The sequence below is a fragment of the Streptomyces sp. NPDC104202 genome (genome assembly GCF_055584185.1).
Genome location: NZ_JBVJMN010000009.1, coordinates 57672 through 166908, shown reverse-complemented (window position 1 = coordinate 166908; position 109237 = coordinate 57672). Strand labels below are relative to the sequence as shown.

127 protein-coding genes and 4 tRNA genes (2 of these 131 only partly in view) are annotated in these 109237 nt (G+C 70.9%); 89 read left to right on the top strand and 42 right to left on the bottom strand.

What is annotated here, in order from left to right:
• The 7 genes from ACZ60W_RS09360 to ACZ60W_RS09330 all read left to right on the top strand — a co-directional run.
• Positions 1-274, top strand: partial view of an NADH-quinone oxidoreductase subunit 5 family protein gene (locus ACZ60W_RS09360; protein WP_469754734.1) — the 3' end only. Its footprint begins 1703 nt before the window's first position; 274 of the gene's 1977 nt are visible here — the last part of the coding sequence; its start codon lies off the left edge, out of view; it ends in the stop codon at positions 272-274.
• 27 nt (positions 275-301) lie between these two features.
• Entirely contained in the window at positions 302-1855 is a 1554-nt protein-coding gene (locus ACZ60W_RS09355; RefSeq protein ID WP_469754747.1) for a complex I subunit 4 family protein, read from the top strand.
• Entirely contained in the window at positions 1852-3345 is a 1494-nt protein-coding gene (locus ACZ60W_RS09350) for an NADH-quinone oxidoreductase subunit N (RefSeq protein WP_469754733.1), read from the top strand. The genes ACZ60W_RS09355 and ACZ60W_RS09350 overlap by 4 nt, the downstream gene beginning before the upstream one ends.
• Before the next feature lie 37 nt (positions 3346-3382).
• Positions 3383-3838 carry a large conductance mechanosensitive channel protein MscL gene (gene mscL, locus ACZ60W_RS09345; protein WP_469754732.1) on the top strand — a complete coding sequence of 152 codons (456 nt, stop codon included), beginning with the start codon at positions 3383-3385 and terminating at the stop codon, positions 3836-3838.
• A gap of 173 nt (positions 3839-4011) precedes the next feature.
• On the top strand, positions 4012-4875 hold the full coding sequence (gene htpX, locus ACZ60W_RS09340; protein WP_469754731.1) for a zinc metalloprotease HtpX: 864 nt from the start codon (positions 4012-4014) through the stop codon (positions 4873-4875).
• Positions 4872-5270, top strand: coding sequence for a YccF domain-containing protein (locus ACZ60W_RS09335; protein WP_469754730.1), 399 nt, complete (start codon positions 4872-4874; stop codon positions 5268-5270). Before htpX ends, ACZ60W_RS09335 begins: the two co-directional genes overlap by 4 nt.
• Before the next feature lie 7 nt (positions 5271-5277).
• Entirely contained in the window at positions 5278-6297 is a 1020-nt protein-coding gene (locus tag ACZ60W_RS09330) for a barstar family protein (protein ID WP_469754729.1), read from the top strand.
• Here ACZ60W_RS09330 and ACZ60W_RS09325 read toward each other — a convergent pair.
• The 4 genes from ACZ60W_RS09325 to ACZ60W_RS09310 form a co-directional block, all read right to left on the bottom strand.
• Positions 6263-7501 carry an APC family permease gene (locus tag ACZ60W_RS09325; RefSeq protein ID WP_469754728.1) on the bottom strand — a complete coding sequence of 413 codons (1239 nt, stop codon included), beginning with the start codon at positions 7499-7501 and terminating at the stop codon, positions 6263-6265. The genes ACZ60W_RS09330 and ACZ60W_RS09325 overlap by 35 nt on opposite strands.
• A gap of 10 nt (positions 7502-7511) precedes the next feature.
• Positions 7512-8141, bottom strand: a complete 630-nt coding sequence (locus ACZ60W_RS09320) for an alpha-ketoglutarate-dependent dioxygenase AlkB family protein (RefSeq protein WP_469754727.1) — start codon at positions 8139-8141, stop codon at positions 7512-7514.
• Positions 8138-8635 carry a methylated-DNA--[protein]-cysteine S-methyltransferase gene (locus tag ACZ60W_RS09315; RefSeq protein ID WP_469754726.1) on the bottom strand — a complete coding sequence of 166 codons (498 nt, stop codon included), beginning with the start codon at positions 8633-8635 and terminating at the stop codon, positions 8138-8140. The genes ACZ60W_RS09320 and ACZ60W_RS09315 overlap by 4 nt, the downstream gene beginning before the upstream one ends.
• 106 nt (positions 8636-8741) lie before the next feature.
• Positions 8742-9233 carry a YajQ family cyclic di-GMP-binding protein gene (locus ACZ60W_RS09310; protein WP_365222321.1) on the bottom strand — a complete coding sequence of 164 codons (492 nt, stop codon included), beginning with the start codon at positions 9231-9233 and terminating at the stop codon, positions 8742-8744.
• 170 nt (positions 9234-9403) lie between these two features.
• Here ACZ60W_RS09310 and ACZ60W_RS09305 point away from each other — a divergent pair.
• Positions 9404-9485: transfer RNA gene (locus tag ACZ60W_RS09305), tRNA-Tyr, on the top strand.
• A 56-nt stretch (positions 9486-9541) separates the two neighbouring features.
• Here ACZ60W_RS09305 and ACZ60W_RS09300 read toward each other — a convergent pair.
• Both ACZ60W_RS09300 and ACZ60W_RS09295 read right to left on the bottom strand, forming a co-directional pair.
• Positions 9542-10198, bottom strand: a complete 657-nt coding sequence (locus tag ACZ60W_RS09300; protein WP_469754725.1) for an SDR family oxidoreductase — start codon at positions 10196-10198, stop codon at positions 9542-9544.
• Between the two features lie 2 nt (positions 10199-10200).
• Positions 10201-11481 carry an amidohydrolase family protein gene (locus tag ACZ60W_RS09295; RefSeq protein WP_469754724.1) on the bottom strand — a complete coding sequence of 427 codons (1281 nt, stop codon included), beginning with the start codon at positions 11479-11481 and terminating at the stop codon, positions 10201-10203.
• Positions 11482-11687: 206 nt separating this feature from the next.
• Here ACZ60W_RS09295 and ACZ60W_RS09290 point away from each other — a divergent pair.
• The 6 genes from ACZ60W_RS09290 to ACZ60W_RS09265 all read left to right on the top strand — a co-directional run bounded on the left by ACZ60W_RS09290 (position 11688) and on the right by ACZ60W_RS09265 (position 14280).
• Positions 11688-11760, top strand: a tRNA-Thr gene (locus ACZ60W_RS09290).
• A gap of 44 nt (positions 11761-11804) precedes the next feature.
• Positions 11805-11877, top strand: a tRNA-Met gene (locus tag ACZ60W_RS09285).
• 88 nt (positions 11878-11965) lie between these two features.
• A complete protein-coding gene (gene rpmG / locus ACZ60W_RS09280; protein ID WP_003956487.1) occupies positions 11966-12130 on the top strand; it encodes a 50S ribosomal protein L33 in 165 nt (54 codons plus the stop codon).
• Positions 12131-12281: 151 nt separating this feature from the next.
• Positions 12282-12734 (top strand): FAS1-like dehydratase domain-containing protein, encoded by a 453-nt coding sequence (locus ACZ60W_RS09275; RefSeq protein WP_469754723.1) that lies wholly within the window; start codon positions 12282-12284, stop codon positions 12732-12734.
• Positions 12735-12736: 2 nt separating this feature from the next.
• Positions 12737-13165 (top strand): MaoC family dehydratase, encoded by a 429-nt coding sequence (locus ACZ60W_RS09270; protein ID WP_469754722.1) that lies wholly within the window; start codon positions 12737-12739, stop codon positions 13163-13165.
• Positions 13162-14280, top strand: coding sequence for a UDP-N-acetylmuramate dehydrogenase (locus tag ACZ60W_RS09265; RefSeq protein WP_469754746.1), 1119 nt, complete (start codon positions 13162-13164; stop codon positions 14278-14280). The genes ACZ60W_RS09270 and ACZ60W_RS09265 overlap by 4 nt, the downstream gene beginning before the upstream one ends.
• A 32-nt stretch (positions 14281-14312) precedes the next feature.
• On the opposite strand, the gene ACZ60W_RS09260 is transcribed toward ACZ60W_RS09265, so the two are convergent.
• From ACZ60W_RS09260 to ACZ60W_RS09250, 3 genes are all read right to left on the bottom strand, one after another.
• Positions 14313-14945, bottom strand: coding sequence for an NAD(P)-dependent oxidoreductase (locus tag ACZ60W_RS09260; protein WP_469754721.1), 633 nt, complete (start codon positions 14943-14945; stop codon positions 14313-14315).
• 97 nt (positions 14946-15042) lie between these two features.
• Positions 15043-16065, bottom strand: a complete 1023-nt coding sequence (locus ACZ60W_RS09255) for an adenosine deaminase (protein ID WP_469754720.1) — start codon at positions 16063-16065, stop codon at positions 15043-15045.
• A 138-nt stretch (positions 16066-16203) separates the two neighbouring features.
• On the bottom strand, positions 16204-17430 hold the full coding sequence (locus ACZ60W_RS09250; protein ID WP_469754719.1) for a pyridoxal phosphate-dependent aminotransferase: 1227 nt from the start codon (positions 17428-17430) through the stop codon (positions 16204-16206).
• A gap of 205 nt (positions 17431-17635) precedes the next feature.
• Between ACZ60W_RS09250 and ACZ60W_RS09245 the strand changes: the two genes are divergently transcribed.
• From ACZ60W_RS09245 to ACZ60W_RS09200, 10 genes are all read left to right on the top strand, one after another.
• Positions 17636-17708, top strand: a tRNA-Trp gene (locus ACZ60W_RS09245).
• Positions 17709-17811: 103 nt separating this feature from the next.
• Positions 17812-18099 carry a preprotein translocase subunit SecE gene (gene secE, locus ACZ60W_RS09240; RefSeq protein WP_384895634.1) on the top strand — a complete coding sequence of 96 codons (288 nt, stop codon included), beginning with the start codon at positions 17812-17814 and terminating at the stop codon, positions 18097-18099.
• Positions 18100-18143: 44 nt separating this feature from the next.
• On the top strand, positions 18144-19049 hold the full coding sequence (gene nusG / locus ACZ60W_RS09235; RefSeq protein WP_469754718.1) for a transcription termination/antitermination protein NusG: 906 nt from the start codon (positions 18144-18146) through the stop codon (positions 19047-19049).
• Positions 19050-19207: 158 nt separating this feature from the next.
• On the top strand, positions 19208-19642 hold the full coding sequence (gene rplK / locus ACZ60W_RS09230; protein WP_015035536.1) for a 50S ribosomal protein L11: 435 nt from the start codon (positions 19208-19210) through the stop codon (positions 19640-19642).
• A gap of 78 nt (positions 19643-19720) precedes the next feature.
• Positions 19721-20449: a 50S ribosomal protein L1 gene (gene rplA, locus ACZ60W_RS09225; RefSeq protein ID WP_469754717.1), complete on the top strand. Its 729-nt coding sequence runs from the start codon at positions 19721-19723 to the stop codon at positions 20447-20449.
• Between the two features lie 119 nt (positions 20450-20568).
• Positions 20569-21504 carry an SCO4651 family lipoprotein gene (locus ACZ60W_RS09220; protein WP_469754716.1) on the top strand — a complete coding sequence of 312 codons (936 nt, stop codon included), beginning with the start codon at positions 20569-20571 and terminating at the stop codon, positions 21502-21504.
• A 248-nt stretch (positions 21505-21752) separates the two neighbouring features.
• Complete coding sequence (gene rplJ, locus ACZ60W_RS09215) at positions 21753-22283, top strand: 50S ribosomal protein L10 (RefSeq protein WP_030687887.1); 531 nt, start codon at positions 21753-21755, stop codon at positions 22281-22283.
• A 111-nt stretch (positions 22284-22394) separates the two neighbouring features.
• The gene (rplL, locus tag ACZ60W_RS09210) at positions 22395-22778 is read left to right on the top strand and encodes a 50S ribosomal protein L7/L12 (protein WP_073910766.1); all 384 of its coding nucleotides are present in this window, start codon (positions 22395-22397) and stop codon (positions 22776-22778) included.
• Positions 22779-23325: 547 nt separating this feature from the next.
• On the top strand, positions 23326-26808 hold the full coding sequence (rpoB, locus tag ACZ60W_RS09205) for a DNA-directed RNA polymerase subunit beta (RefSeq protein WP_469754715.1): 3483 nt from the start codon (positions 23326-23328) through the stop codon (positions 26806-26808).
• Between the two features lie 100 nt (positions 26809-26908).
• The gene (locus ACZ60W_RS09200; protein ID WP_469754714.1) at positions 26909-30823 is read left to right on the top strand and encodes a DNA-directed RNA polymerase subunit beta'; all 3915 of its coding nucleotides are present in this window, start codon (positions 26909-26911) and stop codon (positions 30821-30823) included.
• Between the two features lie 64 nt (positions 30824-30887).
• On the opposite strand, the gene ACZ60W_RS09195 is transcribed toward ACZ60W_RS09200, so the two are convergent.
• The 14 genes from ACZ60W_RS09195 to ACZ60W_RS09130 all read right to left on the bottom strand — a co-directional run bounded on the left by ACZ60W_RS09195 (position 30888) and on the right by ACZ60W_RS09130 (position 42962).
• Positions 30888-31151 (bottom strand): hypothetical protein, encoded by a 264-nt coding sequence (locus ACZ60W_RS09195; RefSeq protein WP_469754713.1) that lies wholly within the window; start codon positions 31149-31151, stop codon positions 30888-30890.
• Positions 31138-31374: a hypothetical protein gene (locus ACZ60W_RS09190; protein ID WP_469754712.1), complete on the bottom strand. Its 237-nt coding sequence runs from the start codon at positions 31372-31374 to the stop codon at positions 31138-31140. Before ACZ60W_RS09190 ends, ACZ60W_RS09195 begins: the two co-directional genes overlap by 14 nt.
• A 33-nt stretch (positions 31375-31407) precedes the next feature.
• Positions 31408-32319: a peptidoglycan-binding protein gene (locus tag ACZ60W_RS09185; protein WP_469754711.1), complete on the bottom strand. Its 912-nt coding sequence runs from the start codon at positions 32317-32319 to the stop codon at positions 31408-31410.
• 107 nt (positions 32320-32426) lie between these two features.
• Positions 32427-32804: an ATP-binding protein gene (locus ACZ60W_RS09180; RefSeq protein ID WP_469754710.1), complete on the bottom strand. Its 378-nt coding sequence runs from the start codon at positions 32802-32804 to the stop codon at positions 32427-32429.
• A 34-nt stretch (positions 32805-32838) separates the two neighbouring features.
• Positions 32839-33408, bottom strand: coding sequence for a hypothetical protein (locus tag ACZ60W_RS09175; RefSeq protein WP_469754709.1), 570 nt, complete (start codon positions 33406-33408; stop codon positions 32839-32841).
• Positions 33408-34547, bottom strand: coding sequence for a hypothetical protein (locus ACZ60W_RS09170; protein ID WP_469754708.1), 1140 nt, complete (start codon positions 34545-34547; stop codon positions 33408-33410). The genes ACZ60W_RS09175 and ACZ60W_RS09170 overlap by 1 nt, the downstream gene beginning before the upstream one ends.
• Positions 34548-34557: 10 nt before the next feature.
• Positions 34558-35697 carry a hypothetical protein gene (locus ACZ60W_RS09165; RefSeq protein WP_469754707.1) on the bottom strand — a complete coding sequence of 380 codons (1140 nt, stop codon included), beginning with the start codon at positions 35695-35697 and terminating at the stop codon, positions 34558-34560.
• A gap of 48 nt (positions 35698-35745) precedes the next feature.
• Positions 35746-36954, bottom strand: coding sequence for a hypothetical protein (locus tag ACZ60W_RS09160; RefSeq protein WP_469754706.1), 1209 nt, complete (start codon positions 36952-36954; stop codon positions 35746-35748).
• Between the two features lie 36 nt (positions 36955-36990).
• Positions 36991-38184 carry a hypothetical protein gene (locus tag ACZ60W_RS09155; RefSeq protein WP_469754705.1) on the bottom strand — a complete coding sequence of 398 codons (1194 nt, stop codon included), beginning with the start codon at positions 38182-38184 and terminating at the stop codon, positions 36991-36993.
• A gap of 54 nt (positions 38185-38238) precedes the next feature.
• Positions 38239-39171, bottom strand: a complete 933-nt coding sequence (locus tag ACZ60W_RS09150) for a phage distal tail protein (RefSeq protein WP_469754704.1) — start codon at positions 39169-39171, stop codon at positions 38239-38241.
• Between the two features lie 40 nt (positions 39172-39211).
• Positions 39212-40456, bottom strand: coding sequence for a tape-measure protein (locus ACZ60W_RS09145; protein ID WP_469754703.1), 1245 nt, complete (start codon positions 40454-40456; stop codon positions 39212-39214).
• The gene (locus ACZ60W_RS09140; protein ID WP_469754702.1) at positions 40453-41652 is read right to left on the bottom strand and encodes a phage tail protein; all 1200 of its coding nucleotides are present in this window, start codon (positions 41650-41652) and stop codon (positions 40453-40455) included. The genes ACZ60W_RS09145 and ACZ60W_RS09140 overlap by 4 nt, the downstream gene beginning before the upstream one ends.
• A gap of 27 nt (positions 41653-41679) precedes the next feature.
• Positions 41680-42657, bottom strand: coding sequence for a hypothetical protein (locus ACZ60W_RS09135; protein ID WP_469754701.1), 978 nt, complete (start codon positions 42655-42657; stop codon positions 41680-41682).
• 92 nt (positions 42658-42749) lie between these two features.
• Positions 42750-42962 carry a hypothetical protein gene (locus tag ACZ60W_RS09130; RefSeq protein ID WP_469754700.1) on the bottom strand — a complete coding sequence of 71 codons (213 nt, stop codon included), beginning with the start codon at positions 42960-42962 and terminating at the stop codon, positions 42750-42752.
• Positions 42963-43265: 303 nt separating this feature from the next.
• Here ACZ60W_RS09130 and ACZ60W_RS09125 point away from each other — a divergent pair, with 303 nt between their 5' ends.
• Positions 43266-44177, top strand: a complete 912-nt coding sequence (locus tag ACZ60W_RS09125; protein WP_469754699.1) for a hypothetical protein — start codon at positions 43266-43268, stop codon at positions 44175-44177.
• 27 nt (positions 44178-44204) lie between these two features.
• Here the strand turns inward: ACZ60W_RS09125 and ACZ60W_RS09120 are convergent, their stop codons facing one another.
• The 4 genes from ACZ60W_RS09120 to ACZ60W_RS09105 form a co-directional block, all read right to left on the bottom strand.
• Positions 44205-44531: a hypothetical protein gene (locus ACZ60W_RS09120; RefSeq protein ID WP_469754698.1), complete on the bottom strand. Its 327-nt coding sequence runs from the start codon at positions 44529-44531 to the stop codon at positions 44205-44207.
• A 110-nt stretch (positions 44532-44641) separates the two neighbouring features.
• Positions 44642-44932, bottom strand: coding sequence for a hypothetical protein (locus ACZ60W_RS09115; protein WP_469754697.1), 291 nt, complete (start codon positions 44930-44932; stop codon positions 44642-44644).
• Positions 44933-45018: 86 nt separating this feature from the next.
• Complete coding sequence (locus ACZ60W_RS09110) at positions 45019-45630, bottom strand: phage tail tube protein (RefSeq protein ID WP_231072459.1); 612 nt, start codon at positions 45628-45630, stop codon at positions 45019-45021.
• Between the two features lie 174 nt (positions 45631-45804).
• Entirely contained in the window at positions 45805-46215 is a 411-nt protein-coding gene (locus tag ACZ60W_RS09105) for a hypothetical protein (RefSeq protein ID WP_469754696.1), read from the bottom strand.
• 260 nt (positions 46216-46475) lie between these two features.
• Between ACZ60W_RS09105 and ACZ60W_RS09100 the strand changes: the two genes are divergently transcribed.
• A complete protein-coding gene (locus ACZ60W_RS09100) occupies positions 46476-47303 on the top strand; it encodes an ATP-grasp domain-containing protein (protein ID WP_469754695.1) in 828 nt (275 codons plus the stop codon).
• Between the two features lie 91 nt (positions 47304-47394).
• Here the strand turns inward: ACZ60W_RS09100 and ACZ60W_RS09095 are convergent, their stop codons facing one another.
• The 3 genes from ACZ60W_RS09095 to ACZ60W_RS09085 are packed head-to-tail and all read right to left on the bottom strand — an operon-like array spanning position 47395 to position 48678.
• On the bottom strand, positions 47395-47598 hold the full coding sequence (locus ACZ60W_RS09095; RefSeq protein WP_469754694.1) for a MerR family transcriptional regulator: 204 nt from the start codon (positions 47596-47598) through the stop codon (positions 47395-47397).
• Positions 47592-48410 carry a hypothetical protein gene (locus ACZ60W_RS09090; RefSeq protein WP_469754693.1) on the bottom strand — a complete coding sequence of 273 codons (819 nt, stop codon included), beginning with the start codon at positions 48408-48410 and terminating at the stop codon, positions 47592-47594. Before ACZ60W_RS09090 ends, ACZ60W_RS09095 begins: the two co-directional genes overlap by 7 nt.
• On the bottom strand, positions 48403-48678 hold the full coding sequence (locus ACZ60W_RS09085; RefSeq protein ID WP_469754692.1) for a WhiB family transcriptional regulator: 276 nt from the start codon (positions 48676-48678) through the stop codon (positions 48403-48405). Before ACZ60W_RS09085 ends, ACZ60W_RS09090 begins: the two co-directional genes overlap by 8 nt.
• Before the next feature lie 252 nt (positions 48679-48930).
• Between ACZ60W_RS09085 and ACZ60W_RS09080 the strand changes: the two genes are divergently transcribed.
• From ACZ60W_RS09080 to tuf, 5 genes are all read left to right on the top strand, one after another.
• A complete protein-coding gene (locus ACZ60W_RS09080; RefSeq protein ID WP_469754691.1) occupies positions 48931-49380 on the top strand; it encodes a helix-turn-helix domain-containing protein in 450 nt (149 codons plus the stop codon).
• 300 nt (positions 49381-49680) lie between these two features.
• Positions 49681-50052 carry a 30S ribosomal protein S12 gene (gene rpsL / locus ACZ60W_RS09075; protein WP_003948652.1) on the top strand — a complete coding sequence of 124 codons (372 nt, stop codon included), beginning with the start codon at positions 49681-49683 and terminating at the stop codon, positions 50050-50052.
• 2 nt (positions 50053-50054) lie between these two features.
• Positions 50055-50525, top strand: coding sequence for a 30S ribosomal protein S7 (gene rpsG / locus ACZ60W_RS09070; protein ID WP_015035567.1), 471 nt, complete (start codon positions 50055-50057; stop codon positions 50523-50525).
• Between the two features lie 39 nt (positions 50526-50564).
• Positions 50565-52694: an elongation factor G gene (fusA, locus tag ACZ60W_RS09065; RefSeq protein ID WP_366304581.1), complete on the top strand. Its 2130-nt coding sequence runs from the start codon at positions 50565-50567 to the stop codon at positions 52692-52694.
• Positions 52695-52846: 152 nt separating this feature from the next.
• Entirely contained in the window at positions 52847-54040 is a 1194-nt protein-coding gene (tuf, locus tag ACZ60W_RS09060; protein ID WP_033201985.1) for an elongation factor Tu, read from the top strand.
• A gap of 112 nt (positions 54041-54152) precedes the next feature.
• Here tuf and ACZ60W_RS09055 read toward each other — a convergent pair whose 3' ends face one another.
• Positions 54153-56177, bottom strand: a complete 2025-nt coding sequence (locus ACZ60W_RS09055) for a PIG-L family deacetylase (protein WP_469754690.1) — start codon at positions 56175-56177, stop codon at positions 54153-54155.
• A 215-nt stretch (positions 56178-56392) separates the two neighbouring features.
• Here ACZ60W_RS09055 and ACZ60W_RS09050 point away from each other — a divergent pair, with 215 nt between their 5' ends.
• From ACZ60W_RS09050 to truA, 33 genes are all read left to right on the top strand, one after another.
• Positions 56393-56755: a YciI family protein gene (locus tag ACZ60W_RS09050; RefSeq protein WP_469754689.1), complete on the top strand. Its 363-nt coding sequence runs from the start codon at positions 56393-56395 to the stop codon at positions 56753-56755.
• Positions 56752-57993, top strand: coding sequence for an RNA polymerase sigma factor (locus ACZ60W_RS09045; protein ID WP_469754688.1), 1242 nt, complete (start codon positions 56752-56754; stop codon positions 57991-57993). Before ACZ60W_RS09050 ends, ACZ60W_RS09045 begins: the two co-directional genes overlap by 4 nt.
• 425 nt (positions 57994-58418) lie before the next feature.
• Entirely contained in the window at positions 58419-58727 is a 309-nt protein-coding gene (gene rpsJ / locus ACZ60W_RS09040) for a 30S ribosomal protein S10 (RefSeq protein WP_003948644.1), read from the top strand.
• Positions 58728-58737: 10 nt separating this feature from the next.
• Positions 58738-59382, top strand: a complete 645-nt coding sequence (rplC, locus tag ACZ60W_RS09035) for a 50S ribosomal protein L3 (protein WP_017239574.1) — start codon at positions 58738-58740, stop codon at positions 59380-59382.
• 7 nt (positions 59383-59389) lie between these two features.
• Positions 59390-60040 (top strand): 50S ribosomal protein L4, encoded by a 651-nt coding sequence (rplD, locus tag ACZ60W_RS09030; protein ID WP_366304588.1) that lies wholly within the window; start codon positions 59390-59392, stop codon positions 60038-60040.
• Positions 60040-60363, top strand: a complete 324-nt coding sequence (gene rplW / locus ACZ60W_RS09025) for a 50S ribosomal protein L23 (RefSeq protein WP_024755407.1) — start codon at positions 60040-60042, stop codon at positions 60361-60363. Before rplD ends, rplW begins: the two co-directional genes overlap by 1 nt.
• Positions 60364-60403: 40 nt before the next feature.
• Positions 60404-61240, top strand: coding sequence for a 50S ribosomal protein L2 (gene rplB / locus ACZ60W_RS09020; protein WP_017239576.1), 837 nt, complete (start codon positions 60404-60406; stop codon positions 61238-61240).
• A gap of 12 nt (positions 61241-61252) precedes the next feature.
• Positions 61253-61534 carry a 30S ribosomal protein S19 gene (rpsS, locus tag ACZ60W_RS09015; protein ID WP_015035577.1) on the top strand — a complete coding sequence of 94 codons (282 nt, stop codon included), beginning with the start codon at positions 61253-61255 and terminating at the stop codon, positions 61532-61534.
• Between the two features lie 42 nt (positions 61535-61576).
• Positions 61577-61924, top strand: a complete 348-nt coding sequence (gene rplV, locus ACZ60W_RS09010) for a 50S ribosomal protein L22 (RefSeq protein ID WP_004571827.1) — start codon at positions 61577-61579, stop codon at positions 61922-61924.
• Complete coding sequence (gene rpsC / locus ACZ60W_RS09005; RefSeq protein WP_033201982.1) at positions 61924-62772, top strand: 30S ribosomal protein S3; 849 nt, start codon at positions 61924-61926, stop codon at positions 62770-62772. Before rplV ends, rpsC begins: the two co-directional genes overlap by 1 nt.
• Positions 62773-62777: 5 nt before the next feature.
• Positions 62778-63197 (top strand): 50S ribosomal protein L16, encoded by a 420-nt coding sequence (gene rplP, locus ACZ60W_RS09000; protein WP_017239579.1) that lies wholly within the window; start codon positions 62778-62780, stop codon positions 63195-63197.
• A complete protein-coding gene (rpmC, locus tag ACZ60W_RS08995; protein ID WP_017239580.1) occupies positions 63197-63421 on the top strand; it encodes a 50S ribosomal protein L29 in 225 nt (74 codons plus the stop codon). Before rplP ends, rpmC begins: the two co-directional genes overlap by 1 nt.
• Positions 63421-63702: a 30S ribosomal protein S17 gene (gene rpsQ, locus ACZ60W_RS08990; RefSeq protein WP_015035582.1), complete on the top strand. Its 282-nt coding sequence runs from the start codon at positions 63421-63423 to the stop codon at positions 63700-63702. Before rpmC ends, rpsQ begins: the two co-directional genes overlap by 1 nt.
• Positions 63703-63802: 100 nt before the next feature.
• On the top strand, positions 63803-64171 hold the full coding sequence (gene rplN / locus ACZ60W_RS08985; protein WP_003956455.1) for a 50S ribosomal protein L14: 369 nt from the start codon (positions 63803-63805) through the stop codon (positions 64169-64171).
• Positions 64172-64173: 2 nt separating this feature from the next.
• Positions 64174-64485: a 50S ribosomal protein L24 gene (rplX, locus tag ACZ60W_RS08980; protein ID WP_015035583.1), complete on the top strand. Its 312-nt coding sequence runs from the start codon at positions 64174-64176 to the stop codon at positions 64483-64485.
• Positions 64482-65039, top strand: coding sequence for a 50S ribosomal protein L5 (gene rplE, locus ACZ60W_RS08975; protein ID WP_026058276.1), 558 nt, complete (start codon positions 64482-64484; stop codon positions 65037-65039). The genes rplX and rplE overlap by 4 nt, the downstream gene beginning before the upstream one ends.
• 5 nt (positions 65040-65044) lie before the next feature.
• Positions 65045-65230, top strand: coding sequence for a type Z 30S ribosomal protein S14 (locus ACZ60W_RS08970; RefSeq protein WP_003948630.1), 186 nt, complete (start codon positions 65045-65047; stop codon positions 65228-65230).
• A 222-nt stretch (positions 65231-65452) separates the two neighbouring features.
• Positions 65453-65851 (top strand): 30S ribosomal protein S8, encoded by a 399-nt coding sequence (gene rpsH / locus ACZ60W_RS08965; RefSeq protein ID WP_015035585.1) that lies wholly within the window; start codon positions 65453-65455, stop codon positions 65849-65851.
• A 21-nt stretch (positions 65852-65872) separates the two neighbouring features.
• Complete coding sequence (rplF, locus tag ACZ60W_RS08960) at positions 65873-66412, top strand: 50S ribosomal protein L6 (RefSeq protein ID WP_121830637.1); 540 nt, start codon at positions 65873-65875, stop codon at positions 66410-66412.
• 3 nt (positions 66413-66415) lie between these two features.
• Positions 66416-66799: a 50S ribosomal protein L18 gene (gene rplR / locus ACZ60W_RS08955; RefSeq protein WP_017239584.1), complete on the top strand. Its 384-nt coding sequence runs from the start codon at positions 66416-66418 to the stop codon at positions 66797-66799.
• A gap of 45 nt (positions 66800-66844) precedes the next feature.
• On the top strand, positions 66845-67447 hold the full coding sequence (rpsE, locus tag ACZ60W_RS08950; protein WP_015035588.1) for a 30S ribosomal protein S5: 603 nt from the start codon (positions 66845-66847) through the stop codon (positions 67445-67447).
• Positions 67447-67629, top strand: coding sequence for a 50S ribosomal protein L30 (gene rpmD, locus ACZ60W_RS08945; protein WP_015035589.1), 183 nt, complete (start codon positions 67447-67449; stop codon positions 67627-67629). Before rpsE ends, rpmD begins: the two co-directional genes overlap by 1 nt.
• Position 67630: 1 nt before the next feature.
• Positions 67631-68086: a 50S ribosomal protein L15 gene (gene rplO / locus ACZ60W_RS08940; RefSeq protein WP_189800377.1), complete on the top strand. Its 456-nt coding sequence runs from the start codon at positions 67631-67633 to the stop codon at positions 68084-68086.
• A gap of 213 nt (positions 68087-68299) precedes the next feature.
• Positions 68300-69619 (top strand): preprotein translocase subunit SecY, encoded by a 1320-nt coding sequence (secY, locus tag ACZ60W_RS08935; protein ID WP_367827707.1) that lies wholly within the window; start codon positions 68300-68302, stop codon positions 69617-69619.
• Entirely contained in the window at positions 69619-70266 is a 648-nt protein-coding gene (locus ACZ60W_RS08930; protein ID WP_469754687.1) for an adenylate kinase, read from the top strand. Before secY ends, ACZ60W_RS08930 begins: the two co-directional genes overlap by 1 nt.
• 96 nt (positions 70267-70362) lie before the next feature.
• Entirely contained in the window at positions 70363-71214 is an 852-nt protein-coding gene (gene map / locus ACZ60W_RS08925) for a type I methionyl aminopeptidase (RefSeq protein WP_469754686.1), read from the top strand.
• A 184-nt stretch (positions 71215-71398) separates the two neighbouring features.
• Positions 71399-71620: a translation initiation factor IF-1 gene (gene infA, locus ACZ60W_RS08920; protein WP_003956442.1), complete on the top strand. Its 222-nt coding sequence runs from the start codon at positions 71399-71401 to the stop codon at positions 71618-71620.
• A gap of 63 nt (positions 71621-71683) precedes the next feature.
• Positions 71684-71797, top strand: coding sequence for a 50S ribosomal protein L36 (gene rpmJ, locus ACZ60W_RS08915; protein ID WP_003956441.1), 114 nt, complete (start codon positions 71684-71686; stop codon positions 71795-71797).
• A 203-nt stretch (positions 71798-72000) separates the two neighbouring features.
• Positions 72001-72381 (top strand): 30S ribosomal protein S13, encoded by a 381-nt coding sequence (gene rpsM, locus ACZ60W_RS08910; protein ID WP_017239590.1) that lies wholly within the window; start codon positions 72001-72003, stop codon positions 72379-72381.
• Between the two features lie 66 nt (positions 72382-72447).
• Positions 72448-72852, top strand: a complete 405-nt coding sequence (rpsK, locus tag ACZ60W_RS08905; RefSeq protein ID WP_003956432.1) for a 30S ribosomal protein S11 — start codon at positions 72448-72450, stop codon at positions 72850-72852.
• A gap of 158 nt (positions 72853-73010) precedes the next feature.
• Entirely contained in the window at positions 73011-74033 is a 1023-nt protein-coding gene (locus ACZ60W_RS08900; protein WP_024755423.1) for a DNA-directed RNA polymerase subunit alpha, read from the top strand.
• Positions 74034-74175: 142 nt separating this feature from the next.
• A complete protein-coding gene (gene rplQ / locus ACZ60W_RS08895; RefSeq protein ID WP_017239591.1) occupies positions 74176-74640 on the top strand; it encodes a 50S ribosomal protein L17 in 465 nt (154 codons plus the stop codon).
• A gap of 80 nt (positions 74641-74720) precedes the next feature.
• On the top strand, positions 74721-75578 hold the full coding sequence (gene truA / locus ACZ60W_RS08890) for a tRNA pseudouridine(38-40) synthase TruA (RefSeq protein WP_469754685.1): 858 nt from the start codon (positions 74721-74723) through the stop codon (positions 75576-75578).
• On the opposite strand, the gene ACZ60W_RS08885 is transcribed toward truA, so the two are convergent.
• Positions 75549-76553, bottom strand: a complete 1005-nt coding sequence (locus ACZ60W_RS08885; RefSeq protein WP_469754684.1) for a hypothetical protein — start codon at positions 76551-76553, stop codon at positions 75549-75551. The two genes, truA and ACZ60W_RS08885, sit on opposite strands and share 30 nt — an antisense overlap.
• Before the next feature lie 56 nt (positions 76554-76609).
• Here ACZ60W_RS08885 and ACZ60W_RS08880 point away from each other — a divergent pair, with 56 nt between their 5' ends.
• The 4 genes from ACZ60W_RS08880 to glmM all read left to right on the top strand — a co-directional run bounded on the left by ACZ60W_RS08880 (position 76610) and on the right by glmM (position 80970).
• Positions 76610-78232 carry an ABC-F family ATP-binding cassette domain-containing protein gene (locus ACZ60W_RS08880; protein WP_469754683.1) on the top strand — a complete coding sequence of 541 codons (1623 nt, stop codon included), beginning with the start codon at positions 76610-76612 and terminating at the stop codon, positions 78230-78232.
• Between the two features lie 261 nt (positions 78233-78493).
• Positions 78494-78937: a 50S ribosomal protein L13 gene (rplM, locus tag ACZ60W_RS08875; protein WP_033201974.1), complete on the top strand. Its 444-nt coding sequence runs from the start codon at positions 78494-78496 to the stop codon at positions 78935-78937.
• Positions 78938-78981: 44 nt separating this feature from the next.
• Positions 78982-79494 carry a 30S ribosomal protein S9 gene (gene rpsI, locus ACZ60W_RS08870; RefSeq protein ID WP_015035601.1) on the top strand — a complete coding sequence of 171 codons (513 nt, stop codon included), beginning with the start codon at positions 78982-78984 and terminating at the stop codon, positions 79492-79494.
• Between the two features lie 117 nt (positions 79495-79611).
• Positions 79612-80970, top strand: coding sequence for a phosphoglucosamine mutase (glmM, locus tag ACZ60W_RS08865; RefSeq protein WP_469754682.1), 1359 nt, complete (start codon positions 79612-79614; stop codon positions 80968-80970).
• Positions 80971-81065: 95 nt separating this feature from the next.
• On the opposite strand, the gene ACZ60W_RS08860 is transcribed toward glmM, so the two are convergent.
• Complete coding sequence (locus ACZ60W_RS08860) at positions 81066-82016, bottom strand: DUF389 domain-containing protein (protein ID WP_469754681.1); 951 nt, start codon at positions 82014-82016, stop codon at positions 81066-81068.
• An 18-nt stretch (positions 82017-82034) separates the two neighbouring features.
• Entirely contained in the window at positions 82035-83057 is a 1023-nt protein-coding gene (gene coaA / locus ACZ60W_RS08855) for a type I pantothenate kinase (RefSeq protein WP_469754680.1), read from the bottom strand.
• A 183-nt stretch (positions 83058-83240) separates the two neighbouring features.
• On the opposite strand from coaA, the gene ACZ60W_RS08850 reads away from it, so the two are divergent.
• The 9 genes from ACZ60W_RS08850 (at position 83241) to ACZ60W_RS08810 (ending at position 92066) form a co-directional block, all read left to right on the top strand.
• On the top strand, positions 83241-84026 hold the full coding sequence (locus ACZ60W_RS08850) for a hypothetical protein (protein ID WP_469754679.1): 786 nt from the start codon (positions 83241-83243) through the stop codon (positions 84024-84026).
• Positions 84027-84135: 109 nt separating this feature from the next.
• Entirely contained in the window at positions 84136-85983 is a 1848-nt protein-coding gene (gene glmS, locus ACZ60W_RS08845) for a glutamine--fructose-6-phosphate transaminase (isomerizing) (RefSeq protein ID WP_469754678.1), read from the top strand.
• Positions 85984-85991: 8 nt separating this feature from the next.
• Complete coding sequence (locus ACZ60W_RS08840; RefSeq protein ID WP_469754677.1) at positions 85992-86360, top strand: holo-ACP synthase; 369 nt, start codon at positions 85992-85994, stop codon at positions 86358-86360.
• Positions 86361-86459: 99 nt separating this feature from the next.
• The gene (locus ACZ60W_RS08835) at positions 86460-87908 is read left to right on the top strand and encodes an NAD(P)H-hydrate dehydratase (RefSeq protein WP_469754676.1); all 1449 of its coding nucleotides are present in this window, start codon (positions 86460-86462) and stop codon (positions 87906-87908) included.
• A 127-nt stretch (positions 87909-88035) separates the two neighbouring features.
• Entirely contained in the window at positions 88036-88887 is an 852-nt protein-coding gene (locus ACZ60W_RS08830) for a L,D-transpeptidase (RefSeq protein ID WP_469754675.1), read from the top strand.
• Between the two features lie 20 nt (positions 88888-88907).
• On the top strand, positions 88908-90056 hold the full coding sequence (alr, locus tag ACZ60W_RS08825; RefSeq protein WP_469754674.1) for an alanine racemase: 1149 nt from the start codon (positions 88908-88910) through the stop codon (positions 90054-90056).
• A gap of 20 nt (positions 90057-90076) precedes the next feature.
• Entirely contained in the window at positions 90077-91228 is a 1152-nt protein-coding gene (locus tag ACZ60W_RS08820) for an alpha/beta fold hydrolase (RefSeq protein WP_469754673.1), read from the top strand.
• A 33-nt stretch (positions 91229-91261) separates the two neighbouring features.
• Positions 91262-91762 (top strand): tRNA (adenosine(37)-N6)-threonylcarbamoyltransferase complex ATPase subunit type 1 TsaE, encoded by a 501-nt coding sequence (tsaE, locus tag ACZ60W_RS08815; RefSeq protein ID WP_469754672.1) that lies wholly within the window; start codon positions 91262-91264, stop codon positions 91760-91762.
• A 136-nt stretch (positions 91763-91898) separates the two neighbouring features.
• A complete protein-coding gene (locus ACZ60W_RS08810; protein ID WP_469754671.1) occupies positions 91899-92066 on the top strand; it encodes a hypothetical protein in 168 nt (55 codons plus the stop codon).
• A 69-nt stretch (positions 92067-92135) separates the two neighbouring features.
• On the opposite strand, the gene ACZ60W_RS08805 is transcribed toward ACZ60W_RS08810, so the two are convergent.
• The gene (locus ACZ60W_RS08805; protein WP_469754670.1) at positions 92136-92702 is read right to left on the bottom strand and encodes a hypothetical protein; all 567 of its coding nucleotides are present in this window, start codon (positions 92700-92702) and stop codon (positions 92136-92138) included.
• 96 nt (positions 92703-92798) lie between these two features.
• On the opposite strand from ACZ60W_RS08805, the gene tsaB reads away from it, so the two are divergent.
• The 8 genes from tsaB (at position 92799) to ACZ60W_RS08765 (ending at position 98757) form a co-directional block, all read left to right on the top strand.
• Positions 92799-93455, top strand: a complete 657-nt coding sequence (gene tsaB, locus ACZ60W_RS08800; RefSeq protein ID WP_469754669.1) for a tRNA (adenosine(37)-N6)-threonylcarbamoyltransferase complex dimerization subunit type 1 TsaB — start codon at positions 92799-92801, stop codon at positions 93453-93455.
• A gap of 17 nt (positions 93456-93472) precedes the next feature.
• Positions 93473-93946, top strand: a complete 474-nt coding sequence (gene rimI / locus ACZ60W_RS08795) for a ribosomal protein S18-alanine N-acetyltransferase (RefSeq protein ID WP_469754745.1) — start codon at positions 93473-93475, stop codon at positions 93944-93946.
• Positions 93947-93977: 31 nt separating this feature from the next.
• On the top strand, positions 93978-95096 hold the full coding sequence (tsaD, locus tag ACZ60W_RS08790; RefSeq protein ID WP_469754668.1) for a tRNA (adenosine(37)-N6)-threonylcarbamoyltransferase complex transferase subunit TsaD: 1119 nt from the start codon (positions 93978-93980) through the stop codon (positions 95094-95096).
• Positions 95093-95347 carry a hypothetical protein gene (locus ACZ60W_RS08785; protein WP_469754667.1) on the top strand — a complete coding sequence of 85 codons (255 nt, stop codon included), beginning with the start codon at positions 95093-95095 and terminating at the stop codon, positions 95345-95347. Before tsaD ends, ACZ60W_RS08785 begins: the two co-directional genes overlap by 4 nt.
• Before the next feature lie 46 nt (positions 95348-95393).
• Positions 95394-96275 (top strand): polysaccharide deacetylase family protein, encoded by an 882-nt coding sequence (locus ACZ60W_RS08780; RefSeq protein WP_469754666.1) that lies wholly within the window; start codon positions 95394-95396, stop codon positions 96273-96275.
• 98 nt (positions 96276-96373) lie between these two features.
• Entirely contained in the window at positions 96374-96739 is a 366-nt protein-coding gene (locus ACZ60W_RS08775; RefSeq protein WP_469754665.1) for a YciI family protein, read from the top strand.
• Positions 96740-96800: 61 nt separating this feature from the next.
• Complete coding sequence (locus tag ACZ60W_RS08770) at positions 96801-98078, top strand: RNA polymerase sigma factor (protein ID WP_469754744.1); 1278 nt, start codon at positions 96801-96803, stop codon at positions 98076-98078.
• A 10-nt stretch (positions 98079-98088) separates the two neighbouring features.
• Complete coding sequence (locus ACZ60W_RS08765) at positions 98089-98757, top strand: hypothetical protein (protein WP_469754664.1); 669 nt, start codon at positions 98089-98091, stop codon at positions 98755-98757.
• Here the strand turns inward: ACZ60W_RS08765 and ACZ60W_RS08760 are convergent.
• A complete protein-coding gene (locus ACZ60W_RS08760; protein ID WP_469754663.1) occupies positions 98696-99886 on the bottom strand; it encodes a THUMP-like domain-containing protein in 1191 nt (396 codons plus the stop codon). The two genes, ACZ60W_RS08765 and ACZ60W_RS08760, sit on opposite strands and share 62 nt — an antisense overlap.
• 130 nt (positions 99887-100016) lie before the next feature.
• Between ACZ60W_RS08760 and ACZ60W_RS08755 the strand changes: the two genes are divergently transcribed.
• The 4 genes from ACZ60W_RS08755 (at position 100017) to groL (ending at position 103468) form a co-directional block, all read left to right on the top strand.
• Positions 100017-100934: a polysaccharide deacetylase family protein gene (locus ACZ60W_RS08755; protein ID WP_469754662.1), complete on the top strand. Its 918-nt coding sequence runs from the start codon at positions 100017-100019 to the stop codon at positions 100932-100934.
• The gene (locus ACZ60W_RS08750) at positions 100931-101275 is read left to right on the top strand and encodes a hypothetical protein (RefSeq protein WP_469754661.1); all 345 of its coding nucleotides are present in this window, start codon (positions 100931-100933) and stop codon (positions 101273-101275) included. Before ACZ60W_RS08755 ends, ACZ60W_RS08750 begins: the two co-directional genes overlap by 4 nt.
• A 146-nt stretch (positions 101276-101421) precedes the next feature.
• Positions 101422-101730, top strand: a complete 309-nt coding sequence (groES, locus tag ACZ60W_RS08745; RefSeq protein WP_017239619.1) for a co-chaperone GroES — start codon at positions 101422-101424, stop codon at positions 101728-101730.
• Positions 101731-101839: 109 nt separating this feature from the next.
• Entirely contained in the window at positions 101840-103468 is a 1629-nt protein-coding gene (groL, locus tag ACZ60W_RS08740) for a chaperonin GroEL (RefSeq protein WP_469754660.1), read from the top strand.
• An 85-nt stretch (positions 103469-103553) separates the two neighbouring features.
• On the opposite strand, the gene ACZ60W_RS08735 is transcribed toward groL, so the two are convergent.
• From ACZ60W_RS08735 to ACZ60W_RS08710, 6 genes are all read right to left on the bottom strand, one after another.
• A complete protein-coding gene (locus tag ACZ60W_RS08735) occupies positions 103554-104252 on the bottom strand; it encodes an ester cyclase (protein WP_469754659.1) in 699 nt (232 codons plus the stop codon).
• Between the two features lie 95 nt (positions 104253-104347).
• Positions 104348-105370: a hydroxyacid dehydrogenase gene (locus ACZ60W_RS08730; RefSeq protein WP_469754658.1), complete on the bottom strand. Its 1023-nt coding sequence runs from the start codon at positions 105368-105370 to the stop codon at positions 104348-104350.
• A 17-nt stretch (positions 105371-105387) separates the two neighbouring features.
• Positions 105388-106239 carry a carbohydrate ABC transporter permease gene (locus ACZ60W_RS08725; protein WP_469754657.1) on the bottom strand — a complete coding sequence of 284 codons (852 nt, stop codon included), beginning with the start codon at positions 106237-106239 and terminating at the stop codon, positions 105388-105390.
• Positions 106236-107144 carry a carbohydrate ABC transporter permease gene (locus ACZ60W_RS08720; protein WP_469754656.1) on the bottom strand — a complete coding sequence of 303 codons (909 nt, stop codon included), beginning with the start codon at positions 107142-107144 and terminating at the stop codon, positions 106236-106238. The genes ACZ60W_RS08725 and ACZ60W_RS08720 overlap by 4 nt, the downstream gene beginning before the upstream one ends.
• Positions 107145-107148: 4 nt before the next feature.
• The gene (locus ACZ60W_RS08715) at positions 107149-108465 is read right to left on the bottom strand and encodes an ABC transporter substrate-binding protein (protein WP_469754655.1); all 1317 of its coding nucleotides are present in this window, start codon (positions 108463-108465) and stop codon (positions 107149-107151) included.
• A 167-nt stretch (positions 108466-108632) separates the two neighbouring features.
• A protein-coding gene (locus tag ACZ60W_RS08710; RefSeq protein ID WP_469754654.1) for a LacI family DNA-binding transcriptional regulator crosses the window boundary here: on the bottom strand, positions 108633-109237 show its 3' portion. Its footprint extends 481 nt past the window's final position; 605 of the gene's 1086 nt are visible here — the last part of the coding sequence; the start codon falls outside the window, past its right edge — the gene reads right to left on this strand; the stop codon is at positions 108633-108635.

The window sequence follows — 109237 nt, the reverse complement described above, 5'->3', positions numbered from 1 at the left end:
GCACGGCCCGGCCGCCGACGGCTTCCACCTGGACGCCGTCTACCGGGCCGCTTTCGTCCGCCCCGTCCTCGCCGCCGCCTCCCTGGTCCGCTTCCTGGACCGCGAGGTCGTCGACACCTACGTCCGCGCCGCGGGCACCTCCGCCAACGGGCTCGGCCGGCTCGTCCGCCGCGCCCAGACCGGCAACGTCCAGACCTATCTGAGCGCCCTGCTCGCCGGCTCCGTCGTCCTGGCGATCGCCGCCGTCGCCCTCGCCAACGCCGCCGGAGCGTGAGCCGTGATCGATATCAGCGCATCCGTGATGCAGTTCCTCCTCGTGGCGGTCGTCGCCGGCCCGCTGCTCGGCGCGGCCGCCGCCCTCCTCCCGGCCCCGCCGGGGCTGAAGGGGACGTCGCCCGACCAGGCCGTGCTCCGCCACGGCGTCACCGTCACCGGCGTGGTCCTGCTGGCCGCCCTCGTCCTCGCGCTCGGCTTCGACCACGACGACCCGTCGCGGATGCAGGCCACGACCGACGTCCCGTGGATCCGCGCGCTCGACGTGCGCCTCCACCTGGGGGTCGACGGCATCTCCCTCCCGCTCCTCGTGCTGACCGCGCTGCTGACCTTCCTCTGCGCGCTCTACAGCTACTTCAAGATGCCGGCGGGCCCGTCCGCCAAGGGCTTCGTCGCGCTCCTGCTCGTCCTGGAGTCCGGCACCCTCGCCACCTTCGCCGTCCTCGACCTCGTCCTGTTCTTCCTGGCCTTCGAGACGGTCCTCGTCCCGATGTACTTCCTCATCGCCCGCTGGGGCGGCAGGGGCCGGGGGGCCGCCGCCTGGAAGTTCATCCTCTACACGCTGCTCGGCTCCGTCGTGATGCTGCTCGGCCTGCTCCTGATCGGGGTGAAGGCCGGCACCTTCGACATGGTGGCGCTCGCCGCCGACAACGGCCGCGGCCTGACCACGTCCGTCCAGATCATCGCCGTCCTCGCGATCGGCGTCGGGCTCGCGGTGAAGACCCCGATGTGGCCGCTGCACAGCTGGCTCCCGGACGCCCACACCGCCGCCCCCACCGTCGGCTCGGTGCTCCTCGCCGGCGTGCTGCTGAAGATGGGCACGTACGGCTTCGTCCGGATCGTGCTGCCGATCGCCCCCGACGGCATGCGGACCTTCGCGCCCGCCCTCGCCGCCTTCGCCGTCGCCGGCATCATCTACGGATCGCTCGCCTGCCTCGCCCTCGTCCGCCCCGGCGGCAAGGGCGACCTCAAGCGCCTGATCGCGTACTCCTCCGTCGGCCACATGGGCTTCGTGCTCCTCGGCATCGCCACCATGACCCCCACCGGCGTCAACGGCGCGCTCTTCGCGAACATCGCCCACGGCCTCGTCACCGGCCTGCTGTTCTTCCTGGTCGGCGCGGTGAAGGACCGGTACGGCACGGCCGACCTCGACACCCTCGCCGGGGCCACCGGCGCCGCGCTCTACGGCCGCGCCCCGCGCCTCGGCGCGCTCCTCGCCTTCGCCGCCGTCGCCTCCCTCGGCCTGCCCGGCCTGGCCGGCTTCTGGGGCGAGATGCTCGCCCTGTTCGGCGCCTTCGAACCCGCCGAGGGCCTCAGCCGCCCGGCCTTCCTCACCTTCATGGCGATCGGCGCGTTCGGCACCCTGCTCACCGCCGCCTACCTCCTCCTCGTCGTGCGCCGCGTCTGCATGGGCGGCCCGCGGCCCGCCGGGGAGACGGCGATCGCCGACGTCCAGGGGTACGAGTTCGCCGCCTGGACCCCGCTCGTCGCCCTCACCGTCCTCGCCGGACTCTGGCCCGCCGTCCTCCTCGGCCTCACCGACCCGGCCGTCCAGCAGCTCCTCGCCGGAGGCACCCAGTGACGTCGTCGCTCGTCCAGTCCGTCGACTGGCTCACGATCGCGCCCCCGACCCTCACCGCCGCGGTCGCGCTCGCCGTCCTCGTCGCCGACCTCTTCGTCCCCCCGGAGCGCAAGCAGCTCCTCGGCTGGACCGCGGTCGGCGGCCTCACCGCCGCCCTCGCGCTCCTCGTCCCCCTGCGGGCCGGGGACCGCGAGACGTTCTGCCTGACCGCCGACACCCGCGTCACGGCGTGCAGCTACACCGCCGACGAGTTCACCCTCGTCATCCAGCTGCTCGTCCTCGGCGGCGCGCTCCTGACGGCCCTGCTGTCGCTCGCCGACACCCGCGAGGAGCTCCCGGCCGGCGAGTACTGGTTCCTGCTGCTCTCCTCGGCCGCCGGCGCCGCCCTGCTGCCCGCCTCCCGGGACCTGGCGACCCTGGTCGTCGCCCTGGAGGTGGCCTCGCTGCCCGCGTTCGCCCTCGTCGGCCTGCGGCGCGGCGACCGGATGTCCGGCGAGGCCGCGCTGAAGTTCTTCCTCTCCTCCGTCACGGCGACCGCCGTGACCCTGCTCGGCGCGAGCTTCGTGTACGCGACGACCGGCACCCTCCACCTCACCGAGATCGCGCGGCGCCTCGACGACGTCCCCGGCCAGTTCCAGACGCTCGCCGAGGCCGGCGTCGCCCTCACCCTGGTCGGCTTCGCCTTCAAGACGGCGGCCGTCCCCTTCCACTTCTGGGTGCCGGACACCTACGTCGGCGCCCCGCTGCCCGTCGCCGCCTACCTCTCCGTGGTCGGCAAGGCCGTCGGCTTCACCGGGCTCATCCTGGTGACGGTCGTCGCCTTCCCCTCGTACGCCGACGTGTGGGGCCCGGCGCTGGCCGTCCTCGCCGCGCTCACCATGACCGCCGGCAACGTCGCCGCCCTCCGCCAGGTCACCACGCGCGCGCGGAGCGCGGTCCGGCTGCTCGCCTGGTCGTCCGTCGCCCAGGCCGGCTACCTCCTGGTGCCGATCGCCGCCGCCGCGTACTCCGGCGACGACCAGGTCGGCGCCACCGTCGCGTACGCCCTGATGTACGCCGTCGTGAACCTCGGCGCCTTCGCCGTCGTCACGCTCGTCGCCCGCACCCACCCCGGCAACCGGCTCGCGGACCACCGCGGCCTGTACGCCGCGAGCCCCGCGGCCGCCCTCGCGCTGGCCTTCTTCCTCCTGAACCTGGCCGGACTGCCCCCGGGTATCATCGGCCTCTTCGCCAAGGTGACCGTCTTCTCGGCGGCCGTCGACGCGGGCCTGGGCTGGCTCGCCGTGATCATGGGCGTCAACGTCGTGATCGGGCTGTACTACTACCTGCGCTGGACGGCCCTGCTCTTCCGCACCCCGGAGGGCGCCCCCGTCCGCCACCGGGCCCCGGCGCCGGTCACCCTGGCGATCGCGCTGACCGCCGCCGCCGGAGTCGTGCTGTCGGGCTACCCGCAGTTCGCCCTCCGCTTCGCCGCGACGGCCCTGTTCTGACCTCCCCCCACAGAGAGACACCGAGGAGCATCACCCCGTGCTGAACGGATTCAAGGACTTCATCCTCCGCGGGAACGTCATATCGCTGGCCATCGGTCTGGCCGTCGGATCGGCGTTCACGGCCGTCGTCACCGGCTTCAGCAAGGCGTTCATCACCCCGCTCATCGGCCTCGCCACCGGCTCCGTCGGCGACTTCAGCGAGGCCAGCTTCTCGGTCCAGGGCACCGTCTTCCCGTACGGCCTGGCCATCGCCGCCATCATCGCCTTCGTCATCACGGCCGCCGTCCTGTACTTCCTGATCGTCCTCCCCATGACCAAGATCCAGGACAGGTTCGCCAAGGCCGAGGCCGCCGACCCCAAGGCCGAGAAGCGCGACTGCCCCCGCTGCTTCACCGAGATCCCCGCCATCGCCACCCGCTGCGGCCACTGCACCAGCGAGGTCGAGCCCACCGCCACCACCCTGGAGAAGCTGGGCGTCCCCGCCGCCCGCTGATCACCCGAACGGCCCACGGCCCTCCCGGTGCGGCTGGGGGAACCAGCGCCTCCCGCCTGGCGTTGACCTGTACGGGAGGGTCCACTGGACGTGAGGGTCCCTCCTGACGCAGTCCGGGGGAGGACCGCCACGCAGCGAAGGGTTCCCCTGCCGCACCACCAGGAGGGCGTACCGTGCACCGCCGGCACAACGGGCTGAGGACCGCCGTACTCCTCGGAGGGCTCTCCGCCCTCATCATCGTCATCGGCAGCTTCTTCGGCCGTACGGGCCTGATCGTCGCGCTCGTCGTGGCGCTCGGCACCAACGCGTACGCGTACTGGAACAGCGACAAGCTGGCCCTGCGGGCCATGCGCGCCCGCCCGGTCAGCGAGTTCGAGGCCCCCGCCCTCTACCGGATGGTGCGCGAGCTCTCGACCCAGGCCCGGCAGCCCATGCCCCGGCTCTACATCTCGCCGACACAGGCGCCCAACGCCTTCGCCACCGGCCGCAACCCGCGCAACGCCGCCGTCTGCTGCACCGAGGGCATCCTCGCGATCCTCGACGAACGCGAGCTGCGGGGCGTCATCGGCCACGAGCTCAGCCACGTCTACAACCGGGACATCCTCATCTCCTCGGTCGCCGGAGCACTCGCCTCCGTGATCATGTTCCTGGTCAACTTCGCCTGGCTGATCCCGGTCGGCCGCTCCAGCGACGACGACGGCCCGGGCATCCTCGGCTACCTCCTGGTCCTCATCCTCGGCCCGATCGCCGCCTCGGTCATCCAGCTCGCCATCTCCCGCTCCCGGGAGTACGAGGCCGACGCCTCGGGCGCCCAGCTCACCGGCGACCCGCTCGCCCTCGCCAGCGCCCTGCGCAAGCTCGACGCCGGCACCAAGCAGCTCCCGCTGCCCCCCGAGCCGCGCATCGAGACCGCGAGCCACATGATGATCGCGAACCCCTTCCGGCCCGGAAAGGGCATGTCCAAGATGTTCTCCACCCATCCGCCGATGGCCGAACGCATCGCCCGGCTCGAACAGATGGCAGGTCGACGACCGTGAAGACGATCCTCAACGTCATATGGCTGATCCTGTGCGGCTTCTGGATGTTCCTCGGCTACATGCTCGCGGGAGTCCTCCTCTGCATCACGATCATCGGCATCCCCTTCGGGCTCGCCGCCTTCCGCATCGGGGTCTACGCCCTCTGGCCGTTCGGACACACGGTCGTCGACCGCCCCGACGCCGGAGCGCCCTCCTGCGTCGGCAACGTCCTGTGGCTGATCCTCGCGGGCTGGTGGCTCGCCCTCGGCCACATCACCACCGGCATCGCCCTGTGCATCACGATCATCGGCATCCCGCTGGGCATCGCCAACTTCAAGCTGATCCCGGTCTCCCTGCTGCCGCTCGGCAAGGAGATCGTCCCCTCGGACCAGGCCTTCGGCTACCAGGGCCGCTGAGGCCCCGGTGCGGACACCGAAGTACGCCCTCGTCTCCGGCCTGCACGCCGTCGCCCTCTGCAAGGACGTCGACGGCCTCTACGGCGAGCCCGTGCCGCCCCCGCGCCCCGTCCACGAGCTGCGCGGCTGCGAGCCGCGCGGCGAACTGGCCCGGGCCGTCACCCAGGCCGTCGTGGAGGGCACGGCGCCGCTCGGCACGCTCCACGTCGAGACCCCCGACGGCCTCGCGTGGGCCTTCACCGGCGTCCGGGTCCTCGGCGCCCGCGGCGACGTCGTCACCGTCGAGTCGGACGAGGGGCCCCGCAGGTCGTACACCGGTGCCCCGGCCGTGCCCTGCGGCAACCTCGTCCGCGTCTCCCCGCCGGAACCGGAGGAGCGGACCCACACCGACGTCACCTTCGTCGGCTGCTCGCCCCGCGGCGGGCTGCGGGACGCCCTCGCCGCCGGAGCGGCCGGATTCGACGCCGTCCGCTACCAGGTCCTGGACGCGCTCGGCGGCGTGCACCACGAGGCCGCGGCCGGCCGCATCACCCGCTGGGGCGCCTCGGTCCGCGCCCACGACCTCGTCGACCTCACCGTCTCCTTCCCCCGGGCCGGCCTGGTGCCCCGCCAGTTCCGCGAGGTCTGGGAACTGTGGCGGGGCGAGCGCCCCGCCGCACCCGGCACCTGGCGCCGGTTCGCCGGCGCGGCGCGCGGCGCGTGGCTCGCCGAGGCCGCCCGCAGGACCGCGGGCGCCCCCGGCATCACCTCCGGCACCACCTACCACCTCGACGGCGCCGACACGGTCGACGAGGACTCCCTCCTCTGCGCCCTCGGGGAGGCCGTGCTCGGCCCCGGCCGCGCCCTCGGCGTCGGAGCGCCCCACGCCGTCGGAGAGCTCCTCGCGGGCACCACGCTCGTCTGGCACCGCGCCGACGTCGCCCGCCTCTGCCTCGGCGTCCTGCCCTACGCCGACGACCGCCCGGCCACCTTCCGGGAGTTCGTCGACGGCCTCACGGCCGCGGGGGTACGGATCGTCCTCGACTGACCGCCCACGCCACCACGCCCGCCGCGACCACCCCCGAACCGGCGAGGACCGACCCCACGGGCAGCGCGAACGCCAGCGCCCCGCACCCGGCGAGCCCGAGCGCGGCGAGCGGCCTGTTCCGGCCGCCCAGCGTCCACGCGGAGGCGTTGGCGATGCCGTAGTAGACGAGCACCCCGAACGACGAGAAGCCGATCGCGCCCCGCACGTCCGCCGTCGCCGCCACCACGGCCACCACCGCGCCCACCGCCACCCCCGCCCGGTGCGGCACGTGGAAGCGCGGGTGCACGGCGGTCAGCGCGGCCGGCAGATGGCCGTCCCTGGCCATCGCCAGGGCCGTCCGGGACACCCCGAGGAGCAGCGAGAGCAGCGAGCCGAGCGCCGCGGCCACCGCGCCCGCCGTGACGGCCGGCACCAGCCACCCGGCGCCCGCCGCCCGCGCCGCGTCGGCCGGCGGCACGGGGGAGTGGGCGAGGGCCACCGGACCGAGGACGGCGAGCACGCTCACCGCGACCAGCCCGTAGACGGCGAGCGCGATCCCGAGCGCGACCGGCACCGCCCGGGGGATCGTGCGGGCCGGATCGCGGACCTCCTCGCCGAGCGTCGCGATCCGCGCGTACCCCGCGAACGCGAAGAAGAGCAAACCGGCGGCCTGGAGCACCCCGCCCGCCGTGAGCTCTCCGCCGAGCCGCGCGGGCGCCGCCCCGCCGGCCCCGAGGCAGACCGTGACGACGGCGGCCAGCACCGCCAGGACCACGGCCACGACGGCCCGGGTGAACAGGGCCGACTTCCGCACCCCGCCGTAGTCCAGGGCGGTCGTGGCCACCACGGCGGCGACCGCGACCGCCGGGGCCTGCGCCGGCCACAGGTACGCCCCGACGGTCAGCGCCATCGCCGCGCACGAGGCCGTCTTGCCGGCCACGAACGCCCAGCCGGCCAGATACCCCCAGAAGGAACCGAGACGTTCGCGACCGTACACATAGGTGCCGCCGGAGGCCGGATGGCGGGCGGCCAGCCGGGCCGACGCCATGGCGTTGGCGTACGCCACGACCGCGGCCACCCCCAGCCCCCACAGCACTCCGGCACCTGATCCGGCCGCCTCGGCCGCCGGCCCGAGCGCGACGAAGATCCCCGCTCCGACCATCGCGCCGAGCCCGATCACGACCGCGTCGAAGACGCCGAGCGACCGGCGCAGTTCCTCTGTCATGGACCGCACACTAAGGGGTGAGCCCGGTCTCCCTCAGGGTGATGTTCAGGCGTCCCACCAGGCCCAGCGCCGGCTCCGCCGTCCCCGGTCGCACGACGGGCACACCGTGGTGCGCCCACCGTGAAACGCCGCCGAAGACGAAGAGGTCGCCGGACGACAACTCCACGTCCCGGTAGGGCCGTCCGCGGTTCTCCTCGTTCCCGAACCGGAAGACGCAGCGGTCCCCGAGGCTCAGCGACACCACCGGCGCACCCGAACGCTCCTCCCGGTCCTGGTGCATGCCCATCCGCGCCCCCGGCGCGTAGAAGTTCACCAGCGCGGTGTCCGGCGCGAAACCACCGTGGTCGCCGTACGCCTCGACCAGCGCCTCCCGGCCCAACGCGGCCAGCCAGCCCGGCAGTTCCGGCCCCGCCGTGTCGAGATAGCGGTACGGCACCCACTGCCGGCCCAGGCACAGCGACCGCACCGACATGACGCCCCCGCCCGGCAGCACCGTCCGCCGGTACGCCCCCGGCCCCCGCCCCCACTCCCGGCAGGCGTCCACCAGCTCCCGCTGGCGCGCGAAGGGGAGCCACCCCGGCACGTGCACCGCGCCGGGCGCCACCTCGGCCCGCTCCCGGGGGAAGAGGCCCTCGGTCACCCGCCGGCCCCTTCGAGGCCGAGCAGCCGTTCCTTGCGGTCCAGCCCCGCCGCGTATCCGCGCAGGCTCCCGTCGGCCCCGATCACCCGGTGACAGGGCCGCACGACGAGCAGCGGGTTCCGCCCGATCGCGGTGCCCACGGCCCGCACCCCCGCCCCCGGCGAACCGACCCGGCGGGCGATCTCCCCGTACGACACCGTCGTCCCGTACGGGATCTCCTCCAGGGCCCGCCACACCCGCCGCTGGAACTCCGTCCCGGCGTCGCCGGCGAGCGGCAGGTCGAACCGGTCCCGCCGGCCCGCGAAGTACTCGCCCAGCTGCGCGGCGGCCTCCTCGAACGCCTCCGGCGCGTGCGCCCAGCCGTCCTCGACCTCGACGGCGCCCTTCTGCCCCGGCAGGGACAGCGAGCGCAGCACGGCACGGCCCCCTTCGGCGAGCCGCCCGACCAGCAGCATCTCGCCCAGGGGGCCGTCGACGTACGCGTACACGGTCATGACTGGTTCCTCTCCCCGGCACGGGTCTTCCTCAGACCAGTGTGCGGGGACCGCCGAACCTGCGGCTGGCGGTATTCGGACACGACCCTCACGCCCCGCTACGAGGTCAGCGGTAGTTCACGAACTGGATCGCGAAGTCGAAGTCCTTGCCCTTGAGCAGCGCCTGCACGGCCTGCAGGTCGTCCCGGCTCTTCGAGCTCACCCGCAGCTCGTCGCCCTGCACCTGCGCCTTGACGCCCTTCGGGCCCTCGTCCCGGATGGCCTTCGCGACCTTCTTGGCGTTCTCCTGGGAGATGCCCTCCTGCACCGACGCGAAGAGCTTGTACTCCTTGCCGGACAGCTGCGGCTCGCCCTCGACCTCCAGCGACTTCAGCGAGATGCCCCGCTTGATCAGCTTGGACTGAAAGATGTCGAGGATCGCCTTCACCCGCTCCTCGCCGCTCGCCTGCATCAGGATCTTCTCGCCCGACCACGCGATCGAGGCGTTCGTTCCCTTGAAGTCGTAGCGCTGCGAGATCTCCTTCACGGCCTGGTTGAGGGCGTTGTCGACCTCCTGCCGCTCGACCTTGGACACGATGTCGAAACTGGAGTCGGCCATGACTCGTGGCTCCTTCTTCGGATGCTGTGGGGTACAGCCCAAAGCCTAGGGGGTTCGCCACGGCCCCACCGCTGATCAACCCGGTGGCGGACCACCCCCCGGCATCAGGTATTGTTTACGTCGTTGCCAGGGAACACCGCCTCACAGCGGCTCCACGGCAGCGATCTCATGGCGATGTGCCCGAGTGGCCAATGGGAGCGGACTGTAAATCCGTCGGCTTAGCCTACCCAGGTTCGAATCCTGGCGTCGCCACGCGAAGAAGGTCCCCGGTGTTCTCACCGGGGACCTTCGCTCGTTTTCCGGGGTGGTCAGTTTCCGGCGACGTCCTTGACGGCGACGGAGAGGGGCGTGGAGCCCGAGACGAGTTCGAGGGTGAGGCCGGCGGTGCCGGGGGTGTCGAGCAGCTCGGCGAGGGTGGCGGCGACGTCGTCGCGGGGGACCGGGCCGCGGCCGGTGCGGGCCTCCAGGCGGACCAGGCCGGTGCCGGCGTCGTCGGTGAGGGCGCCGGGGCGCAGGATCGTCCAGTCCAGGGTGGTGCGGGCGCGGATGGCGTCGTCGGCGGCGCCCTTGGCGCGGAGATAGGCGTCGAAGACCTCGTCGCCCTGGTGGGTGGCGTCGGCGCCCATCGAGGAGACGACGAGGTACCGGCGTACGCCCGCGCGTTCGGCCGCCTCGGCGAAGAGCACGGCCGCTCCGCGGTCCACCGTGTCCTTGCGGGCGGCGTCGCTCCCGGGGCCCGCTCCGGCGGCGAAGACGGCCGCGTCGGCGCCCTGGAGGACGGCGGCGACCATCTCGACCGACGCCGACTCCAGGTCCAGCACGACGGGTTCGGCGCCCGCCTCCCGCAGGTCAGCCCCCTGCTCGGGTCTGCGGATGATCCCCGCGACCTCGTGTCCGCCCGCCGCGAGCAGCCTCTCCAGGCGCAGGGCGATCTGACCGTGTCCTCCAGCGATGACGATGCGCATACTCACGACCGTACGACGGGACCGGCCGGAGGGCTTCCCGGCTCGGGCGGCCGCTCCGGCCGCGCCTGGCGCGGCAGGTCGAGCGCCGCCGCCGAATCGCAGTACTCCCGCACCGCGCTCGTCCGCGCCACGACTCGCCCCCGGTGGACGACGATCCGGCTGTAGGCGAGGGAGAGCACGCCCGACAGGCGCTCCCCGCGCACCGCGAGCAGCTCCGCGGGGAAACCGGCCTCCACGCGGACCTCCGGCAGCCCCATGACCGTCCTGGCCTCGGCGCTCACCGCCGCGTACGCCTCCTGCGGCGGCAGCCCGCCGAGCGAGGCGAGGAGGTAGGCGGCCTCCAGCGGGTCCCCGCGGCCCACCGGGTTGGCCACGTCCCGCAGCGCCCCGCCGCCCGCCGCGACCCGCACCCCGGCCGCCCGGAGGAGCCGGACCGGCGCGGCGCCCCGCGTCTCCGTCCCGCCGCAGCCGCCCTGCGGCAGGCAGACCACCGTCGCGCCGGCGGCGGCCAGCCCGTCGGCCGCCCGCCGCGCCGCGTCGGCGGGGAGCCGGCCGAGGCCCGCGCAGGGCCCGAGCGTCACGCCGGGCCGCAGCCCGCCGGCCATCGCCGCGAGCCGTGCGAGCCGGGCCGGGTCGTCGGCGTCGGTGTGCAGGTCGACCGGGACGCCGTGCTCGGCGGCGATCTCCAGGACCGCCTCGACGTATCCGGCCGGGTCGGGGTCGAGGTCGGGGCAGCCTCCGACCACGCCGGCGCCCATCTTCACCGCGTCCCGCAGCATGGCGAGGCCGTCCGCGCCCGCGACCCCGGTGAGCAGCCGGGGGACGGCGACGGCCGTGAGGTCGGCGAGGCCGCGCAGCGAGCGCCGGGCCTGGAGCACGGCCTCCAGGGGGCCGAGCCCCTGGACGTCGCCGATCCGCACGTGCGCGCGGAGCGCGGTCGCGCCGTGCCCGAGCTGCAGCAGGGCGGCCTCGGTGGCCCGGCGCTGGACGTCGTCCGGCGCGTAGGAGACGGGGCCGGGGGTGTCCGCCGAGAGGGCGGTGTCGGCGTGGGCGTGGGGTTCGGCGGCCGCGGGCAGCAGCAGGTAGCCGGTGAGGTCGACCCGCGCGCCGACGGCGGCCAGGCTGCCGGCGGTGCCGACGGCCTCGATGCGGCCGCCGGAGAGGCGGACGTCCACGGTCCGCCCGTCGGTGAGCCGGGCGTGGGAGAGCAGGAGCGAGGTCGAGTCGGCGGTGGTGGCGGCCCCGTCCTCGGGCGGCTGGGGCTGCTTGCTGTCGGCTGACATCGGGCTCCTCAAGGCTCCTCAAGATCAAGATCACGCAGCGTGGAGCCGAGCCTAGGGGCGGCTCGACCCGCCTTCGAGGAGGTGCGCATAAGTCGTACCGACGAGTCCACGAGTGGCCTACGGGACGCCTGGTGGGAGCCCTCGCGGGGGTGCGGGGAAACGGATTTGGGTGATGGGCCGGAGACCGTGTAATGTCTTCCTCGCTCGCCCCAATAGCTCAGTCGGTAGAGCGTCTCCATGGTAAGGAGAAGGTCTACGGTTCGATTCCGTATTGGGGCTCTGGTGAGAAGGATCCCGTCTTCGGACGGGTTCCGGATCATCAAAGCGGTGTAGCTCAGTCGGTAGAGCAAGCGGCTCATAATCGCTGTGTCACCGGTTCAAGTCCGGTCACCGCTACAGACAGTAGCCGATTGTGGGGTCGGTCCTTCGATCGGCTACTCTTCTATGCGTTCATCCGTCCATCCGTCCGTCAAGGAGCACTCACGTGGCTGCCACCGACGTCCGCCCGAAGATCACGCTGGCCTGCGTGGAGTGCAAGGAGCGGAACTACATCACCAAGAAGAACCGGCGTAACAACCCGGACCGTCTTGAGATGAAGAAGCACTGCCCTCGCTGCAACTCGCACACCGCGCACCGCGAGACGCGTTAATCAGGCTCGTACACGAGGCCGTCCCCACTAGGGGGCGGCCTCGTGTCGTTTGTCGGCGGGTTCGGCGGAAAGCCGATGCGCCGGCACCGGCCCGAACGCGTCATCGGCACCATCGGCAACATCGGCAACAAATCCAGGAGGTATCGAGGCCATGGCGCTCGACCAGTCCTTCGTGGGCCGGACCTATCCGCCCACCGCGCCCTATGAGGTCGGCCGCGAGAAGATCCGCGAGTTCGCCGAGGCGATCGGCGACGCGAATGCGGCGTACACCGACCAGGAGGCGGCCAAGGAACTCGGTCACCCCGACGTGATCGCCCCGCCGACCTTCGTGTTCGCCATCACGTTCAAGGCGGCCGGCGCGGTCATCGAGGACCCGCAGCTCGGTCTCGACTACAGCCGCGTCGTCCACGGCGACCAGAAGTTCGCCTACACCCGGCCCGTGCGCGCCGGAGACCGGCTCTCGGTCACCTCCACCATCGAGGCGATCAAGTCCCTCGCCGGCAACGACATCCTGGACATCCGCGGGGAGGTCCACGACGCCTCCGGCGAGCACGTCGTGACCGCCTGGACCAAGCTCGTCTCCCGCGCACCCGAGGGGGCCTGACCATGACCGCGAAGATCGCCTACGACGAGGTCGAGGTCGGCACCGAGCTGCCCGCGCAGACCTTCCCCGTGACCCGCGCCACGCTGGTCCGGTACGCCGGCGCCTCCGGGGACTTCAACCCCATCCACTGGAACGAGAAGTTCGCGGTCGAGGTCGGCCTCCCCGACGTCATCGCCCACGGCATGTTCACCATGGCCGAGGCGATCCGCGTCGTCACCGACTGGGCCGGCGACCCCGCCGCCGTCGTCGAGTACGGCGTCCGCTTCACCAAGCCGGTCGTCGTCCCCAACGACGACGAGGGCGCCCTCGTCGAGGTCGCCGCCAAGGTCGCCGCCAAGCTGGACGACGGGAAGGTGCGGGTCGACATCACCGCGACGAGCGCCGGACAGAAGGTCCTCGGGATGTCCCGGGCCGTGGTCCGCCTCGCCTGACCGCACCCGGTGTCACGGGCCCGTCGCGCACGCGGCGGGCCCGTACCCTTGAGCCCGTGCAGCCACTCCACGACGCCCCCCTCGCGCCCCTGACCACCTTCCGGCTCGGCGGCCCCGCCACCCGGCTCGTCACCGCCACCACCGACGACGAGGTCGTCGCGGCGGTCCGCGAGGCCGACGCCGCGGGCACCCCGCTGCTGATCATCGGCGGCGGGTCCAACCTGGTCATCGGGGACAAGGGCTTCGACGGCACGGCGCTGCGGATCGCCACCACCGGCTTCGCCCTCGACGGCACCTGCCTGGAGCTCGCCGCCGGCGAGGTCTGGACGGACGCCGTGGCGCGGACCGTGGAGGCCGGGCTCGCCGGCGTCGAGTGCCTGGCCGGCATCCCCGGCTCGGCCGGCGCCACCCCGATCCAGAACGTCGGCGCCTACGGCCAGGACGTCTCCGCCACCGTGACCGAGGTCGTCGCCTACGACCGGCGCGCCGACGAGACCGTCACCCTCACCAACGCCGAGTGCGCCTTCTCCTACCGGCACAGCCTCTTCAAGGAGCACCCCGAGCGGTACGTGGTGCTGCGCGTCCGCTTCCGCCTGGAGGACGCCGGGGGGCTGTCGGCGCCGGTCAGGTACGCCGAGACCGCCCGCGCCCTCGGCGTGGAGGCCGGCGACCGGGTGCCGCTCGCGGCGGCCCGCGAGACCGTCCTGAGGCTCCGCGCCGGCAAGGGCATGGTCCTGGACCCGGAGGACCACGACACCTGGTCCGCGGGCTCCTTCTTCACCAACCCGATCCTCACCGCGGGGGAGTACGACGCCTTCCTCGCGCGCGTGGCCGACCGCCTCGGCCCGGACGTCGCCCCGCCGGCCTTCCCCGCCGGCGAGGACGGCCGGGTCAAGACCTCCGCCGCCTGGCTGATCGACCGGGCCGGCTTCACCAAGGGGTACGGCTCCGGGCCCGCGCGGATCTCCACCAAGCACACCCTCGCCCTCACCAACCGCGGCGAGGCGACCACCGAGGACCTGCTAGCCCTCGCCCGCGAGGTCGTCGCCGGGGTCCACGACGCCTTCGGCGTCACCCTCGTCAACGAGCCGGTGACCGTGGGCGTCGCCCTCTAGGGGAGCCACCCTCCGGGGACACCCGCAGGGCCCTAGTACGCCACGCCGACGCCCTCCCGCACCGTCGCCGGGTCGTCGACCATCGCCAGCATGGCGTGGGCCACGTCCGCGCGGGCGAGGGAACGGCCTCGGGTCGGGGTGCCGCCGACGACCCGGCGGTACGCGCCGGTGCCCCGCCCGTTCGTCAGCCGGGGCGGGCGGACCGAGGTCCAGTCGGCGGAACTGGCGGCGAGGTGGGACTCCATGACCCGCAGATCGGCGTAGACGTCCTTCAGGACCGCGTTGATCACCGCGAGAACGGCCCGGTCCACGAGGGCCTGCCCGTCCGGGACCGGGCCGAGCGGGGCCGCGCTGACCACCAGCAGCCGCCGGACGCCCGCCCCCTCCATCGCCGTGAGCACCGAGCGGGTCAGCCGGGAGGCGACGCCCGCGTCCGCCCTGCTGCGGGCCCCCAGGCCCGAGAGGACCGCGTCGCGGCCGGCGACGGCCTCACGGAGCGCGTCGGGGTCCGTCAGGTCGGTGCGCCGGACCACGAGCCGCTCGCCGGTCACCGCCAGCCGGGCCGGGTCGCGCACGACGGCCGTCACCTCGTGGCCCGCGGCCAGCGCCTGGCGGACGATCTCCCGGCCCGTGCCGCCGGTCGCGCCGAAGACGGTCAGCTTCATCCGTGTCCCCCAGGTGGTCGCGTGCCCTTCGACGGGCCCGCCGCCCATCTTCGCGCCGCGCGCCCCGCGGGACTCGGGGCTTCCTCGAATCCGGGACTCAGCCGCCGATCCACTGGTCGATGCCCGCCAGCAGCTTCTCCCGGACGTCCGCCGGGGCCGCCGAGCCCCGCACCGACTGCCGGGCCAGCTCCGCGAGCTCCGCGTCCGTGAACCCGTGGTGCCGACGGGCGATCTCGTACTGCGCGGCCAGCCGCGAGCCGAAGAGCAGCGGGTCGTCCGCGCCCAGCGCCATCGGCACCCCCGCCTCGAAGAGCGTCCGCAGCGGCACGTCCTCGTGCTTCTCGTACACCCCGAGGGCGACGTTCGACGCCGGGCAGACCTCGCAGGTCACCCCGCGCTCGGCGAGCTTCCGCAGCAGCCGCGGGTCCTCCGCCGACCGCACCCCGTGGCCGACCCGGGCCGCCCGCAGGTCGTCCAGGCAGTCCCGCACGGACGCCGGGCCCGTCAGCTCGCCGCCGTGCGGCGCCGCGAGGAGGCCGCCCTCCCGGGCGATCGCGAACGCGCGGTCGAAGTCCCGCGCCATGCCCCGCCGTTCGTCGTTCGACAGGCCGAAGCCCACGACGCCCCGGTCGGCGAACCGGACCGCGAGCCGGGCGAGCGTCCGCGCCTCCAGGGGGTGCTTCATCCGGTTCGCCGCGACCAGCACCCGCATCCCCAGCCCGGTCTCCCGGGAGGCCGCGTCGACCGCGTCCAGGATGATCTCCAGGGCGGGGATGAGCCCGCCGAGGTGCGGGGCGTACGAGGTCGGGTCGACCTGGATCTCCAGCCACCCGGAGCCGTCCCGCACGTCCTCCTGTGCCGCCTCCCGGACCAGCCGCTGGATGTCCTCCGGCGCGCGCAGGCAGGAGCGGGCGATGTCGTACAGGCGCTGGAAGCGGAACCAGCCGCGCTCGTCGGTGGCCCGCAGTTTCGGGGGCGTACCGCTGCTCAGCGCCTCGGGGAGGTGCACGCCGTACTTGTCGGCCAGCTCGATCAGGGTGGTGGGCCGCATCGAACCGGTGAAGTGCAGGTGCAGATGGGCCTTGGGCAGGGTGCTGAGGTCGCGGTAAACGTGCTCCATCGGCTGATCCTGCCCCACCCGAATGGACGACGACAGCCCGTTTCCCCGATCGGGACCTTGCTAGAACGCACAAACGGGCCCCCGGTTCCGGAGAACACGGGGGCCCGGCCGGTCCCCGGAGACGGGGACCGGGGAAGGTCAGTCGGTGGCCTCGGCCAGCAGCTTCTGGATCCGGGACACGCCCTCGACGAGGTCCTCGTCGCCCAGCGCGTACGACAGGCGCAGGTAGCCCGGGGTGCCGAAGGCCTCGCCCGGGACGACCGCGACCTCGGCCTCGTCCAGGATCAGGGCGGCCAGCTCGACCGAGCTCTGCGGGCGCTTGCCGCGGATCTCCTTGCCGAGCAGCCCCTTCACCGACGGGTAGGCGTAGAACGCGCCCTCCGGCGTCGGGCAGTACACGCCCTCGATCTCGTTCAGCATCCGCACGATCGTCTGGCGGCGGCGGTCGAACGCGGTCCGCATCTCCGCGACGGCGTCCAGGTTGCCCGAGACGGCGGCGAGAGCGGCGACCTGCGCCACGTTGCTCACGTTGGACGTGGCGTGCGACTGGAGGTTCGTCGCGGCCTTCACGACGTCCTTCGGGCCCACGATCCACCCGACGCGCCAGCCCGTCATCGCGTACGTCTTCGCCACGCCGTTGACCACGATGCACTTGTCGCGCAGCTCGGGGACGATCGCCGGCAGCGAGGTGAACGTCGCGTCGCCGTAGACGAGGTGCTCGTAGATCTCGTCCGTCAGGACCCACAGGCCGTGCTCGACGGCCCAGCGGCCGATCGCCTCGGCGTCGGCCTCGCTGTACACCGCGCCGGTCGGGTTGGACGGCGAGACGAAGAGGACGACCTTGGTGCGCTCCGTGCGGGCGGCCTCCAGCTGCTCCACCGAGACCCGGTAGCCGGTGGTCTCGTCGGCCACGACCTCCACCGGGACGCCGCCCGCGAGGCGGATCGACTCGGGGTACGTGGTCCAGTACGGCGCCGGGACGATGACCTCGTCACCCGGGTCGAGGATCGCGGCGAACGCCTCGTAGATGGCCTGCTTGCCGCCGTTGGTCACCAGGACCTGCGACGGGTCGACCTCGTAGCCGGAGTCGCGCAGCGTCTTCGCGGCGATCGCGGCCTTCAGCTCGGGCAGACCGCCGGCCGGCGTGTACCGGTGGTACTTCGGGTTCCTGCAGGCCTCGACGGCCGCCTCGACGATGTAGTCCGGAGTGGGGAAGTCGGGCTCGCCCGCGCCGAACCCGATCACCGGGCGCCCGGCGGCCTTGAGGGCCTTGGCCTTGGCGTCGACGGCGAGGGTGGCGGACTCGGAGATCGCACCGATCCGGGCGGAGACCCGACGCTCGGTGGGAGGGGTAGCAGCGCTCATACGGCCCATGGTCCCAGACCGCGTCAGGGCCCGGCACACAGGTTTCAAGGACCGGACAGGACCGGTCATTACCGGTCGTACGCGCTTCCGGCGGCAGGTCGGGCCGGTTTCTGTTCGACGCGGGGCCCCCTGACCACGTATGCTCACTGCTCGTTGGCCCGCACCGACCACATCTCACGATGCGGTAGGTTGGGGACACCGACAAAGGGTCGTAGCTCAATTGGTAGAGCACCGGTCTCCAAAACCGGCGGTTGGGGGTTCAAGTCCCTCCGGCCCTGCTACACACACCGCCAGGTGTTGTGCGCATGTACGTACTTCATTGCACCGCCGTGCGGCTCCACCCGGGCGCGGCACGGCCGACCCGGAATCAGGTGAGAGATCGTGACGGACGCCGTAGGCTCCATCGACATGCCTGATGCCGACGACGAGGCCGCAGAGTCGAAGAAGAAGTCCCGCAAGGGCGGCAAGCGCGGCAAGAAGGGCCCTCTGGGCCGTCTCGCGCTCTTCTACCGCCAGATCATCGCGGAGCTCCGCAAGGTCGTCTGGCCCACGCGCAGCCAGCTGACGACGTACACCACCGTGGTGATTGTCTTCGTCGTCATCATGATCGGCCTCGTCACCGTGATTGACTATGGCTTCCAGGAAGCAGTCAAGTACGTCTTCGGCTGACTTTTTGTTCCACCCCATCTGTATCGCAGGAAGAAGCAGCCACCGTGTCTGACGCGAACCTGAACGACGCCTTCGAGTCCGAGTCCGTCGAGGACGAGCTGGACATCGTGGAGGCCGCCGACGAGGACCAGGCAGACGCTGCTGACGACGCTGCCGCCGAGGCCGCCGAGGAGTTCGCCCTCGAGACCGAGGACGCGGGCGAGGACGAGGCGGAGTCCGACGAGGACGCCGAGACCGTCGACGCCGACGACGAGGACGACACCGTCGAGGCCGAGGCCGAGGCCGATGACGCCGAGGAAGAGACCGAGGAGGAGGCCGAGCCGGCCGCCCCGGTCGACCCGGTCGCCGCGCTCCGCGAGGAGCTGCGCACCCTCCCCGGCGAGTGGTACGTGATCCACACCTACGCGGGCTACGAGAAGCGCGTGAAGGCCAACCTCGAGCAGCGTGCCGTCTCGCTCAACGTCGAGGACTTCATCTACCAGGCCGAGGTCCCCGAGGAAGAGATCGTCCAGATCAAGGGCGGCGAGCGCAAGAACGTCAAGCAGAACAAGCTCCCCGGCTACGTCCTCGTCCGCATGGACCTGACGAACGAGTCCTGGGGCGTCGTCCGCAACACCCCCGGCGTCACCGGCTTCGTGGGCAACGCCTACGACCCGTACCCGCTGACCCTGGACGAGATCGTCAAGATGCTCGCCCCGGAGGCCGAGGAGAAGGCCGCCCGCGAGGCCGCCGAGGCCGAGGGCAAGCCGGCTCCGGCCCGCAAGCTGGAGGTCCAGGTCCTGGACTTCGAGGTCGGCGACTCGGTGACGGTCACGGACGGTCCCTTCGCGACCCTCCAGGCCACGATCAACGAGATCAACCCGGACTCGAAGAAGGTCAAGGGTCTCGTCGAGATCTTCGGCCGCGAGACCCCGGTCGAGCTCAGCTTCGACCAGATCCAGAAGAACTGATCTCACAGGTTTCCGACCAGGTCAGAGTGGCTCTCACAGCCGCTCTGACCTGCTCGGTTTTTAGCCGCGCTTCTATACCCGTTATCGTGGTGCGGTATGCCTCCATCCGGATGACCGGATGGCGGGCTGAACACTCTCACTAGGACCCGGAGAGAGCAATGCCTCCCAAGAAGAAGAAGGTCACGGGGCTTATCAAGCTCCAGATCAACGCCGGTGCGGCCAACCCGGCCCCGCCGGTCGGCCCCGCGCTGGGTCAGCACGGCGTCAACATCATGGAGTTCTGCAAGGCCTACAACGCCGCGACCGAGTCGCAGCGTGGCATGGTCGTGCCGGTGGAGATCACGGTCTACGAGGACCGCACCTTCACCTTCATCACCAAGACTCCGCCGGCCGCCAAGCTGATCCTCAAGGCCGCGGGTGTGGACAAGGGATCCGGCGAGCCGCACAAGACCAAGGTCGCCAAGCTCACGGCCGCCCAGGTCCGCGAGATCGCCACGGTCAAGCTCCCCGACCTGAACGCCAACGACCTGGACGCCGCGTCCAAGATCATCGCTGGCACCGCCCGCTCCATGGGCATCACGGTCGAGGGCTGATCACCCCCCTCGTGACCTCAGTGGTAGGGCCGGCGCGGCCCGCACCACGACTCCATACCTGAACCAACAGGAGAAGAAGTGAAGCGCAGCAAGGCTCTCCGCGGCGCGGACGCCAAGGTCGACCGCGAGCGGAACTACGCTCCCCTCGAGGCCGTCCGTCTCGCCAAGGACACCGCCACCACGAAGTTCGACGGCACCGTCGAGGTCGCCTTCCGCCTGGGTGTCGACCCGCGCAAGGCCGACCAGATGGTCCGTGGCACCGTGAACCTTCCGCACGGCACCGGCAAGACCGCCCGGGTCCTGGTCTTCGCGACCGGTGACCGTGCCGAGGCCGCGATCGCCGCGGGCGCCGACATCGTCGGCTCCGACGAGCTCATCGACGAGATCTCCAAGGGCAACCGCCTGAACGAGTTCGACGCCGTGGTGGCCACCCCGGACCTCATGGGCAAGGTCGGCCGCCTCGGCCGCGTCCTCGGCCCGCGTGGTCTCATGCCGAACCCCAAGGTCGGCACCGTCACCCCCGATGTCGCCAAGGCTGTCAACGACATCAAGGGCGGCAAGATCGAGTTCCGAGTGGACAAGCACTCGAACCTCCACTTCATCATCGGCAAGGTCTCCTTCGACGAGACCAAGCTGGTGGAGAACTACGCCGCCGCGCTGGAGGAGATCCTCCGTCTGAAGCCGTCGGCCGCCAAGGGTCGCTACATCAAGAAGGCGACCATCACCACGACGATGGGCCCCGGCATCCCGCTGGACTCCAACCGCACCCGCAACCTCCTCGTCGAGGAGGACCCGGCCGCGGTCTGAACCGAACAGGTTCGCTGAGTGGTCAGCCGGCCCCCGCCTCTCTCCGGAGAGGCGGGGGCCGGCTCTTTGTTACGGTTCAAGAAACCGTAAAGACGTGGATCAAGGGGTGGGGAACACTCATGAACAAGTCCGCATGGAAGCGCGCGGGCGTCGCCCTGACGGCCCTGGCCGTCGTGACGGGTGTCGCGGGCTGTCAGGACGGCGACGCGAAGGCCGGAGGGGCGAAGGCGGGCGGCACCACGGCGCCGGCGGCCGAGCGGCAGACGCAGAGCCTGACGGACGCCACGAAGGTCATCCAGGCCGCGTACCGGAAGACCTCGGCCGCCAAGGCCGCCAAGGTCAAGATGACGATGAGCATGAAGGGCGTCGGCGCGGAGTCCGGCACCGTCGAGATGTCCGGCGTCCAGGGCTGGGCCCCGGCGTCGATGGACATCACGATGAAGGGCTCCCTGCTCTCCGCGGGCAGCCCGGGCGCCCCGGAGCAGATGCGCATGATCATGCTCGACCAGGTCATGTACGTCGACATGGGCGCCGAGCAGGCCGCCGACATGGACGGCAAGCGCTGGATGAAGCTGGACATGAAGGCCGCCGCCGACGCGTCCGGCGACGCGGCGCTGCAGAAGCAGATGACCGGCGGCCTGGACAACATGAACCAGGACCCGGCCCAGCAGCTGGCCCTGCTCCTCGACTCGCCGAACCTGAAGCACCTCGGCGCCGAGAAGGTCAACGGCCTGGAGACCCAGCACTACAAGGGCACCCTCACCTTCGAGCAGATGCTCAAGGCGAACGAGTCCTCGAAGCTCCTGTCCAAGGAGGAGCACGACCAGCTCGTCGCGAACATGAAGAAGGCGGGCCTCAAGGGCTACGACACCGAGCTCTGGGTCACCGAGGACGGCTACCCGGCGCGCATGGACGTCGGCATGACCATGGCCCAGGGCACGATGACCATGCGGGCCGACTACAGCGACTACGGCACCGCGATCGCCGTCCAGGAGCCGCCGGCCAAGGACACCGTCGACCTCTTCGAGATGCTGAAGGGCCTCGGCAAGGGCTGATTTGCCCCCGGCCGCCCCGGTCACGTACTCTTCCACAGAAGCCAAAGACCGCTGGTCGTTGCTGTGCCCCTACCGGGTGCGGTGGCCGAAGGATCCGCTGACAACGGACGACCCGCGCAGGTGACTGTGGAGAGTTCCCGGACTTCGGTCCGGTCGAGCTGAGCCCCGTGCGCCTGCGCCCGGGGCGTTTTGTTTTGTTCAGCCACCTTCTGAGCGGTCCTCATCACCCGGAAGGAGGCCGAAGCACTATGCCGACGCCCAACAAGGCTGCATCGGTGGCCGAGCTCAAGGACGCGTTCCAGAGCTCCAACGCCGCCGTGCTGACCGAGTACCGGGGTCTCACCGTGGCGCAGCTCAAGACGCTGCGTCGTTCGCTCGGTGAGAACGCCCAGTACGCCGTGGTGAAGAACACGCTGACCAAGATTGCGGCCAACGAGGCCGGGATCACCGCACTGGACGAGCACTTCGCTGGTCCGACCGCGGTCGCCTTCGTCACCGGTGACCCGGTGGAGTCGGCGAAGGCCCTGCGTGACTTCGCCAAGGAGAACCCGAACCTCATCATCAAGGCCGGTGTCCTTGACGGTAAGGCTCTCTCCGCCGACGACATCAAGAAGCTTGCGGACCTCGAGTCCCGCGAGGTTCTGCTCAGCAAGCTGGCCGGCGCGTTCAAGGGCAAGCAGTCCCAGGCTGCCTCGCTCTTCCAGGCGCTGCCGTCGAAGTTCGTCCGCACCGCGGAAGCGCTTCGCGTCAAGCTCGCCGAGCAGGGCGGTGCCGAGTAATTCGGCTCGCGCATTGATCCGCGCCGCCTAGTGCACGGGTCGTAGCGGGCCGTTACGCCCGCCTCTATAGACACATCGGCACCTGCCGAATTAGTGGAAGGATCGCCCATCATGGCGAAGCTCTCTCAGGACGACCTCCTCGCCCAGTTCGAGGAGATGACCCTCATCGAGCTCTCCGAGTTCGTGAAGGCCTTCGAGGAGAAGTTCGACGTCACCGCCGCCGCGGCCGTCGCCGTTGCCGGCCCGGGTGCCCCGGTCGCCGGTGCCGAGGCCGTCGAGGAGCAGGACGAGTTCGACGTCATCCTCGAGGGTGCCGGCGACAAGAAGATCCAGGTCATCAAGGTCGTGCGCGAGCTCACCTCCCTGGGCCTCAAGGAGGCCAAGGACCTCGTCGACGGCACCCCGAAGCCGGTCCTCGAGAAGGTCGCGAAGGAGGCCGCCGAGAAGGCTGCCGAGTCCCTCAAGGCCGCCGGCGCCTCCGTCACGGTCAAGTAAGGCCGTTTCGGCTCGCTGAGCTGACTCCTGCCCCCGTGTAACGCGGAGGCACCGACAGGCGATCACCCAACTGGGTGGTCGCCTTTCGGCGTTCCCGGAACGGGCGTGGCGGGCGGCCGGAGGGCCTCCGGAAGCGGAGTATGGTGATCTTCGCCGTGCGCCCCGCACACCGGGGGGCCTTGACGAACCGCACGCAGCGCGCAATTCTCAGGACGCGTCGTCACAACGATCCGTTTCCGAGGCATGGATCGACGACTGAACGGGCAGTATCGAGGTGCGCCGCCCGGCGCGAGGTACCGCGGAGTTGAGAGCAACGAGGGTCGCGAATTATTCGCCCTGGACATCAGTGAGCCAAGTGGCTACACTGACCCTTTGCGCTGCCTGTTAGCTGCCCCCTGCCCGTCACCAGGGGCATACCTTCGCATCCGCTACTCGGACCGACCCCGTCTGACCTGGCTTTTTGGCCATATCAGGAAAAGTCTGCCGTGAAGCGATGCAGGGGACCGGTACGCGCGTAGTGAGTCCGAGCCCTCGGAAGGACCCCCTCTTGGCCGCCTCGCGCAACGCCTCGACCAATACGAACAACGGCGCAAGCACCGCCCCGCTGCGCATCTCCTTTGCAAAGATCAAGGAGCCCCTCGAGGTTCCGAACCTCCTCGCGCTGCAGACCGAGAGCTTTGACTGGCTGCTCGGCAACGCCGCCTGGAAGGCTCGCGTCGAGGCTGCCCTTGAGTCGGGACAGGACGTCCCCACGAAGTCCGGTCTGGAGGAGATCTTCGAGGAGATCTCCCCGATCGAGGACTTCTCCGGGTCGATGTCGCTGACCTTCCGCGACCACCGCTTCGAGCCGCCGAAGAACTCGATCGACGAGTGCAAGGACCGTGACTTCACGTACGGCGCCCCGCTCTTCGTCACCGCCGAGTTCACGAACAACGAGACCGGCGAGATCAAGTCCCAGACGGTCTTCATGGGCGACTTCCCGCTCATGACCAACAAGGGCACCTTCGTCATCAACGGCACCGAGCGTGTCGTCGTGTCGCAGCTCGTCCGCTCCCCGGGCGTCTACTTCGACTCCTCGATCGACAAGACGTCCGACAAGGACATCTTCTCCGCCAAGATCATCCCGTCCCGGGGTGCCTGGCTGGAGATGGAGATCGACAAGCGCGACCTCGTCGGTGTCCGCATCGACCGCAAGCGCAAGCAGTCCGTCACCGTGCTGCTGAAGGCCCTCGGCTGGACCACCGAGCAGATCCTGCAGGAGTTCGGCGAGTACGAGTCCATGCGCGCCACCCTGGAGAAGGACCACACCCAGGGCCAGGACGACGCGCTGCTCGACATCTACCGCAAGCTGCGTCCGGGCGAGCCGCCGACCCGTGAGGCCGCTCAGACGCTGCTCGAGAACCTCTACTTCAACCCGAAGCGCTACGACCTCGCGAAGGTCGGCCGCTACAAGGTGAACAAGAAGCTCGGCGCCGACGAGCCGCTGAACGCCGGCGTGCTCACCACCGACGACGTCATCGCCACGATCAAGTACCTGGTCAAGCTCCACGCGGGCGAGACCGAGACGATCGGCGAGAACGGCAACGAGATCGTCGTCGAGACCGACGACATCGACCACTTCGGCAACCGTCGTCTGCGCAACGTCGGCGAGCTCATCCAGAACCAGGTCCGCACGGGTCTGGCTCGCATGGAGCGCGTCGTCCGCGAGCGCATGACCACGCAGGACGTCGAGGCGATCACCCCGCAGACCCTGATCAACATCCGCCCGGTCGTGGCGTCGATCAAGGAGTTCTTCGGAACGTCGCAGCTCTCGCAGTTCATGGACCAGAACAACCCGCTGTCGGGTCTGACGCACAAGCGTCGTCTCTCGGCGCTGGGTCCCGGTGGTCTGTCCCGTGAGCGGGCCGGCTTCGAGGTCCGTGACGTGCACCCGTCCCACTACGGACGCATGTGCCCGATCGAGACCCCCGAAGGCCCGAACATCGGTCTGATCGGTTCGCTCGCCTCGTACGGCCGCGTCAACGCGTTCGGCTTCATCGAGACGCCGTACCGCAAGGTCGTCGACGGCCAGGTCACCGACGAGGTCGACTACGTCACCGCCGACGAGGAGGACCGCTTCGTCATCGCGCAGGCCAACGCCGCGCTCAACGACGAGATGCAGTTCACCGAGCCGCGCGTCCTGGTCCGCAAGCGTGGCGGCGAGGTCGACTACGTCGAGCCGTCGGACGTGGACTACATGGACGTCTCGCCGCGCCAGATGGTGTCGGTCGCGACCGCCATGATCCCGTTCCTCGAGCACGACGACGCCAACCGTGCCCTCATGGGCGCGAACATGATGCGTCAGGCCGTCCCGCTGATTAAGTCGGAGGCCCCGCTCGTCGGCACCGGCATGGAGTACCGCTGCGCCACCGACGCCGGCGACGTGCTCAAGGCCGAGAAGGACGGTGTCGTCCAGGAGCTGTCGGCCGACTACATCACGGTCGCCAACGACGACGGCACGTACATCACGTACCGCCTGCACAAGTTCTCCCGCTCCAACCAGGGCACCTCTGTGAACCAGAAGGTCGTCGTGGACGAGGGCGACCGCGTCATCGAGGGTCAGGTCCTCGCCGACGGTCCCGCCACCGAAGACGGCGAGATGGCGCTCGGCAAGAACCTCCTCGTGGCGTTCATGCCGTGGGAGGGCCACAACTACGAGGACGCGATCATCCTGTCGCAGCGCCTCGTGCAGGACGACGTCCTCTCCTCGATCCACATCGAGGAGCACGAGGTCGACGCCCGTGACACCAAGCTCGGCCCGGAGGAGATCACCCGGGACATCCCGAACGTCTCCGAGGAGGTCCTCGCCGACCTCGACGAGCGCGGCATCATCCGCATCGGTGCCGAGGTCGTCGCCGGCGACATCCTGGTCGGCAAGGTCACGCCCAAGGGCGAGACCGAGCTCACCCCGGAGGAGCGCCTGCTCCGCGCGATCTTCGGTGAGAAGGCGCGCGAGGTCCGCGACACCTCGCTGAAGGTGCCCCACGGCGAGATCGGCAAGATCATCGGCGTGCGCGTCTTCGACCGCGAGGAGGGCGACGAGCTTCCCCCGGGCGTGAACCAGCTGGTCCGCGTCTACGTCGCCCAGAAGCGCAAGATCACCGACGGTGACAAGCTCGCCGGCCGTCACGGCAACAAGGGCGTCATCTCCAAGATCCTGCCGATCGAGGACATGCCGTTCCTGGAGGACGGCACCCCGGTCGACATCATCCTCAACCCGCTGGGTGTCCCGTCCCGAATGAACCCGGGACAGGTCCTGGAGATCCACCTCGGCTGGCTCGCCAGCCGCGGCTGGGACGTCTCCGGTCTCGCGGACGAGTGGGCGCAGCGCCTCCAGGCGATCGGCGCCGACCAGGTCGCCCCCGGCACCAACGTCGCCACCCCGGTCTTCGACGGTGCGCGTGAGGACGAGCTCGCGGGTCTGCTCCAGCACACCATCCCGAACCGCGACGGCGAGCGCATGGTGCTCCCGACCGGCAAGGCGAGGCTGTTCGACGGCCGCTCCGGCGAGCCGTTCCCGGACCCGATCTCCGTCGGGTACATGTACATCCTCAAGCTCCACCACCTGGTCGACGACAAGCTGCACGCCCGGTCGACCGGCCCGTACTCGATGATCACCCAGCAGCCGCTGGGTGGTAAGGCCCAGTTCGGTGGCCAGCGCTTCGGTGAGATGGAGGTGTGGGCGCTGGAGGCGTACGGCGCCGCGTACGCCCTCCAGGAGCTGCTGACGATCAAGTCCGACGACGTGACCGGCCGTGTGAAGGTCTACGAGGCCATCGTCAAGGGCGAGAACATCCCTGAGCCCGGCATCCCCGAGTCCTTCAAGGTGCTCATCAAGGAGATGCAGTCCCTGTGCCTCAACGTGGAGGTGCTGTCCTCGGACGGCATGTCCATCGAGATGCGCGACACCGACGAGGACGTCTTCCGCGCAGCGGAGGAGCTCGGCATCGACCTGTCCCGGCGCGAGCCGAGCAGCGTCGAAGAGGTCTGACGGGAGTTCCGGCAGGGGGACCAGTGACGGTCCCCCCGCCGGCCCCAGGACCCCCGTTCCAGACCCCAAGACTTACAACCCTGAGAGGGATTGACGCATAGTGCTCGACGTCAACTTCTTCGACGAGCTCCGGATCGGTCTGGCTACCGCTGACGACATCCGTCAGTGGAGCCACGGCGAGGTCAAGAAGCCGGAGACCATCAACTACCGCACGCTCAAGCCCGAGAAGGACGGACTCTTCTGCGAGAAGATCTTCGGTCCGACCCGGGACTGGGAGTGCTACTGCGGCAAGTACAAGCGCGTCCGCTTCAAGGGCATCATCTGTGAGCGGTGTGGCGTCGAGGTCACCCGCGCGAAGGTGCGCCGTGAGCGGATGGGCCACATCGAGCTCGCCGCCCCCGTCACCCACATCTGGTACTTCAAGGGCGTCCCGTCGCGCCTGGGCTACCTGCTGGACCTCGCCCCGAAGGACCTGGAGAAGGTCATCTACTTCGCGGCGTACATGATCACGTACGTCGACGACGAGCGTCGCACGCGTGACCTGCCCTCGCTGGAGGCGCACGTCTCCGTCGAGCGCCAGCAGATCGAGAACCGTCGCGACTCCGACCTGGAGGCCCGCGCCAAGAAGCTCGAGAACGACCTCGGCGAGCTCGAGGCCGAGGGCGCCAAGGCCGACGTGCGCCGCAAGGTGCGCGAGGGTGCCGAGCGTGAGATGAAGCAGCTGCGCGACCGCGCGCAGCGCGAGATCGACCGTCTGGACGAGGTCTGGTCCCGCTTCAAGAACCTCAAGGTCCAGGACCTGGAGGGCGACGAGCTCCTCTACCGCGAGCTGCGTGACCGCTTCGGCACGTACTTCGACGGCTCGATGGGTGCCGCGGCGCTGCAGAAGCGCCTGGAGTCCTTCGACCTGGAGGAGGAGGCCGAGCGCCTCCGCGAGATCATCCGTACCGGCAAGGGCCAGAAGAAGACCCGCGCGCTCAAGCGCCTCAAGGTCGTCTCCGCGTTCCTGCAGACCGCGAACAGCCCCAAGGGCATGGTTCTCGACTGCGTCCCGGTCATCCCGCCGGACCTGCGTCCGATGGTGCAGCTGGACGGTGGCCGCTTCGCGACCTCCGACCTGAACGACCTGTACCGCCGCGTGATCAACCGCAACAACCGTCTGAAGCGTCTGCTCGACCTCGGTGCCCCCGAGATCATCGTGAACAACGAGAAGCGGATGCTCCAGGAGGCGGTCGACGCCCTCTTCGACAACGGCCGTCGCGGTCGCCCGGTCACGGGCCCCGGCAACCGTCCGCTGAAGTCCCTCAGCGACATGCTGAAGGGCAAGCAGGGTCGTTTCCGTCAGAACCTGCTCGGCAAGCGTGTGGACTACTCCGCGCGTTCCGTCATCGTCGTCGGTCCGCAGCTGAAGCTGCACCAGTGCGGTCTGCCGAAGGCCATGGCGCTGGAGCTCTTCAAGCCGTTCGTGATGAAGCGCCTGGTCGACCTGAACCACGCGCAGAACATCAAGAGCGCCAAGCGGATGGTCGAGCGCGGCCGCACGGTCGTGTACGACGTCCTCGAAGAGGTCATCGCCGAGCACCCGGTCCTGCTGAACCGTGCGCCCACGCTGCACCGCCTCGGCATCCAGGCCTTCGAGCCGCAGCTCGTCGAGGGCAAGGCCATCCAGATCCACCCGCTCGTCTGCACCGCGTTCAACGCGGACTTCGACGGTGACCAGATGGCCGTCCACCTGCCGCTCTCCGCGGAGGCGCAGGCCGAGGCCCGCATCCTGATGCTGTCCTCGAACAACATCCTGAAGCCGGCCGACGGCCGTCCGGTCACGATGCCGACCCAGGACATGGTCCTCGGTCTGTTCTTCCTGACCACCGACGGTGAGCTCCGTGACACCAAGGGCGAGGGCCGCGCGTTCGGCTCCACGGCCGAGGCGATCATGGCGTTCGACGCCGGCGAGCTCGCGCTCCAGTCGGAGATCGAGATCCGCTTCCCCGTCGGCACCGTCGCTCCCCGTGGCTGGGTCCCCCCGGTCGCCGAGGAGGGGGACGACCACGTCGGAGCAGGCGAGTGGCAGCAGGGTGACTCGTTCCGTCTGCGGACGACCCTGGGCCGTGCGCTCTTCAACGAGCTGCTGCCCGAGGACTACCCGTTCGTCGACTACTCCGTCGGCAAGAAGCAGCTCTCCGAGATCGTCAACGACCTCGCCGAGCGCTACCCCAAGGTCATCGTGGCGGCGACGCTCGACAACCTGAAGGCGGCCGGCTTCTACTGGGCGACCCGTTCCGGCGTCACCGTGGCCATCTCCGACGTCGTCGTTCCCGAGGCGAAGAAGGAGATCGTCAAGGGTTACGAGGCGCAGGACGAGAAGGTCCAGAAGCAGTACGAGCGCGGTCTCATCACCAAGGAAGAGCGCACGCAGGAGCTCATCGCGATCTGGACCAAGGCGACCAACGAGGTCGCCGAGGCGATGAACGCGAACTTCCCGCGGACGAACCCCATCTTCATGATGGTCGACTCGGGTGCCCGAGGAAACATGATGCAGATGCGTCAGATCGCGGGTATGCGTGGTCTGGTGTCCAACGCCAAGAACGAGACGATCCCGCGTCCCATCAAGGCGTCGTTCCGCGAGGGCCTCACCGTCCTCGAGTACTTCATCTCCACGCACGGTGCCCGTAAGGGTCTCGCCGACACCGCCCTGCGTACCGCCGACTCGGGTTACCTGACCCGTCGTCTGGTGGACGTCTCGCAGGACGTCATCATCCGCGAGGAGGACTGCGGCACCGAGCGCGGTCTGAAGCTGCGGATCGCGGCGAAGGACGAGACCGGTGTCCTGCGCAAGACGGACGACGTCGAGACCTCCGTGTACGCGCGGATGCTCGCCGAGGACGTCGTCGTCGACGGCAAGGTCATCGCGCCGGCCAACGTCGACCTGGGTGACGTGCTCATCGACGCCCTGGTCAACGCGGGCGTCGAGGAGGTCAAGACCCGTTCGGTCCTGACCTGTGAGTCCGCGGTCGGCACCTGTGCCTTCTGCTACGGCCGTTCGCTCGCCACCGGCAAGCTGGTCGACATCGGTGAGGCGGTCGGCATCATCGCCGCCCAGTCCATCGGTGAGCCCGGTACCCAGCTGACGATGCGTACCTTCCACACCGGTGGTGTGGCCGGTGACGACATCACGCAGGGTCTGCCGCGTGTCGTCGAGCTCTTCGAGGCGCGTCAGCCCAAGGGTGTCGCCCCGATCTCCGAGGCGGCCGGTCGCGTCCGCATCGAGGAGACCGAGAAGACCAAGAAGATCGTCGTCACCCCGGACGACGGCACCGACGAGACGGCGTTCCCGATCTCGAAGCGTGCCCGTCTGCTCGTGGGCGAGGGCGACCACGTCGAGGTGGGCCAGAAGCTCACCGTGGGTGCCACCAACCCGCACGACGTGCTCCGGATCCTCGGTCAGCGCGCCGTCCAGGTCCACCTGGTCGGCGAAGTCCAGAAGGTCTACAACTCGCAGGGCGTGTCGATCCACGACAAGCACATCGAGATCATCATCCGGCAGATGCTCCGCCGCGTGACGATCATCGAGTCCGGCGACGCGGAGCTCCTGCCGGGCGAGCTGGTCGAGCGGTCGAAGTTCGAGACCGAGAACCGTCGTGTGGTCACCGAGGGCGGTCACCCCGCCTCCGGCCGTCCGCAGCTGATGGGTATCACCAAGGCCTCGCTCGCCACCGAGTCGTGGCTGTCGGCGGCGTCCTTCCAGGAGACGACCCGAGTCCTGACGGATGCGGCGATCAACGCCAAGTCCGACAGCCTCATCGGCCTCAAGGAGAACGTCATCATCGGTAAGCTCATCCCGGCCGGTACGGGTCTGTCCCGCTACCGCAACATCCGGGTCGAGCCGACCGAGGAGGCCAAGGCCGCGATGTACTCGGCCGTCGGCTACGACGACATCGACTACTCGCCGTTCGGCTCCGGCTCCGGCCAGGCCGTTCCGCTGGAGGACTACGACTACGGTCCGTACAACCAGTAAGCGGTCGTGCGAAGGGCGGTCACCCCGGACGGGGTGGCCGCCCTTCGGCGTGTCCGGGTCCCGGTCAGCGCCCGGCCAGCTCCCAGACCGCGACGAGGACGCCGGCGCTCGCGGTGAGCGCGGCGATGCTGGTCAGCGGCCAGCGGGAGCGTTCCAGCTCGTCGAGACGGGCCTCGTGGTCGGCGAGCTGCCGGTCGGTCTGGTCGCTGCGCTGGACGAGCAGCGCGAGCGAGCCGTCGACGCGGGCGAAGCCGGCCTCCAGGGTGCCGCGCAGCCGTTCCAGCTCGACGGCGACGGCGACCGGGTCGTTCGGTTCAGGCTCGGTCATCGGCACCGCCCGGGGCGGTGCTGCGCAGCCAGGACGGCAGCAGGTTCTGCACCGGTTCGAGGGCCATCACACGGGCCAGCCCGCCGGCGACGGCCAGCGCCCCGGCGACCCAGGGGAGGGTCGCGGGGACGCCGGAGGCGTCGACGATCGCGGGGAGCACGACGGCGATGCCGACGGCGGACTGGAGGACGGTGCGGGCCGTGCGCTTGGCGGCATCGGACATCGGGGTCTCCTTGCTGTGGGGGGTCAGGGGCGTCTAGGCCGAGTACGGGACCTTCAGGGCGTTCCACGAGGCGGCGCCGGGGACGCCGTCGGCGTCCGCGCCGCGGAAGCCGAGCTTGTGCTGCCACTTCGCGTAGCTCAGCCGGTCCGCCTCGCCCCAGCGGGGACTCGGTCCGACGGTGTAGGCGGAGCAGCCCTCGGCGACGAGGCGGCGGCCCATGGCCGTGATGACCGGGGAGCTCGTCTCCCTGCGGAAGAACGAGGCGCCCGGGAACGGCTGGAGGCGGGGCGTGGCCGGCTTGCCCGGGGCGGGGACGTTCTTCGCGGGCGCCTTGTTCAGCCGGGCCCGGACCCGGTCGCGCAGGGCCGGCATGCCGAAGCCGCGGGGGTCGTTCTTCCAGTCGGACCACTCCAGGTGGCCGATGACGGAGCGGGCGCCCCAGCCGTGGGCCCGGCACAGGGCGGCCGACACCCGTTCGATGGCGTCGAGCTGGGCGGCCGGCCAGGGGTCGGTGCCGTTGCCGAGGTTGACGCACTCGAAGCCGTAGAAGCGGGAGTTGCCGTCGACGGCGCCGGGGCTGCCCTGGTGGACGCGGGGGGCCGGCGGCCGGTCCCCGTACGTCTCGCCCATCACGGCCTTGAGGACCGACGGGTCGCCCCCGCCGGCGTGGTTGGCGCGTCCGTTGGCGACGAGGTGGACGCTGCCGTCCTTGGCGATGACACCGTGGCAGAGCGGCCCCGGAAGGCCCTCGTACCCGTCGAAGCAGAGCTCGACGGAGGAGGCGGTGCCGCTGGAGACGGTGTGGTGGATCATCACGCCGGTGACCGGGCCCCAGGCGCCGACGTGGTTGCGGCTGTGGGTGCGCCAGCCGGGGTGTTCGACGACGGTGACGCCTTCGGCGCGGAGCGCGGCGACGAGCCGTTCCGCGGTGAGGGGAGTGGCCATCTGGTGTCCTCCGGACAGGTGTGCGGACATGAAAAAGGCCCGCACCGGGGAGCCGGTCGGGCGGGTGTACGGGGTGGGGCGCGGGGCGGCCCGGTCGGCCGGAGGGCCTACGGGGCGGGCGGGGCCGGCGGGGCCCAGGTCGCGCAGAGCGCGGCGCAGGCGGCCCGGTGGGCCTCGAAGTCGGCGAGCGCGGCCGTGACCGCGCGCTGCACGGCCGTCTGGTCGGGGACGGTCGGGACGCCGTCCCGGGCCTCCACGACGACCAGGCCGGAACCGCGCAGGGTCGCGTCGCCGGTGCCCTTCTCGGTGAGCTCGGCGGTGACGTACACCGAGGGGTACTGCCCGGTGACCGGGTCGCGCTGCAGGGTGTAGCCCATGGTGGTGTCGTACACGCGCACGGTCAGGGCGTGGCCGTCCTCGGTGACGACGGCGCGGCCCGCGTAGTCGATGGTCACGCCCCAGGGCTGGGTGGGGTCGATGTTCATGGGTGCTCCTCGTGGTCGCTCTGCGGCGGGTGGGTCAGGTCTGGGCGCCGTGGATGAGGACGGGCTGGGCGTAGACCGTGCCGGCGGTGGCCAGTGCCTGGATCTCGATGTACATCGTCTGGCCGAAGCGGGTCTTCATGTCGCCGGGCAGCAGGCCGAGGTGGTCGTAGACGGTGCCGGCGGTGACCACGGGGCCGAAGGGGACGCTGTCGACGAGGACCCGGATCTGGCCGGCGCCGCCGGTCGACGCCGCCGTGTTGACGGCGAGCCGCATCTTCGGCTGCCAGATGGGGTTGGAGCAGCGGGCGATGGTGGTGAAGGAGCCGGCGGTGGTGGACGGCCACTTGCTCGTGTCGCTGGGCAGCGGCGGGGTGAGCGGCAGCCAGGGCCGGGCGAGACCGCCGGTCATGATGTCGTCGGCGAAGATCTCGTGGTTGTAGCCGTCGAAGATCCGGAACAGCGGCCGGGTGATGGTGACGCTGCCGGTCTGCGGGGGGCGGAACTCGTTGACGGCGGGGCGGGTGTTGACGGCGGTGGACAGGTCCTTGAGCCGGCGTTCCATCTGGTTGAGCCGGTCGATGATGTCCTCGGGCAGCTGGGGCATCAGGACTCCTCGAGGTAGAGCTCGGCGGTGTCGGAGCGGCCGCGTTCCGGCGGGGTGACCTTGACGCCGATGATGCGGTACCGGGCGTCGAGGCCCTGGGAGAACCACTCGTCGTGGATGCGGATGCGGGCCATGCGGCCGATGAGGGCGGGCGGCACGATCCCGCCGAGGTGGATGGTGATCGCGGGGATCACCACGGCGCCCATGACCTGCTGCAGCTCGGCGGCGGCCAGGGCCTCCAGGGCGATCTCGTCCGTGACCTCGTTGTGGTCGGAGGACAGGTCGATCAGGGGCCAGCCGTCGGCGAGCAGCTCGCCGCGGTACTGCTCCTTGCCGTACAGGGGCCGGGACTCCTGGGCGGCGTTGCCGTTCGCGGAGGCGCCGCGGGCGACGGCGGTGGTGGCGCCGCGCGTCGCGTCGTACGGGAAGGAGTACGACAGGATGACGCCCGGGCGGTCGAAGAGCAGGTCGGTGGAGCCGTTGACGATCTTCGGCTCGCCGAGCCGGAGCTGGCGGATGCGCTGTCCGGAGACGGGATCGCGGTAGACCAGGATCTGGTGCTCGAAGCCGTCCTGCATCTCGGCGATCTGGTTGAGCGCGTCCAGGTAGACGGTCTCGTCGCCCTTGCGCCACGAGACGGTGCGCTTCACCTCGGGCTTGCGCGGCACCTCGTCGCCGAAGGTGATCCCGAGGCGCTTGGGGTTCTCCGCGTCCGGGTCGCCGGGGTAGGTCTGGACGTCGAGCTCCGCCCACAGCCTGCGCGCGATCGTCAGCTGCTGGGTCGGGGTGTCGTACGTGATGTCGGTGCGGATGCGCCGGCGGCCCGCGTACGAGTCGAAGGTGGCGGCCTGGATGCCGAGGGTCAGCACCCCGCGGCCGCTGGACTGCAGGGTGGTGGTCCAGACGATGCCGCCCCACCACAGGTCGCCGCCGCGCTCCAGGTAGACCGCGGTGCGGCCCTCCCGGACCTTCTTGACCCGCTCGGCGATGGCCTCGTCCGGGATGGGGATGGTGCCGGAGAGCGAGCCGGCCTTGCCGATGTAGTCGTCGAAGGAGACGTCCCGCAGGGGGAGGATGTCGAGCGTCTGGTCGGTGAGCAGGTCGCAGAAGATCGCCCGGTAGGGCGTGTCGATCGTCATCGAGGTCCCCTCACAGGACGTAGGTGGCGGTGATGCGGATGTTCCGGCCGGCGGTCATGACGCCGTTCGCGGACCAGGTGCGCACGTGGACGTTGCCGTCGGTCGAGAAGGTGAAGGCCCCCTGGCCGTAGAAGTCGGTGCCGGACGCCTCGTACGCGAACGAGGGGCGCCAGCCGGCCGGCAGGGTGCAGACCAGCTCGTCGGGGCTGAGGTTGCCGGCGGAGGTGGCGGTGAGGTCCCCGCCGCTGCGGACCACCGTCACGGAGACGGTGGCCACGCCGCGGGTCCGGCGGCCCGCGAACCCGACCAGGGTCCAGCCGGCGGCCGGGGTCGCCCCCGTGCCGCTCGTCTCCACCTCGACGGGCGGCTGGTAGGCGGTCCAGGCGTTGTTGTTCCAGCGCTGGAGCTGGCCGCCGGAGTCGCGGTACTGGCCGGGGTAGCTGCCCGTGGTGAGGGTGCCGCTCGGCGCGATGCCGCCGATCTCCTTGGGGTAGGCGACCCAGGCCGTGCCGTCCCAGCGCTGGAGGAAGTGGGCGTTGTCGTTGTCCTGGTACTGGCCGGGGTAGGAGCCGGGGACGCCGGCGTTGTTGTAGACCGGCAGGATGCCGCCCGCCGAGACCAGCGTGGTGCGCAGGTCGGTGGAGGCGCCGCCGGCCCAGTCGATGCCGCCGTTGCCCGCCGAGGCCCCCGCCTTGACCTTCACGCTGAACAGGACCAGCGAGCGGGCCGGGGCGGCGGGGGCCACCGGGGCGGCCTTCGCCTCGCCCTTGACGATCTCCAGGACGGCCTCGTACCGGCCCTGGGTGTCGGCGTCGTGGTCGTACACGCGGAGCACGACCAGGTCGATCCGCGGGTTGAGCGGGTCCCCGTCGGCGAAGGTGACGGCCATGTCCTGGTCGAGGGTGACGGGGTAGGCGCCGTCGGCGTTGCTGCCCTGGACGACCGCCCGGCCGTGGTAGACGGTGGCCGTCATCGGGCCGGTGGAGGCCATCCACAGGCCGCCGACCCGGAACTTGCCGTCGTAGGTGCCCGGCAGGATGCCGGAGCGCGAGGCCAGCGGGTTCGCGGGGGTGGTGGCGCCGATCTGGGTGAGGCGGGTGTTCTGTCGGGTCTGGCCGGTGGGCGTCAGCCAGCCGGATCGTACGGGCATGCGGTTCTCCTGTCGGGCGGGACGAGGGCGGGGCGGCGGCCGTGCGGCTCAGTACTGCGGGGTGACCTGCATGAAGCTGTTGTCGAACCACGCCCGGATGTTGGTGTGCGTCGTGCGGTAGAAGGCGGTGAGCGTGTACGAGGCGCCCGGCGTGAGGCCGGCCAGGCGCTGCACCGTCGAGGCGGAGACGCCGTCCGCCGGGGCCGACGAGCGGCCGCCCTTCACCGCCAGCTCGTCGTCCAGGTCACGGACGACCGTGGTGCCCTGGGTGATCCTCAGGCACATCCAGGCGCCCGCTGCGGCGTTGGTGCCGGACTCCAGGATGGTCTCCACCCGCGAGCCGAAGGTGATCAGCACGCTCTTGGACGGCGGGGCCGTGAAGGTCAGCGTGAACGGGTTCGTGGACCGGTCGAGCAGGGTGTTCACGTACGTCGTCGACAGGGTGTAGCCCGCGTCCTGCTGGTCGGCGAAGTACGGCCCCGGGAACGCCGGCGCCCACGCCGTGCCGTTCCAGCGCTGGAGCACCCCGGTGGTGTCCCGGTACTGGCCGGTGTAGCTGCCCTGGGTGGTGGAGGCGGACGCCGGGATGATGCCGCCGACGGCCTCCGGGTAGGACACCCACTTGCCGCCGTCCCAGCGCTGGAACTGGCTGTTCGGGGTGTCCTGGTACTGGCCCGGGTACGCGCCCGGCTGGACCGTCCCCTCGACCGGCAGGATGCCGCCCGCGGAGACGACGGTGGAGCGCAGGTCCTTCAGGGCCGAGGCCCACGGGATGCCGCCGTTGCCCGCGCTCGCGCCGATCGGCACCCGCACCTCGTACAGCGGGAGGCTGCGCGGCGGCACCTGCTGCGCCTTCGGGTTGGCCTCGGGGACGCCCTGGATGACCTCGACGACGGCCTCGTTGCGGGTGCCCTCGTACAGCTTGTCGTAGATCCGCAGGACGACGAGGTCGACCCGGTCGAACTGCGCGTTGCCGGGGGCGAAGGTGACGACCTCGGAGGTCGGCAGCGTCACCGGGTAGGCGCCCTGGGAGATGTCGCCCTGGATGACCGCCCGGCCCTCGGAGACGACCGCGGACATGGCCGCCGAGTTCGTCATCCAGAAGCCGGACAGCCGGTACTTGCCGTCGTACGAGCCCGGCAGGATGCCGGACCGCACCTGGACGGGGTTGAGCGCGTTGGTGGCGCCCATCTGCGTGAGGCGGGTGTCCTCACGGGTCTGGCCGGTCTCGAGGACCCAGCTGCTGCGCAGGTTCATGGCGGTGCTCCAATCGGGGTTACGGGAAGGGCGGGGTCAGGACCGGATCCACTGGGCGGAGAGGTTGCAGTAGTAGCCGGAGCCGCCGAGGGTGCGGACCGCCGCCGTGTGGTTGTGGTAGCCGGCGAGCTGCAGGACGTTCCCGGCGGTGAGCTTGACCAGGCCCTGGCCGCCGACGGTGACCGCGCCGGTCGCCGCCGGGGCGAGCCAGGTCATCCGGGGGACGCCGACCCCGCCGACGGTGACGCGGGCGCCGCGCACCCCGGCCGTGGAGTCGCCGTTCCAGGCGACGTGCCCGGACACCCGCCACCAGCCGGTGCGCGGCACGACGAAGCTGTCGGTGCCGTTCCAGCCGGTGAAGTCGTCGATGTCGACGCCCTGCAGGGTGATCGGCGTCCACGTGCCGGTCGGCACGCTCTGCATCGCGGTCTGGGAGGCGCTGAAGAGGATCGTCGCCTTGCCCTCGGCGTACTGCCAGGCCGAGCCGTCCCAGCGCTGCAGGATCCCGGCGTTGTCGCGGTACTGCCCCGCGTATCCGCCGTTGGTCATGGTGCCGTGCGGGGCGATGCCGCCGATGTGCTTCGGGTACGAGATCCAGGTCGTGCCGTCCCAGCGCTGGAGCAGGCCCGCGACGTCCCGGTACTGGCCGGCGTAGGCGCCCTTGAAGCCGCTGGTCGGCATGATCCCGCCGAGCGCCGTCATCGGGTAGTGCTGGGTGACGACGACGCCCGGGGTGTTCCACTGGACGCCGCCGGTGCCGGCCGAGGTGCCGGCCGGCACCGAGACCGTGTAGAGCGGGAAGGCGCTGCCGGGGCCCGAGTTGGGGGCGACCGGGAGCGCGGCGGGCGTGCCCTTGACGAGCCGGATCACCGCCGCGGTGGAGCCGCTCCTGTCGTAGGCGTCGTCGAGGACGGCGAGTTCGATCAGGTCGATCCGGCCGTTCTGCGGATCGCCGTCGGCGAGGGTGAGCGTCTCGGGGGCGGTCACCGCGATCATGTACGCGCCCTGGGCGGTGTCGCCGCCCTGGACGACGGCCCGGCCGGTGCCGATCGAGCACTGCATCGGTCCCGCGCCGGTCAGCAGCAGGCCGCCCGGCACGATGCCGGGGCGCGAGCGCAGCGGAGTCTCCGCCGCGCTCTGTCCGTTCGGGGTGAGGAGCGCCGACAGGGCGATCCGGGTGTCTTCCCGGGTCTGCCCCGTGGGCTGGAGCCAGGCGGCCCGTACGGTCATGGGTTCACCTCTTTCGTGAGGAACGGGGGGAGGCGGGCGAGGAACGGGGTCCGGTCACCACTCGGCGCTGCGCCAGCGGACCGTCATCACGGCCTCCGGCGTCGCCTCGTCGGGCCGGAACGCCAGTTCCGTGCGGCCCGGTTCGAGCACGAACAGCTCCTCCGGGCTGGAGTCCGCCATGGCGGTGTGCCGGCGGGACGCGGTGCCGTTGAGCATCACCGTGCCGTTGGCGGTGTCGACGACGAGTTCGTCGCCGGCGGCGAGGTCGATGGCGTACCGCAGCCGGCGCCTGCTGATCCGCTCGGTGACGGTCGGCATGGAGCACGGGCCGCGGAAGGCGATCAGGGGATGGGCGGCGGCGGAGCCGGTGTTCTCGACGACTGCGTCGCCGGTCGAGGTCGCCTGGCCCCAGGACAGCGGCCACTGCAGGCCCTCCGGCGGCCAGGTCAGACCGGTCTCGGGCTGCGGGGCCGTGGTGCTCGCGGTCTGCTCGTTGACGGCGTAGCGCCGCGGGTCGGCGGCCAGCCACTGGATCGACATCCTCGAACTGCCCTGGGTGGCGAAGCCCTGGTCCGCGGGGACCACGCGCTGGGCGATCCGGGCGCGCACGGCGAGCATCTCCCCGTGCAGCCGGACGGTGAGCCAGCGCTCCTCGTCGAGCAGGGCGAGGGACTGCCGCAGGGCGCGGATGGCCTCCGCCGCGCCGTTGTACTCCGGCATGAGCACGATCGTGCCGGCGATCTTGCGGGGCTTGGCGTACCGGGAACCGGGCCAGGCGCCGTGCGAGGTCGGCCGGTCGGCGTCGGAGGAGTCGTACTCGGGCAGGTCCTCCCAACCCTGGAGGCCGGACCTGTCGACGTTGAACGGGGTGCCGGGGCCGATGAGGAGCCCGGCCCACTGGATCTGCCCGTCCTGGGTGATCAGCGAGCCGGGCGCGAGGTCGGCGGTGAGGTCGCTTCCGGCGTAGGTGGTGGTGGTCTCGGCCATGAGGGCCGTCACCTCACTTCTGGTGGGAGGTCGGCGGGGGTCACGCGTGGGCGGCCGCGAGGAAGAGCAGGTCCTCGGCGGTCGACCGGGGGCCGGCGCCCGGGGCCTCGTGGAAGTCCCGTACGCGGTACGGCCTGCGGGGCGGTTCGGTCAGCGCGGGGACGCGCCGGTGCTCCAGGTCGGAGAGCGGGTCGATGCGCGGCGCGTCGGGCGCGCCGGGGAAGACGACACCGCCCTCGGCGAGCATCGGGATCTTGTCGAGATCGACGCCGAACTTCTTGCCGAGGAGGTTGAAGCTGAGCTTGTCGAGTCCGTCGATGATCCAGTTGGCGAAGGCGATCAGCCCGTTGATCGGACCCTTGACGACGCCGAGGACCGCGCTGAGGGCGCCCTTGACCAGATCGCCCATGCCGCGCAGCGCCCTGGCGACGGCGTCCTTCGCGTGCCGGAAGAAGCCCGGGATCTTGTCGGTGATGAAGGACAGCACCGGCTTGACGGCGCTCTTGATCCCGCCGATCGTGCGCGAGGCGATGCCGCGCAGGGCCTGGGACGCGGAGGCGACCGTGGTGCGGACCCGGGAGATTCCCCCGATCCCGCTGCCGATGATCTTCAGCGCGCCCGTGAACAGCGCCAGGTACGCCTTGGCGTACGTCCCGACGGCCTGCCCGATGAGCCTGATCACCGGCTGGAGGAACGTCCAGACCGACTGGAAGCCCTTCAGTGCCGCCTGGAACACCTGCTTCATGATCTTCTGGCCGGTCTCCGTCTGCATCGCGTACTCGATGAGCCAGGCGGCCACCGGCACGAGGATGCCGACGAGGAAGCCGATCGGATTGGCCCGCATGGCGAGGTTGATGCCCGTCATGGCGACCGACGCGACCGTCATCACCGTGCCGTAGGTGTCCATCAGCCGGGTGATCACGTCGGCGACGGGCAGCAGCGGCGCGAGGATCGCGAGGACGCCGCCGACGGTGGGCCCGAGCTTCCCGGCGACGGTCCTGGCCTTGCCGGCGGCGGCGCCGATCTTCCTGACGCCGGTGGCCGCCTTGGACTGCTTGAGTCGCCGGACCGAGGTCGCCGCCCCCGAGGCGGTGGTGCCCAGGGTGCGCACGGAGGTGCCTGCGGTGCGCAGCGCGGTGGTGAGGCCGCCGATGCCGCCGGCCGCCCGCTGGACGTCCTGCCGCAGCCGCTTGAACGAGTCGCCCGCCTGCCCGGCGCCCTGGCGCAGGGAAGCCATCGCCGGAGTGACCGCGCGGAACCTCGGCATGGCGACGGCGGCACTCATCCGCGCGCCTTCGCCAGGTACATCAGGGCGTCCGCCGTGGACTGCGGGTCGCTGTTGCGGGCGGCGTGGTAGTTCTCGATGTGCAGACCGGCACCGTGGGCGCCGCCCCGGTGGCCCTGGGCCAGACGGGCCCGGCGGGCGGTGAGGGCGAGCAGCCGGTCCAGCTTGGACAGCGGGAGGACGGCCTCGGCCTCGCCGGCCTCGGCGAGGATCGCCGGGACACCGCCGGCGCGCGGCATGACGACACCACCGGTGGCGAGCATCGGGATGGTCGGGATGTTGACGCCGAAGGTCTTGCCGCCGACGACGGGCACCCAGCCGGGGACGCTGACCTTGACCCCGTTGACGGCCCGGATCATCCGGTTGATCAGGCCGATGACGGCGTTGATCGGACCGGACACGCCGCTCTTGATCCCCTCGAACGCCCGGGACGCGATGTCCCGCAGGCCGTTCCAGATGGAGGACATCTTGTCCTTGACGGCGGAGAAGGCGTTCGGGATCGCGCTCTTGATCCAGTTCACGACCGGGGTGATGACGGCCTTGATGCCGTTCCAGACGGTGCCGATGACCGTCTTGATCGCCTTCATGACGGTCGTGATGACCGTCTTCCAGATGGTGACGTAGGTCTTGATGACGGTGGCGACGGCCTTGACCACGGTGGAGACGGCCTTCTTGATGCCGTTCCAGACCGTCTTGATCAGGTCGCCCGCCTTCTTCATGATCGGGCCGACGGCCTTCATGACCGAGCTGATGACCGTCTTGACGGCGTCGAAGGCCTTCTTGAGGATCTTCTGCATCGTCTTCGACTGCAGCGCCATGTCGACGATCTTCTCGATCAGCGGCATGAACAGGTCGATGAGCCGGGCGAGGAAGTTGCCCTTCATCGACTTGTTGAGCTTGTCCTGGCCCTTGGCGGCCTTGCCCGCGCCGGACTCGTACTTGCCCATCTTGGTTCCGGCGGACTCCGCCGTCCTGCCGGCCTTCGACATGGCCTTCTCGGCCTGGTCGGAAGCCGTCTTGAGGTTCTTGAGCTGGGTGTTGGAGCCCTGGGCGTTGGTCTTGAGGGACTGCAGCTGGCCCGACGCCGTCTTTCCGGCGTCACCGACCTTCTTGACCGAGGTTCCGGCGCCGGACGCCTGCGTCTTGAGGTTGCGCAGGGAGTCGGACGCGTTCTTCAGGTTTCTGACGAGAGACATGGGTCACCTCCTTTCGGGGGGTGGGGGTCAGGCGGACGCGCCGCCGAGCTCGTCGTTCAGGGAGCTGACGGTCCGCGCGAACTCCCGCAGCTTCCCCGCGAGCGTCCCGGTGTTGGTGGCGAGGTTGTGCGCCGCGTCGGCCGCGCCCTGGAGGGGAGCGGCCTTGGGGATGTCGTTCGGGTTCAGGCCGTCCACGGCGATCTTGAGCTTCCCGACGGCCTTGGCGACCTTGGAGATGTGGCCGGGGTCGGCGTGCTTCACGGCGCCGGTGATCTTGCCGAGGCTCTTGGCGACCTGCGTGAGGACCGAGGCGTCAGGAGCGTTGGTGACGGACGTGCCGATCTTGTCGACGCCCTCGGCGGTCTTGGTGAGCTTGGCGGCGCTCGGCATCTTGCGGAAGTTGGAGACGAAGCCGGGGGCGTGCTCGTTGAACTTCTCCAGCTGCGGGACGAGCAGCTGGAGCTGGTAGCGCAGGGGGCCGTAGTTCGCGTCCCTGGGGATGGCGGCGAACCCGCCGGCCGCGGCCTCCTCGCGCGCCCGGACCCGCTGGGCGTTCTGCAGGGCGGGGCGGCTGTTCGCGTCGTTGATGGCGATGATGCTGCCCCGGGTGTTCACCCCCGGGATCCTGCCGATGGCGTTGAAGAACAGGCCCTGGAGGGCCCGCTGGAAGTTGGTGAAGTTGGTCAGCATCATGAGGCCGACCACCGGGACCAGGAAGCCCGCGATGGCCGCGCCGAGGTAGTAGCCCCAGTACTCGCTCTTCTCGTAGTACTTCTCGAGGGCCGCGGCGAAACCGTCCAGGCCCATGCCTTCCAGGAGCTCGGTCTTCTTCGCCTTGGTGAGCTCCTGGTGCATGTCGTCGATCTTCTTCTTGAGCTCCGTGAGGGGCCCGAGCTGGTCCTTCAGCCAGTTGGTCGTGGGCAGCCAGCCGCCGTCGGGCGTCCGCAGGTGGTGCCTGAGACCGGCGATCTGGATCGAGAGTTCCTCGTTCGTTACTTCTGCCATGATTGCTCCGCTTCCGGCCCGTGCGGGCCAAGCGCCGAAAAGCCCCTGCCGGTGGGGGCAGGGGCTCGTTCGTGCGGGTGCAGCCGGCGCGGCTAGGCGTCGTCGTCCCGGCGGGGTCCGCGGCGCATCGTCGCGAGGGCGTCGTTCCAGCCCGCCGTGTACGCGAGGGTCTCGTAGCGGGAGACCTCGGCGCACAGGGTGCCGAGCAGGGCTCTCTTGTCGAGGGCGACGGGTCCGTCGAGGAGCTGGCGGAGGCGGTCCTGGAGAGGGATCTGCGGTCGCGATGCCTCGGCCTGCTGGGTCATGGACGCCTGCCTTCCGGTTGCTTGCCCGTGCGTGTGTGGCGGCGCCGCGGAGTGAGGAGCGGGGGCACCACGTGTTCGAACTACTGTGCGAACAGAGTGTGGAACATCTGTTCGAGGTTTGTCGAGCGGGAAACGCCTGACGGTGTGTCTTCTTGCGCGTTTTCCGAACGTGTTGGCGGCTGAACGGCTCATGTGTTCGACCGGGTAACCTGGGGAACGCGTTCCCCGGACCGGACCACTCCTGGGGGCGAGGGGCGCGAGGGGCGCGCGGGGACCCCAGGGGGCTGGAAGGCAGTACTGACCATGGATACGGAGCCGGGTGCCAGTCACCGGGAGCGGGTCGTCGACTGGCTGGCCGCCCACCCCGATCTGCCCCACCTCTTCGCGTACCTCTCGGAACTCGTCCATGTGTCCGGGTACGCCCCCGAGGACCTCGTCGTGATCCCCAGAACCGAGGTCGACCGCCGGGAGACGGCCGCGTTCACGGCCGGCTGGGCGGAGGCCGTGTCCGACGAACTGCCGCGCATCCGGCGGGAGTACGAGAGGCGCGTCGCCGACGCCTATGCGCAGGGCCAGGGTGATGCGCGTGGAATCCGCCGCCCGCAGCGGCGTACGGGCGCCGGCCAGGAGGGCGCCCGGGTCATCGCGCTGCCCTTCGCCCGGCTGCTGGAGCCGCCCGCCGCCGTCGTCGAGGCCGAGGAGCGCGTCCGCAGGGAACGCGAACAGTTCGAGCAGCGGGCCGACCCCGGTCAGCGGACCGAGGCGGAACGGCGCCCGGTGCCGGGGCAGCGGTCCGAGTCGGGCCTGCGGCCGGGGCAGGGACAGCAGGGGCGCCGGCCCGGCCAGGACGAACCGGTCGACGGGACGCCGGCCGCCGAGGCGGAGCCGGCCGGGGGCGAGGTCGAGCCCGAGCACCGCGGCGCGTACGAGCCCGAGGGCGAGCCGGACGTCCTGGTGACCGCCCAGGAGAGCCGGGCCCGCCGCAACGGCCGCCCGGTGCGGAAGGTCATGCGCGGCAAGGGCGGCCGGCCGATCGTGCCGCCGCTGGCCGGGGTGCCCGTCGGCCCGCCCGCCGACCGGCGCGAGGCCGAGGCCGCCGAACCGGACGCGCGCGCGAGCAGGGGGCGCCGCCTCTCCGACCGCGCCAGGGCCCTGGAGAAGGACATGGGCGCGGAACGGGGACGGGAAGAAGCGCCCCCGGAGCCCACTCCCTGACGGGACGGGGCTCCGGGGGCCGCGGGATCACCCGAAGAACCGGGCGATGGCGTGGTGCGACGGCAGGGCGCTCTCCTCGGCGGGCGCGCCCTCCCCGCCGCCGGCCGGGTCCGCCGGTGCCCCCGTGCCGTCCTCGTCGCCGGTGGGGACACCGGGACGGGGGACGGGCGTGGGGGCCTCCGGCGGATCGGAGTCCTCGCCGGTGTTGACGCAGGCGAACATCCAGTTGGAGATGGCCAGATGGTCGACCGCCGCCGCCAGCAGATGGTCGGTGACCGACCACTCGGCGGCCTCGCCGTGGAGCTCGCGCTGGACGGCGCTGTCCCGCGGCAGGTGCTTGATCAGCAGGAACACGCGGCGGCTGGAGAGCTCGCCGCGGTGCCAGTCGAGCAGGTCGACGGCGTAGTAGCGGAGCAGGTCCGCCTCAAGGGCCTCGGCGTGTTCGTCGACGAACTCGGCGAGGCTCAGTCTTCCCCCAGGCCGAGCCCGGTCTCCTTGCCGTAGGCCTCCAGGATGGCGGCGATGTCCTGCATGGTGATGTCGTGCTGCTCGAAGCGGGCGAACTGCGCCTCACCCATCAGGAGTGCGAGCAGGCCGTCCACGTCGTTGTCGTCGAGCTTGCGCAGCGCCTTCGCGGTGGCACGGCTCAGTTCGGTGGGAAGGGTGTAGCTCTCGCCGTCCAGCTCGAAGGACCAGGCGCGGCCGTGGGCCTCCTGTCGCTGGGCGCGGGCGGCGTTGACGTCGAAACGGGCCATGGTGATGCGTACTCCTTGTTCGCGTGAGTGAGGAGAGGGGCAGGGCGGGACGGCACGGCGCCGTCCCGCCCCGGGTGGAGAAGGGGTCAGACCGCCGCGCCGTACTGGCTGTCCTTCATGAGGAAGGTCGCCAGCGGCTTGCCGTCGCCCTTCGACATGGCGCTGAAGGTGACGCCCAGCTGGGACGCCGCCTTGCGGGCCAGCTTGATGTCGTCGGTCGCGGTGACCTGGCCGCGCGGGATGATGAAGCGGTACTTCACCGCGGTCGTGCCACCGGCCTTGACGTCGGTGAACTCCAGGCCGAGGGCGCGCACGTCGGCGAACGGACGCTCGGCGATCTCGTACCGGTAGGTGTCGACGGCCGGCGTCGGCTCCGCCTTGACGGCGTCGCCGCCCATGAAGAAGGGCAGGGTGTCCTCGTTGAACTGGAGCAGCGAGAACTTCAGCGAGAGGTCACGGCTCGAGTAGATGTAGTGGACCGGGGAGACCGACTGCCACGAGTCGATGGCCTCCAGCTTGTCCTTCTTCGAGAAGGTGACGCCGTCGCCGGAGGTGAAGCCGAGGTCCTTCCAGCCCGCGCCGGACCAGTCGGCGGCGGAGTCCGTGCCGAAGGTGGCCGGGGCGGACGTGCCGGCGTCGGCCACGTAGAGCTTGCCGGTGCCGGCGACGCGGATCTCGGCGGAGTTGTTTCCAGCCATGGTGGGGTTTCTCCTTGGGTTGGGATGGGGTGACCGCCCCGGACGTCGGGCCCGGGTACGGCAAAGGCCCCGCCGGACGGCGGGGCCTGGTCTGGGGGCGAGCGCCCGTCGGGGAGCCGCGCGGGCTCGGGGCGCTCGGTGGGCCGGGCGGCCGGGAGGGGCGCCCGGGGCGGCTCAGAAGACGCCGAGGGAGAGGCGGAGGACGCAGAGGTAGCGGTTGGCGCCCCGGTAGAGGTAGTCGGGCATCCAGCGCGGCCCGTCCTGCTCCTCGACGTCGTGGACGACGTTGCCGGTGCCGATCTGCTTGCCGAGGGTGGCGAGCAGCGCCCGCCGCGCCGCGTTGGCGAGCACGTGGGCGGCGGTCTTGGTCGGCCCGTACACCTCGAACTCGATGAGCGGCATGTCGACGTGCAGGTCGCCGATCCAGGCGCCGCCGCGGCGGTTGACCAGGACGGCGCTCTGAGTGCCGTCGAAGCCGGCCGGCGCGCTTGCGGCGACGGTGACGCCGGCGAGGGCGGGGTCGGCCTTGAGGACGTCGACGACCAGCTTCTCGACGTCCGGGAAAGCACTCGGGGGAGTGGTCATGACGGTTCTCCTCGGGAGAGGGGACGGGTGCGGGACGGGGGCCGTCCGGGGCGCTCCGGCGGGAGGGGGCGGGGCGCGGCAGCGCGCCCGGACGGCGTACGGCGGAGACCGCCGCCCGTCCTGCGGGCGCAGCTCCGCCGCTGCACCAACTGTGACAGAGAGCGTGCGCGCACGCAACTAGTTCCGCCGGTCCCTGCTCCACGGCCCCGCGGACACCCCCGGATAGGTTGGCCGCCACCGAACCACCCAGGGAGCCGCCCGTGTCCGCCGACCGCCCCCACCTGCTCTACGTGACCGACCTCGCCTACCCGGCCCGGGGGCGGCGCTACTGCGACGAGGACATCCACCTCACCGCCCGGCTGCGCGCCGACTTCGACCTCGCCCTCTGCCACCCGCTCGACGCGGCCGCGCTCATGGCGGACTTCGACGCCGTCGTCGTCCGCAACAGCGGCCCCGTCCTCGGCTACCGCGCGGCGTACGACGCCTTCCGCGAGCGGGCCGCCGCCCTCGGCACCCGCGTCTACAACCCGCTGCACGGCCGCGGCGACATGGCCGGCAAGCAGTACCTCCTCGACCTGACGGCCGCCGGCCACCCCGTCATCCCCACCGTCGACCGGCCCGAGGACCTCCACCGGCTGCCCGAGGCGGAGCGGTACGCGGTCAAGCCCAAGTCCGGCGCCGACTCCATAGGACTGCGCTTCGTCCCGTACGGGGAGCTCGCCGGCCTCGCCTACGGCGACCTCCTCGTCCAGCCGCGCGTCGACTTCCGGTACGAGGTCTCCTTCTACTTCGTCGACGACCTCTTCCAGTACGCGCTGTACGCCCCCGACCCCGAGCGCCGCTGGGTCCTCGAACCGTACGAACCGGACGCCGGGGACCTCGCGTTCGCCCGCCGCTTCATCGACTGGAACACCCTCGACCACGGCATCCAGCGCGTCGACGCCTGCCGCGCGCCCGACGGGGAACTGCTCCTCGTCGAACTGGAGGACCTCAACCCCTACCTCTCCCTCGACCGCGTCCCCGAGCCGGTGCGCGAGCGCTTCGCCGACGCGCTCGTCGGCTCCCTGCGCGCCTTCCTGGCGGCATGACGAAGCGCCCCGCGTCCGGAGGGGACGCGGGGCGCTCGGGGCGGGGGCCGGGGTACGGGGCGAGGCGGCGCGGGGCCGGCCGCGCGGGGGATCAGACGGTACGGGGGCGGCGGCGGGCCAGCCGCTCCGCCGCGAACACGTCCTCCAGGCGGAAGAGCTGCGCCCGCCCCGCCCGGCCCGCCGCCCGCAGGTGGCCCAGCTGGACCCACTTGCGGATCGTCGCGGGCGCGACCCCCGCCTCCTCGGCGGCGAGCGGCCCCGGGATCAGCGCGGGCAGTGCGGGCGAGCTCAGCATGAGGTCTCCTTCGTGTCGTCCATCGCCGCCGTGATCTCCTCGGTACGGGCCCCCGAGGCGTCCGACAGCTCCTGCCACCGCTCCTCGGGCCACAGGTGCCGGTAGGCGGGGTCGTCCTGGCAGCCGCAGGCGGCGTCCGTGCAGACGCACGCGGGGTTGACGCACAGCACCGCGCGGCGGTCCGGGAACGCCCGCAGCGACACCGAGTCGCACCAGGGGCAGCGCCCCGCCACCCGTACGACCGTCTCGGCGTCGCCCAGCGTCCGGGCGCACCGGCGGGCCATCCGCCGGATCTCGTCCCGGACGTGCCGGGCGAGGTCGGGGTGGGCGGCGACGGCGTCGAGCGCCCCGACGATCCGGCGCAGCCGCTCGATCACCCCGGCCCGGCGCGGGCGCGGCAGCGCGAGCCGGGCGCAGACCGCCTCCTCCAGCTCCACCACGCCGTCGGTGATGTCCCGGATGGCGTCGGAGACGTGCAGCCGGACGGGCGCGGCGGCGTGGCCGGGGACCGACAGGCCGTGGCGCTGTTCGAGGAGCAGGGCCTCGCGCCGCTCCTGGCGGATCAGCGCGTCGCGGCCCGGGTGCGGGGCGGTGGGCGCGGTCCCGGCGGGGGAGCGCCGGCCCGGCGCCAACTCCTCGGCCAGTTCCGGGAACTGGCGGACGAGGGAGGCGGTCCAGAGCGTGATGTCGCGCAGCACGAGCTCGACGGTCCGGCCGGCGGCGGCCGGCGCGGGGCGGGCGTCGGGCGGAGGGCCGGCGGGGGTGCGGGGCGGACGTGCGGCGCTGCCGGGGTCACCGGTGCGGTCAGCCACGGCGGACGCTCCCCGCCGGCGCGAGCGCCTTCGCCACGCGCGCGTCGTCCGCCGGGCGGCCGTTGCGCCAGAGGCGGCCGGCGCAGACGCCGTCGAAGTAGCTCTCGGCCGGGGCCACCGCCGACTCGCACTCGCGGCGGACGGGGCAGCCGGCGCAGGCCCGCAGGGCCGGGGCCGCCTCCTTGGCGCGGCGGGCGAAGACGACGGACGGGGAGAGGCCGGCGCACGCGGCGGAGGCCTGCCAGGGGGACGGGTCGGGTTGGAACAAGGGAGTTCTCCACGGTCCGGGCCCGTCCGGCTCCATGGGGCCGGTGGGGCTCCTGGGGCTCGGGGGGCCGACGAGTGCGGCGGCGAGCCAGAGTTACACGTTGCGTGCGAGCGCGCAACAAAAATCCGGCACCATGGCGCGGACCCTTCACCGATTCGACACGATTGCGTGCCCGAAAGCACGTAATTCCGTGCGCGCAAGCACGCTAAGGTATGGGATCCGGAGGGTGGGGGAGCGAGGAGCGGTACACACATGAGCACTCAAGGGCTCGACGAGTTCGCAGGATGGGTCGAGGGCCTGATGCGGGCCCGCGGATACGACATCGACAGCCCCCGCGGCGGCGGGAAGTCCCGCATCGCCGACGAGGCCGGCGTCCACCGCGCCGCCGTCACGCGCCTGCTGCAGCGGCAGAGCATGCCCGACCTGGAGACCATGCGCAGGATCGCCCCCCTGCTCGGCGTCTCCGTCCGCGACATGCTCATCCGGTCCGGCCGGGTGAGCCCCGAGGAACTCCCCCTGGCCGCGGACCTGCTGCCGCCCGACGACTGGCAGCCGACGATGGAGGACTTCGCCCGCTGGCTCGGCGTCCCCGACGAGCGCCTCGGCGTCTTCGTCAAGGTCGTCAACCAGTTCCTGGAGCCCGACGCGGAGACCGCCGACGGCCCCGCGGCCGTCGAGCCCAGGCGCACCGCCCGCGACTGACCGCGACGGACCGCCACCGGGCGCGACCGGCGGCCCCTCCCCGGGCCGCCGGTCGTCCGTGCGCGCGGGCATTTGTTTTGACCGGAGTCCGTGCGGTAGGTACGCTCATGCCTTGTGCCTGGGGTGTGCCTGGGCTCGCGTGCGTGTCCTCAACCGCACCGTGAGTCATATATCGGCCACCGTGATCCGCGCCATCTCCGCCTCGTGCGGGAGGGCCGCGAGATCCGACACACCCGACCGCGTGGGTCGGTGAATGTTCCAGGTTAGTTTTACCGACGGCACACAGAAACCGGAGAAGTAGTGCCTACGATCCAGCAGCTGGTCCGTAAGGGCCGGCAGGACAAGGTCGAGAAGAACAAGACGCCCGCACTCGAGGGTTCCCCTCAGCGTCGCGGCGTCTGCACGCGTGTGTTCACGACCACCCCGAAGAAGCCGAACTCGGCGCTCCGTAAGGTCGCGCGTGTGCGTCTGACCTCCGGCATCGAGGTCACGGCCTACATCCCGGGTGAGGGTCACAACCTGCAGGAGCACTCCATCGTGCTCGTGCGCGGTGGCCGTGTGAAGGACCTGCCGGGTGTTCGTTACAAGATCATCCGCGGTTCCCTCGACACGCAGGGCGTCAAGAACCGTAAGCAGGCTCGCAGCCGCTACGGCGCCAAGAAGGAGAAGTAAGAATGCCTCGTAAGGGCCCCGCCCCGAAGCGCCCGGTCATCATCGACCCGGTCTACAGCTCTCCTCTTGTCACCTCGCTGATCAACAAGATCCTGCTTGACGGCAAGCGTTCCACCGCCGAGCGCATCGTGTACGGCGCCATGGAGGGTCTTCGCGAGAAGACCGGCCAGGACCCGGTCATCACGCTGAAGCGCGCTCTCGAGAACGTCAAGCCGGCCCTCGAGGTCAAGTCCCGCCGTGTCGGTGGCGCCACCTACCAGGTGCCGATCGAGGTCAAGCCGGGCCGCGCGTCCACGCTGGCCCTCCGCTGGCTCGTCGGTTACTCCCGCGCCCGTCGCGAGAAGACCATGACCGAGCGCCTCATGAACGAGCTCCTCGACGCCTCGAACGGCCTCGGAGCTGCGGTCAAGAAGCGTGAGGACACGCACAAGATGGCCGAGTCCAACAAGGCCTTCGCGCACTACCGCTGGTAGTCGCAACCCACATCGAGACCGAGAGAAGACTGAGCCGATATGGCTACCACTTCGCTTGACCTTGCCAAGGTGCGCAACATCGGCATCATGGCGCACATCGACGCGGGCAAGACGACCACCACCGAGCGGATCCTGTTCTACACCGGCGTCTCGTACAAGATCGGTGAAGTCCACGACGGCGCTGCCACGATGGACTGGATGGAGCAGGAGCAGGAGCGCGGCATCACCATCACGTCCGCCGCGACGACCTGCCACTGGCCGCTCGAGAACGTCGATCACACGATCAACATCATCGACACGCCGGGCCACGTCGACTTCACCGTCGAGGTGGAGCGTTCGCTGCGCGTGCTCGACGGTGCCGTGACCGTGTTCGACGGCGTGGCCGGTGTCGAGCCCCAGTCCGAGACTGTCTGGCGTCAGGCGGACCGCTACGGCGTTCCGCGCATCTGCTTCGTCAACAAGCTCGACCGTACGGGTGCCGAGTTCCTCCGCTGCGTCGACATGATCGTGGAGCGCCTCGGCGCCGTCCCGATCGTCATGCAGCTCCCGATCGGCGCCGAGATGGACTTCCAGGGCGTCGTCGACCTCGTCCGCATGAAGGCCCTCGTCTGGTCCGCCGAGGCCAGCAAGGGCGAGATGTACGACGTCGTCGACATCCCGGCCTCGCACACCGAGCTCGCCGAAGAGTGGCGCGCCAAGCTGGTCGAGACCGTCGCCGAGAACGACGAGGAGCTCATGGAGCTCTTCCTCGAGGGCGTCGAGCCCACCGAGGAGCAGCTCTACGCTGCCGTCCGTCGCATCACCATCGCCTCCGGCAAGGGTGGCGGCGAGAAGACGGTCACCCCCGTCTTCTGTGGCACCGCGTTCAAGAACAAGGGCGTCCAGCCCCTGCTCGACGCGGTCGTGCGCTACCTCCCCTCCCCCCTGGACGTCGAGGCCATCGAGGGCCACGACGTCAAGGACGCGGAGCTGGTCGTCAAGCGCAAGCCGTCCGACGACGAGCCGCTGTCGGCCCTCGCGTTCAAGATCGCGAGCGACCCGCACCTCGGCAAGCTCACCTTCGTCCGGATCTACTCCGGTCGCCTGGAGGCCGGCACCGCGGTGCTGAACTCCGTCAAGGGCAAGAAGGAGCGCATCGGCAAGATCTACCGCATGCACGCGAACAAGCGTGAGGAGATCGACTCGGTGGGCGCCGGCGACATCGTCGCCGTCATGGGCCTGAAGCAGACCACCACCGGTGAGACGCTGTGCGACGAGAAGAACCCGGTCATCCTGGAGTCCATGGACTTCCCGGCGCCGGTCATTCAGGTCGCGATCGAGCCCAAGTCCAAGGGTGACCAGGAGAAGCTGGGTGTCGCCATCCAGCGTCTCGCGGAGGAGGACCCCTCCTTCCAGGTGCACTCGGACGAGGAGACCGGCCAGACCATCATCGGTGGTATGGGCGAGCTTCACCTCGACATCCTCGTCGACCGCATGCGTCGCGAGTTCAAGGTCGAGGCGAACGTCGGCAAGCCGCAGGTCGCGTACCGCGAGACGATCCGCAAGGCCGTCGAGCGACTTGACTACACCCACAAGAAGCAGACCGGTGGTACCGGTCAGTTCGCCAAGGTGCAGATCGCGATCGAGCCCATCGAGGGCGGCGACGCCTCGTACGAGTTCGTGAACAAGGTCACCGGTGGCCGCATCCCGAAGGAGTACATCCCTTCGGTCGACGCGGGTGCGCAGGAGGCCATGCAGTTCGGCATCCTGGCCGGCTACGAGATGACGGGCGTTCGCGTCATTCTTCTCGACGGTGGCTACCACGAGGTCGACTCCTCCGAGCTGGCGTTCAAGATCGCCGGTTCGCAGGCCTTCAAGGAGGCCGCGCGGAAGGCTTCGCCGGTCATCCTCGAGCCCATGATGTCCGTCGAGGTCACCACGCCCGAGGACTACATGGGTGAGGTCATCGGCGACATCAACTCCCGCCGTGGCCAGATCCAGGCCATGGAGGAGCGCAGCGGCGCCCGCGTCGTGAAGGGCCTCGTGCCCCTCTCGGAGATGTTCGGCTACGTCGGCGACCTCCGCAGCAAGACCTCGGGTCGCGCAAGCTACTCGATGCAGTTCGACTCCTACGCCGAGGTTCCGCGGAACGTCGCCGAGGAGATCATCGCGAAGGCCAAGGGCGAGTAACTCTCCCGAGTTCACGCTTTAGGCTTGACACCAGTCGCCGGGGTTTCGACCTCGGAACCCCGAGAAATCGGCCCCGGCGCACTGGCATCCCAGCAAAGATCACCTGGCGCCGATGAAGCAAGGCGTACAGAACCACTCCGCAGGAGGATCAAGTGGCGAAGGCAAAGTTCGAGCGGACTAAGCCGCACGTCAACATCGGCACCATCGGTCACATCGACCACGGTAAGACGACCCTCACGGCCGCCATTACCAAGGTGCTGCACGACGCGTACCCGGACCTGAACGAGGCCTCGGCCTTCGACCAGATCGACAAGGCTCCCGAGGAGCGCCAGCGCGGTATCACCATCTCGATCGCGCACGTCGAGTACCAGACGGAGTCGCGTCACTACGCGCACGTCGACTGCCCGGGTCACGCTGACTACATCAAGAACATGATCACGGGTGCCGCGCAGATGGACGGCGCCATCCTCGTGGTCGCCGCCACCGACGGCCCGATGCCGCAGACCAAGGAGCACGTGCTCCTGGCCCGCCAGGTCGGCGTTCCGTACATCGTCGTCGCCCTGAACAAGGCCGACATGGTGGACGACGAGGAGATCCTGGAGCTCGTCGAGCTCGAGGTCCGTGAGCTCCTCTCCGAGTACGAGTTCCCGGGCGACGACCTTCCGGTCGTCCGTGTCTCGGCGCTCAAGGCCCTCGAGGGCGACAAGGAGTGGGGCGAGAAGCTCCTCGGCCTCATGCACGCGGTGGACGAGTCCATCCCGCAGCCCGAGCGTGACGTCGACAAGCCGTTCCTGATGCCGATCGAGGACGTCTTCACGATCACCGGTCGTGGCACCGTCGTCACCGGTCGTATCGAGCGTGGTGTCCTCAAGGTCAACGAGACCGTCGACATCATCGGCATCAAGACCGAGAAGACCACCACCACGGTCACCGGCATCGAGATGTTCCGCAAGCTGCTCGACGAGGGCCAGGCCGGTGAGAACGTCGGTCTGCTCCTCCGTGGCATCAAGCGCGAGGACGTCGAGCGCGGCCAGGTCATCATCAAGCCGGGTTCGGTCACGCCGCACACGAACTTCGAGGCCCAGGCCTACATCCTGTCGAAGGACGAGGGTGGCCGTCACACCCCGTTCTTCAACAACTACCGCCCGCAGTTCTACTTCCGTACCACGGACGTGACCGGCGTCGTGACCCTCCCCGAGGGCACCGAGATGGTCATGCCGGGCGACAACACCGCCATGAGCGTTGAGCTGATCCAGCCCATCGCCATGGAGGAGGGCCTCAAGTTCGCCATCCGTGAGGGTGGCCGGACCGTCGGCGCCGGCCAGGTCGTCAAGATCACTGCCTGATCTCGATGTGACCTGGTGGCTCCCCGGAGCCGCTGAGCAGTAAGGGGAAGGCCCCGCACCGTACGGTGCGGGGCCTTCTCGCGTTCCCGGTCCCCCGGGGGCGTCTCGCCGATCATGCCGGGCTCGCGGGCCGCCAGCTCCAGGGGTGCCCGTTCGGTCCGAGGCCCACCACGGTGACGCCGCCCGCGTCCAGGTGCAGGGCGGCCGACACCGCGGCCGGCCCCTCCGTCCGGGTCAGCAGCCGGCCGCCGGCCCGCACCCGGACCCGGCCGTCCTCCGCCCTGCCGAGCAGCACGGTGCCGAGCGCCGCCGACCGCGCGGCGACCACGTCCCCGAACCCGTCGAGCCCGGCGTCGCCCGCCGGACCGAGCAGCGCGGCCGCGGCCGGCGGCCGGTGGAACAGCTCGCCCCCGGCCGACGCCACCGTCGACCCCGAGAGCGGCGCACGCCCCGGCCGCTCCACCCCGTCCACCCAGTGGCGCACGGACTCCCGCCCCGGTGCGTACAGGTGCACCCGGCCCGCCGCGTCCAGCGAGACGGCGAGGCCGTCCTGGACCTCGGCGTCCCCCGGCAGGGCCCGCCAGGGCCCCCAGGAGCCGTCGGCGGCCCGCACGCGGGTGGAGACGCCCTTGGCCGCGTCGCGGAGGAAGAGGTGCACCCGGCCGTCCGGGGCCGCGACCGCCACCGGCGCGCCGATCCGGCGCCCCCGGTCGTCGTCCCCGCGCTCCGGGTCGCCGAGCCCGCGCCAGGCGAGGAACGGGCCGCCGGGGGAGCGCTGCTCCAGGAGCACCACCTCGCGCCGGTTGCTCCCGCCGTGGCCGTCGAGGGCGGCGAACCGCACCCCGAAGAGCAGCACCCGGCCGTCGCCGAGCACCGCCGAGCCGAGCGCCGGGGCGAGTGGCCCGCCGCCGAGGTCCTCCGGCTCGCCCCAGCCGCCGGCGGGCACCGAGGCCCCGCGCGTGCCGGCCGGCCCCGTCTCGCGCCAGCGGACCGCGCGCAGACCGAGGACGCCGTACGCGGCGAGGCGGCCGCCCGGCTCCGCGGCGAGCACCGGGCGTGCCCCGGGCCAGCGGTGGTGGGTGGAGCGGACCCAGCCCTTGCGGTTGGTCAGCGGCCGGTCGCCGCCGACGCCGTAGTCGCCGCAGCCCGAGGGGTTGCCGCACTCCCAGGACGGGTCCCCGCCGTACGGCACCAGCCGTGCGGCCTTCTCCGCCAGCAGCCGCGGCGGGAGGTTCTTGGGCCAGTGGCGGTTGTAGTAGCCGCGGAAGGCGGTCGCCGTGAACGCCGGTATCGGGGAGCCGTCCCGCACGGACTCGGCGACCCAGCGGTTCAGCGCGGCCCAGGTGAAGGAGGCGACGGCCGTGTGGTCGCCGTGATCGGCGTACCCCGGCTGCTCGGAGTCCCGCTGCCGGGTGGCCTCGTCGCTGTGCTGGAGGTCCGGGTCCGGGTCCAGGGTGTGCACCACGGTCGGCCGGTGGCGCCGCAGCAGCCCGGTCAGCGCGTCGATCAGCCCGTCGTAGTCGTAGGCGTCGGCGCGCGTCACCGGCGAGCCCGCCGGCAGATGGGTGCGCAGCTCCAGGGCGCGGTCGTGCCAGAGCGCCGGGACCGCCATGTAGCGGCGGGTCGTGTGCATCGGCAGGTTCAGGAAGACCAGCTCGACCCGGCGCGTGCCGTGCGTGAGCGTGTCGACCTCCGCGAGCCGCCCGCCGGGCAGCGGGAGCGTCTCCCGGCGCCAGGGCGTGAACATCCCGAGCCCCAGCGCGGTGGCGTACGCCTGCCGCAGTCCCTGGTGACGGGCGGCGGAGTAGGCGGCCCGGTCCGGGGGAGCGGGGGGCATCCCGGCGATCCTGTTGCGCCCGGTGTGCTCGCCCGCCGTCACGTACACGGAGACCAGTGGGACCCCGGCGTCGAGCAGCCGCTGCGTGTCCGGGTTCATGAAGTACAGGTCGTCGTCCGGGTGCGCGCAGAACTGCAGGAGCAGCGCCCGCCGTTCACCGGCCCGCGCCACCGGCTTGCCGGGCGCGGGATCGGCGCTCGGGGCGGCCCTGCGCGGCTCCGGGACGGAGCAGCCGGCGGCGGCCGCGGAGACCGCGACGGCTGCGGCGAGCACCGTCCGGCGGCGAGGAGCTGGGGTCACGGGAGGTGTCCGTCCCTTCGGGTGCGTCGGTCCTCTGCAAGACGGCCGTACGACCCTCGTGGTTGTGTTCGGGCGAGCCCTTCGGCGCGCGGACCGCGTCCCGGGAGAAGATCTCCGGAAAAAGTCCGCGGCCCGGTGTCGAGCCGGCGCCGTCGGCTCCGACCCAGGGGTGACGGCGCGCCGGTGGGGCGCGCGGAACGGGGAGGACACCCGAGATGAAGTACGTCGCGATGATCTACGGCAACCAGGCGAAGTGGGACTCCTTCCCGGCCGACGCCTGGCCCGAGGCGATCGCCCGCCAGGAGGCCTTCAACCGCCGGTACCGGGAGACCGGCGAACTGGTCGGCGCCTACGGCCTCGCCGACGCCGCCGCGGCCCAGCTCGTCCGCCGCGAGGCCGGCGCGCCGGTCGTCACCGACGGCCCGTACCTGGAGACCAAGGAGTACCTGGCCAGCTTCTACCTGCTGGACTGCGACAGCCTGGAGCGGGCCCAGGAGATCGCCGCGGACATGCCCTTCGCGGACGTCGACCCCGTCGAGCTCTGGCCGGTCCTGCACGAGTCCGCGGCGGACGTGTGAGCGGCTCCGCCGAGGTCGAGGACCTGCTGCGCGCCCACGCGCCGCGGGTCCTCGGCGCGCTCGTCCGGCGGTACGGCGACTTCGACCTGTGCGAGGACGCCGTCCAGGAGGCGCTGCTCGCGGCCGCCCAGCAGTGGCCCGGCGGCGGGGTCCCCGGCCATCCGCGCGGGTGGCTGCTGACCGTCGCGGCCCGCCGGTACGTGGACCTGGTGCGCAGCGAGGCCGCCCGGCGCCGCCGCGAGGACGCCGTGGCGCTCGCCACCCCGGACTCCGCGCTGCTGGCGCCCGCCGCGGACGACGCCCCGGGCGCCGACCGGGACGACTCCCTGTCCCTGCTCTTCCTCTGCTGTCACCCCGACCTGTCGCCGCCCAGCCGGATCGCGCTCACGCTGCGGGCCGTCGGCGGCCTCACCACCGCGCAGATCGCCGCGGCCTTCCTGGTCCCCGAGCCGACCATGGCGCAGCGGATCAGCCGGGCGAAGCAGACGATCAGGGCCGGCGGATGGTCGCTGGCGCAGCCCGAGGGCGAGGACCGCACCGCCCGGCTCGCCGAGGTGCGGCACGTGCTGTACCTGGTCTTCAACGAGGGCTACACGGCCAGCGGCGGCGACGACCTCACCGTGCCCGAGCTGTCGGCCGAGGCGATCCGGCTCACCAGGCTGCTGCACGGGCTGGTCCCGGAGGACCCCGAGACGGCGGGGCTGCTGGCCCTGATGCTCCTCACCGACGCCCGCCGCCCGGCCCGCACCGGGCCGCACGGCGAGCTGGTCCCGCTCGCGGAGCAGGACCGGGGGAGCTGGGACACCGGGCTGGTCGAGGAGGGCGTCGCGCTGATCAGCCGCGCGCTGCCGCGGGGTCTGATCGGCCCGTACCAGCTCCAGGCGGCGATCGCCGCCGTGCACGACGAGGCGCCGACCGCCGGGGACACCGACTGGCCCCAGATCCTCGCCCTGTACGAGCTCCTCGAACGCACCGGGCCGAACCCGATGATCACCCTCAACCGGGCCGTCGCCCTCGCCATGGTCCGGGGACCCCGGGCCGGTCTCGACCTGCTGGAGGAGCTGGCGGCCGACCCGCGCCTGGCCCGCAGCCACCGGCTGCTCGCGACCCGCGCCCACCTGCTCGAACTCCTCGGCGACGGCCCGGCGGCCGCCGTGGCGTACCGGGAGGCGGCCCGCCGGACGACGAGCGCGCCGGAGCGGCGTCATCTCACGGAGCGGGCGCGGAGGTTGGGCTGAGGGGGGTCCGGGAGGACGCCGGGTGCGCCTCGACGCTTGGCGTCACGTGACGTGGGGTACAGTCTTCGATCCCGATTGGCGGCGAGAAGGTCGCGTATGGCAGACTGTCGGGGTTGCTCGGTTGAGTGCCGATGCTGCACGCCTCCCGTCGGGAGGACCGGAAGCGAGTCCCACAGTACTCGTCGTCCCTGCTCAGGGACGGACGTACGGGAATCTTCTGGGAAGTGTCAGCGGGGTGCCGGCCAGGCTCCCGGTGGGTGTTCCGCCCCCGACTCGCGGTCATGGTGACCGCACCCCCTTGGTTGGGAAATCCTCAGGGATTTCTGCGTAGAGGGAGTGCGACACGCCCGACCGCGTGGGTCGGAGGTAGGACGCGAACCGACCGGGATGTCAGAGCGTTACGAGACAAAGGACTACTAGTAGCCATGGCGGGACAGAAGATCCGCATCCGGCTCAAGGCCTACGACCACGAGGTCATCGACTCCTCGGCGAAGAAGATCGTCGAGACGGTGACCCGCACTGGTGCGTCGGTCGCGGGCCCGGTGCCGCTGCCCACTGAGAAGAACGTGTACTGCGTCATCAAGTCGCCGCACAAGTACAAGGACTCGCGCGAGCACTTCGAGATGCGCACGCACAAGCGCCTCATCGACATCCTCGACCCCACGCCGAAGACGGTTGACTCGCTCATGCGTCTCGACCTTCCGGCGGGCGTCGACATCGAGATCAAGCTCTGAGGGCGCGCAGATGGCTAAGAACATCAAGGGCATCCTGGGCGAGAAGCTCGGCATGACGCAGGTCTGGGACGAGAACAACCGGGTCGTCCCGGTGACCGTCGTCAAGGCCGGCCCGAATGTCGTGACCCAGGTGCGTACGAACGACGTCGACGGCTACGAGTCGGTCCAGATCGCCTTCGGCGAGATCGACCCGCGCAAGGTGAACAAGCCCCTCAAGGGCCACTTCGCCAAGGCCGACGTCACCCCGCGCCGCCACCTGGTGGAGCTCCGCACCGCCGACGCCTCCGAGTACACGCTCGGCCAGGAGATCACCGCCGAGCTCTTCGAGGCCGGCGTGAAGGTCGACGTCACCGGTAAGAGCAAGGGCAAGGGCTTCGCCGGTGTCATGAAGCGCCACAACTTCCGTGGTGGCAAGGCATCGCACGGTGCCCACCGCGTGCACCGCAAGCCGGGTTCGATCGGTGGCTGCGCCACCCCGGGCCGCGTCTTCAAGGGCATGCGCATGGCCGGTCGCATGGGCAACGAGCGTGTGACCACCCAGAACCTGACCGTCCACGCCGTTGACGCCGAGAAGGGTCTGCTGCTCATCAAGGGCGCCGTCCCCGGCCCCAACGGTGGCCTCGTCCTGGTCCGCACCGCGGCCAAGGGGGTTTGAGGAACCGATGAGCACCATTGACATCCTTTCGCCGGCAGGCGACAAGGCCGGGACCGTCGAGCTCCCCGCGGAGATCTTCGGCGCCAAGGTCAGCGTTCCGCTGATCCACCAGGTCGTCGTCGCGCAGCTGGCCGCGGCCCGTCAGGGCACGCACAAGACCAAGACCCGTGGCGAAGTCCGTGGTGGTGGCAAGAAGCCTTACCGCCAGAAGGGCACCGGCCGCGCCCGTCAGGGCTCGACCCGCGCCCCGCAGTTCGCCGGTGGTGGCGTCGTGCACGGTCCCGTGCCGCGTGACTACTCGCAGCGGACCCCGAAGAAGATGAAGGCCGCCGCCCTCCGCGGTGCCCTCTCGGACCGGGCCAACCACTCCCGCATCCACGTCGTCACCGGCGTGGTCGAGGGTGAGGTCTCCACCAAGGCCGCGAAGACGCTGTTCGGCAAGATCTCGGAGCGCAAGAACCTGCTCCTGGTCGCCGAGCGCTCCGACGAGGCCGCGTGGCTGTCCGCTCGTAACCTGCCCCAGGTGCACATCCTGGAGCCGGGCCAGCTCAACACGTACGACGTGATCGTCTCTGACGACGTGGTCTTCACCCAGGCCGCCCTCGAGTCCTTCGTGTCTGGCCCCCAGACCGCTGAGACCGAAGGGAGCGACGCCTGATGACTGAGGCCGTCGTCACCAGCAAGACCTTCTCGGACCCGCGCGACATTCTCGTCAAGCCGGTCGTCTCGGAGAAGAGCTACGCCCTGCTGGACGAGAACAAGTACACGTTCATCGTCGCGCCTGGCTCCAACAAGACCCAGATCAAGCAGGCCGTCGAGGCGGTCTTCTCGGTCAAGGTCACCGGGGTCAACACGATCAACCGCCAGGGCAAGCGCAAGCGCACCAAGGCCGGTTTCGGCAAGCGCAAGGACACCAAGCGCGCCATCGTGACCCTTGCTGAGGGCAACCGTATCGACATCTTCGGCGGTCCGACCGCCTAACGGCGGTCTGGATCGTCCGGAATCGGACGAGGACTGAGAAATGGGAATCCGCAAGTACAAGCCGACTACGCCGGGCCGTCGTGGCTCCTCCGTAGCCGACTTCGTCGAGATCACGCGGTCCACGCCGGAGAAGTCGCTGGTCCGCCCCCTGCACAGCAAGGGCGGCCGTAACAACACCGGTCGGATCACGGTTCGACACCAGGGTGGCGGCCACAAGCGCGCCTACCGCGTGATCGACTTCCGTCGTCACGACAAGGACGGCGTGCCGGCCAAGGTCGCTCACATCGAGTACGACCCCAACCGCACCGCGCGCATCGCGCTGCTCCACTACCTGGACGGCGAGAAGCGCTACATCATCGCCCCCAAGGGTCTGACGCAGGGTGACCGCGTCGAGAACGGCCCCGGCGCTGACATCAAGCCCGGCAACAACCTGGCGCTCCGCAACATCCCGGTCGGTACCACGATCCACGCGATCGAGCTCCGTCCCGGTGGCGGCGCCAAGTTCGCGCGCTCCGCTGGTGCCTCCGTGCAGCTGCTGGCGAAGGAGGGCACGATGGCCCACCTTCGTATGCCGTCCGGTGAGATCCGTCTCGTCGACGCCCGCTGCCGCGCCACCATCGGCGAGGTCGGCAACGCCGAGCAGTCGAACATCAACTGGGGCAAGGCCGGCCGCAAGCGCTGGCTGGGCGTTCGCCCGACCGTTCGCGGTGTGGCGATGAACCCGGTCGACCACCCGCACGGTGGTGGTGAGGGCAAGACCTCCGGTGGTCGTCACCCGGTCTCCCCGTGGGGTCAGAAGGAGGGTCGTACTCGCTCGCCGAAGAAGGCTTCGAGCAAGTACATCGTCCGCCGCCGCAAGACGAACAAGAAGCGCTAGGAGCGGGTTTAGATGCCGCGCAGTCTCAAGAAGGGACCCTTCGTCGACGGCCACCTCGTCAAGAAGGTGGACGCCCAGAACGAAGCCGGTACCAAGAACGTCATCAAGACCTGGTCCCGTCGCTCGATGATCATCCCGGCCATGCTCGGCCACACGATCGCGGTGCACAACGGCAAGACCCACATTCCGGTGTTTGTCACCGAGTCGATGGTCGGCCACAAGCTCGGCGAGTTCTCGCCGACGCGCACCTTCCGGGGTCACGTGAAGGACGACCGGAAGTCGAAGCGCCGCTAGTAGCGGGGTGGAATGACCATGACAGACACTGGAAGGACAACCATGGAAGCCAGGGCCCAGGCGCGGTACATCCGCGTCACGCCCATGAAGGCCCGCCGCGTGGTGGACCTTATCCGTGGCATGGATGCCACGGAGGCTCAGGCGGTCCTGCGTTTCGCCCCGCAGGCCGCGAGCGTGCCGGTCGGCAAGGTGCTGGACAGCGCCATTGCCAACGCCGCGCACAACTACGACCACACCGACGCCTCTTCGCTGGTCATCAGCGAGGCGTACGTGGATGAGGGCCCGACCCTGAAGCGGTTCCGTCCGCGTGCTCAGGGCCGTGCCTACCGGATCCGTAAGCGGACCAGCCACATCACCGTGGTCGTCAGCAGCAAGGAAGGAACCCGGTAATGGGCCAGAAGGTTAACCCGCATGGGTTCCGGCTCGGCATCACCACGGACTTCAAGTCCCGCTGGTACGCCGACAAGCTGTACAAGGACTACGTCAAGGAAGACGTCGCCATCCGTCGGATGATGACGTCCGGCATGGAGCGCGCCGGCATCTCGAAGGTTGAGATCGAGCGCACCCGTGACCGCGTGCGGGTGGACATCCACACCGCGCGTCCCGGCATCGTCATCGGCCGCCGTGGCGCCGAGGCCGACCGCATCCGCGGTGACCTCGAGAAGCTCACGGGCAAGCAGGTCCAGCTGAACATCCTCGAGGTCAAGAACCCCGAGATGGACGCCCAGCTGGTCGCTCAGGCCGTCGCCGAGCAGCTCTCCTCCCGCGTCTCCTTCCGTCGCGCCATGCGTAAGAGCATGCAGGGCACGATGAAGGCCGGCGCCAAGGGCATCAAGATCCAGTGTGGCGGTCGTCTCGGCGGCGCCGAGATGTCCCGCTCCGAGTTCTACCGCGAGGGTCGTGTGCCGCTGCACACGCTCCGCGCGAACGTGGACTACGGCTTCTTCGAGGCCAAGACGACCTTCGGTCGCATTGGCGTGAAGGTCTGGATCTACAAGGGCGACGTCAAGAACATCGCCGAGGTCCGCGCCGAGAACGCTGCGGCCCGTGCGGGTAACCGCCCGGCCCGTGGTGCCGGCGCTGGCGACCGCCCGGCCGGCCGTGGTGGCCGCGGTGGCGAGCGTGGCGGCCGCGGCCGCAAGCCGCAGCAGCAGTCCGCGCCGGCTGCCGAGGCCCCCAAGGCCGAGGCTCCCGCCGCCGCTGCCGCTCCGGCTGAGAGCACCGGAACGGAGGCCTGACCGAAATGCTGATCCCCCGTAGGGTCAAGCACCGCAAGCAGCACCACCCGAAGCGCTCCGGCGCCAGCAAGGGTGGTACGCAGGTTGCGTTCGGCGAGTACGGCATTCAGGCCCTCACGCCGGCGTACGTGACCAACCGCCAGATCGAGGCGGCTCGTATCGCGATGACCCGCCACATCAAGCGTGGCGGCAAGGTCTGGATCAACATCTACCCGGACCGCCCGCTGACGAAGAAGCCCGCCGAGACCCGCATGGGTTCCGGTAAGGGTTCTCCGGAGTGGTGGATCGCGAACGTCAAGCCGGGTCGGGTGATGTTCGAACTGTCCTACCCGAACGAGAAGATCGCGCGCGAGGCCCTCACCCGTGCGGCCCACAAGCTGCCGATGAAGTGCAAGATCGTGAAGCGCGAAGCAGGTGAGCTGTGATGTCGGCCGGTACCAAGGCGTCCGAGCTGCGCGAGCTGGGCAACGAGGAGCTTCTCAACAAGCTCCGCGAGGCCAAGGAAGAGCTGTTCAACCTCCGCTTCCAGGCGGCGACGGGTCAGCTCGAGAACCACGGTCGGCTCAAGTCCGTCCGTAAGGACATCGCCCGGATCTACACCCTGATGCGTGAGCGTGAGCTGGGCATCGAGACGGTGGAGAACGCCTGATGAGCGAGAGCAACGTGACTGAGAAGACCGAGCGCAACGCTCGCAAGGTCCGCGAGGGCCTGGTCGTCAGCGACAAGATGGACAAGACCGTCGTCGTCGCTGTCGAGGACCGCGTCAAGCACGCGCTGTACGGCAAGGTCATCCGCCGTACGAACAAGCTCAAGGCTCACGACGAGCAGAACGCTGCCGGCATCGGCGACCGCGTCCTCCTGATGGAGACCCGGAAGCTGTCCGCCACGAAGCACTGGCGCGTCATCGAGATCCTCGAGAAGGCCAAGTAATTCTTGTAGGGGTAACCCTTCAAGTTCGTTCCGCCAGGCTCGGCCGGGGCTTCCTTGCGAAGCCCCGGCCGGGAACCGGCAGACAAATCAGGAGATAGACGTGATCCAGCAGGAGTCGCGACTGCGTGTCGCCGACAACACTGGTGCCAAGGAGATCCTTTGCATCCGTGTTCTCGGTGGCTCGGGTCGCCGCTACGCGGGCATCGGTGACGTCATCGTCGCCACCGTCAAGGACGCGATCCCCGGTGGCAACGTGAAGAAGGGTGACGTCGTCAAGGCGGTCATCGTTCGCACCGTCAAGGAGCGCCGCCGCCAGGACGGCTCGTACATCCGCTTCGACGAGAACGCCGCTGTCATTCTCAAGAACGACGGCGACCCTCGTGGCACCCGTATCTTCGGCCCGGTCGGCCGTGAGCTGCGCGAGAAGAAGTTCATGAAGATCATCTCGCTCGCGCCGGAGGTGCTGTAAGCATGAAGATCAAGAAGGGCGACCTGGTCCAGGTCATCACCGGTAAGGACAAGGGCAAGCAGGGCAAGGTCATCACGGCCTTCCCCCGCGAGAACCGCGTCCTCGTCGAGGGTGTCAACCGGGTCAAGAAGCACACCAAGGCCGGCCCGTCGCAGGCCGGTGGCATCGTCACGACCGAGGCTCCGGTCCACGTCTCCAACGTCCAGCTGGTCGTGGAGAAGGACGGCAAGAAGGTCGTCACGCGTGTCGGTTACCGCTTCGACGACGAGGGCAACAAGATCCGCGTTGCCAAGCGGACGGGTGAGGACATCTGATGGCTACCACCACTCCGCGTCTCAAGACGAAGTACCGCGAGGAGATCGCGGGCAAGCTGCGTGAGGAGTTCTCCTACGAGAACGTCATGCAGATCCCCGGCCTCGTGAAGATCGTGGTCAACATGGGTGTCGGCGACGCCGCCCGTGACTCGAAGCTCATGGACGGTGCCGTCCGTGACCTGACCACCATCACCGGTCAGAAGCCGGCCATCACCAAGGCCCGCAAGTCCATCGCGCAGTTCAAGCTGCGTGAGGGTCAGCCGATCGGTGCGCACGTCACCCTCCGTGGCGACCGCATGTGGGAGTTCCTCGACCGCACCCTGTCGCTCGCGCTTCCGCGCATCCGCGACTTCCGTGGTCTGTCCCCCAAGCAGTTCGACGGGCGTGGCAACTACACCTTCGGTCTCACGGAGCAGGTCATGTTCCACGAGATCGACCAGGACAAGATCGACCGTGTCCGGGGTATGGACATCACCGTGGTGACCACGGCGACCAACGACGACGAGGGCCGTGCCCTTCTGCGTCACCTCGGCTTCCCGTTCAAGGAGGCGTAAGCGAGATGGCGAAGAAGGCTCTCATCGCGAAGGCTGCCCGCAAGCCCAAGTTCGGCGTGCGTGGCTACACGCGCTGCCAGCGCTGTGGTCGTCCCCACTCCGTGTACCGCAAGTTCGGCCTGTGCCGCGTGTGCCTTCGTGAGATGGCTCACCGTGGCGAGCTGCCGGGCGTGACCAAGAGCTCCTGGTAACTCCCTCCCGTCCATAGGACGTTAGGGATTACCTGAGACTCTCGGTAAGCATTGGGTCGGCGGAAGCCCACCCCCGCATGCCTTAGGCTAGTGGGGTTGGGCGTCCGCCGCCCGTACGACTTACTACGCCGTAGGTCCCCGCGCCGCACCCGTCCCGCCCCTGTGTGGGGAGAGGGATGGCGCATACAGGAAACCCCGGCGAGAGAGGCCGAAGGCCAATTCATGACCATGACTGATCCGATCGCGGACATGCTGACTCGTCTGCGTAACGCGAACTCGGCATACCACGACTCCGTGACGATGCCGCACAGCAAGATCAAGTCTCACATCGCGGAAATCCTCCAGCAGGAGGGCTTCATCACGGGCTGGAAGGTCGAGGACGCCGAGGTCGGCAAGAACCTCGTCCTCGAGCTCAAGTTCGGTCCGAACCGTGAGCGCTCCATCGCGGGCATCAAGCGGATCTCGAAGCCCGGCCTCCGGGTTTACGCGAAGTCCACCAACCTGCCGAAGGTCCTCGGCGGCCTGGGCGTGGCGATCATCTCCACGTCCCACGGTCTCCTGACCGGCCAGCAGGCAGGCAAGAAGGGCGTAGGTGGGGAAGTCCTCGCCTACGTCTGGTAGTCGGGAAAGGAAGGAAAGCTCATGTCGCGTATTGGCAAGCTGCCTATCCAGGTTCCCGCCGGCGTGGACGTCACCATCGAGGGCCGCACGGTCACGGTGAAGGGTTCCAAGGGCACCCTGAGCCACACCGTCGCCGCGCCGATCGAGATCGTTAAGGGCGAGGATGGCGTGCTCAACGTCAACCGTCCGAACGACGAGCGTCAGAACAAGGCCCTTCACGGCCTGTCCCGCACGCTGGTGGCCAACATGATCACCGGTGTGACCCAGGGTTACGTGAAGGCGCTCGAGATCAGCGGTGTCGGTTACCGCGTGGCCGCGAAGGGCTCCAACCTGGAGTTCCAGCTCGGCTACAGCCACCCGATCCTGGTCGAGGCGCCCGAGGGCATCTCGTTCAAGGTCGAGTCGCCGACCAAGTTCTCGGTCGAGGGCATCGACAAGCAGAAGGTCGGCGAGGTCGCGGCGAACATCCGCAAGCTGCGGAAGCCCGACCCGTACAAGGCCAAGGGCGTCAAGTACGCCGGTGAGGTCATCCGCCGCAAGGTCGGAAAGGCTGGTAAGTAAGCCATGGCATACGGTGTGAAGATCGCCAAGGGCGACGCTTACAAGCGTGCCGCCAAGGCTCGCCGCCACATCCGCATCCGCAAGAGCGTGTCGGGTACGGCGGAGCGTCCGCGCCTCGTCGTGACGCGCTCGAACCGCGGCATCACCGCTCAGGTCATCGACGACCTCAAGGGTCACACCCTTGCGTCGGCGTCGACCCTGGACGCGTCGATCCGCGGTGGCGAGGGCGACAAGTCCGCGCAGGCCAAGCAGGTCGGTTCCCTGGTCGCCGAGCGCGCCAAGGCCGCCGGCGTCGAGGCTGTCGTGTTCGACCGTGGTGGCAACAGGTACGCCGGGCGCATTGCCGCTCTGGCTGACGCCGCCCGCGAAGCCGGGCTGAAGTTCTAAGCCCCGGTTCCGGGACTAACGGACGTAACAGAGAGAGGTAATCCAATGGCTGGACCCCAGCGCCGCGGGAGCGGTGCCGGTGGCGGCGAGCGGCGGGACCGGAAGGGCCGCGACGGTGGCGCTGCCGCCGAGAAGACCGCGTACGTTGAGCGCGTTGTCGCGATCAACCGCGTCGCCAAGGTTGTCAAGGGTGGTCGCCGCTTCAGCTTCACCGCGCTGGTCGTGGTGGGCGACGGTGACGGCACCGTAGGTGTCGGTTACGGCAAGGCCAAGGAAGTTCCCGCGGCCATCGCCAAGGGCGTCGAGGAAGCCAAGAAGAACTTCTTCAAGGTTCCCCGCATCCAGGGCACCATCCCTCACCCGATCCAGGGCGAGAAGGCCGCGGGCGTCGTCCTGCTCAAGCCGGCTTCCCCCGGTACCGGCGTCATCGCCGGTGGCCCGGTGCGTGCCGTGCTCGAGTGCGCCGGCGTTCACGACATCCTGTCGAAGTCGCTCGGCTCCGACAACGCGATCAACATCGTGCACGCGACCGTGGAGGCCCTGAAGGGCCTGCAGCGTCCCGAGGAGATCGCGGCTCGCCGTGGTCTGCCCCTCGAGGACGTCGCTCCCGCGGCTCTGCTCCGTGCGCGTGCCGGGGCGGGTGCGTAATGGCTCGCCTCAAGGTCACGCAGACGAAGTCGTACATCGGCAGCAAGCAGAACCACCGCGACACCCTGCGCTCGCTCGGCCTCAAGAAGGTCAACGACGTGGTTGTCAAGGAGGACCGCCCCGAGTTCCGCGGCATGGTGCACACCGTCCGCCACCTCGTGACGGTCGAGGAGGTTGACTGACATGGCGGAGACCAACCCGCTGAAGGCCCACAACCTCCGTCCCGCCCCGGGCGCCAAGACCGCGAAGACCCGTGTGGGTCGTGGTGAGGCGTCCAAGGGTAAGACGGCCGGTCGTGGTACCAAGGGCACCAAGGCCCGTTACCAGGTTCCGCAGCGCTTCGAGGGTGGGCAGATGCCCCTCCACATGCGTCTGCCGAAGCTCAAGGGCTTCAAGAACCCGTTCCGCACCGAGTTCCAGGTCGTGAACCTGGACAAGCTCGGCGCTCTCTACCCCGAGGGTGGAGAGGTCACGGTGGCCGACCTGGTCGCCAAGGGCGCGGTTCGCAAGAACCAGCTCGTCAAGGTGCTCGGCACCGGCGAGATCACCGTGGCGCTGCAGGTTTCGGTTGACGCCGTCTCCGGCTCCGCCAAGGACAAGATCGTCGCCGCCGGCGGCACCGTCACCGAGCTCGTCTGAGACGACTCGATGGCTTGAACATCCGATCGGGGATGCCTCTCAAATGGGGCATCCCCGATTGGTCGTTCCTAGGGGGGCACGGTCGCCGGTAAGGTGGCGTGCACTGTCTAGGCTCCGTGCGGTATGCCCGCACGGAATTGATGACCGATACCTAATCGTCGAACCTCAAGACCGTCACCCTTGACGCATAGCGCGGGGGTCGCAGGAGGCACCGTGCTCACCGCGTTCGCCCGGGCGTTCAAGACGCCCGACCTGCGCAAGAAGCTGCTCTTCACGCTCGGCATCATCGTGCTGTACCGCCTCGGGGCCCACATCCCGGTCCCCGGCGTCAGCTACGAGGCCGTCCAGCAGTGTGTCAAGCAGGCCAGCGAGGGCAACAACAGCCTGTTCGGCCTGGTCAACATGTTCAGTGGCGGCGCGCTGCTGCAGATCACCATCTTCGCGCTCGGCATCATGCCGTACATCACGGCGAGCATCATCCTGCAGCTGCTGACCGTCGTGATCCCGCGCCTCGAGGCCCTCAAGAAGGAGGGTCAGTCCGGCACTGCCAAGATCACGCAGTACACCCGGTACCTGACCGTCGCCCTCGCGGTCCTCCAGGGCACCGGTCTCGTCGCCACCGCCAAGAGCGGCGCGCTCTTCAGCGGCTGCTCGGTGGCCGACCAGGTCGTCCCCGACCCGTCGATCTTCACCATCGCCACCATGGTCATCACGATGACCGCCGGTACCTGCATCGTCATGTGGCTCGGCGAGATCATCACCGACCGCGGCATCGGCAACGGCATGTCGATCCTGATGTTCATCTCGATCGCCGCCGGCTTCCCCGGCGCCCTCTGGGCCATCAAGGAGAGCGGCAAGCTCGCCAAGGGCTGGATCGAGTTCGGCACCGTCATCCTCATCGGCTTCGTGATGGTGGCCCTCGTCGTCTTCGTCGAGCAGGCCCAGCGGCGCATCCCGGTGCAGTACGCGAAGCGCATGATCGGCCGGCGCTCCTACGGCGGAACGTCCACTTACATCCCGTTGAAGGTGAACCAGGCGGGTGTGATTCCTGTCATCTTCGCCTCGTCGCTGCTGTACATCCCGGCGCTGGTCGCGCAGTTCTCGAACTCCACCGCAGGGTGGAAGACCTGGATCGAAGCCCACTTCGTCAAGGGTGACCACCCGTATTACATCGCCGCCTACTTCCTCCTGATCGTGTTCTTCGCCTTCTTCTACGTGGCGATCTCGTTCAACCCCGAGGAAGTCGCCGACAACATGAAGAAGTATGGTGGCTTCATCCCGGGTATCCGGGCTGGTCGACCTACTGCCGAGTATCTGAGCTACGTGCTCAACCGGATCACTTGGCCGGGCTCGCTGTACTTGGGTCTGATCGCTCTTGTGCCGACGATGGCGTTGGCAGGCTTCGGTGGCGCCAATGCCAACTTCCCCTTCGGTGGGACGAGCATCCTCATCATCGTGGGTGTGGGGCTGGAGACCGTGAAGCAGATCGAGAGCCAGCTCCAGCAGCGCAATTACGAAGGGTTCCTCCGCTGATGCGAATCGTCCTCGTCGGACCGCCCGGTGCCGGCAAGGGTACGCAGGCCGCGTTCCTTGCCAGGAACCTGGACATCCCGCACATCTCCACGGGTGACCTGTTCCGTGCCAACATCTCTCAGGGCACGGAGCTGGGTCTCAAGGCCAAGGCGTTCATGGACGCCGGTGACCTGGTACCCGACGAGGTGACCATCGGGATGGCCAAGGACCGGATGGAGCAGCCGGACGCCGCCAACGGCTTCCTGCTGGACGGGTTCCCCCGCAACGTGGCTCAGGCCGAGGCTCTGGACGTGGTCCTGAAGGCCGAGGACATGCAGCTCGACGCGGTGCTGGACCTGGAGGTCCCCGAGGACGAGGTCGTGAAGCGGATCGCGGGTCGCCGCATCTGCCGCAACGACAGCGCGCACGTCTTCCACGTGGAGTACAACGCGCCGAAGGCCGAGGGCGTCTGCGACGTCTGCGGCGGCGAGCTGTACCAGCGTGCGGACGACTCCGAGGAGACGGTCCGCAAGCGCCTGGAGGTCTACCACACGCAGACCGAGCCGATCATCGACTACTACCGGGCGCAGAACCTGGTCGTGACGATCTCGGCGCTCGGCAAGGTGGACGAGGTCACGGCGAAGGCGATGGCCGCGCTCAAGAAGTAACCCCGGTTCGTTCGATACGGCCGCGGTGCCCCTCGGGGGCGCCGCGGCCGTATCGTTGTTCTGTTCCCCGTTCTCGATGGAAAGGCCCCGGCCACGATGGTGCAGATCAAGACCCCCGAGCAGATCGCGAAGATGCGCGAGGCGGGCCTGGTCGTCGCCGCCATCCACGCGGCGACCCGTGAGGCGGCCGTTCCGGGCGCCACGACCAGGGACCTGGACGAGGTGGCGCGGAAGGTCATCGCCGACCACGGGGCGAAGTCGAACTTCCTCGGGTACGGCGGCTTCCCCGCGACGATCTGCACCTCGGTGAACGAGGTGGTCGTCCACGGCATCCCCGACGACAAGACCGTCCTCAAGGACGGCGACATCATCTCCATCGACGCCGGCGCGATCGTGGACGGCTGGCACGGCGACGCCGCGTACACGGCGTTCGTGGGCACCGGGCACGCGCCCGAGCTCGTCGAGCTCTCCCGGGTGACCGAGGAGTCGATGTGGGCCGGCATCGCGGCCATGAAGTTGGGCAACCGCCTCGTCGACATCTCCAAGGCGATCGAGACGTACGTCAAGCGCCAGCCGCGGCCCGCGGTGGGCGACCACAGCCTCGGCCGCTACGGGATCATCGAGGACTACGGCGGCCACGGCATCGGCACCGAGATGCACATGGACCCGCACCTCCTGAACTACGTCTCCCGCAAGCGCGGCAAGGGCCCCAAGCTGGTCCCCGGCCTCTGCCTCGCCATCGAGCCCATGGTCTCCCTCGGCACCCCGCACACCGAGGTCCTGAAGGACGACTGGACCGTCATCACCACCGACGGCACCTGGTCCTCCCACTGGGAGCACTCCATCGCCCTCACCGAGGAGGGCCCCCTCGTCCTCACCGCCGTCGACGGCGGCAAGGCGAAGCTCGCCGAGCTGGGCGTGACGGCGGCGCCGGACCCGCTGGCGTAGGGGTGCGGCGAAGGCTTCGGGAGTTCGGCGTGGTGGCTTGCGTAAGGATCTCCTCGCGTGGGCAGACTTCCCGATTCGTCTTTTCCTGGGGCCTGACGTAGACTGATGCGTCGGCTCTCGTGTACCCGTGTGTCCGCATGCGGCGTCGAGAGTCGATCAAGGTAGCCGATTCGAAAGGCGAAGCGTGGCCAAGAAGCAAGGTGCCATCGAAATCGAGGGCACCGTGATCGAGTCCCTCCCGAACGCCATGTTCAAGGTGGAGCTCCAGAACGGTCACAAGGTCCTCGCGCACATCTCCGGCAAGATGCGGATGCACTACATCCGAATCCTTCCGGACGACCGGGTCGTGGTGGAGCTCTCTCCCTACGACCTGACGCGTGGCCGGATCGTCTACCGGTACAAGTAGATCTTGCCCGCACCCCGCCTTCGCGCGCGGGTGGTGGCACTGACCCGGAGAACCTCACATCCCATGAAGGTCAAGCCGAGCGTCAAGAAGATCTGCGACAAGTGCAAGGTGATCCGCCGTCACGGCCGGGTCATGGTCATCTGCGACAACCTGCGCCACAAGCAGCGCCAGGGCTGACGCACGCCGACCGACCTGCATTTCGCAGTTCTTCGCGCGACGCATAGCAATACGTACATACGCAGAGCCCGTCGGGCCGTGTTCCACGGTTGACGGCACCTCCGGCGGGGGCCGGGGACCCGGACGTACCACTGTCCCGCTGGGGACGGTCGGCGGTCGGGAGCGGTTCTGCAGCAGACCCCCGAGAACACAGGAGCCATTGAATGGCACGCGTTTCCGGTGTTGACATCCCGCGCGAAAAGCGTGTGGTGGTCGCACTCACCTACGTCTTCGGCATCGGGCGTACCCGGTCCGAGGAGATCCTCGCCTCGACCGGCGTGAACCCGTCGACCCGTGTCCGCGACCTTGCCGAGGAAGACCTCGTCAAGATCCGCGAGTACGTGGACGCCAACCTCCAGACCGAGGGTGACCTCCGTCGCGAGATCGCCGCCGACATCCGCCGCAAGGTCGAGATCGGCTGCTACCAGGGCCTCCGCCACCGTCGTGGCCTGCCCGTCCGCGGCCAGCGCACCAGCACGAACGCTCGTACCCGCAAGGGCCCGCGTCGCGCCATCGCCGGCAAGAAGAAGCCGGGCAAGAAGTAGTCCTCAGCGGACGCTTGACCAAGCGGTCTTCGCTGTAGGACCGACCACCTCCCGTAGGAGTTATAGATGCCCCCCAAGGGTCGTCAGGGCGCTGCCAAGAAGGTGCGCCGCAAGGAAAAGAAGAACGTCGCTCACGGCCACGCGCACATCAAGAGCACGTTCAACAACACGATCGTCTCGATCACGGACCCCTCGGGCAACGTGATCTCCTGGGCCTCCGCCGGCCACGTCGGCTTCAAGGGCTCGCGCAAGTCCACCCCCTTCGCCGCGCAGATGGCCGCCGAGTCGGCCGCCCGCCGCGCGCAGGAGCACGGCATGCGCAAGGTCGACGTCTTCGTCAAGGGTCCCGGCTCCGGCCGTGAGACCGCGATCCGCTCCCTCCAGGCCACGGGCCTCGAGGTCGGTTCGATCCAGGACGTCACCCCCACGCCGCACAACGGCTGCCGTCCCCCCAAGCGCCGCCGCGTCTGACGCACGGCTGCTTGATCAGGACTTCGGGCGGTACGGCTCTTCGGACCGTGCCGCCCGTACCCTTGCAGTAAGCAGAAGTACCGCACATCCACCGGGCTGCCGCCCGGTGACCGTCGGGCGTCAAATAGTGGGCGTCCACGACTGAAGGACACAGAGACATGCTGATCGCTCAGCGTCCGTCGCTGACCGAAGAGGTCGTCGACGAGTTCCGCTCCCGGTTCGTGATCGAGCCGCTGGAGCCGGGCTTCGGCTACACCCTCGGCAACTCCCTCCGCCGTACCCTCCTGTCCTCGATCCCGGGTGCCGCTGTCACCAGCATCCGCATCGACGGCGTCCTGCACGAGTTCACCACCGTGCCGGGCGTCAAGGAGGACGTCACCGACCTCATCCTCAACATCAAGCAGCTGGTCGTCTCCTCGGAGCACGACGAGCCGGTCGTGATGTACCTGCGCAAGCAGGGCCCGGGTCTGGTCACCGCCGCCGACATCGCGCCCCCGGCCGGTGTCGAGGTGCACAACCCCGACCTCGTCCTCGCCACGCTCAACGGCAAGGGCAAGCTGGAGATGGAGCTGACCGTCGAGCGCGGTCGCGGCTACGTCTCCGCCGTGCAGAACAAGCAGGCGGGCCAGGAGATCGGCCGCATCCCGGTCGACTCCATCTACTCGCCGGTGCTCAAGGTCACGTACAAGGTCGAGGCGACCCGTGTCGAGCAGCGCACCGACTTCGACAAGCTGATCGTCGACGTCGAGACCAAGCAGGCCATGCGCCCGCGCGACGCCATGGCGTCCGCCGGCAAGACCCTGGTCGAGCTGTTCGGTCTGGCGCGCGAGCTCAACATCGACGCCGAGGGCATCGACATGGGCCCGTCCCCGACGGACGCCGCCCTCGCCGCCGACCTGGCGCTGCCGATCGAGGAGCTCGAGCTCACCGTTCGTTCGTACAACTGCCTCAAGCGCGAGGGCATCCACTCCGTGGGTGAGCTCGTGGCGCGTTCCGAGGCCGACCTGCTCGACATCCGCAACTTCGGTGCGAAGTCGATCGACGAGGTCAAGGCGAAGCTGGCCGGCATGGGCCTGGCCCTCAAGGACAGCCCGCCCGGATTCGACCCGACCGCCGCCGCCGACGCCTTCGGCGCCGACGACGACGCGGACGCCGGCTTCGTCGAGACCGAGCAGTACTAGTAGATCTTCTGCGGACCGGCTCCGGCCGGTCACGCAGTTCCCCGCGCCCCTCCGGGGGCGCGGGTCTTCGACGGGCGACCGCCCGCTCGGATACTGACCTCGGTACCTGGTACGGCCGAGGCAGACATCAAGGAGAAACACCATGCCGCGTCCCGCGAAGGGTGCCCGCCTCGGCGGTTCCGCCGCGCACGAGAAGCTGCTCCTCGCCAACCTGGCGAAGTCGCTCTTCGAGCACGGCCGCATCACCACGACCGAGGCCAAGGCCCGTCGCCTGCGTCCGGTCGCCGAGCGCCTGATCACCAAGGCGAAGAAGGGCGACATCCACAACCGTCGCCTGGTGCTGCAGTCGATCACCGACAAGGGGATCGTCCACACCCTCTTCACCGAGATCGCCCCGCGTTACTCGGAGCGTCCCGGTGGCTACACCCGCATCACCAAGATCGGCAACCGTCGTGGCGACAACGCCCCGATGGCCGTGATCGAGCTGGTCGAGGGCGAGATCGCCAAGAAGGCGACCGTCGCCGAGGCCGAGGCCGCCACCGTGCGCGCCGTCAAGGAGGCCGACGCGGCCGCCGAGGCTCCGGCCGAGGAGTCGAAGGACGCGTAAGCGTTCCTGACCTTTCTCGTGTGCGGGCCCGTACCCCCTGGGGTGCGGGCCCGCTCCCGTGTCTCTGAGAGGATTTCCGCGTGAGCGACGACGTGCAGGACGGATACGTACGGGTACGGCTTGACCTGTCGTACGACGGCAGGGACTTCTCCGGCTGGGCCAAGCAGTCCCAGGGGCGGCGGACCGTGCAGGGGGACATCGAGGACGCCCTGCGGACCGTGACCCGCTCCCAGGAGACGTACGAGCTGACCGTCGCCGGCCGGACCGACGCCGGGGTGCACGCCCGCGGCCAGGTGGCCCACGTCGACCTGCCCCTGGAGCTGTGGGCCGAGCACCGCGACAAGCTGCTGCGGCGGCTCGCGGGACGGCTCTCCCACGACGTCCGGGTGTGGCGGGTCGAGGAGGCCCCGGCCGGTTTCAACGCCCGGTTCGCCGCGGTCTGGCGCCGCTACGCCTACCGGGTCACCGACGACCCCGGCGGCGTCGACCCGCTGCTGCGCGGGCACGTCCTGTGGCACGACTGGGCCCTCGACATGGACGCCATGAACGAGGCGGCCGCCGCGCTGGTCGGCGAGCACGACTTCGCCGCGTACTGCAAGAAGCGCGAGGGCGCGACCACCATCCGCACCCTGCAGGAGCTGCGCTGGGAGCGGCGGGACGACGGGATCCTGGAGGCGACCGTCAAGGCGGACGCCTTCTGCCACAACATGGTCCGCTCGCTGGTCGGCGCGATGCTGTTCGTCGGCGACGGCCACCGGCCCGTGGACTGGCCGGGCAAGGTGCTGGCCGCCGGCGTCCGGGACTCGGCCGTGCACGTCGTACGGCCGCACGGCCTCACCCTGGAGGAGGTCGGCTACCCGGCCGACGAGCTCCTGGCCGCCCGCAGCGTGGAGGCCAGGAACAAGCGGTCACTCCCCGGGAGCGCCGGCTGCTGCTGAGGCCTGGGAGCGGCCGCGGGCGTAGATCTGGTTGAAGGCGAAGGTGCCGAGGTCGTCGCTGGCCTGGAAGACGGGCCGGTCGGCCTTGGTGACCTTCTTGCCGTTGGTGAAACCGGCCTGGGTGAAGTACGCGTACCGGCCGATCGAGTTCGAGCGGCGCAGGCAGACGGTGGCGTGGCAGAAGTCGCCCACGCCGGCGCCGACGAGCGGGGCGATGCCGCCGGCGGCCTGGCCCTTCGCCTTGAGGGCGGCGGCCTCGGAGGGGAAGACGGCCACGCCGACGGTGATCGCCACGCCGTCCTTCACGTAGGTGGCGCGCAGCACGCGCTGGCAGCCGTTGTTCTTGAGGACGGTGCCGAGACCGCCCTGGGTGACGGCCGCGCAGTTCGTCGTCGAGGAGGTCGCGCCCTTCTTGTAGGGGCGCTTGTTCATGGTCAGCTGCTTGCCGGGGAAGAGACCCTCGGCGGACAGCGGGGCCTTGTCCTTCTTCGGGTCCGAGATGTAGTCCATCGGGTTCGGCGGGGGCGGCGGGGCCACCGAGGAGAAGGTCGGCTCGGGGGTGGGCGTGCCGGTGGGGGAGACCGTGCCGGTGGTGCCCCCGCCGCCGTTCTTCGACGCGTCGTTGTTCTTGTTCGTCGCGACCACCGCGGTGGCGACGATCGCGCCCACCGCCAGGGTGGCCAGGACCCCGCCGCCGATCAGCAGCCAGCGCTTGCGGCGGCCGCGGCTGGCGGAGGCGTCGGCGAGGGCGCCCCAGTCAGGGGTGGAGCCGCCGCCCTGGGCGCCCGGGAAGGGCTCCTGGGCGCCGGGGAAGGGGTTCGGCTGCCCGAAGCCCTGCTGCCCCCCGTAAGGCTGCTGCTGCCCGTACCCCTGCTGTCCGCCGTACCCCTGCTGTCCCTGCCCGGGCTGCTGTCCGTACCCCTGCTGCCCCTGCTGCTGCGGCTCCTGCGGCCACTGCGGTCCCCCAAAGCTCATGCCGCGCATCCTAAACCGGTTGGGCGGAGCGGACGCGGGCGGCGACAATGCACCTCATGGGACATGTCGAGGCCGCGCATCTGGAGTACTACCTTCCCGACGGGAGGGTCCTCCTCGGGGACGCCTCCTTCCGGGTCGGGGAGGGCGCCGTCGTCGCCCTCGTCGGGGCCAACGGCGCCGGCAAGACCACCCTGCTCCGGCTGATCTCCGGGGAGCTCCAGCCGCACGGCGGCAGCGTCACCGTCAGCGGCGGGCTCGGCGTGATGCCGCAGTTCGTCGGCTCCGTGCGGGACGAGTCCACCGTCCGCGACCTGCTGGTCTCGGTCGCCCAGCCCCGCATCCGGGAGGCCGCGAAGGCGGTCGACGCGGCCGAGCACCTGATCATGACCGTGGACGACGAGGCCGCGCAGATGACCTACGCGCAGGCCCTCAGCGACTGGGCCGAGGTGCAGGGGTACGAGGCGGAGACCGTCTGGGACATCTGCACCATGGCCGCGCTCGGCGTGCCGTACGAGAAGGCCCAGTTCCGTCAGGTGCGGACGCTCTCCGGCGGCGAGCAGAAGCGGCTCGTCCTGGAGTCGCTGCTGCGCGGCCCCGACGAGGTGCTGCTCCTGGACGAGCCGGACAACTACCTCGACGTCCCCGGCAAGCGGTGGCTGGAGGAGCGGCTGCGGGAGACCCGCAAGACGGTGCTCTTCATCTCCCACGACCGGGAGCTGCTCTCCCGGGGCGCGCAGAAGATCGTCGCGGTCGAGCCCGGCCCGGCCGGCTCGGACGTCTGGGTGCACGGCGGCGGCTTCGACACCTTCCACGAGGCGCGCCGGGAGCGGTTCGCCCGCTTCGAGGAGCTCAAGCGCCGCTGGGAGGAGAAGCACGCCCAGCTGAAGAAGCTGGTCCTCAACCTGCGGCAGGCGGCGGCGGTCAGCCACGACATGGCCTCGCGGTACGCGGCGGCGCAGACCCGGCTGCGGAAGTTCGAGGAGGCGGGTCCGCCGCCGGAGCCGCCGCGCGAGCAGGACATCCGGATGCGGCTGCGCGGCGGGCGGACCGGCGTGCGGGCCGTGACCTGCGAGAACCTTGAGCTGTCGGGTCTGATGAAGCCCTTCTCGCTGGAGATCTTCTACGGGGAGCGGGTCGCCGTCCTCGGCTCGAACGGTTCGGGCAAGTCGCACTTCCTGCGGCTGCTGGCCGGTGACGAGTCGGTCGCCCACACGGGCGTCTGGAAGCTCGGCGCACGGGTCGTGCCCGGTCACTTCGCGCAGACCCACGCCCATCCGGAGCTGGCCGGGCGGCCGCTCGTCGACATCCTGTGGTCGGAGCACGCCAAGGACCGCGGCCAGGCCATGTCCGTGCTGCGCCGGTACGAGCTGGAGCGCCAGGGCGACCAGCCCTTCGACAAGCTCTCGGGCGGGCAGCAGGCCCGCTTCCAGATCCTCCTCCTGGAGCTCGCCGGCACCACGGCGCTGCTGCTGGACGAGCCCACGGACAACCTGGACCTGGAGTCGGCCGAGGCCCTCCAGGACGGTCTGGAGTCCTACGACGGGACCGTGATGGCCGTCACGCACGACCGCTGGTTCGCCAAGTCCTTCGACCGCTTCCTGGTCTTCGGCTCGGACGGCGTCGTCCGTGAGACCACCGAGCCGGTCTGGGACGAGCGACGGGTCGAGCGGGACCGCTGACCGGGGCCGGCCGGGCGGCCGGGGCGGCTGCGCGCCCGGCGGGTCGGGGCGTTTTGACCGGTCGGGGGCGGCGCGGGTACTGTTGCGGTTTGTTATGCGTCTTGGCTTCGTCGTTCTCACGCGAAGGAGCCGGGCGCAGGTTCCCTGGAGCAGTTACCAGTGGCTCGCATACGGGCGTCGTTCCCGGCAGTGCAGGCCCCAGCTGCATGATCGCTTCAGGTGTGTCTGGACTCCATCCACTGAAGAAGCGAAGGCTACGAAGTGCGTACGTACAGCCCCAAGCCCGGCGATGTCACTCGCCAGTGGCACATCATCGACGCGCAGGACGTTGTCCTGGGCCGTCTGGCGACCACGGCTGCGAACCTCCTGCGAGGCAAGCACAAGCCGGTCTACGCCCCCCACATGGACATGGGCGACTTCGTCATCATCATCAACGCCGACAAGGTCCACCTGTCCGGCAACAAGAAGACCCAGAAGCTGGCGTACCGCCACTCCGGCTTCCCGGGTGGTCTGCGCTCCGTCCGTTACGACGAGCTGCTGGACAAGAACCCCGAGAAGGCCGTCGAGAAGGCCATCAAGGGCATGATCCCCAAGAACTCCCTGGGCCGTCAGATGATCTCGAAGCTGAAGGTCTACGCGGGCGAGAACCACCCGCACGCTGCGCAGCAGCCGGTTCCGTTCGAGATCACCCAGGTCGCGCAGTAGTTCCGGCCACACCCCCTAAGAACGAAAGAAATCTGAGGAGCATCGTGGCCGAGACCACCCCCGAGACCCCCGTCGACGAGTTCGAGGGCGTCGAGGAGTACACCACCGAGACCGAGCTCGTCGAGGGTGAGTACACCTCCGAGTCGCTCGCGTCCCGCTTCGGCGACCCGCAGCCGGCCGCCGGCCTGGGCCGTCGCAAGAACGCCATCGCCCGCGTCCGGATCGTTCCGGGCACCGGCAAGTGGAAGATCAACGGTCGCACCCTTGAGGACTACTTCCCCAACAAGGTGCACCAGCAGGAAGTCAACGAGCCCTTCAAGGTGCTCGAGCTCGACAACCGCTACGACGTCATCGCCCGCATCGCGGGTGGCGGTGTCTCCGGCCAGGCCGGCGCCCTGCGCCTCGGCGTGGCCCGTGCGCTGAACGAGGCGGACGTCGAGAACAACCGCCCGGCGCTGAAGAAGGCCGGCTTCCTCTCCCGCGACGACCGTGCGGTCGAGCGCAAGAAGGCCGGTCTCAAGAAGGCCCGTAAGGCCCCGCAGTACAGCAAGCGTTAATCGCCTGCTCGGACTGTTCTCGTACGCCCCGGCGGCACTGCCCGTGCCGTCGGGGCGTACGTTTTTTCATAACCCCTTTCTTTTTCGGCTCGGGCACGTATTTCTCGGAGGACAGCTGTGGGACGACTCTTCGGCACGGACGGCGTACGCGGCGTGGCCAACGCGGACCTGACGGCGGAGCTGGCGCTCGGCCTGTCCGTCGCGGCGGCGCACGTGCTGGCCGAGGCGGGCACCTTCGAGGGCCACCGGCCCACCGCCGTGGTCGGCCGCGACCCCCGCGCGTCCGGGGAGTTCCTGGAGGCGGCCGTCGTGGCGGGCCTGGCCAGCGCCGGCGTCGACGTGCTGCGCGTCGGCGTGCTGCCCACCCCGGCCGTGGCCCACCTCACCGGCGTCCTCGGCGCCGACCTCGGCGTGATGCTCTCCGCCAGCCACAACGCCATGCCCGACAACGGCATCAAGTTCTTCGCCCGCGGCGGCCACAAGCTCGCCGACGAGCTGGAGGACAAGATCGAGGCCGTGTACGAGGAGCACCGCACCGGCGCCCCCTGGGAGCGCCCCACCGGTGCCGGCGTCGGCCGCGTCCGCGACTACGACGAGGGCTTCGAGACCTACGTCGCGCACCTGATCTCCGTCCTCCCCAACCGGCTCGACGGCCTCAAGATCGTCCTCGACGAGGCCCACGGCGCCGCCGCCCGCGTCTCGCCCGAGGCCTTCGCCCGCGCCGGCGCCCAGGTCGTCACCATCGGCGCCGAGCCGGACGGCCTCAACATCAACGACGGCTGCGGCTCCACCCACCTCGGCCTGCTCCGCGCGGCCGTCGTCGAGCACGGCGCCGACCTGGGCATCGCCCACGACGGCGACGCCGACCGCTGCCTCGCGGTGGACGCCGCGGGCAACGAGGTCGACGGCGACCAGATCCTCGCCGTGCTCTCGCTCGCGATGCGCGAGGCCGGCACGCTGCGGGGCGACACCGTCGTCGCGACCGTCATGTCGAACCTGGGCTTCAAGCTCGCCATGGAGCGCGAGGGCCTCACCCTCGTCCAGACCGCGGTCGGCGACCGCTACGTCCTGGAGTCCATGAAGGAGAACGGCTACGCCCTCGGCGGCGAGCAGTCCGGCCACGTCATCGTGCTCGACCACGCCACCACCGGCGACGGCACCCTCACCGGCCTCATGCTGGCCGCCCGGGTCGCGGCCACCGGCAAGAGCCTCGCGGACCTCGCCGGCGTGATGGAGCGGCTGCCGCAGATCCTCATCAACGTCCCCGACGTCGACAAGTCCCGGGTGGCGACCTCCGGCGACCTCGCCGCCGCCGTCACCGCCGCCGAGCAGGAGCTCGGCGCCACCGGCCGCGTCCTGCTGCGCCCCTCCGGCACCGAGCCGCTGGTCCGCGTCATGGTCGAGGCGGCCGACATCGAGCAGGCCCGCGCGGTCGCCCAGCGACTCGCGGACGCGGTGAAGTCCGCGCTGGGATAACCTTTCTGAAGCACCGTCATGCAGTTGCGTGAGGGCCCGCCGCACCGGATCCACGGTGCGGCGGGCCCTTTCGTACGAGGTGTCCCGGGCCGGTGTCAGCCCCTGCGCAGCCGGCGCTTGAGCCGTCCGCGCTGGGTCCGCCACAGCCGCTGCTGCAGGGCCAGGGTCGCCGTACCCGCCAGCATGATCCCCAGCAGGTTGAGCAGCAGCTGCCCGATCGACCCGCCCATCTGCCCGACCTCGCCGTAGCTCAGCGCCACCGCCGCGTTCGCCCCGGCCGGGACCGTCGTCACCGAGATCGCCACGCCCACCAGGGCACCCGACTTCGACGAGGTCAGCGAGAGGGTGCCGGCCGCGCCCGCGAGGAGCGCCACCACGAAGGAGAACAGGTCGGGCTGCCAGATGAAGCTGGTCTGCGGGCGGTCCGCGTCGAGCATGGACTGGCTGAACAGGCCCATCCAGTCCATCACCACGCTGAACAGGGTCGTGGCCAGGATCGCCGTCGCGAAGCCGATGAGCAGCGCGATCAGTGAGCGGGCCGCCAGCCGGGGCGCCCGCTGCACGATCGCCGTGCACACCCCGGCGAGCGGCCCGAACTCCGGTCCGACGGCCATGGCACCCACGATCAGGATCGCGTTGTCCAGGACGACACCGCAGGCCGCGATCATCGTCGCCAGCCCCATGAACGACAGATAGGTGAAGGAGAGCGTCGACTCCTCGTGGGTCGCCTCCGCCAGCTGTTCCCAGATCACGGCGTCCGCGCCCTCGCCCGGCGCCTCCTCCTCGGCCGTGTCCGCCCGCGTGGACATCGACAGGTCGATGCTCTCCACCGCGATCGACCCGTCCCGGTCGATCTGCATCTCCCGCAGTTTGTGCAGCAGTTCGTCGGCCGACTCGCGCGCCGTGTCGCACAGGACCAGGTCGCCGGCCGGCTCCCGCGCCACGCCCGGCAGCACCACCAGGTGCGTGGTGCCGACCGTCGACTCGATGAGCTCGACCGCGGCCGTGGTGCGGTCCGCCGGGACGATCATCCGCAAATGCAGCATGGGCCGAGCTTACGGATCTCAGAGCTTGCGCAGGCTCAGCTTCTGCACCTTGTGGTCCGCGCCCTTGCGGACGACGAGCGTCGCGCGGCCGCGGGTCGGGGCCACGTTCTCCAGCAGGTTCACCTTGTTGATGGTCCGCCACATCGTGCGGGCGTAGTCGAGCGCCTCGTCCTCGGAGACCTGGGTGTAGCGCCGGAAGTACGAGGACGGGTCCTGGAAGGCGGTGTCCCTGAGCTTGCGGAAGCGGTTGAGGTACCACCGCTCGATGTCCTCGGCGCGCGCGTCCACGTACACCGAGAAGTCGAAGTAGTCGGCCAGGCCGACGCGGGTGCGGCCGTCCTTGCCGGGCAGGGCCGGCTGGAGGACGTTCAGGCCCTCCACGATCAGGATGTCGGGGCGGCGCACGACCAGCCGCTCGCCGGGCACCCGGTCGTAGATCAGGTGCGAGTAGACCGGGGCGGTCACCTCGTCCTTGCCCGCCTTGATGTCCGCGACGAACCGGGTCAGCGCCCGGCGGTCGTACGACTCGGGGAAGCCCTTGCGGGACATCAGGCCGCGCGCCTTCAGCTCCTCCATCGGGTAGAGGAAGGCGTCCGTGGTGACCAGCTCCACCCGGGGGTGCTCCGGCCAGCGGGCCAGCAGCGCCTGGAGGAGGCGGGAGACCGTCGACTTGCCGACGGCCACCGAACCGGCGACCCCTATGACGAACGGCGTGCCCCGCTGCTCGGCGCTCTCCCCGAGGAAGGTGTTGAGCGCGCCGCGCAGACCGCTGGTGGCCTGCACGTACAGGTTGAGGAGCCGGGAGAGCGGCAGATAGACGTCCCGCACCTCGTCGAGGTCGATGACGTCGCCCAGACCGCGCAGCCGCTCGACCTCGTCGGCGGTGAGCGGGAGCGGCGTCTTGTCGCGCAGGGCGCTCCACTCGGCACGGGTGAAGTCGACGTACGGGGTCGCCTCGGCGGGCCGGCGGTGGCCGGCCCCGTTCCCGGCGCCGTCGCGGCGGCCGTCTCCGTGGGAGCTTCGTGGCGGCGAAGTGATCACCCCGCCATTGTCGGGGGTCGGCGGCGTCCGTGGACGGTGGGGTCGGTCACGCCGCAAAAGCCGTTGTCCGGTCATCGCCCGCGGGCGATCATGCTGGTGCCGCGTGGGCTCCCGTCCCTCACGCGGGGGGAGCCGCCGCCGGCGGCACGCTGAGGACCACCGAGAGACAGAGGGTCACCACCCATGCGCACGTCCGTCAGGAACGCCGCCGTCGCCGCCACCGCCGTCTCCCTCGCCCTGCTCGCCACCGCGTGCGGCGGCGGGGAGGGCGGCGGCGGGGAGGCCGGGAAGACCGCCGCGCCCAGCGCCTCCGCCACCGCCGACGCGCCCCCGGCGAAGGCCCTGTCCGCCGCCGAGCTGGACGAGCTCGTCGTCGAGACGGCCGACCTCAAGGGCTACCAGGTGCAGAAGGCCGATGCCGCGGACGTCGTGACCGCGGACAAGGTCACCTCCGACAAGGCCGCCTGTGTGCCGATCGCCCACGCGATGTCCTTCGTCTCGCCCGGCCCGGCCTCCGCGACGGCCCGGCGCCAGGTGCTCGCCGAGCCGAGGAAGGACGCCTCGGCGGCGCCCGAGGACGCCTCGGCGGCGCCCGAGGACGCCGTGCTCGGCGCGCTCGGCGTCCAGATGACGGCGGTGACCCTCGGCTCGTACGACGGCCAGGACGCCCCGTCCGCCTTCGCCGCGGTGAAGACCGCCGGCACCGAGTGCGCGGGCGGCTTCTCCGTGGTCCACGGCGCCGAGAGGACGAAGGTCACCAAGGTCGCCGTCGAGAGCGTCACCGCGGGGGACGAGGCCGTCGCCTTCACCGTCACCACCGACCTGGAGGGCGAGCCCTTCGTCAGCAAGCTCGTCGTCTTCCGCAAGGGCAACGCGCTCGCCTCGTTCTCGACCGTCAGCTTCGCCCCCGGCGGGGTCAAGGAGCTGCCGACGCCCGTCGTCGAGGCCCAGGCCGCCAAGCTCGGCTAGCCGCCTCCCGGGGGGCCGGCGGCGGCCGCGCGGGCCCCCGGGCCGACGCGCGGCCGCCGAACCGGGCCGACTCCGGCCCTCCGGCCGGCTTCCGTCCTAGGCTGCCGCCATGTGCGGAATCGTGGGATATGCCGGCGGGCAGTCGGCACTTGACGTAGTGGTCGCGGGCCTCAAACGGCTCGAATACCGGGGTTACGACTCGGCCGGTGTCGCGGTGCTCTCCGACGGGGGGCTCGCCGCGGCCAAGAAGGCGGGCAAGCTCGTCAACCTGGAGAAGGAACTCGTGGACCGGCCGCTTGCCGGCGGCTCCGTGGGCATCGGGCACACCCGGTGGGCCACCCACGGCGGGCCGACCGACGCCAACGCGCACCCCCACCTCGACAACGCCGGGCGCGTCGCCGTCGTCCACAACGGCATCATCGAGAACTTCGCCGCCCTGCGCGAGGAGCTCGCCGACCGCGGCCACGACCTCCGTTCCGAGACGGACACCGAGGTCGTCGCCCACCTCCTCGCGGAGGAGTTCTCCTCCGCCGGCGACCTCGCCGAGGCCATGCGGCTGGTCTGCCGGCGCCTCGACGGGGCGTTCACCCTCGTCGCGGTCCACGCCGACCAGCCCGACGTGGTCGTCGGCGCCCGCCGCAACTCGCCCCTCGTCGTCGGCGTCGGCGAGGGCGAGAACTTCCTCGCCTCCGACGTGTCCGCCTTCATCGCCCACACCCGCTCGGCGATCGAGCTCGGCCAGGACCAGGTCGTCGAGCTCACCCGGGACGGCGTGACCGTCACCGACTTCGACGGGGCCCCCGCCGACGTGCGCGCCTACCACGTCGACTGGGACGCCTCCGCCGCCGAGAAGGGCGGCTACGACTACTTCATGCTCAAGGAGATCGCCGAGCAGCCCAAGGCCGTCGCCGACACCCTCCTGGGGCGGATCGACGCCGCCGGACGGCTCACCCTCGACGAGGTGCGCATCCCCGACACCGTGCTCCGCGAGGCCGACAAGATCGTCATCATCGCCTGCGGCACCGCCTTCCACGCCGGGATGATCGCCAAGTACGCCATCGAGCACTGGACCCGCATCCCCTGCGAGGTCGAGCTCGCCAGCGAGTTCCGCTACCGCGACCCGATCCTCGGCCGGAACACCCTCGTCATCGCCATCTCCCAGTCCGGCGAGACCATGGACACCCTGATGGCTCTCCGCCACGCCCGCGAGCAGGGCGCGAAGGTGCTCGCCGTCTGCAACACCAACGGCTCCACCATCCCCAGGGAATCGGACGCCGTGCTTTACACGCACGCCGGGCCCGAGGTCGCCGTCGCATCGACCAAGGCCTTCCTCACCCAGCTCGTCGCCTGCTACCTGCTCGCGCTGTACCTGGGCCAGGTCCGCGGCACCAAGTGGGGCGACGAGATCCACGCCGTCATCGGCGAGCTCGCCCGCATCGGCGACGAGGTCGAACGGGTCCTGGAGACCATGGAGCCCGTCCGGGCCCTCGCCCGGTCCCTCGCGCACAAGGACACCGTCCTCTTCCTCGGCCGCCACGTCGGCTACCCGGTGGCCCTGGAGGGCGCCCTGAAGCTCAAGGAACTGGCGTACATGCACGCCGAGGGTTTCGCCGCGGGAGAGCTCAAGCACGGGCCGATCGCGCTCATCGAGGAGGACCTGCCCGTCGTCGTGGTCGTCCCCTCGCCGAAGGGCCGCTCCGTCCTCCACGACAAGATCGTCTCCAACATCCAGGAGATCCGGGCCCGGGGGGCGCGCACCATCGTCATCGCGGAGGAGGGCGACGAGACCGTCGTCCCGTACGCCGACCACCTCGTCCGGATCCCGGCCACGCCTACGCTGCTCCAGCCGCTGGTCTCCACGGTGCCGCTCCAGGTCTTCGCCTGCGAGCTCGCCACCGCGCGGGGCAACGAGGTGGACCAGCCGCGCAACCTGGCCAAATCAGTGACCGTGGAGTGAGGTAACAGATGATCATCGGGGTGGGGATCGACGTGGCGGAGATCGACCGCTTCGCCGCGTCGATCGAGCGCACGCCCGGGCTGCTCCAGCGCCTTTTCGTCGAGGGCGAGCTGCTGCTCCCCAGCGGCGAGCGGCGCGGCCCGGCCTCGCTCGCGGTGCGGTTCGCCGCGAAGGAGGCCCTGGCGAAGGCGCTCGGCGCACCGGGCGGGCTGCTCTGGACGGACGCCGAGGTGTACGTCGAGGGCACCGGCCGGCCGAGGCTGCGCGTCCGGGGAACCGTGGCCGCCCGCGCCGCGGAGCTCGGCGTCCGGCACTGGCACGTCTCGCTGAGCCACGACGCGGGGGTGGCCTCGGCGGTGGTGATCGCCGAGGGCTGACGCCCCGCGGGGGCGCCACCAGGGGCCCGGTCGTCCGCGGACGGCCGGGCCCCTGCGCGTGCCGGGCGGGGGGACGGGGACTGCGGCAGACTGCGGAGCATGCGAACCGCTCACCGCGTCGAGACCGTTCGGGCCGCCGAGGCCGCCCTCATGGCCCGCCTTCCCGAAGGCGCCCTCATGCAGCGGGCCGCCGCCGGACTCGCGGCGGCCTGCTTCTCGCTCCTCGGCAAGGGGCGGGTGTACGGGGCGCGGGTCGTGCTCCTCGTCGGCAGCGGCGACAACGGCGGCGACGCCCTCTACGCGGGCGCGCGCCTCGCCCGGCGCGGGGCGGGCGTCACGGCCGTGCTGTTCGGCGCCCGGGCGCACGAGGGCGGGCTCGCGGCCCTCCGGGCCGCGGGCGGCCGGACCACCGACGACCCCTTCGACGCGCTCGCCGCCGCCGACCTCGTGCTCGACGGCATCACCGGCATCGGGGGCCACGGCGGCCTGCGCCCCGACGCCGTCCCCGTCGCCCGGGCCGCGCGCGGCTCCGGCGCCGTCGTCGTCGCCGTCGACCTGCCCAGCGGCGTCGACGCCGACACCGGCGAGGTCGGCGGGGAGGCGCTGCGGGCGGACGCGACGATCACCTTCGGCACGTACAAGCCGGGGCTGCTCGTCGACCCGGCCCGCGGGTACGCCGGGGCGCTGCGGCTCGTCGACATCGGCCTCGGCCCCGTCCTGCCGGGCGTCCCCGCACTGGAGGCGCTCCAGCACGAGGACGTCGCCCGGCTGCTGCCGGCGCCGGGCGCGGAGAGCGACAAGTACCGGCGCGGCGTGCTCGGCGTCGTCGCCGGTTCCGCCCGCTATCCCGGCGCGGCCGTCCTGGCCGTGGCCGGGGCGCTGCGGGGCGGCGCCGGGGCCGTCCGGTACGTCGGGCCGGCCGGCGACGCGGTGATCGCCGCGCATCCCGAGACCCTGGTCCACGCCGGGCCGCCGGCCAGGGCCGGCCGGGTGCAGGCCTGGGTCGTCGGCCCCGGCGTCGGCGACGACACCGGCGTCGTCGCCGAGGTGCTCGCCGCCGACGTCCCCGTCCTCGTCGACGCCGACGGCCTGCGCGGCCTCGACCCGGCGGCCGTGCGGGGCCGCGGCGCGCCCACCCTGCTGACCCCGCACGCGGGGGAGGCGGCGGCGCTGCTCGGCGTCGCCCGGGAGACGGTCGAGGCGGGGCGCCTCGAAGCCGTCCGGACGCTCGCGGACCGCTTCGGCGCGACGGTCCTGCTCAAGGGCTCCACGACGCTCGTGTGCGGCCCGGACGGCGGTCCCGTGCGCGTCAACCCGACCGGCACCTCCTGGCTCGCCACCGCGGGCAGCGGAGACGTCCTGTCCGGTCTCTCCGGCGCCCTGCTCGCCGCCGGACTGTCCGCCCCGGACGCGGGCTCCTGCGGCGCCTACCTCCACGGCCTCGCCGCCCGCCGCGCCTCCTCGCACTCCGCGCCGATCACGGCCACCGACGTCGCCGACGCCCTGCGTCCGGCCTGGCTCGACGTGACGGCCGGGGCCCCGGCGTAACCCCTCCGGGGCGCAGGGCCCACGGTCGGGGGAAGCCGTTGGGCCAGTGGCCGGTTCCGGCGCGCGGGGCGGGCGGCGGGTCGATGGGGTGGGTGGGGTGATCAATGGGAGAAGTCGCAGAGCGCAGATGTCGTGGGTGCTGGCCGCGGTGATGGCCTGGGGGCCGGTGGGGGCCGCCGTGGCGGCGCCCCCGGCCGAGGGGCCCGAGGCCGGGGAGCAGACCGTGGGGGAGCTGGTGCCCGGGGTGGAGGGGGGCGGGCGGCCGGAGTATCCGATGGACACGCCCGACCAGGTCCTGCCCCCGCTCCAGCCGGAGGGGGAGGTGCCGGTGCCGGAGCCCGAGGCGACGGAGGAGGGGGAGGTGGAGTTCATGCCGCGGAGCGCCGTGGGGGCGGCCTGCACGGCGAGCACGGGGAGCCACCAGCGGCGCGTGGAGCGGCTGCTGGGGCTGAGGGCGGACGGGAGGCAGTCCGTGGCGGACTGCAAGGCGATCCGGGCCTTCCAGGTGCGGGAGAAGATCAAGCCGGCGAACGGGTACGCGGGGCCGGTGACATGGGCGAGGGCGGAGCTGCTCGCGGCGCGGAAGTCGCTGGACCCGGCGAAGCGGTGCCCGGTGCGGACGTACCCGGTGGCGTGCGTGGACCTGGACCGCCAGCTGATGTGGGTGCAGAAGGGGAAGAAGGTCACGTTCCCCGTGGTGAACATCCGCAGCGGGCGCCCCGGGTACGCGACCCGGACGGGCTGGAAGTCGGTGTACTGGCGCCACAAGGACCACTGGTCGTCCATCTACGACACCCCCATGCCGTTCGCCCAGTTCTTCGACGGCGGGCAGGCGTTCCATGCCGTGTACGGGCAGCTCGCCACGCCGACGGGAAGCCGCGGCTGCGTCAATCTGAGCTACCGGAACGCGGAGAAACTCTGGGGCGTCCTCAAGAAGGGTGACCGGGTCTACATCTGGGGGAAGCGGCCGGGCGGCTGACACCTGAGAGACTGGGCGCGATGACTGAGACACCGCCGCCCCGCAGAGCCCGCGCCGAGATCGACCTCGGTGCGCTGCGTGCCAACGTCCGCACGCTGCGCGCCCGCGTCGCCCCCCACGTCCGGATCATGGGCGTGGTCAAGGCCGACGCGTACGGACACGGCGCGGTGCCCTGTGCCCGGGCCGCGCTGGAGGCCGGCGCGGACTGGCTGGGCACGGCCACCCCGCAGGAGGCGCTGGCGCTGCGGGCCGCCGGGATCACCGACGTGCCGGTGATGTGCTGGCTCTGGACGCCCGGCGACCCGTGGGACCGCGGCATCGAGGCGGGTCTCGACATGTCCGTGAGCGGGATGTGGGCGCTGCGGGAGGTCGTCGCCGCCGCGGAGGCGACGGGCCGGCGGGCGCGGATCCAGCTGAAGGCCGACACCGGGCTCGGGCGCAACGGCTGTCAGCCCGCCGACTGGCCCGAGCTCGTCACCGAGGCCCTGAAGGCGGAGGCGCAGGGCCTCGTCAAGGTGACGGGACTGTGGTCGCACTTCGCCTGTGCGGACGAGCCCCACCACCCGTCGATCGCCGCGCAGCTCGACGTCTTCCGCTCGATGCTGGACCACGCGGAGAAGGCGGGCGTCGAGCCGGAGGTGCGGCACATCGCCAACTCGCCGGCCACCCTGACCCTGCCCGAGGCCCATTTCGACCTGGTGCGGCCCGGCATCGCGATGTACGGCGTGTCGCCGAGCCCGGAGCTCGGCACCTCCGCCGAGCTCGGCCTGCGGCCGGTAATGGCGCTGAAGGGGAGCGTCGCGCTGGTCAAGGAGGTGCCGGCCGGGCACGGGGTGAGCTACGGGCACCACTACGTCACGGAGCGCGAGACCACCCTGGGCCTCGTCCCCCTGGGGTACGCCGACGGCGTCCCCCGGCACGCGTCGGGCCGCGGGCCCGTCCTGGTCGGCGGCCGGGTCCGTACGGTCGCCGGGCGGGTCGCCATGGACCAGTTCGTGGTCGACCTGGACGGCGACACCCCCGAGCCGGGCACCGAGGCGGTGCTCTTCGGCAGCGGGGAGCGGGGCGAGCCGACGGCCGAGGACTGGGCGGTGGCGGCGGACACCATCGCGTACGAGATCGTCACCCGGATCGGCGCGCGCGTGCCGCGCGTCTATCTGGACGCGTAGCGACGCACGAGGGGGATGGCGTGGGCGAGTCCAGCAGCTGGCGGCGGGCGGGGTTCGCCGGTGCCGCGATAGGCGTGCTCGCCGCGGGAGCGGCCGCCGGCGTCGCGGTGGAGCGGCTCACCGTGGGCCGGTCCGTGCGGCAGAAGGCGCGGCTGGCGCTGGACGCCACCGATCCGTACGGCGGTCTGCGCGGCACGCCGGGGCGGGCGACCGCCGACGACGGGACGGTCCTGTACTACGAGGTGGACGAGGTCGAGCCGGACCCGTCGGCCGGCCGCCGGCGGCGGCTCTTCGGGCGCAGGGAACCCGCCCCCGTCACCGTCGTGTTCAGCCACGGCTACTGCCTCAACCAGGACTCCTGGCACTTCCAGCGGGCCGCGCTGCGCGGCCTCGTCCGCAGCGTCCACTGGGACCAGCGCAGCCACGGCCGCTCCGGCCAGGGGGTGGCCCAGACGGGCCCCGGCGCGGTGCCCGTCACCATCGACCAGCTGGGCCGGGACCTGCGGGCGGTCATCGACGCGGCGGCGCCCGAGGGCCCGCTGGTGCTCGTCGGGCACTCGATGGGCGGCATGACGGTGATGGCGCTCGCGGAGCGGTGGCCGGAGCTGGTCCGCGACCGCGTGGTCGGCGTCGCCTTCGTGGGCACCTCGGCGGGCCGGCTGGGCGAGGTGTCCTACGGGCTGCCGATCGCCGGGGTCAACGCCGTCCGGCGCGTCCTGCCGGGGGTCCTGCGGGCGCTCGGCTCCCAGGCCGAGCTGGTCGAGCGCGGGCGGCGGGCGACCGCCGACCTCTTCGCCGGGCTGATCAAGAAGTACTCGTTCTCCTCGAAGGACGTGGACCCGGCGGTGGCCCGGTTCGCCGAGCGGATGATCGAGTCGACCCCGATCGACGTGGTCGCCGCGTTCTACCCGGCCTTCGCCGACCACGACAAGGCGGCGGCCCTCGCCGTCCTCCGGGGCGTTCCGGTGCTCGCGCTCGCCGGCGACAACGACCTGGTGACCCCCAGCTCCCACACCGAGGCCATCGGGGACCTGCTCCCGGACGCGGAGCTGGTCATCGTCCCCGACGGCGGCCATCTGGTGATGCTGGAGCACCCCGAGGCGGTCACCGACCGGCTCGCCGACCTCCTCGTGCGGGCCGGCGCCGTCCCGGAGGCGGTCCGGCCGCGGTGAGGCCGGACGGCCGCAAGAGCTAAGTTGGCGGGTATGGAAGCAGCGCACCCGCCCGTCTCCGGCGCGACCCTCTCGGTGGACTCCCCGCAGCAGATGCAGGACCTCGGCCGCCGGCTCGCGAAGATCCTCCGCCCCGGCGACCTCGTCATGCTCACCGGCGAGCTCGGCGCCGGGAAGACCACGCTCACCCGCGGCCTCGGCGAGGGGCTCGGGGTGCGCGGCGCCGTCACCTCCCCGACGTTCGTCATCGCCCGCGTCCACCCCTCCCTGGTCGGCGGACCGGCCCTGGTGCACGTGGACGCGTACCGCCTCGGCGGCGGTCTCGACGAGATGGAGGACCTCGACCTCGACGTCTCGCTGCCCGAGTCCGTGGTGGTGGTCGAGTGGGGCGACGGCAAGGTCGAGGATCTCACCGACGACCGGCTGCACCTCCTCATCCACCGGGTGACCGGAGACACCGACGACGACCGGCGCACGGTCGTGCTGCGCGGGATCGGGGCCCGCTGGGCCGGCGAGGAGCTGGCCGCGCTCTGAACGGCGGGGGCCGGACGGGCGGCGCGCCGCCCGTAGGTTCCGACAACGTGTCGGCAAGGTGTTGCGTGGGTCGTACGCGCCGTGGTCACATGGACGGACGAGCTGGTTAGGCGTACCTAACCTACGGGAGGCATGCATGGCTGCGCCGGAGCGCGCGGAACCCGGCCGGGACCACGTCTCGATGAGTGAGCTGCTGGCGTCCTGCGTGGCCGCCCGGGCCCTGTCGACCCCGCCTGCCAAGGCGGCGGAGGAGCGCGAAGGGGCCGGCGACGAACCGTCGGACCTGCGCGACGAGGCGGCCTGACCGCCGGATCACCGGGCGGCGCGCCGCCCGGACGCCGTCGCGGAGGCCAGGAGCGGGAGGCCGGCCGTCTCAGGCGACGACGACGACCTTGGCGCCGATGACCGCGAAGGTCCACAGGGCGTCCCCGTCGGCCCGCTTCATCCGGATGCCGCCGGTCTTCTTCGTCGGGTCGGGGGTCGGCGTGGAGCCGTTCACGGCCGCGCTGAAGCCGATCGCCACGTCCTCGTTGTTCGCGAACCGCACCACGTGCTCGATCTGCACGCCGTCCGAGCCGCGGACCGAACCCGAGCGCGAGGTCACCCGGTAGGCGCCCGGCAGCGGGTCCACCGTGCTCGGCATCACCGTGAAGGTGCGCGTCGCCTTGCCCTTGGCGTCGACCAGCCACACCCGGCGGTCGGTGAGCGCGTACACGACCCGCTCGCCGGTGCCCGAGGCCGCCGGCACCGCCAGCGGGTTCGCGGGCGGCCGCTTCGGGCCGCCGGTCGGCGAACCGGAGGGGACGGAGGCGCCCGGATTCCGGGGCTTCACCGAGAGATCGGCGGGGGCGCTGGCCGAGGCCTGGTAGGCGAGGAACGCGACCGCCGCGACGGCCGCCGCCGTGAGCCCGGCCACGAATCCCGAGCTGCTCCGTGCCACCGTGCCCACCTCTCGTACGAACGTATCGAAGGGTGACGGTAGCAGCCGCCGGGCCGAGGTTCGGGGCACCGGGCCCGGGAGCCGTAGGCTGTTCGCGTGCTGTTGCTCGCCATGGATACCGCCACCCCCGCCGTCACCGTCGCCCTGCACGACGGCGAGGCCGTCGTCGCCTCGTCGAGCCAGGTCGACGCCCGCCGTCACGGGGAGCTGCTGCTGCCCGCCGTCGACCGGGTCCTCAAGGAGGCCGGCCTGAGGATCGACGCGGTCACCGGCGTCGTCGTCGGCGTCGGCCCCGGCCCGTACACGGGCCTCCGCGTCGGTCTGGTCACCGCCGCCACCTTCTCCTCCGCGCTCGGCGTGCCCGTCCACGGACTGTGCACGCTCGACGGCCTGGCGTACGCCGCCGGCCTCGACGAGCCGTTCGCCGTCGCCACGGACGCGCGCCGCAAGGAGGTCTACTGGGCGCGGTACGACGACTCCCGCACCCGGGTGACCGACGCGGCCGTCGACCGCCCCGCCGACATCGCCGAGCGGCTCGCCGGCCTCCCCGTCGTCGGCGCGGGCGCCCGTCTGTACCCCGACGCCTTCCCCGACGCGCGCGACCCCGAGCACCAGTCGGCCGCGGCGCTCGCCGGGCTCGCCGCCGAGCGGCTGGCGGCCGGTGGGGACGGCTTCCTCGACCCGCTGCCGATGTACCTGCGGCGCCCCGACGCCCAGGTGCCGAAGAACTACAAGGTGGTCACCCCCCAGTGACCGCCGTGCTGCGGGAGATGCGCTGGTGGGACATCGCCCCCGTGCTCGCCCTCGAAGCGGAGCTCTTCCCCGAGGACGCCTGGTCCGAGGGGATGTTCTGGTCCGAGCTCGCGCACTCCCGGGGGCCCGGCGCCACCCGCCGCTACATCGTCGCGGAGACCCCCGACGCGGACGGCGGGCAGCGGCTCGTCGGCTACGCGGGACTCGCCGCGGCCGGCGGACTCGGCGACGTGCAGACGATCGCCGTCTCCCGCGACCAGTGGGGGACCGGGCTCGGCGCCCGCCTCCTCACCGACCTGCTCCACCACGCCACCGCCTTCGAGTGCGACGAGGTCCTCCTCGAGGTGCGCGTGGACAACACCCGGGCCCAGAAGCTCTACGAGCGCTTCGGCTTCGAGCCCATCGGTTTCCGGCGCGGCTACTACCAGCCCGGAAACGTCGACGCGCTCGTGATGCGACTGACCGTTCAAGGAACCGGGACAGAGATCTGATGTCCGTACCGACCCATGGCTGGAATGACTGATGGCTGCTGACGAACCGCTCGTACTCGGCATCGAGACCTCCTGTGACGAGACCGGCGTCGGCATCGTCCACGGCACCACGCTCCTCGCGGACGCCATCGCCTCCAGCGTCGACACCCACGCCCGCTTCGGCGGCGTCGTGCCCGAGATCGCCTCCCGCGCCCACCTGGAGGCGATGGTCCCGACGATCGAGCGCGCCCTGAAGACGGCCGGCGTCTCGGCGAAGGACCTCGACGGCATCGCCGTCACCGCGGGTCCCGGCCTCGCCGGCGCGCTGCTCGTCGGCGTCTCGGCGGCCAAGGCGTACGCCTACGCCCTCGGCAAGCCGCTCTACGGCGTCAACCACCTCGCCTCGCACATCTGCGTGGACCAGCTGGAGCACGGCAAGCTGCCCGAGCCGACGATGGCCCTGCTGGTCTCCGGCGGCCACTCCTCGCTGCTGCTCTCCGCCGACATCACGTCCGACGTGCGCCCGATGGGCGCGACCATCGACGACGCGGCCGGCGAGGCCTTCGACAAGATCGCCCGCGTGCTCGACCTCGGCTTCCCCGGCGGACCGGTCATCGACCGGCTCGCCAAGGAGGGCGACCCGGCCGCCATCGCGTTCCCACGCGGTCTGAGCGGCTCGCGGGACCCCGCGTACGACTTCTCCTTCTCCGGCCTCAAGACCGCCGTGGCCCGCTGGATCGAGGCCAAGCGGGCGGCCGGCGAGGAGGTGCCGGTCCGGGACGTGGCCGCGTCCTTCCAGGAGGCGGTCGTGGACGTGCTCACCCGCAAGGCCGTCCGGGCCTGCAAGGACGAGGGCGTCGACCACCTGATGATCGGCGGCGGCGTCGCCGCCAACTCGCGGCTGCGGGCCCTCGCCCAGGAGCGCTGCGAGCGGGCCGGCATCCGGCTGCGGGTGCCCCGGCCCGGCCTGTGCACGGACAACGGCGCGATGGTCGCGGCGCTCGGCTCGGAGATGGTGGCCCGCAACCGGCCGGCCTCCGACCTGGAGCTGTCGGCGGACTCCTCCCTGCCGGTGACCGACCCGCACGTGCCCGGCAGCGCCCACGGGCACGACCACGCCCACGGGCACGACCACGTGCACGAGGTCAGCAAGGAGAACCTGTACTCGTGAGGCTCACCCTCATGTGGGAGGCGCGGGCCGCCCAGGACCGGGGCGCCGAGCTCCTGGAGTGGGCGCGGGCGCAGGTCCTCGCCCGGGAGCCGGTCCGCCGGGAGATCTTCCGGGCCCCGCAGGACCGGGTCCTCGTCCTCACCTGGTGGGAGGCGGAGACCTTCGACGCCGAGCTGCCCGAGCTGCCGGAGCCGGACGCCGAGCTGATCACCCGCCCGGTCCACCGCTGGCGCTTCGAATCGGTCGAATAAACGACCTTCGGGCAACCATTCGACCGCCGGGGGCATCCCACAGCGCGTGAAGAAGACGATCGCGCTGTGGGCGGCCCTGACCGCCGTCGCCCTCCTGGTGACCGGCTGTACGGCCGGGGACGGTCCGGCCGCCGCTCCCGCCCCCGTGGCCACCCCGACCGGCCCCGCGCCCGCCGACGGCGCCACCGCGGGGACCGCCGGAGGAGCGGCCGGCGCGCACCGGGCCCCCGGAGCCGGCGGCGCCCGCGCGGCCGCCTACCGCGCCTGGGGCCTCAGGCCCCTCGCCGCCCCGCCCGCCCCGCCCGCGGTCAAGCCCGTGGTCCGTCCGCCCGGCGGCCCCGTGCCCGTCATCAGCGAGATACCCACCCGCGAGAAGATCGTCTTCCTCACGTTCGACGACGGTGCCGAGAAGGACCCCGCCTTCGTCGCGATGATGAGGGACCTCGGCATCCCGTTCACGATGTTCCTCACCGACGCCGCCATCCGCGCCGACTACGGGTACTTCGCGCCGCTCGTCGCCCAGGGCCACGGCCTCGCCAACCACACCCTCACCCACCCGAATCTGCGCACCCTCTCCCAGGACGCCCAGCGCCGCGAGATATGCGGCCAGCAGACGCGGCTGCGGGAGCGGTACGGCACGGCCCCGCGCCTCTTCCGGCCCCCGTACGGCAACTGGAACGAGGCCACGCGCGCGGCGGCCGGGCAGTGCGGGGTCGACGCGATCGTCCTGTGGCGCGAGTCGATGCAGATCACGAACATGCAGTACCAGCGCGGCGACCGGCGGCTCCGGCCCGGCGACATCGTCCTGGCCCACTTCCGCGGCCCCTCCGAGCTCAAGGGGCGCACCATGACCGAGATGACGGCGACGATGCTGCGCCGCATCCAGGAGCAGGGCTTCACCGTGGCGCGCCTGGAGGACTACGTCTAGGAAATCTCCCTGGCGTGGTGTCGATGCGGCGCCTCCCCGTTCGACGTATGTGTGGACGGCGGGGAACGGCCCCGCCACCGCACCCCCGAGGAGCCGTCATGCCCCGCTTCCTGTCCCTCGTCCGCATCGAGGAGAACACCATCGACATGGAGAGCGCCGACCCCGGCTTCGAGGAGCGGATGGGCGCGCTCTTCGAGGAGATCACCAAGGCCGGCGCCATGGTGGACACGGCCGGGCTGAAGCCGACCTCCGAGTCCACCCGGATCACCTGGTCGAACGGGAAGCTGTCGTTCACCGACGGACCGTTCACCGAGACCAAGGAGGTCGTCGGCGGCTACGCGATGCTCCAGTGCAAGGACATGGCCGAGGCCGTCGAGTGGGGGAAGCGGTTCCTGGCCGTCCACCCGCCGCACTGGAAGGTCGGCCTGGAGGTCCGCGAGGTCGAGGAGATGCCGGAGGGCTGACCCGCGGTGTGCTGTCATGTGACCCGTGACGGTGCAGAACACGCTGGAGACGGTCTTCCGGATGGAGTCGGCGCGGATCATCGCCACCGTGGCGAGGATCGTCCGCGACGTCGGCATCGCCGAGGAGATCGCGCAGGACGCGCTCGTCTCCGCCCTGGAGCAGTGGCCGCGGTCGGGCGTCCCGGAACGGCCGGGCGCCTGGCTGACGGCCGCCGCCAAGCACCGCGCCGTCGACCTGGTGCGGCGGCGCGAGACGTACGCCCGGAAGCTCGCCGAGGTCGGCCGGACGCTCGCGGAGGAGTCCTACGACCCCGAGCCGTCCGGCCCCGGCGACATCGACGACGACGTGCTGCGGCTCGTCTTCACCACCTGCCACCCGGTCCTCTCCGCCGAGGCGCGGGCGGCGCTGACGCTCCGGCTCGTCGGCGGGCTCAGGACCGACGAGATCGCCCGCGCCTTCCTCGTCCCGGAGGCGACCGTCGCGGCGCGCGTCACCCGCGCCAAGCGGACCCTCGCCCGGGAGGGCGTCGCGTTCGAGGTGCCCTACGGGGAGGAGCGGGCCGCCCGGCTCGGCTCCGTCCTGGAGGTCGTCTACCTGGTCTTCAACGAGGGGTACGCGGCCACGGCGGGCGACGACCTGCTGCGGCCCGCCTTGTGCGAGGACGCGCTGCGGCTCGCCCGCGGACTGGCCGTCCTCATGCCCGGGGAGAGCGAGGTGCACGGCCTCGCCGCCCTCCTCGAACTACAGGCATCCCGGACGGCCGCCAGGACCGGCCCCGACGGACGGCCGGTGCTCCTCGCCGAGCAGAACCGGCGGCGCTGGGACCGGCTGCTGATCCGGCGCGGCTTCGCGGCCCTCGCGCGGGCCGGGGACGGGCGCTCCTACGGCCCGTACGCCCTCCAGGCCGCCATCGCCGCCTGCCACGCGCGGGCCGCCTCCTACGAGGAGACCGACTGGGCGACGATCGCCGCGCTGTACGGCCGGCTCGGCGTCCTCGCGCCCTCCCCGGTGGTCGAGCTCAACCGCGCCGTCGCCGTGTCGATGGCCGAGGGCCCGGCCGCGGCCCTCCCCCTCGTCGACGCCCTCGCCGCCGAACCGGCCCTGGCGCGCTACCACTTGCTGCCCAGCGTCCGCGGCGACCTGCTGGCCAGGCTCGGCCGGACGGCGGAGGCCCGCGCCGAGTTCGCGCGGGCCGCGGCCCTCACCCGCAACGAGAGCGAGCGGGCCCTGCTGCGGTCCCGGACGGGAGAGCCGGAGGACGGCGGGCGGGGCACTGCGGCGGAACCGGGTGACGGCGGGCGGGGAACCCCGTCGCGGGGGGCCGACGGCGGCACTTAGGGTGCTCGGCATGTCCCCGCGCACGCCGCTCCCTCCGCCGCCCCCGCCCGCCGAACTCCGCAGCTGGCCCGACCGGGAGGCGCTCCTCGCCGACCGGGCGCGCGCCCTCGACGCGCTGGGACGACGCCTGCTGGGCCCCGGACGGCTCGCGGTGTTCCTCGTCTGGTGCGCGCTGCTGGAACTGGGCTGGGGCCTCGTCGGCGTGCTGCTGACCTCGCTCGGCGGACCGGCGCCCGACCCGCTCACGGTCATGACGGGGGTCGTCGCCACGGTCCTCGGCATCGGCGTCCTCGTCCCGGTCGGCTGGCTGACCGTCCGCGGCCTGCGCCGCGACCGGACCGTCCGCGACCTGCTCCTCCGGTGGGCGGCCCTCGACCGCCACGGCCCGACGGACGCCCGGCTGCGCGCCCCCGCGCTCAGCGCCTGCTGGCTGCTGCTCTCCTTCGCGCTGTGCGGGACGGGGCTCTGGCTCGGCTTCGCGGTGCCCGCCGGAGCCCGCTGGGAGGACGGGGGCTACGGCCTGGTCGCGTACGGCATGGGCGCCGCCCTGATCCTCTGGGTCACGGGCCTCACCGGCCTGGCGAAGGCCCTCGGCCACTACCGCTTCGCGGTGCGGCTCACCGGCCCCCGCCCGCGGGCCGGCCGATCAGCATCGTCGGGGCTCCCGCGACCCGAGTGAGCAGCACCGTCGCCGCGTGGGGGCCCTTGGGCTTCACCTTGCGCCGGATCTCCTCGGGCTCGACCGCCGAGCCGCGCTTCTTCACGGTCAGTGTGCCGACCTCGCGCTCCCGCAGCAGCGCCTTCAGCTTCTTCAGGTTGAAGGGGAGTTCGTCCGTGATCTCGTAGGCCGCGGCGTACGGGGTGGGGACGAGCGCGTCCGCCGTGACGTAGGCGATCGTCTCGTCGATCAGCCCGCCGTCCAGCTCCTCGGCGACCTCGGCGACGAGGTGGGCGCGGATGACGGCGCCGTCCGGCTCGTAGAGGTAGCGGCCGACCGGCCGGACCGCCGGGTCGGGCAGCCCGCGGCCGGTGACGGCGGCGCCGGAGGGCAGCAGCGTGGCACGCCGGGCGCCCGGCTCGGTGCCGAACCAGAGCACCGCCTCCTTGACGTCGCCGCCGTCCGAGATCCACTCGGCCTCGGCGTCCCCGGGGACGGCCTCGTGCGGGATGCCGGGCGCCACCTTCAGCGCCGCGTGCGGGGCCTTGCGGGCCGCGTCGACGGCCCAGGACAGCGGCGGCGAGTACGCCTCCGGGTCGAAGATCCTGCCCCGTCCGCCGCGGCGCGCCGGATCGACGAAGACCGCGTCGTAGCGGCTGGTGTCGATCTCGGTCACGTCCGCGCAGCGGACCTCGATCAGCTCCGCGAGGCCGAGCGCCTCGGCGTTGGCGCGCGCCGTCTCGGCGGTCAGCGGGTCGCGGTCGACCGCCAGGACGGAGATCCCGGCGCGGGCGAGCGCGATCGCGTCGCCGCCGATCCCGGAGCAGAGGTCCGCGACGCTGCCGACGCCGAGCTCCTTCAGCCGGGCCGCCCGGTGGGCGCCGACGGAGGCGCGGGTCGACTGTTCGACGCCGTTCGGCGTGAAGTACATGCGGTAGGCGTCCTCGGCGCCGAACTTCGCCACCGCCCGCTGCCGCAGCCGCGCCTGGCCGATCGCCGCCGTCACGAGCTCGGCGGGGTGATCGCGGCGCAGCCGGGAGACCACCGCCAGCTCCTGGGCGGGGTCGTGGTCGCGCAGGACGGTCAGGAGCGTCTGGCCCTCGGGGCCGAGCAGGGAGGCGAAGGAGGCGAGGTCGGTCACCCGTCCCATTGTGGGCCCTGCGCCGCTGTGGGCCGCCCGGGGGACGGCGGGGCCGTACGGCGGTGTCGCGCGGGGTGGAGGGGGTCCCGCGCTGACAGGATGCGGCGCCATGCAGCTCGTACGACAAAAGGAACAAATGATGGCAATCGGCGTGCCCCCTTCCCGTCCTCGGGCCCTCGGGGCCGCCCTCCTCGTCGCCGCCCTCGCCGCGACGGCCACGGCCTGCTCCGGCGCCGCCGAACCGGACCGGGGCGCCCCCGCCCCCGCCGCCGGACAGCAGGCCCCCGCCGCCCAGGGCGCCTCCGGAGCGCTCAACGCCCAGCTGGAGAAGGTCCGCAAGCAGCGCGCCGCCCGCGCGCTCGCCGCGAAGAAGTGGGGGCTCACCCTGACCCCCCTGGAGGCGCCCGCCCCGCCCGCCGTCAAGCCGAGGATCACCACCCGCAAGGGCTTCGAGACCGACGGCGAGGGCCTCCCGCCCGTCTTCACCACCGTCCCGACCAAGCAGAAGGTCGTCTTCCTCACCATCGACGACGGCGCGGAGAAGGATCCCGCCCTGCTGCGGATGATGGACGAACTGCGGATCCCCTACAGCGCCTTCCTCAGCGACTACGTCGTCAGCGACGACTACGGCTACTTCGCGAAGATGCAGAAGTCCGGGGTCTCCCTGCACAACCACACGCTGAACCACCGCTACCTGCCCGGCCTCTCCTACGCCCGGCAGAAGCGCGAGATCTGCGGCATGCAGGAGGTCATCGAGAAGAAGTTCGGCAAGCGGCCGCCGCTCTTCCGCCCGCCCTACGGCAACTACAACGAGGACACCCTGCGCGCGGCCGCGTCCTGCGGCGTCAAGGCCGTCCCGCTCTGGGCCGCGGAGGCCTTCCCCGACCACATGGAGTGGCGCGAGTGGGACCGCGACCTGCACCCCGGCGACATCGTGCTCACCCACTTCCGCGGCAAGGGGGACTGGAAGGGCTCCATGCCGGACATGATCCGACGGGTGATGAACGTGATCACCTCCAAGGGGTACGCCGTGGCGAAGCTGGAGGACTACGTGTGAGGACCCGGGCGCGGCGGTGGACCGCCGCTCTCGCCGTGACCGGCGCGCTCCTCGCCCTGCCGGCCTGCGCCTCCTCGGTCGACCCGATCGAGCGGCTCGGCCGGAAGGCGGCGGAGCGGGTCGGCCCCCGGCCCGCGCCGGCCGGGGAGGCCGTACGCGCCCGCCCGGCGCGCCGGGCCGGACAGGCGCGGGACGTGCGCCGGGTCCGGGAAGGGGCGCCGTCCGGCGCCCCGCGGGGGGCCGGCGCCCAGGGGTGCGAGGGCCGCGCGCACGACCTGCCGGAACGCCGTCCGGTCACGCCACGGAGCGATGAATTGGCACTCCGCTTGACCGAGTGCTAATCGCGGTCATAGTCTCGGCCCTGGCACTCCCCACTGGAGAGTGCCAACACAGCGACAGGCAGGTCCGGCACCCGCGACGACGGATCGACCTGGTCGCCACCTCAGACAGTTAGCCCCGTGAGATCTCCGAAGGGGGAGGTCGGATCGTGACGACCACCAGCTCCAAGGTTGCCATCAAGCCGCTCGAGGACCGCATTGTGGTCCAGCCGCTCGACGCCGAGCAGACCACCGCCTCTGGCCTGGTCATTCCGGACACCGCCAAGGAGAAGCCCCAGGAGGGCGTCGTCCTGGCCGTGGGCCCGGGCCGCTTCGAGAACGGCGAGCGTCTGCCGCTCGACGTCAAGACCGGCGACATCGTGCTGTACAGCAAGTACGGCGGCACCGAGGTGAAGTACAACGGCGAGGAGTACCTCGTCCTCTCGGCTCGCGACGTGCTCGCGATCGTCGAGAAGTAATTCACCGAAGTACCTGAAGCAGATGCTTTGAGCTGCGCCCCGAGGCCCCTTCCAGGCGCCCCGGGGCGCAGTTCGTTCCACCCGAATCCGAGAGGGCTGAACCGCTCCCATGGCGAAGATCCTGAAGTTCGACGAGGACGCCCGTCGCGCCCTTGAGCGCGGCGTCAACAAGCTTGCCGACACGGTCAAGGTGACGATCGGCCCCAAGGGCCGCAACGTCGTCATCGACAAGAAGTTCGGCGCCCCCACCATCACCAACGACGGTGTCACGATCGCCCGCGAGGTCGAGATCGAGGACCCGTACGAGAACCTCGGCGCCCAGCTGGTGAAGGAGGTGGCGACCAAGACCAACGACATCGCGGGTGACGGCACCACCACCGCCACCGTGCTCGCCCAGGCCCTGGTCCGCGAGGGTCTGCGCAACGTCGCCGCCGGCGCCTCCCCGGCCGCCCTGAAGAAGGGCATCGACGCCGCCGTCAAGGCCGTCTCCGACGAGCTGCTCGCCACCGCGCGCCCGATCGAGGACAAGTCCGACATCGCCGCCGTCGCCGCGCTCTCCGCGCAGGACCAGCAGGTCGGCGAGCTCATCGCCGAGGCCATGGACAAGGTCGGCAAGGACGGTGTCATCACCGTCGAGGAGTCCAACACCTTCGGCCTGGAGCTCGACTTCACCGAGGGCATGGCCTTCGACAAGGGCTACCTGTCCCCGTACATGGTGACCGACCAGGAGCGTATGGAGGCCGTCCTCGACGACCCGTACATCCTGATCAACCAGGGCAAGATCTCCTCGATCCAGGACCTGCTGCCCATCCTGGAGAAGGTCATCCAGGCCGGCGCCAGCAAGCCGCTCCTGATCATCGCCGAGGACGTCGAGGGCGAGGCCCTGTCGACCCTGGTCGTGAACAAGATCCGCGGCACCTTCAACGCGGTGGCCGTCAAGGCCCCCGGCTTCGGCGACCGCCGCAAGGCGATGCTCGGCGACATGGCCACCCTCACCGGTGCCACCGTCATCGCCGAGGAGGTCGGCCTCAAGCTCGACCAGGCCGGCCTGGACGTGCTCGGCACCGCCCGCCGCGTCACCATCACCAAGGACGACACCACCATCGTCGACGGTGGCGGCAACTCCGAGGACGTGCAGGGCCGCGTCAACCAGATCAAGGCCGAGATCGAGTCCACCGACTCCGACTGGGACCGCGAGAAGCTCCAGGAGCGCCTCGCGAAGCTCGCCGGCGGCGTGTGCGTGATCAAGGTCGGCGCCGCCACCGAGGTGGAGCTCAAGGAGAAGAAGCACCGTCTGGAGGACGCCATCTCCGCGACCCGCGCCGCGGTCGAGGAGGGCATCGTCTCCGGTGGTGGCTCCGCCCTGGTCCACGCCGTCAAGGTCCTGGAGGGCAACCTCGACAAGACCGGCGACGAGGCCACGGGTGTCGCGGTCGTCCGCCGCGCCGCCGTCGAGCCGCTGCGCTGGATCGCCGAGAACGCCGGCCTCGAGGGCTACGTCATCACCTCCAAGGTGGCGGAGCTCGACAAGGGCCAGGGCTTCAACGCCGCGACCGGCGAGTACGGCGACCTGGTGAAGGCCGGCGTCATCGACCCGGTCAAGGTGACGCGCTCCGCCCTGGAGAACGCCGCCTCCATCGCCTCCCTCCTGCTCACCACCGAGACCCTCGTGGTGGAGAAGAAGGAAGAGGAGCCGGCGGACGCGGGCCACGGCCACGGCCACGGTCACTCCCACTGAGCCACCCGGCCCACAGCAGACACCGAGGCCCGGTGCCCCCGTCGCGGGGGCACCGGGCCTCGGTGCGTCCTCCGGGGCGCGCCGCCTAACCCTCGACGGCGCCGAGCTGCCCCATCAGACCCAGCAGGTCGTACTGCCACCAGCCCTCGACGATCTTCCCGTCGTCCCGGAACCGGTGGACGACCGTCCCGGTCATCGTCACCTCCATGCCGGTCGGCTGGAGACCCATGAAGTCCCCGGTGTGGCTGCCCTTCCACGTCCAGCGGGTGCAGACCCGGTCGCCCTCCGCGATCTGGTCCTCCACGGTGAACGCGAAGTCGAAGCCGCCCCGCCACATCTCCACCTCGCGCCGGACCGCGTCCATCCCGATCACGTCCTGCTCGTTGGTCGGATCGTGGTCGTGATAGCCCTCCGCCAGCACCTCGTCCATCAGCGCCAGCTCCTGCTCCGTCGCGAGCATCTCCATCAGCCGCCGGGCGTTGTTCTTGTACATCGCCTCGTCCCGGACCACGTCCAGGTCGGTGAAGGTCGGCATCTCGTCACAGAGCGCCACCATCTCCCGGAAGATCCGGTCGGTCTCGGGGAGCTGCGAGTTCCGCATCGCCACGTCGTACGACGGGAACTCGACGATCTCCACGATGTGCGAGCCGTCCGACCGGTCCTTCCCCACCATGCTGTGGGTCGCCGTCCTCTTCCCCTCGGTCTGCTCCACCCACTGATCCATGAGCCGGTTCAGCTCGTCCACCCGACTCGTCTTGCAGTCGATGATCTGTACGAACGTCATGACGCCTCCCGACCGCGGTGGGACCCCTCCAGTCTAGGTGGGGTGCGGGGAGCGGGCAGGGGGAGCGCCGCCCGGCGGGACCGGGCGGCCGGGGGCTAGGCCGAGCGCTGGAGGTCCGAGGCGCGGACCTCCTCCGCGAAGGGCTCGCCGTGGACGTAGCGGCCGATCTCGTCGAGGGCGTGGTCGGTCATGCGGTGGAGTTCGTTGCCGAGGGAGCCGGCGACGTGGGGGGTGAGGAGGACGTTGGGGAGGGTGTAGAGGGGGGAGTCGGGGGGCGGGAGCTCCGGGTCGGTGACGTCGAGGGTGGCGTGGAGGCGGCCGGAGACGAGGTGGGGGAGGAGGGCCCGCTCGTCGACGAGGGAGCCGCGGGAGGTGTTGACCAGGGTGGACCCGTCGGGCATGGCGGCGAGCTGGGCGGCTCCGATCATGTGCCGGGTCGAGGGGAGTTGGGGGGCGTGGACGGAGACGACGGTGCTGCGGGCGCAGAGTTCGTCGAGGTCGGCCACGAGTTCCACGCCGGGCGGGGCGACGTCGACGTAGGGGTCGTAGAGGAGGATCTCGATGTCGAAGGGGCGCAGGAGGTCGATGACGCGTCGGCCGATGCGGGAGGCGCCGACGAGGCCGACGGTGCGGCGGTAGTTGCCCCAGGGGGCGGACTCGGCGAGCCAGGCGTGGTCGGCGCGGAGTTCGGCGTACCGCTGGGCGGAGCCGAGGACCCGCTTCCCCGCGAAGAGGATGGCGGCGAGCGTGTACTCGGCGACGGGCAGCGCGTTGGCGGCGGCGGCCGAGGTGACGCGCAGGCCGCGGTCCCAGCAGGCGTCGGTGATGTGGTGTTTGACGGAGCCGGCCGCGTGGACGACGGCCCGGAGGCGGGGCGCGCGGTCGAGGACCTCGGGGGTGAGGGGGGTCGCTCCCCAGCAGGTGAGGAGGAGTTCGGCCTCGGCGAGGGCGGCCGCGACGCGGGCGTCGGGGGCCGTGAGGTCGTGGGCGACCAGGTGCGGGTCGGTGCGGGTGAGCGCGGCGAGCCGGTCGCGGTGGGCGTCGGTGAGCAGGCGTGCGGAGACGCCGGGGCCCATCGCGAGGAGGAGGGAGGGACGGTGGTCGGGGGCGGGGCGCATCGGGGTTCCGGCCTTCCTCACTTGACGCTGCCGGCGGTGAGGCCGGCCTTCCAGTGGCGTTGCAGGGAGACGAAGGCGACGACGAGGGGGACGACGGCGAGCAGCGACCCGGTGACGACGAGGGGGTAGAAGTCGGGTTCGGCGTGGGCGTTGCTGTTCCAGGCGTACAGCCCGAGGCTCAGCGGGTAGAGCTTCTGGTCGGACAGCATGACCAGGGGGAGGAAGAAGTTGTTCCAGACGGCGGTGAACTGGAAGAGGAAGACGGTCACGAAGCCGGGCATGACCATGCGCAGGCCGATGGACCAGAAGACCCGCAGTTCGCCGGCGCCGTCGATGCGGGCGGCCTCCAGGGCCTCGTCGGGGATGTAGCCGGCGCAGAAGACACGGGAGAGGTAGACGCCGAAGGGGTTGACGAGGACGGGGATCAGCACGGCCCAGTAGGTGTTGACGACGCCGACCTCGCTGGCGAGGAGGTACATCGGCAGGGCGAGCGCGGTGGTGGGGACGAGCACGCCGAGCAGGACGAGCCCGAAGAGCGTCTCCTTGCCCCGGAAGTCGTAGACGTGGAAGGCGTATCCGGCGGCGACGCTGACCAGCGAGCAGGCGAGGGCGCCGAGTCCGGCGTAGAGCAGGCTGTTGGCGTACCAGTGGAAGTAGATGCCGTCGTTGTACGCGGCGAGCCGGCTCAGGTTGCCGCCGAGGTCGAAGCCGTCGAAGGAGAAGGCGTTTCCGGCGAGGAGGCCGCCGGCGTCCTTGGTGGCGGCGGTGAGCAGCCAGACGAGCGGGAAGAGCATGTAGACGACGGCGAGGAGGAGGGCGCCGTTGACGGCCGTCTTCGAGAGCCAGCGGTTGGGGGAGCGGGTGCTCACGCGGTGCGCTCCTTCCCCGTCGTGCCGGCCTTGCGGCGACCGGTGAACCGGGTGACGGCGAAGGAGAGCAGGGCGGCCGTGAGGGCGAGGAGCACGGAGGCGGCGGCGGCGAGTCCGTAGTCGTTGCGGTCGAAGGCCGCGGTGTACGCGTACATGTTCGGCGTCCAGGTGGAGGTGACGGCGGAGCCGGTGCCCTTGTTGAGGATCAGCGGCTCGGTGAAGAGCTGGAGGGAGCCGATGATCGTGAAGAGGCCGACCATGGCGAGCGATGCCTTGACGAGGGGGATCTTGACGGCGAAGGCGATCCGCCAGGCGCCGACCCCGTCGACGGTGGCCGCTTCGAGGACGGAGCGGTCGATGGCCTGGAGGGCCGCGTAGAAGATGACCATGTTGTAGCCGAGCCACTCCCACAGGGCGATGTTGACGACGGAGGGCAGGGCTCCTTCGGGGGAGAAGAAGTCGAAGCCGACGCCGCCCGCCTCCATCGCCTCGACGACCGGGCTGAGCTGGGGCGTGTACAGGTAGACCCAGATCAGCGCGGCGATGATGCCGGGGACGGCGTGCGGCAGGAAGAGCGCGAGCTGGAAGAAGCGGCGGGCGCGGGCGAGCGCCGAGTCCAGCAGGAGGGCGAGGCCGAGGGCTCCGGCGAGCAGGAGCGGGATGTAGAGCAGGCAGTATCCGAGCAGGACGCCGAAGCCCTCGCGGAAGGCCCGGTCACCGAGCGCGGCGGTGTAGTTGTCGAGGCCGGTGAAGACGGTCTCGGTGCCGCCGAAGCCCAGTCCGGACTGCTTCTCGGTGAAGAGGCTGAGCCAGACGGCGTAGCCGATCGGCACCACCATCACCGCGGTGAACAGGAGGAAGAAGGGGGTCAGCAGGATCGCCGCGGCGCGGGTTCGGGCCTTCACGCGGTCAGCCCTCGACCTTCAGGCCGCGCTTGGTGAGTTCGGCGACGGTGGCGTCGTGGCCGGCCTTGACGGCGTCGGCGATGCCGGGGCCGCCCTGGGTGATCTTGCCGAACTGGTCCTTGATCGCGGTGTTGGTGGTGCCGGTGGTGGGGCCCCAGGCCCAGTTCGGGCTGATGGACGCGCCCGCGGCCTCGAAGAGGGCGTAGATGTCCTGCCCGCCGTAGTAGCTCGCGTCGAAGGCCTTCCTGGCGACGGGGCGCAGGGCCGCGGCGGCGGGGAACGCGGAGGAGGTGCCGGAGGCGATACGGGCCTTCACGCCAGCCTCGGTGGTGGACATCCACTCGGCGAAGGTGACGGCCGCGGCCTGCTGCTTGCTGTCCTTGGTCACGGCGAAGGAGGTGCCGCCGAGCATGCCGCTGGCGGGCTTGCCGTCCCAGGTGGGCATGGGGGCGACGGCCCACTTGCCGTCCTGCTCGGGGAGGGTGCCCTTGAGGACGCCGGCGCCCCAGGAGGCGCCGAGGTAGCCGATGGTGGTGCCGTTCTTGAGGGAGCCGGTCCACTCGGGGCTGAAGGAGGCGTTCTTGTGGACGAGTCCGGCGTCGAGGAGACCCTGCCAGTAGCCGGCGACCTTGGTGGTGGCGGCGTCGGTGGTGTCGATCTTCCAGGTGTCGTTCTCGGCCTTGAACCACTGGGCGCCGGCCTGCCAGGCCATGGCCTCGAAGGTGGTCGGGTCGTCGGGGAAGAAGGTGGCGATACGGGCCTTGGCGTCGGCCTTCCTGACCTGCTCGGCGGCCTTCCTGAACTCGTCCCAGGTGGTGGGGACCCGGACCTTGTACGTCGCGAAGAGGTCCTTGCGGTAGAAGAAGGCCTGCGGGGCGGCGTCGAAGGGGACGGCCCAGGACTTCCCCCCGAGGGTGGTGAGTTCGACGGTCTGCGGGAGCAGCTTGGCCCGGTCGGCCTCGGTGAACTCGCCGCCGATGTCCTGGAGGGCTCCGGAGCTCACGAACTCGGGGAGCGAGGAGTACTCGATGGAGACGAGGTCGGGGGCGTTGCCGGCCTTCACGGCGTTGGAGATCTTGGCGTAGCCGCCGGCGGTGCCGGAGGGGATCTCCTCGAACTTCACCTGGATGTCGGTGTGGGAGGCGTTGAAGGCGTCCACGACGTCCTTGGAGCCTTTGGCCCAGCCCCAGAAGGTGATGGTCACGGGCCCGTTCGACTTGTTCGCGGTGTCGTCACCGCCGCCGCCGCAGGCCGTGAGGACGGCGAGGGCGGTGGCGGTGCCGGCTATGACGCGGGACGTTCTGCTCCAACTACGGGTCACGGCTCGGCTCCTGGGGGCGGGGCGGCTGGGAGGTTGTGGCCGTGATCCTGTGACCGTTCATGACCGAAGTCAAGAGCGAAAGATTGATTGATCGAAAAAAGATCAGATCGATCGTGCAGGCCGCGCCTCCCCGGACGGGCCCCGCCGACCGGGCCCCGGGCGGGCCGTCAGTCGCCCCGCGCCCCGCACGAGGCCCGCACCCGCAGCCGCGGCAGCAGGCTCAGATGGCGCCGCGCCGGCTCCTCGTCCCCGCCCTCGGTCAGCCGCTCCACCAGCAGCTCGGCCGCGTGCCGCCCCACCTGCCGCTTCGGCGGCGCGACCGCCGTCAGCGGGGTGTCGGCCAGGGCGGCGACCTCGTCGTCGTACGCGATCAGGGCCAGGTCCTGCGGCACCCGCACGCCCAGCTCGGCCAGCCGCTGCACGATCTCGATCGCGTCCACGTCGTTGTGGACCAGGGCGGCGCCCGAGAGGCCCGAGCGGACCGCGTCGTGCAATGCCCGCACGGCCCGCTCGAAGCCCTCCGGATCCGCCTCGGCCGGTACGGAGTCGATGACCGGGCGAGGCTCCTTCAGCCCGAGCGTGCCCAGCGCCTCGGCGTACCCCGCGCGCACCGCGAGCGCCGTCGGGGAGTCGCGCCGTGCCACCAGCAGCGGGGTCGCGTGGCCGAGGGCGAGCAGGTGGCGCAGGGCGAGCAGGACGCCGTGGCCGTGGTCGGAGACGACCCGGTCGAGGTCGTCCAGCGGGCTGCCGGGCTCGGCCCTGCGCTCCAGGA

Coding starts and splice junctions, on each gene's coding strand:
- ACZ60W_RS09355 (WP_469754747.1), top strand. CDS start 302: ATGCAGTTCCTCCTCGTGGCGGTCGTCGCCGGCCCGCTGCTCGGCGCG.
- ACZ60W_RS09325 (WP_469754728.1), bottom strand. CDS start 7,501: ATGACAGAGGAACTGCGCCGGTCGCTCGGCGTCTTCGACGCGGTCGTG.
- ACZ60W_RS09315 (WP_469754726.1), bottom strand. CDS start 8,635: ATGACCGTGTACGCGTACGTCGACGGCCCCCTGGGCGAGATGCTGCTG.
- ACZ60W_RS09310 (WP_365222321.1), bottom strand. CDS start 9,233: ATGGCCGACTCCAGTTTCGACATCGTGTCCAAGGTCGAGCGGCAGGAG.
- ACZ60W_RS09300 (WP_469754725.1), bottom strand. CDS start 10,198: ATGCGCATCGTCATCGCTGGAGGACACGGTCAGATCGCCCTGCGCCTG.
- ACZ60W_RS09295 (WP_469754724.1), bottom strand. CDS start 11,481: ATGTCAGCCGACAGCAAGCAGCCCCAGCCGCCCGAGGACGGGGCCGCC.
- ACZ60W_RS09275 (WP_469754723.1), top strand. CDS start 12,282: ATGGCGCTCGACCAGTCCTTCGTGGGCCGGACCTATCCGCCCACCGCG.
- ACZ60W_RS09270 (WP_469754722.1), top strand. CDS start 12,737: ATGACCGCGAAGATCGCCTACGACGAGGTCGAGGTCGGCACCGAGCTG.
- ACZ60W_RS09260 (WP_469754721.1), bottom strand. CDS start 14,945: ATGAAGCTGACCGTCTTCGGCGCGACCGGCGGCACGGGCCGGGAGATC.
- ACZ60W_RS09255 (WP_469754720.1), bottom strand. CDS start 16,065: ATGGAGCACGTTTACCGCGACCTCAGCACCCTGCCCAAGGCCCATCTG.
- ACZ60W_RS09250 (WP_469754719.1), bottom strand. CDS start 17,430: ATGAGCGCTGCTACCCCTCCCACCGAGCGTCGGGTCTCCGCCCGGATC.
- rplK (WP_015035536.1), top strand. CDS start 19,208: ATGCCTCCCAAGAAGAAGAAGGTCACGGGGCTTATCAAGCTCCAGATC.
- ACZ60W_RS09220 (WP_469754716.1), top strand. CDS start 20,569: ATGAACAAGTCCGCATGGAAGCGCGCGGGCGTCGCCCTGACGGCCCTG.
- rplJ (WP_030687887.1), top strand. CDS start 21,753: ATGCCGACGCCCAACAAGGCTGCATCGGTGGCCGAGCTCAAGGACGCG.
- rplL (WP_073910766.1), top strand. CDS start 22,395: ATGGCGAAGCTCTCTCAGGACGACCTCCTCGCCCAGTTCGAGGAGATG.
- ACZ60W_RS09195 (WP_469754713.1), bottom strand. CDS start 31,151: ATGACCGAGCCTGAACCGAACGACCCGGTCGCCGTCGCCGTCGAGCTG.
- ACZ60W_RS09190 (WP_469754712.1), bottom strand. CDS start 31,374: ATGTCCGATGCCGCCAAGCGCACGGCCCGCACCGTCCTCCAGTCCGCC.
- ACZ60W_RS09185 (WP_469754711.1), bottom strand. CDS start 32,319: ATGGCCACTCCCCTCACCGCGGAACGGCTCGTCGCCGCGCTCCGCGCC.
- ACZ60W_RS09180 (WP_469754710.1), bottom strand. CDS start 32,804: ATGAACATCGACCCCACCCAGCCCTGGGGCGTGACCATCGACTACGCG.
- ACZ60W_RS09175 (WP_469754709.1), bottom strand. CDS start 33,408: ATGCCCCAGCTGCCCGAGGACATCATCGACCGGCTCAACCAGATGGAA.
- ACZ60W_RS09170 (WP_469754708.1), bottom strand. CDS start 34,547: ATGACGATCGACACGCCCTACCGGGCGATCTTCTGCGACCTGCTCACC.
- ACZ60W_RS09165 (WP_469754707.1), bottom strand. CDS start 35,697: ATGCCCGTACGATCCGGCTGGCTGACGCCCACCGGCCAGACCCGACAG.
- ACZ60W_RS09160 (WP_469754706.1), bottom strand. CDS start 36,954: ATGAACCTGCGCAGCAGCTGGGTCCTCGAGACCGGCCAGACCCGTGAG.
- ACZ60W_RS09155 (WP_469754705.1), bottom strand. CDS start 38,184: ATGACCGTACGGGCCGCCTGGCTCCAGCCCACGGGGCAGACCCGGGAA.
- ACZ60W_RS09150 (WP_469754704.1), bottom strand. CDS start 39,171: ATGGCCGAGACCACCACCACCTACGCCGGAAGCGACCTCACCGCCGAC.
- ACZ60W_RS09145 (WP_469754703.1), bottom strand. CDS start 40,456: ATGAGTGCCGCCGTCGCCATGCCGAGGTTCCGCGCGGTCACTCCGGCG.
- ACZ60W_RS09140 (WP_469754702.1), bottom strand. CDS start 41,652: ATGTCTCTCGTCAGAAACCTGAAGAACGCGTCCGACTCCCTGCGCAAC.
- ACZ60W_RS09135 (WP_469754701.1), bottom strand. CDS start 42,657: ATGGCAGAAGTAACGAACGAGGAACTCTCGATCCAGATCGCCGGTCTC.
- ACZ60W_RS09130 (WP_469754700.1), bottom strand. CDS start 42,962: ATGACCCAGCAGGCCGAGGCATCGCGACCGCAGATCCCTCTCCAGGAC.
- ACZ60W_RS09125 (WP_469754699.1), top strand. CDS start 43,266: ATGGATACGGAGCCGGGTGCCAGTCACCGGGAGCGGGTCGTCGACTGG.
- ACZ60W_RS09115 (WP_469754697.1), bottom strand. CDS start 44,932: ATGGCCCGTTTCGACGTCAACGCCGCCCGCGCCCAGCGACAGGAGGCC.
- ACZ60W_RS09110 (WP_231072459.1), bottom strand. CDS start 45,630: ATGGCTGGAAACAACTCCGCCGAGATCCGCGTCGCCGGCACCGGCAAG.
- ACZ60W_RS09105 (WP_469754696.1), bottom strand. CDS start 46,215: ATGACCACTCCCCCGAGTGCTTTCCCGGACGTCGAGAAGCTGGTCGTC.
- ACZ60W_RS09095 (WP_469754694.1), bottom strand. CDS start 47,598: ATGCTGAGCTCGCCCGCACTGCCCGCGCTGATCCCGGGGCCGCTCGCC.
- ACZ60W_RS09080 (WP_469754691.1), top strand. CDS start 48,931: ATGAGCACTCAAGGGCTCGACGAGTTCGCAGGATGGGTCGAGGGCCTG.
- rpsG (WP_015035567.1), top strand. CDS start 50,055: ATGCCTCGTAAGGGCCCCGCCCCGAAGCGCCCGGTCATCATCGACCCG.
- fusA (WP_366304581.1), top strand. CDS start 50,565: ATGGCTACCACTTCGCTTGACCTTGCCAAGGTGCGCAACATCGGCATC.
- ACZ60W_RS09050 (WP_469754689.1), top strand. CDS start 56,393: ATGAAGTACGTCGCGATGATCTACGGCAACCAGGCGAAGTGGGACTCC.
- rpsJ (WP_003948644.1), top strand. CDS start 58,419: ATGGCGGGACAGAAGATCCGCATCCGGCTCAAGGCCTACGACCACGAG.
- rplC (WP_017239574.1), top strand. CDS start 58,738: ATGGCTAAGAACATCAAGGGCATCCTGGGCGAGAAGCTCGGCATGACG.
- rplD (WP_366304588.1), top strand. CDS start 59,390: ATGAGCACCATTGACATCCTTTCGCCGGCAGGCGACAAGGCCGGGACC.
- rplW (WP_024755407.1), top strand. CDS start 60,040: ATGACTGAGGCCGTCGTCACCAGCAAGACCTTCTCGGACCCGCGCGAC.
- rplB (WP_017239576.1), top strand. CDS start 60,404: ATGGGAATCCGCAAGTACAAGCCGACTACGCCGGGCCGTCGTGGCTCC.
- rpsS (WP_015035577.1), top strand. CDS start 61,253: ATGCCGCGCAGTCTCAAGAAGGGACCCTTCGTCGACGGCCACCTCGTC.
- rplV (WP_004571827.1), top strand. CDS start 61,577: ATGGAAGCCAGGGCCCAGGCGCGGTACATCCGCGTCACGCCCATGAAG.
- rpsC (WP_033201982.1), top strand. CDS start 61,924: ATGGGCCAGAAGGTTAACCCGCATGGGTTCCGGCTCGGCATCACCACG.
- rplP (WP_017239579.1), top strand. CDS start 62,778: ATGCTGATCCCCCGTAGGGTCAAGCACCGCAAGCAGCACCACCCGAAG.
- rpmC (WP_017239580.1), top strand. CDS start 63,197: ATGTCGGCCGGTACCAAGGCGTCCGAGCTGCGCGAGCTGGGCAACGAG.
- rpsQ (WP_015035582.1), top strand. CDS start 63,421: ATGAGCGAGAGCAACGTGACTGAGAAGACCGAGCGCAACGCTCGCAAG.
- rplX (WP_015035583.1), top strand. CDS start 64,174: ATGAAGATCAAGAAGGGCGACCTGGTCCAGGTCATCACCGGTAAGGAC.
- ACZ60W_RS08970 (WP_003948630.1), top strand. CDS start 65,045: ATGGCGAAGAAGGCTCTCATCGCGAAGGCTGCCCGCAAGCCCAAGTTC.
- rpsH (WP_015035585.1), top strand. CDS start 65,453: ATGACCATGACTGATCCGATCGCGGACATGCTGACTCGTCTGCGTAAC.
- rplF (WP_121830637.1), top strand. CDS start 65,873: ATGTCGCGTATTGGCAAGCTGCCTATCCAGGTTCCCGCCGGCGTGGAC.
- rplR (WP_017239584.1), top strand. CDS start 66,416: ATGGCATACGGTGTGAAGATCGCCAAGGGCGACGCTTACAAGCGTGCC.
- rpsE (WP_015035588.1), top strand. CDS start 66,845: ATGGCTGGACCCCAGCGCCGCGGGAGCGGTGCCGGTGGCGGCGAGCGG.
- rpmD (WP_015035589.1), top strand. CDS start 67,447: ATGGCTCGCCTCAAGGTCACGCAGACGAAGTCGTACATCGGCAGCAAG.
- rplO (WP_189800377.1), top strand. CDS start 67,631: ATGGCGGAGACCAACCCGCTGAAGGCCCACAACCTCCGTCCCGCCCCG.
- ACZ60W_RS08930 (WP_469754687.1), top strand. CDS start 69,619: ATGCGAATCGTCCTCGTCGGACCGCCCGGTGCCGGCAAGGGTACGCAG.
- map (WP_469754686.1), top strand. CDS start 70,363: ATGGTGCAGATCAAGACCCCCGAGCAGATCGCGAAGATGCGCGAGGCG.
- rpmJ (WP_003956441.1), top strand. CDS start 71,684: ATGAAGGTCAAGCCGAGCGTCAAGAAGATCTGCGACAAGTGCAAGGTG.
- rpsM (WP_017239590.1), top strand. CDS start 72,001: ATGGCACGCGTTTCCGGTGTTGACATCCCGCGCGAAAAGCGTGTGGTG.
- rpsK (WP_003956432.1), top strand. CDS start 72,448: ATGCCCCCCAAGGGTCGTCAGGGCGCTGCCAAGAAGGTGCGCCGCAAG.
- ACZ60W_RS08900 (WP_024755423.1), top strand. CDS start 73,011: ATGCTGATCGCTCAGCGTCCGTCGCTGACCGAAGAGGTCGTCGACGAG.
- rplQ (WP_017239591.1), top strand. CDS start 74,176: ATGCCGCGTCCCGCGAAGGGTGCCCGCCTCGGCGGTTCCGCCGCGCAC.
- ACZ60W_RS08885 (WP_469754684.1), bottom strand. CDS start 76,553: ATGAGCTTTGGGGGACCGCAGTGGCCGCAGGAGCCGCAGCAGCAGGGG.
- ACZ60W_RS08880 (WP_469754683.1), top strand. CDS start 76,610: ATGGGACATGTCGAGGCCGCGCATCTGGAGTACTACCTTCCCGACGGG.
- ACZ60W_RS08860 (WP_469754681.1), bottom strand. CDS start 82,016: ATGCTGCATTTGCGGATGATCGTCCCGGCGGACCGCACCACGGCCGCG.
- ACZ60W_RS08850 (WP_469754679.1), top strand. CDS start 83,241: ATGCGCACGTCCGTCAGGAACGCCGCCGTCGCCGCCACCGCCGTCTCC.
- glmS (WP_469754678.1), top strand. CDS start 84,136: ATGTGCGGAATCGTGGGATATGCCGGCGGGCAGTCGGCACTTGACGTA.
- ACZ60W_RS08840 (WP_469754677.1), top strand. CDS start 85,992: ATGATCATCGGGGTGGGGATCGACGTGGCGGAGATCGACCGCTTCGCC.
- ACZ60W_RS08835 (WP_469754676.1), top strand. CDS start 86,460: ATGCGAACCGCTCACCGCGTCGAGACCGTTCGGGCCGCCGAGGCCGCC.
- ACZ60W_RS08830 (WP_469754675.1), top strand. CDS start 88,036: ATGTCGTGGGTGCTGGCCGCGGTGATGGCCTGGGGGCCGGTGGGGGCC.
- alr (WP_469754674.1), top strand. CDS start 88,908: ATGACTGAGACACCGCCGCCCCGCAGAGCCCGCGCCGAGATCGACCTC.
- tsaE (WP_469754672.1), top strand. CDS start 91,262: ATGGAAGCAGCGCACCCGCCCGTCTCCGGCGCGACCCTCTCGGTGGAC.
- ACZ60W_RS08810 (WP_469754671.1), top strand. CDS start 91,899: ATGGCTGCGCCGGAGCGCGCGGAACCCGGCCGGGACCACGTCTCGATG.
- rimI (WP_469754745.1), top strand. CDS start 93,473: ATGCGCTGGTGGGACATCGCCCCCGTGCTCGCCCTCGAAGCGGAGCTC.
- tsaD (WP_469754668.1), top strand. CDS start 93,978: ATGGCTGCTGACGAACCGCTCGTACTCGGCATCGAGACCTCCTGTGAC.
- ACZ60W_RS08775 (WP_469754665.1), top strand. CDS start 96,374: ATGCCCCGCTTCCTGTCCCTCGTCCGCATCGAGGAGAACACCATCGAC.
- ACZ60W_RS08770 (WP_469754744.1), top strand. CDS start 96,801: ATGGAGTCGGCGCGGATCATCGCCACCGTGGCGAGGATCGTCCGCGAC.
- ACZ60W_RS08765 (WP_469754664.1), top strand. CDS start 98,089: ATGTCCCCGCGCACGCCGCTCCCTCCGCCGCCCCCGCCCGCCGAACTC.
- ACZ60W_RS08760 (WP_469754663.1), bottom strand. CDS start 99,886: ATGGGACGGGTGACCGACCTCGCCTCCTTCGCCTCCCTGCTCGGCCCC.
- ACZ60W_RS08755 (WP_469754662.1), top strand. CDS start 100,017: ATGGCAATCGGCGTGCCCCCTTCCCGTCCTCGGGCCCTCGGGGCCGCC.
- groL (WP_469754660.1), top strand. CDS start 101,840: ATGGCGAAGATCCTGAAGTTCGACGAGGACGCCCGTCGCGCCCTTGAG.
- ACZ60W_RS08735 (WP_469754659.1), bottom strand. CDS start 104,252: ATGACGTTCGTACAGATCATCGACTGCAAGACGAGTCGGGTGGACGAG.
- ACZ60W_RS08730 (WP_469754658.1), bottom strand. CDS start 105,370: ATGCGCCCCGCCCCCGACCACCGTCCCTCCCTCCTCCTCGCGATGGGC.